This window comes from uncultured Ruegeria sp., from assembly GCF_947497005.1.
In the GTDB taxonomy this organism is placed as follows: Bacteria; Pseudomonadota; Alphaproteobacteria; order Rhodobacterales; family Rhodobacteraceae; genus Ruegeria.
On the sequence record NZ_CANMFF010000006.1, the window covers coordinates 1 to 114936 of the forward strand.

Genomic DNA, 114936 nt, shown 5'->3' on the forward strand with positions numbered 1-114936 from the left:
ACAGGCATCTCCCAACCAGCAAAATCAACCAGCTTACCACCCAACTCAACATGCAATGAGTAAAGGGGCGTGCGTTTAATATCGGTCATCATTTCAACCTTTCGATCAGCGCGACTGGTCGCGAACAACGGTCACGGTGCAATGCGCGTTACGCACGACACGAGCCAGGTTCGGGCCAATCTCATAGTTGGGGAAATCGCCCTTGGTGGATGCCATGACGATCAGATCGAAGCCTTCCTTGTAGGCAAGCTTCAGAATTTCGCGATAGACGCTGCCTTCTTCGATGTGGATTGCGACATCCGAGGCATTGCCGTTGTCCAGGATAGCTTGAATCGCGTTTCGCACGTGCTCTTTGGCGCCTGCGCCATAGTTGGCGGGCAGGTTCGGCAGCTGGATGATCTCGGGGATGACGGCAACTGCATGCAGTTCGGCACCGTAGAACTTGGCCTGTTCCAGCGCGAGCGGCAGGGCATTCTTCCACGAGCGGTCGTCGGTGTGATCAATGGGCAGCAGGATTTTCGTGGCCATCACGTCTCTCCTCGAGATATTGAATTCTGTTTCAAAGGCGGGGGGCCGGGATGGCCCCCCGTTTTTCGCAGGGCCGGATTATTCGGCGGGTGAGCCACCGGGCTCTTCCGATTTGCCGCCCGAGGCGAAGAACTCTTTCGTCAGTTTGAAGACGATCGGGCTCAGCAGGGCCAGGGCGATCAGGTTCGGGATAGCCATCATGGCGTTCAGCGTATCCGCCAGCAGCCAGATGAAGCCCAGATCTGCTGTTGCGCCGAAATAGATCATGACGATCCACAGGACGCGGTAGGGCAGCAGGGATTTGACGCCCAGCAGGAACTCGACGCATTTCTCGCCGTAGAACGACCAGCCGAGGATGGTGGTGAAGGCAAAGATCGACAGAGCGATGGCGATCAGATACCCACCGACACCCGGCAGCGACAGTTCGAACGCGTGGCTGGTCAGTGCAGCGCCGGATTCACCCGATGTCCAGGCTCCTGACGAGATGATTGCCAGACCGGTGATCGAGCAGACGATGATGGTGTCGATGAAGGTACCCAGCATCGCGATCAGGCCCTGGTTGACCGGACCTTTGGTCTCGGCTGCTGCGTGTGCGATCGGAGCGGAACCCAGACCGGCCTCGTTCGAGAACACACCACGTGCCACACCGAAGCGGATCGCTGCCCAGACAGCTGCTCCGGCGAAACCACCTTCGGCGGCTGACGGGGTGAACGCGTAGGTGAAGACCAGCGACAGAGCATTGCCGATGTTGCCCATGTTAATCAGCAAGACCAGCAGACCAGCGATGATGTAGGCAATCGCCATGAACGGAACCAGTTTACCGGCGACCGCACCGATGCGGGTGATGCCACCCAGAATTACGGCGGCGGTCAGAACCATCAGAACAACGCCAGTGACCGAGGTGTTCAGACCGAAGTTCGCTTCCAGAACCTGTGCCACACCATTGGCCTGTACGCCGTTGCCGATGCCGAAAGCTGCAACCGCACCGAACAGGGCAAATGCAACGCCCAGCCAGGCCCATTTCGCCCCAAGGCCGTTTTTGATGTAGTACATCGGGCCGCCTACAAAATTGCCCAGCTCGTCTTTTTCGCGGTATTTCACGGCCAGAACGGCTTCGGCATATTTGGTGGCCATGCCCACCAGGGCGGTCATCCACATCCAGAACAAAGCGCCCGGACCGCCCAGGAAGACAGCAGTGGCCACACCGGCGATGTTACCCGTACCGATGGTCGCCGACAGCGAGGTCATCAGCGCATTGAACGGGCTGATTTGTCCGTCGCCCTGACCTTCACGGCCTGCAAACAACAGCTTGAAGCCGGTGCCAATGCGCAGGATCGGCATGAATTTCAGCCCCACCTGCAGGAAGAAGCCAACGCCGAGAATGAGGACCAGCATCAGCGGCCCCCACACGACGCCATTAATGGCCCCTACGATTGAATTTAACGCTTCCATGGTTTCCCTCCCATTTGCGTTTAGATTATGCCCCGTTGGCGATGGCCCGCTGGCGAGCCTGCTTGAGGGCGGTAAAGTCTTCGTCCGCGTGGAACGAGGAACGGGTCAACGGCGTAGCCGACACGTGCAGAAAGCCCTTGGAGCGCGCGATTTGCTCCAGCTGGGCGAATTCGTCCAGTGACCAGAAACAATCAATCGGGTGGTGTTTCGCGGTCGGTTGCAGGTACTGACCGACCGTCAGAAAATCGACTTGTGCGGCGCGTAGGTCATCCATCACCTGACGCACGTCGTTCAGGGTTTCTCCCAACCCAACCATCAGACCGGACTTGGTAAAGATTTCGGGATTGGCGCGCTTGGCGTCATCCAGCAACCGCAGCGAAGCATAATAGCGCGCGCCGGGGCGGACTGTCGGATAGAGGTGCGGGACGGTTTCCAGATTGTGGTTGAACACGTCCGGTGCGGCTTCGAACACGATGTCTGCCGCATCGCCTTTGCCCAGAAAATCGGGGGTCAGAACCTCGACCGTGGTGCCGGGGTTCTGATGGCGTACCGCACGGATAGTCTGAGCGATATGCTCGGCCCCGCCATCTGCCAGATCATCGCGGTCGACCGAGGTGATCACCACATGGCGCAGGCCCAGCTTTTTCACCGCAACCGCCACGCGACCGGGTTCAAACGCGTCCAGTGCATCAGGACGGCCGGTGGCCACATTGCAGAAAGAACAACCGCGGGTGCAGACTTCGCCCATGATCATCATGGTCGCGTGACGCTTGGACCAGCATTCGCCGATATTGGGGCAGGCGGCCTCTTCGCACACCGTCGCCAGATTGTGATCACGCATCAGGCGCCGGGTTTCATAATACGCGGCGCTGTCGCCCTTTTTCTTGCGAATCCACTTGGGTTTGCGCGGGATGACGCTGTCAGCCTTCTTGGCCTTTTCCGGGTGACGTGGTCGAAGCTGGATTGTCATCTGGCTGTCCCTCGTTATGCGTGGATCGCCCGGCCCATGGCATCGAGGCAGGCTTCTTTTACCGCCTCTCCCATTGCCGGATGAGCATGACAGGTCGCCGCGACCTCGGCAACAGTGGCCCCCTTGGTCATCGCCAGAACCAGTTCGGCGATCAGATCACCGCCGTGGGCACCGCAGATATGCGCACCCAGGATATTGCCGTCCGCGTCAGCCAAAACTTTGACCGCACCGTCGGTTTCACCCGTCGAACGGGCGCGCGAGTTGGCCATGAAGGCGAATTTTCCGACCGAATACTCGGTACCGGACTCTTTTAGCGCTTCTTCGGTCAGCCCGACCGATGCGACTTCGGGGTCGGTGTAGACCACGCCAGGAACGGTGTTGTAATCCACATGGCCCGCTTGCCCTGCCAGAGTTTCCACGCAAGCAACGCCGTCTTCTTCGGCCTTGTGCGCCAACATCGGGCCGGGCACACAGTCGCCTATGGCATAGATGCCGGGAACCGAAGTCTGGAAAGTACCGTCCACCTCGATAAATCCGCGTGGATTTATGGTAACGCCGAGGTCTTCCAGTCCGAGCCCACGGGTGACAGGACGGCGGCCAACGGCGATCAGAACCTTATCGGCCTCGATCACTTCTTCTTTGTCCTTGCCGACGCGATCAACAGTCAGGGTCAGGCCCGCACCGGTCTTGTCGACCGATTTCAGCGCGCGGCCCAGCTGGAATTTCAACCCGCGCTTGGACAGGGCACGCTGCGCCAGCTTGGCGATCTCGCCATCAATACCGGGCAGAACGCGGTCCAGGTATTCGACCACAGTGACCTTGGCGCCCAGGCGTGCCCAGACCTGACCAAGCTCCAAACCGATCACACCTGCGCCGATCACCACCAGATGCTCGGGCACACTGTCCAGCTCAATCGCTCCGGTCGAGCTGAGGATTTCCTGTTCATCGATCTCGATCCCCGGCAGAGAGGTCGGTTCGGACCCGGTGGCGATCAGGATATTCTTGGTCTCATGGATGTTTTCACCCACTTTGACCTGCCCTGCAGCGGGAATGCTGGCCCAACCTTCGATCAGATCGACACCGTTTTTCTTGAATAGGAACGCGATGCCCTTCGTCAAGTCACCGACGATCTTGTCCTTGCGCCCCATCATCGCGCCAATGTCGATGCTGGCCCCCTCGACCGCAATGCCGTGGGAGGAGAGATGTGCAATTTCGGCATATTTGGCCGAAGAGGTCAGCAACGCTTTGGAGGGGATGCACCCTACGTTCAGACAGGTGCCGCCAAGAGCGCCGCGTCCTTCGACACAAGCAACTTTCAGGCCCAGCTGAGCCGCACGGATCGCAGCGACATAACCGCCCGGTCCGCCCCCAATGACAATCAGATCGTAGGTGTTCATTTCGCGTACTTTCAGTAGATGGGGTGGCTTGCGCAGAGCGCGCGAACCTGCTCGCGAGTTGCCTTTTCGACGGTTTCGTCACCTTCGGGCGTCTGTGCGAGAGCGTCCAGAACATCACCGATCAAATGACCGATCCGCTTGAATTCTTCCGGTCCAAAGCCGCGGCTACAACCGGCGGCAGTGCCCAGTCGGATACCGCTAGTGATGGTGGGTTTCTCTGGGTCGCCAGGAACGCTGTTTTTGTTGCAGGTGAACCCAGCACGTTCCAGTGCCGCTTCGGCATCCTTGCCGGTAACGCCGACAGGGCGCAGGTCTACCAGCATAAGGTGGTTCTCGGTTCCGCCAGAAACGATGTCACATCCGCGCGCCATCATGACGTTCGCCAAAGCCGCTGCGCTGTCGACAACGCGCTGCATGTACTCCTTGAACTCAGGCTTCAGTGCCTCGCCAAAAGCAACTGCCTTGCCCGCGATCACGTGCATCAGCGGGCCACCCTGCAATCCGGGGAACACGGCAGAATTGATCTTTTTCGCCAGCGCTTCGTCGTTGGTCAAAATAATGCCGCCACGGGGTCCGCGCAGAGTTTTATGCGTTGTCGAGGTTACGATATGGGCATGCCCAACGGGCGAGGGGTGAAGGCCTGTCGCCACCAACCCGGCAATATGGGCCATATCGGCCAGCAGCCATGCGCCGACCTCATCCGCGATTTCGCGGAACTTGGCAAAGTCGATCTTCTGGGAATAGGCCGACGCACCTGCAATGATCAGCTTGGGTTTTTCAACCCGCGCCAATTCTGCAACCTGATCAAAATCGATCAGACCCGCATCAGTCAGGCCGTACTGTACCGGCCGGAACCATTTACCGGACTGGGCTGGTTTTGCGCCATGGGTCAGGTGGCCACCTGCATCCAGCGACATGCCAAGAATGGTATCGCCCGGGCTCAGCAATGCCAGTTTGACAGCACCATTGGCCTGAGCCCCGGAATGGGGCTGAACGTTGGCATATTCACAGCCGAACAGCTGCTTGAGACGCTCGATGGCCTCAACTTCGACCTCATCGACATATTCGCATCCGCCATAATAGCGGCGCCCCGGATAGCCTTCGGCATATTTGTTGGTCAGCACCGAGCCCTGGGCTTCGATTACAGCCTTCGAGACAGTGTTTTCAGAAGCGATCAGTTCGATCTGTTCCGCCTGGCGCGCACCCTCACGAGAGATGGACGCAGCGATTACCGGATCTGCCTCAGTCAGCGACGTTTTGAACATAGTCTCCTCCTCTTGTCTCGAATCCTCAGCACGAAACTTTGTTTCCTATAGTGGAAAACGTGCGCATAAAGCAACAAAAATCTCTTATTCAATAAGTTGCGTGTTTAACGGGAAACCTGTAACCTTTGATAAAACAGGGGGAATTTCATGGGCGAGGAAAGCCGAAAAGATGTTTCCGGACAGGAAGAACCGGATGATGGCGAGGCATTAGGCCGTTCCATTCGTGACGCACGGCGCACAAAAGGGTGGACGCTGGAAGAGGCTGGCCGCGCTGCGGGAATCGGACGGTCCACGCTGTCCAAGATCGAAAACAATCAAACCCGGCCAAGCTTTGACATCGTACGGCGCCTGACCCAGGCACTTGATATGAGCACCCCGCAGCTGTTTCTGCAATCAGGTCAGTCAGGCATTTCTGGTCGCCGCGATTTTACCCCGAAAGGCGAGGGGGAAATCAAAACTACGCCCACCTACCTGCATGAGTTGCTGTGCCCCGAACTGACCAGCAAGCGGATGTTGCCCTATATCGCGACAATCAAGGCGCGCGACCTGTCAGAGTTCGAGACCTGGATTCGACATTCCGGAGAAGAGTTCATGTATGTGCTCAGCGGTGAACTCATCTTTGTTTCTGAACACTACCGTCCTTTGTCGATGAAGGCGGGCGACTCACTCTATTATGACAGTGGCATGGGTCATGGCTGTATCTCGACCAGTGAAGAGGACGCTCAGGTGCTGTGGGTTTCGCTGGAATGACATCTGCTTTCATCTCATGATACCTTATTGGCCATGAGTGAACAGGTGCGGCGCATTTGCATATTGTTTAAGCGCTTCAGCTATCAGACGAGCTCCCGTTTCGAAACGCGGTCGGTGTCTGACCAAACTCCGCCTTGAACGCCCGTGTCATTGCGCTGGCGTTTTCGTACCCACAGCGTCCAGCGATCTCGGCGATGGATTGCTCGGTGTCTTCTGCCAGATTGCGCGCCAGGTTCAGGCGTAGCCGACGATACAGCGCTTGTGGTGTGGTTTTGAGTTCCACCTGAACACGCGTTTCGATCCGCTTTTGCGAGCACCCGATATTTCGGGCCAAATCCCTGATCGACAGCGGCGTTTCTAGGTTGGCTTGCATGATAGTCAGTGCACGATTGACCAAAGTGTCTTCGGATTTCAAAGGCAGGGCATAATGATCTCGTCCATTTCGGCTCATCAGCAGATGCGCAACTTCCATGAACAAAAGTGGGCCGTGATCCCGCCGTATGAGGGCCGATGCCAGATCAAACGCGGCCATGGCGCCAGAACAGGTCAATCGATTGCGGTCGATGACAAAACGTTCCTGCACCACGTCGACCGCCGGAAAACTCTCTTCGAACCGGGACAGTTCGTCCCAGTGAATGGTCGCCCGATGATCATCCAGCAATCCGGCCCGGGCAAGCAGCCAGCTTCCGGTGTCCAAACCAGCCACTTGTCGGTGCCTTCTGGACGCGGCAAGCACAGCGCGTGTGGTCGAACGCGTGTCCAGCTTGAGATAGCCGTAAGAAGGCATGACAACCAATACATCTCCTTGGTGATCAGAGATTGCACCATACGGAATGACAACAAGGCCGCTGGAACTGTGAACAGGTTCTCCGTCGATGGAACAAAAGCGCCACGTGTACAGTGACTGCCTGGACAGGTTATTTGCCGCTCTGAGCGGCTCAACCATGTTTGCAAGGCAGTGGTTCGAAAACCCGTTGAAGAGCAGGATGTTGTATTGCTGTAATAAAATTTTCGAATTTGGCATGATCTGGTATCAACTTTGCATGTCGCGACCATGAGTGATGGCGTTTGGTTGGTCAACCACCGATCCAGGGAACACGCGCCATGCAGTTTGGTCTGACAGAAGAACAGGACATGATCGTCTCGACGGTCCGAAGCTTTGTTGAAAACGAAATCTACCCGAATGAAGACGCGGTAGAGCGCGCCGGAACGGTCCCGGTGGAGTTGGGCAACGAGATAAAGCAGAAATGCATCGATCTGGGATTTTATGCCTGTAATTTCCCCGAGGAGGTCGGCGGCGCAGGCCTGTCGCATCTGGATTTCACCTTGGTTGAGCGCGAACTTGGCCGCGGCTCGATGGCGCTGACGCATTTCTTTGGTCGTCCGCAAAACATCCTGATGGCCTGCAATGATGCACAACGCGAACGCTACCTTTTTCCAGCGGTGCGTGGCGAAAAGATGGACGCTCTGGCGATGACGGAACCGGATGCCGGGTCGGACGTGCGCGGCATGAAATGTCAGGCAGCACGGAACGGCGGCGATTGGATCGTCAACGGCTCGAAACACTTCATCTCGGGCGCCGAACACGCGGATTTCTTCATTGTCTTCATCGCAACCGGCGTGGACGAAACCCCAAAAGGACCTAAAAAGCGCATCACCACCTTCCTGGTGGATCGTGGCACCCCGGGGTTTGAAGTGCGCGAGGGCTATAACTCGGTCAGCCACAAGGGCTACAAGAACTATATCCTGTATTTCGACAATTGCCGATTGCCCGACGCTCAGGTTCTGGGTGAGGTCGATGGCGGTTTTGCGGTGATGAACGAATGGCTCTACGCAACCCGTCTGACGGTCGCGGCATTCTCGGTCGGGCGCGCGCGGCGCTGTTTTGACTATGCGTTGAACTACGCGGCCGAGCGCAAGCAGTTTGGCCAGCCCATCGGCAAATTTCAAGGCGTCGGCTTTCAAATCGCCGATATGATCACAGAAATCGACGCCGCCGACTGGCTGACCCTTGCCGCCGCATGGCGCCTGGATCAGAACCTGCCATCGAACCGCGAGATCGCCTCGGCCAAGCTCTATGCTTCGGAAACGCTGGCGCGGGTCACCGATACCACGCTGCAGATTTTTGGCGGCATGGGTCTGATGGATGATTTTCCGATCGAACGGTTCTGGCGCGATGCCCGGGTTGAACGCATCTGGGACGGCACAAGCGAGATTCAACGTCACATCATCAGCCGTGATCTTCTGCGTCCACTGGGCGCCTGACCATGAACAAAGACCTCACCCGGCTGCTTCGCCCGAAGACCATCGCTGTAATTGGCGGTGGTGCCTGGTGTCAGCAGGTTATTCGGCAATCTGAACGTATGGGCTATGCAGGTCAAATCTGGGCGGTGCACCCCAAAGCTTCGGAAATCGCGGGACACAGAGTCTTTGGCCAAATAGAAGACCTGCCCGAAGCCCCGGATGCGGTTTTCATCGGCATCAACCGTCACGCCACGATTGAGGCGGTTCATGTCTTATCCAGCATGGGCGCGGGCGGGGCGGTGTGTTTTGCGTCGGGCTTTTCCGAGGCCGTCGCAGAAGATGACAGCGGCAGGGATTTGCAGGATCAGCTGATTACTGCGGCCGGTGACATGCCTATCCTTGGCCCGAACTGTTATGGTTTCATCAACGCACTGGACGGAGCGCTGCTGTGGCCGGACCAGCACGGGACGACCGCTGTGGACAAGGGCGTGGCGATCCTGACGCAAAGCTCGAATATCTCGATCAACCTGACTATGCAGAAACGCGGTTTGCCGATTGCCTACATGGTGACCTGCGGAAATATGGCTCAGACAAGTCAAGCACAGATCGCTGCTGCCCTGCTTGATGATCCGCGCGTGACAGCCGTGGGCCTGCATATCGAAGGCTTCAAGGACGCCCGGGAATGGGAGGCACTGGCCGCCAAGGCGTACGCAAAGGGCATTCCGCTGGTCGCCCTCAAAGTCGGCGCATCGGTACAGGCGCAGGCCGCGACCATATCGCATACCGCGTCTCTGGCGGGCAGCGATGCGGGCGCACAAGCGTTGTTAGATCGGCTTGGCATCCCGCGCCTGTCTGCGCTTCCGGATTTCCTCGAAACGTTGAAACTGTTGCACTGCTATGGGCCACTCCCCGGCAGCAACATCGCCTCGATCAGTTGTTCCGGGGGTGAAGCGAGCTTGATCGCAGACATGGCTATCAACACCGGCCTGACCTTCCCTCGGCTGAGCGATGAAAAAAAATCGCGCCTGCGTGACGCGCTCGGCCCCATGGTCGCACTGAATAACCCGCTGGACTATCACACCTATATCTGGCGCGACGAAGAGGCGATGGCACAGGCATGGTCCGGAATGACGGGTGAGGATATCGACCTGACATACTCAATTGTCGATTATCCAACCACTGACGCCACCGACTGGAGCTGCGCGACCCAAGCAGCATTGAAGGTGCGAGAGGACACCGGTGCTCGATTCGCAATTGTTGCAACGCTGCCTGAACTACTACCTGAAGACGTTGCACAGGATTTGATGGCCGGTGGTGTTGTGCCATTCATGGGTCTGCGCGAAGCGCTGTCGGCCACCCGCGCGGCGGGTCAGGTCTCGGCCCCTTCTGCGCACCCTGTCTGTTTGCCGGGAACAGTCGAGGCGAACCAAACCTTGACCGAAGGCGTTTCGAAACAGGCGTTGGCCGAATGCGGCCTGCGCATCCCGCAAAACCGCACGGTTTCCGGGCCAACGGCAGCGCATGCGGCAGCGCAGAACATGGAAGCCCCCTTTGCCGTAAAAGGCGTTGGGTTGGCCCATAAATCCGAACACGCCGCCGTTCGGTTGGGCATCCAAGCTGAAGATGTCGCCAGTGTAGCAGCCGACATCGGCACTGAAGACATCCTGATCGAAGAGATGATCATCGGAACCGTCGCTGAACTTCTGGTCGGCGTTGTCCGCGATCCTGCGCATGGTTTTGTTCTGACGTTGGGGGCAGGGGGCGTGCTGACCGAAGTTCTGCGCGACACGGTTTCCCTGCTTGTACCCTGCGCGCCCGAAGACATCCGCACCGCCCTCGGAAAATTGAAGATTGCGCCCTTGCTGGCGGGCTATCGCGGTCAACCGGGGGCTGATATGGATGCGATCATTGCCGCAGTCGAGGCTGTTCAGGCCTACGTCATGCAAAATGCCGACACGCTTGGCGAGGTCGAGATTAACCCGCTCCTGTGCACGCCGGACAAGGCCGTTGCCGTGGATGCTCTGATTAGAAAGGCCTGAGAAATGGACCCGATCAAATCCCGCCGCGACGGAACGATCCTTGAGATAACGCTCGACCGGCCCAAGGCCAATGCCATCGATCTGGTCACAAGCCGCAGAATGGGCGAGGTCTTTGCCGAGTTTCGCGACGACCCGGACCTACGCGTCGCCATTCTAACCGGTGCTGGTGAGAAATTCTTTTGCCCCGGCTGGGACCTGAAAGCCGCCGCTGATGGTGACGCGGTAGACGGGGACTATGGCGTCGGCGGGTTCGGAGGCCTGCAGGAGCTGCGCGACCTGAACAAACCCGTGATTGCGGCCGTCAACGGAATCGCCTGTGGCGGCGGGCTGGAACTGGCCCTTTCGGCTGACATGATCCTTGCAGCCGACCATGCCACATTCGCGCTGCCGGAAATCCGGTCAGGAACAGTTGCGGATGCGGCCAGCGTCAAACTGCCCAAGCGCATCCCCTATCACATCGCGATGGAGCTGCTGCTGACGGGCCGCTGGTTCGATGCCGAAGAAGCCAATCGCTGGGGCCTGGTGAACGAGATTGTTGCTGCAGATCAACTCATGGCCCGCGCGTGGGAACTGGCCCGCCTTCTGGCTTCGGGCCCGCCATTGGTTTACGCCGCAATCAAGGAAATCGTGCGTGATGCCGAAGACGCCAGGTTTCAGGATGCCATGAACCGCATCACCAAGCGTCAGCTGCGCAGTGTGGACGTCCTTTATGCCAGCGAAGATCAGCTGGAAGGCGCGCGCGCATTCGCTGAGAAACGCGATCCGGTCTGGAAAGGGAAATAACGAAACGGCGTTTTCTTCAGTCATATTGGACAAGTTTGCCATTTACTGATCCGCGCTGCGCGTGCACAGTTAGGCATGCCTTATTTCGAGCGAAAACCATACGTTAATGTGCCGCGCGCAATCAGCCCGATAGTGCCGCAGCTGGACCAACAGCCGATTTCCGATATTGCGCGCCGCGTTCTGGACACGGAGCAGGGCGCTCAAAAACACCTTGATGGGCCGTTCAGGTGCCGCAAAACCTGCCATTCCGGCGGCACCGCCACCATTGTGCTGTCGCTCGCGGCGCCTCAAGACGCGACCCCTGTTCAGATGCAGTTCGAACCGGGTGATCTGACCAACCCGAACGGTGACATTCTGCCCGCGAACCGGATCAATGTTATTCCGCCTCAAATCCGGCTGGGCCCGGGTGAAGCCTCGGATGTTGCTGTCACTGTGACCGTGCCCGATCTCACAGAACCCGGTGAATATCATGGCCGGATCGCCTGCACCGGTACAGACCAGACCTCGCTTGTCGTGATTTTTGAGGTGGCGGGCGTTCAGACTTGACGGGTCACGAGATAGTCCATGAACTGCCCAAGAAACGCACGCGGAGCCTCTTTGGTCCCTGCAAATACCCGACCAAACTCCTGTCGGGCCGAGGCCAGCAGGTCATTTGCGGCGTCTTGCGCATAACGAATACATCCATAGTGATTCATGCGATCCAAAACCCAGCCGACATCCTGTGTCGACCGGCTGTCGCGAGCGTTTGAAAGCATATCCGCCAGCCGTGCTTGTTCCGGCTCATCTGCCTGCAAACTAAGCTGCCCCAGCATCAGCGTGCGTTTGCCTTCGTAAACATCGCCGCCGATCTCTTTCCCATACTTGTCCTGCGAGCCTACGAGGTTCAGAACGTCGTCCTGAATTTGAAAGGCAGCGCCCAGAAAGAAACCGAACTCATTGAAATCATCCAGATTTAGCGCGCCGGACGCGACATCCTGTGGACGGGCTATCAGCGCGCCGATGCGCATCGGGTGAATGAAGCTGTACCAACAGGTCTTTTTCAGACACATCCTCAGATAGTCTGACGCATCGACGTTCAGCCGGTTGTCGCGTATCCATCCAAGCTCCAGCGCCTGACCTTCGATGGATTGCTGTAACAGATGGTCGAACTCGTCAACCACGCGCATACCGGTTTCCAGTCCAAGCGGTCCCAGGTTCTGACGCAGCAGGCGCAGGGCTAGCGATTGCATCCCGTCGCCGGTATTGATCGCCAAGGGAACCCCAAGCCGCTTGTGCATACATTCGCGTCCGCGTCTGAAATCGCTTTGATCTTCGATGTCATCGTGGATCAGGAAGGCATTGTGCAGTAACTCAAGTACTGCGGCTGAAACGTGTGCATCCTCGCTGTTGCCGCCGAAGGCCTCGCATGTGGCCAGCAACAGGGCAGGCCGCAGCCCTTTGCCGGACGTTTCGATATAATCTCGCATCGGACCATACAAATAAGCCTGCGGTTCACCCGTTGGCAAAAGGTCCAAAAGCGTTTCGCGCGCCCGATCCCCATAGGAGGTCAGCGTTTTCAGAAAATCCTGCTGTGCCGCAGGATCCAGATGCGCAGTTCCGGATTTCACTGGGTCAGCCCTTCTGGGTGATAATCACGCGACTTCTGTTTTCTTGCCTGCCCGACGGATCAGGACCGGCGCCGAAAGAGGAAAGCGGCGCAGCCGTCATAGGTATCGCTCTGGACAAGACCTCTGATTGACCGCTGTCGCGACCAAGATCATACGCGACATCTTCTGCAAGCTCGTCCCCTGGGATCGGTAGATCTGCAGTGGGCTCGTAATTCGCAATCAGGTCGAACAGCTCTTTCGGAGGGCATATCATTCGTAGCGCTTCGGCAATGGCGGGGTCCTCGGTGATGCCGCCGGGCTTTGAATATTCGGTTGCCGGTTCTCCAATCAGGGCAAGGGGACCATCACCGCCACGATCGATACCAGCCGAGTCCTGACCCATTTTCAGCGCCGCTTCGACGGCAACCGCGAACCGGTTGTCCCACGGCAGGCCCGCCTGATACCGGGCGTAATCATAAGCCCGCAACGGTTTCAGGATATCCGGCTCGTGCAGATCCCAGATCTGGCAGGGCTGTGCATCAGAACCGCTGCGCTGAAGGATCGCGTTGACGGCCCGGCGCGCGGCTTCGTTCGCCCCTTCCATGGTGGCAAGGTCGGTGAACGTGCGCACGTAATCCGATGCCAGGAAGAAATTCGGGATCAACGTGGCCGCATCGGGGCGCAACCGCCAGCTGTTGATGCGGTTGACCAGCAATGGTTCCACATTGCTTTGCCGTTTGGGATCGGCGGGATCCTGAACGATATCGGGATCGAGAAACCAGTAATGCATGTCCTCGTCCCTCAGAACGGTTTTCCCATCCACGTTGACGCTGCGCTTGAGCTGTTCCCAAACCTCGCTTGCAATCTCCTCCCTGCTGCAATCGCGCGCTGTTTTCCCGTTCAAACCCGGCTTGTCCCATTCGGATATATCTATCGACAGCAGGCCCTTGGTTTTTCCTTCGGCCCAGTTGGCGAAATCAATCTGGTGCCAGAACTGTTTTTGCGACACAGCGGTCAAGGCCCACGGGCTGTCGATAAAGATGACGTGGCCGTGGATCAGTTCAACTTCCTTGGTCAGATAGAACTGAATGCCGTTCATCCATTGCACGTCTTCGGCCAGCAGAGACAACTTGGCAAGGGCCGGATCGACCGCTATCATTTCCGAGGTCACAAGCGGAGCAATGCGTTCAATCGGCATCGCGCTGATAAACCAATCTCCGGTGACCTGTTTTTCTTCGCCGTCCTGTTCGATCGTTGCGCCAACGATCCGCCCGTTCTGGCACTCGATTCCAGTGACTTTCGAGTCAAACTTGTAAACGACCCCCTTGTTTGTCAGGTAATCCAGCCACGGCTGTATCCAGACAAGGTTGGTTGGCCCGTTCAGCAATCTGTTGCAATGCGGCTCTGGTGTGGCAATGCCCAGCTGAAGCTGAACAGCAATGTCCCCCACGGTCTTTGTGCTGGCCGTCGTTGCCTTTGCAGCCACCAGCGAACGGGTCAGGCCGATGGCAAGGAATTTCTGATAAGCTTCCGAGCGTTCTTCCGCGCCGATGAAATCCCACCAGCCAATGCGTTCATATTCGTCAAAACGACGTTCCTTGCAGGAAGTCGCGATCCGCCACATACAGGCTACAAAATGCTCGACATCCTCATACGCAATCTGATCCCGGGGCGAAAGCGCGAAGGCAATTGTCTTGAACGTATCCGCAACATCCTTGAGCGTGCGGGGAAATCGTTCCGGGACAACAATGCCGGGTTTGTCGAGCTGGCTAACCAGAACCTGAGTGGTCGGGACAAGATTATCGAAACATGTACCTTTGTCATAGTACGGCGTGCGTGCCATCGTGTCCGTAATATGCCGGTAAAAGTTCGGAAAGAAACGGAATCCATGCTCGCCGGGCAACCATGGGCGTTTCACGCCGGGCGGATAATTCGCCCCATCCATCTCGGCCCATGTTTCAAGCGCCTTGATGTGTTTCGCTTTTGAGCCGTGATCCCCTTCGCCCTTCATCACCGGGATGCTGCGCGCCTTACCACCCGGGATCAGTTGGCGTTCGTGGACCTCCACCTCGAACCCGCGCTCAATCAGTTCATGCGCGGCACTCATGCCGGCCACGCCACCCCCTAGAATGACAACCTTTTCAGGCATCGGAAGTTCCTTTCGCGGAATAGACGTCAAAGTGAAGGGTGATGTCCAGCAGGCTGGCTTCGCCAATGCCGAAACCCTGCACCCTGTTCATCCAGGTAAAGTTTGGGTTCGACGTAAGGTAACGCGGGGCAAGCCGTACCGGAGCCGAGGTGGGCAGGTTGCCCTTTGACAGCGCGGCGTAGCCATCGGGTCCGAAGTCACACACGCCGGTATCTTCAAAAAAGATCGGCGCGCCCCCCGTGGCCGGATTGATCAGCGCTCTTGCATGAAGAAGACCAACACCATCGGGGCGCACGCGCATCCAATCCCCGCCAACCGGTTCGATCGTCCCTTTCAGATTTGGGCCTTCGACGACACCGCCCTCTTTAATGGTGAAATGCAGCCAGACCCCATCCGGCGTCTCACCCGAGGGGTGGAAGTTACTTTCGAATGGCACCGTAAATTTGGCGACATGTTCCAGGCCCAGTGATTGTGCCGATGGTTTTTTTGGTTCCGGCGGGGCTGCTTCAGGCGCATTTTCGAACCCGGGGTCAAACTCTCGACCAGCCGAAGTCAGGACCGGACGCCAGGACAGTGATTTTTCCTGTTTCACCGTCGGCAGGATTGCTGCGAATTGTTGAAACCCGGTTTGCGCATCACGCGACAAAGGCCATCCGCGAATGGCGCGTTCGGGGCCACCGTTTTCCGAACAGATCAGGCGCACTGTGTCATGCGATGACACAGCGGGACCCGCTTCGATCAGAACCCGATTGAGCCCGTTTGCGTTGATCGCCTCGGACCAACGCAGGGTAACGCCCCGGTCTGTAAACTCGCGCACGACCCGATCTCCGGTCAGCACGTTATGGTGCAAATGGCCTGGGCTTCCTTGATCCTGAGATGGAATTTCTGCTGTACGCGGAAGACGTGCTCGCCCTCGGCAGAGGTTTGCAGATACTTCACCGCGATATCCGAGGGCACGACGATTTCAACCGGCGCTCCTTGCAGGGACACCAACACCGCTTTGTTTGCGGGCAGGGTGCTGGAACGCAACAACGGCCCATCCAGGAACGGAAGAATGCTGTCACGCGGCAGCACCATCGAGTTTGGCAATGGCGTCGTGACGGCTTGGAACAGACCATTGCCCATCACACAGGCATAAGGGCCCAGATAGCCATGCGATTCCAGCTTGTTGATGCCCGCGACGACAGCCTCGAATACTTCGGTACCCGTGCAGGTTTTCTTCTTTGCCGCGGTAGAAGCGGACGGGTCTTCACCTGCTTCCACCAATCCCGGATATTTGCCGCCACCGCTGACGGTGTAGATCGGCGGCAATGAGGCAGGCGCGCCACTGGCGTGTTTCGGGGCCAATCCGGTGCCGGGTTGACCGTTGAAAATGATGTCGTCCTCGACCCGGGCCACAACAGCGGCGGCACGGCGAAACATGATCTGAGCCGCCGCCAGTTCCGGATCAGCCACCTGTGCGCCTTTCAGGTACACGTTCACCGAAACGGTTGTGAGGCGCAGGGTGTCATAGTCGATCACTTCAAGACGTTTTTCGGGTGAACCGGATGAATTGGCGACCAGATCGAGCTTGTTCAGAGGAACCGATTGGGTGTCCGCAGGCAACGGACCGTACAGCGGCAGGAAGCTTGCTGCCACCCGTGCGCGAAGCGCCTCATCATGGACGGCCTTGTTCACGGCACTCCACTGTTCTTCATTCCAATCCAATGCGTCTGTCATTTCAAATCCCTCTCGGTGCTGCTGCCCAATTCGACAGGGCAATCGATCTCGTTCAACTTGTTTCGTTCAATCTGGCTAGCAGTTCGCCGGCACGCTGTTCCTGAACAATTGCGCCACTACTATTGGCAAGCGCAAGTGCTTGTTCCGCTTCGGTAATCGCAGCGCCCAAATCCCCCCTTGCGGCAAGTACCTTTGCCCGCACACGGTGATATTCAGGCTTGTTGAGCATCTCGCCTCGTTCCCAGCCGGGAATGCAGACGGTTTCCAGCCGGGCCAAAGCCTGATCAATGTCGCCGTGATCAATCATCAATTCAGACAGAACAATCTGATTCTGCGGAAAAGTAAAGTTTCCACCAGATTTCGAAATCAGGTTCATGCACGCCTCGACGCGCTCCGGGACACCTGCGATATTGCCTTTCCCAGCCTGCGCAAGACCCATATAGATGTCTTGCATGGCATGAAGGTAAAGGAACCCTTCCTCATCTGCGATTTTCCGGGCTTCCTTCATCGTCACGTCAAGGCGGTCCCATTCGCCTGCGTAAGGCAGGAACATGCTGCACGCCCCCATGATATAGACAAGGTTGGGTGCATGGTTCAGCGCCCTGCTAACCTCAATGGCTTCCAGACGCGCGGCCTCGGCTTTTTCGAATTTCCCTTGCTGCCACAGCAGGCAACCCTGAATCGCCAGCAACGATGCGATTGTGGAAGATTGGGTCATGGGCATCATAGCCATGTCCAGTTCCGGCGTGATCAGAGCGAATGCACGTTCCAGCTGTTGCTCGCATTCCGAAAACTCGCCGCGGAAATAATGGTTAAAGCTCAGGGCGCGCGCCGCAAGAACATTGGCGACAGGGTCTTCGGACATGCCAGCCATCATGTCCAGTGCATGCCCCATTTCCATCGCCCGGTTCATCTGACCGCCAACAAAAAAGTTGGTCCAGCGGCAGAAAGTTGCTGCGAAAAGTGTCTCGCCGTCGCCCAAAGCCTGGGCCAGTTCCATCGCCCGGGCAGCAGTTTCTCCGACCTGATCGGCCGACCAGCCGTAGATCGCCATGTAAGCAGGCAGAATATTCATCTGCACCCGAAGCTCGAAACCGTCGCGCTCCACGTTGTCCTTCATTGTTCCGATATTGCGAAGGGCGGCTCGGAAGGCGGAAATCGCGGGCAGGTTCGCCAACCGGGATAAAGCCAGCTCACCGGCGGTGACCCAATTGGCCACGGCCTCATCTTTCAACCCGCCAAGATCGCAGTGATGCGCAACGGTATCAGGGGCCGGGCTTCCAAAAGCGTTGTGGCCCGACAGCAAGGCTCTGGCAATTTTCAGATGCACCTTCTGCCGGTCTTCCCGCAGCAAAGAATTGTAGGCCGTATCCTGAACCAGTGCGTGGTTGAACGTATAGGTTGCTGATCCTGAATCGCTGGTAATCAACACAACGCCCGCGGCCATAAGCTGCATAAGGGCGCTTTCTACATCCATTTCTTCATGCGCGACCGCGTGGATCATCTGAGAGGTAAAGCTGCGTCCGATAACCGATCCGAGCTGGGCAATTGGCTTGGCGTTTTCCATCCGGTCAAGACGCGACATCAACGAGTCCTGAAGGGTCGCCGGTACACTCAACGCATCCAGAACCTCGGCATTGATCGGGGCGTCTTGGGGCAGCTGGTCCAAAACCGCCTTGGTCATTTCTTCGATATAAAGCGGCACGCCATCCGCCTTCTCGATGATCTGCCTGATCAGGATGACAGGCAAGCTATACGGCTCGGCCACACGCCGGACCAGTTCAGATGCTTCAGAACTGCCAAGCGGAGACAGATCAATGCTCGCCGCTCGACTCTCATAATGTTCTGGTGGCTCATATTCAGGTCGATGCGACAGAACCACGAGTATCGGGAAATTGCTCAAAGATGACGCCAGAGCTTCCAAGACGTCCAATGTCGTCGCATCTGCCCAATGAACGTCTTCGACCACCAACAACAACGTGCCGCGCCTGTCACACAGGCTTCCGAGGCTGCGCAGCAACACATCCAGGGATTTGCGAGCTTTTTTCAGTGGATCCGGCTCTGCTGGCGCGCCAGAGTCCACGCCAGCCAGATCTAGAAGAACAGGCAAGTCTGCTTCACTCAGGCGAGACGCCGTTTGCACAAAGTCGGAAATTGCAGCCTTGATGCTGTTGTCTGATTTATCACCTGAAACGCGTCTCAACTCACCTACAACCGGGTGCAGAGGAAGACTGGTCAGGTGCGGGATACATTGCAACGTAAAGGGTTTGACCCCAATCGATTCAGACAGCGATTTTATCAGCCTAGACTTGCCGATACCTGCCGCACCCCCGACAAGCGCCAGCCTGCCTGACCCTTCTTGTGCTTCATCCCAAAGCTGGGTCAGGGTTGAAAGATCGTCATGACGGGCGACAAGGTCGACGGCAGATTGCCCCACACGGGCGTCGAACCGACTGGTGGACATAATTTCGGACACTACACGGTACACGGTACGCTGATTGTCAAAGCCCTTCAGCTCGTGGCTGCCACGGGGTTCGAATTCAAAGGTGCCCTGGGTCAGCTGCCAGGTCTCTGAAGAAACGACCACCTCGCCCGGTTCAGCCAGCCCCTGAAGACGAGACGCAAGGTTCGCCGTTTCCCCCACCAGGAAATCCTGGGACCCAAGGCTTTTCGAAGACACCACGCCCACAACGACCATGCCGGTCGCAATACCCGCCCTCAGGTCGAGCTTCTCTCCGAACTCGTTTTCAAGGTTCTGCACGGCCTCAATGGTTTCCAATACGGCCCGCACGGCGCGTTCGGCATCATCTTCCATGGCCTTCGGATACCCGAAATACATCATGATACCGTCGCCCTGCCGATAGGCCAGATGGCAGCCGTGTTGTTGCAGGGTGCCGATCGCCGTATCCAGATACAGATTCATGATCTGCATAAGATCTTCCGGATCATACCGCTGCGCCAGCCGTGTTGACCCCACAAGATCGCAGAAAACCAGGGTAAGTTGCCGACGTTCAGCCTTCGACTGGACTTCGTACTGCGACGAGGCTTCCCGTGATTTCAGCTTGGCCTGCGCCTTCCGAAACCGTTTTCTTTCGCCAACCGTCAAACCCAGATCACGCAGTTCCGGGTCCGTCAACTCGTCCAGAATGTTGTCGTCCACACCTTCTCTTTGAAACAAAGTGGCATGGTCTTTCAGATCTGCCAGATGAAGGACTTTTGAAATGCGTGGTGATGCCTCAAGGACTCGCGTCATTGTTCTGCGACTCCGCCCATATCTGTCCCCCTGTTTTTCCCCTCATTACATATTGTATAGGTTTATGCCAAAAGTAGAGAGGATTTTGTGCTGAATCCATACCAAGGTATGGGCAGCATTGTTAACTTGTTACATTGATTGGCAAATATATGTCAGAATTGTCACGCCGTCACGTATTTTTCCTGCCAAATCATTGGGTTCCAGTTTCAATTTGATTTTTCCCGCAAGGTTTCTGAGCAAGCGAAACGCCAAGCCGAGCGCTCTATGCCTGATGTGACGTAAGGGCAAGAGGATTTAGGACAACGCTGCGTCGGACATGGAAAACCCGCGGAATCCTTCGTAGCGGGCTTTTTTCGCCGATCTTCCCAACCTCCGCCCAAAGACATAGCCGAACTGATGCCTGTACGCCGGGAATCACGGGTGCCAGCAGATTCCCGTCGGTTTGTAGATTGCGATCCGGACCGGACTGGCATCATACTCTCTGAATCCGCGCCAACATCCTCGATGTCTGGTATGGCAACCGAATGAGCAGACCGAATTTTTGTTCAACGAGACCTGTCACGATCAGGTCGATCAGGAAGACGATCAAGAACATATCCCGTTTCCGGACCGGCATTTCCTCTTACTAAATCCGGGTCGCCTTGTTGGCGGTGGACGACATCCAGAACGGCGATCAACCGACCATCACGCTGTCCGTTCGATATGAACGCACTTTTGGAAGACTTTCGGCACGCCATGAACTCGCCACCGGCTTTGCGATTTTCGGTGGCAGTGCCCAATTTCTATTCCCGTGCTACAGCGCTCAAATGCACCGCAAAGGACGGGGCCAGCATCAGAGTCTTGCACCGCTCGAACCGGTTGGTGGCATAGGCCCAGAAGTCCTCGGCTGGGTTTTCATCCGCGTGTTGGATCAGCCCCCATAGCGTCCAGAGCAGATCGCACATGGCTTTATAGATCACCATACGCCCGATCTGCGCTTCACTCGGCGGGCCACCGAAATAGGCCGTCAGCATCTCAAGTTCCTGTTCTTCGGTCAGCCCGGCTTCGACTGAAAGGTCACCCAGATCCCAAAGCGCATCATTCATGCCTGAATATTCATAATCGACGATCCACATGCGCTGCCCGTCATCCAGAAAATTCTCACACAAAGGATCGCAATGGCTGGGGGCCAGTGTCCCGGGTTTGTCTCGCAGCAGTCCCCGGATCGGGGCCGCTTCAGCCACAACATCCGCGTAACCTTCAGGCAGGGTTGCGTTTTTTTCCGCAAGCACGTTCCTGTATTCACTGATCATCGAAAACAACTCGAACCGGAACTCGAACGGCTCCGGGGCCTCGTGAAGCTGCTTCAGGGCCCGGCCTGCCCGGGCAGCAGATCCCGGACGCGTCGCAAACATCTCGGGTGTCATGGTGACGATGTCAGGAACGCAATCGCTGATCATCACACCTGATGACGCATCTGCCCATAAAACTTCGGGTCCGACCCCGGTTTTCGCCGCCACCCGTGCGTTGTGAATTTCAACCGCGCGGTCGATATAGGTTTCGGTCCCTTCGCCCGGGATGCGCACAATCACCGTCCTTGGCCCGCCTTCGACGCGGTAGACCAAATTGGTCAACCCGCCCAGCCGCTGAGTGCGAATGTCGACCTCAGCGACGGTTTCGAACCCCGTCACATTGCGAAGGGCCTGAATAACCTCATTTTTTGGCTCGTTCTGCATCAATCCCTCCCTCAGGCTTTCAATCGGTCATTTGCGGGGTCATAGAGCGGTCCATCCACCCGACGGATGGCGTGGCGTTCCCCGAACAGCTCCACTTCAAACTCAGATTCTTCTGCCAGTTTCACGGGAAGATAACCGTAGAGGATGGTCTTGCCGACGGTAAACCCATAGCCACCACTACACGCCAGCGAGACCGTTTTGCCGGAACGCAGTATGGTCTCCCCTCCGGTGATCGGCAGCCGCTCATTCGTTATGAATGTACAGAGATGCCGATCGGGCCCGGTTGCTTTCTGCGCGTCTAACACCGGTCGTCCGATGAAGTCCTGTTTGGATTTCAGATGCACCCGCGACCCAAGGCCCGCTTCGATGGGCGAATAGTCGGGGGTAATGTCGGCACTCCAGTAAAGATATCCTTTTTCCAGTCGCAAGGACTCGATCGTACGGTACCCGATATCACGGATGCCATGGCTCTGACCGGCTTGCCACAGCAGGTCATAGACGTGCAGGGCAAACTCGGTTGGAATGTGCAACTCCCACCCTAGTTCTCCCACGTAACCTATGCGGATCGCACGGACCTTTGCTGCCCCCAGTGTGATCTCTCGGGCAGTTGCAAAGGGAAACGCCGAGTTTGAAGTATCCTCTTCTGCAACCGCCTGCAGCACATCCCGCGTTTTTGGGCCGCAGATATTGATCACGGCCCTTGCTGACGTCATGTCGATCAGTTGCGCCGACCAATCTCCGGGAAGGTGACGACGAATCCAATCCGCGTCATGCACACCAAATCCAGACCCGGTCACGATATAGAAGTGGTCACGTGCCAACCGGGTGACGGTGATATCAGCCTCAACACCACCGCGATCATTGCACAATTGCGTGTAAATCACCGAGCCATCCGGCCTATCCATGTTTGAAACGGCAAGGTTTTGAAGCGCCTCCAGCGCACCGGGGCCGATCAGTTCGAACTTGGAAAAACTGCTCTGATCGATCACAACAACACCCTCGCGTGCGGCGTTATGTTCCTGTTCGGCAAAAGTTTTCCAACCCGGGGCCAAAAAATCCAGCTGATCCACCGGATCCACGCCTGCCGGAGCAAACCAAAGCGGCCTTTCCCAGCCGTTCTTTGATCCGAAAACCGCACCGTGCTGCTTCAGCCGGTCATGCAGCGGCGACAGGCGCAGGTTTCTGGCCGTTTCCGCCTCCTGGCCCGGATAGCGCATCTTGTAGTGATGCGCATAATGCTCGACCGCACGGGGGTACATGAAAGCGCGCGTGGCGTGGTGCGGGCTGAACCGGCGCACATCCAGCGGCCAGAGATCAAGGCTCGGACGGCCATCGACAATCCACTCTGCGATCATCTCCCCCGCACCACCACCTGCGGCGATGCCATACAGGAACCCTGTCGCCAGCATCAGGTTTCGCAACTCTGGCGCCCAACCCATGACAAAATCGCCATCGGCGGAATAGGGGATAGGGCCGTTGATGACCTGCCGGATGCCAACCGTGTTGACGACCGGGGTTACCTGACCCGCCAGTTCCGCAAGCGGGGCAAATCGGTCCAGATTGTCGGGCAACAACTGTCGAACGAACTCGCCTGGAATACCCCTGTCGCCAAACGGCAACGTGTTGTCCTCATATCCCCCGATCACAAGCCGTCCGCCCGCGTCAGGTTTATAATACACCAGCCGCTCGGGGTCGCGCAGGGTTGGCAGGCCTTTAACAAGTTTGGGGTCGGGCAGGGGTTCGGTGACGATATACTGATGCTCGACGGCACAGGCCGGGACAACGACTCCCAGCTTCTCAGCCAACTCGCGGCTCCACATCCCTGCGGCCACGACCACGGTGTCTGCTTCGTAGTCCCCGCCCGAGGTCATCACTTTGGTGATGCGGTTGTTATGAATTTCGAAATCCGTGACCTGCACAGATTGGCGGATTTGCGCGCCATGCATCCGGGCACCCGAAGCGATTGCCTGACACAGGCCCGCAGGATCGACATGGCCGTCCGAAGGAATAAAGGCCGCGCCCTCCAACCCGTCCGCGTCGATAAAGGGAAACAATGCCTTGGCCTCGGTCGCGGAAACCACCTCCATCTCCAGATCAAAGCTGCGCGCCATTGTTGCCAGGCGCCTGGCCTCCAGAAGCCGCTCTTTGGTTGCCGCAAGGCGCAGGCTGCCGACCTTTTTCCAGTCGAACTCCAGCCCAGTTTCTTCGGCCAGCCGATCATACAGCGCCACCGAACGTTTCAGCATCCGTGTTGTATTTCGTGAAGACCGCAACTGCCCGACCAACCCAGCCGCATGCCAGGTGGCCCCTTCGGTCAGAGACGCCTTTTCCAGAAGAACCACATCCGTCTCGCCCGATCGTGCAAGGTGATAAGCGATGGAACATCCAATGATGCCGCCGCCAATAATAAGATGTCTGGCCGAATGCGTTGTCATGCGCCTATCCACTGCGAATGCTATGGATTCATCAAATCCCTCAAAACGCCAATAATCAACATATTTTTTTCATGTTTGTTGTTTTTTGTCGCTTGTATGGCGCCAAACTTACCCTTACCCTAAGGAAATCAACAAATATCGCGGCGTTTTATGTCGAAATACGAGCAAGACATACTCAACACGGTAAATCTGCACGGGCGGATTTCGGTCATGGAGCTAGCACGAATCCTGCGGGTTTCGGACCAGACCGTACGACGCATCGTGAAACCGATGGTTGCAAAAGGAAGCTTGTCCAAGGTGCACGGTGCACTGGTCAGCACGCAGAACGTTCTGGATCCGCCGTTTCTGGCCCGCATGGCGCAGAACCGTGCAGCAAAGGTAGCAATCGCCGATGCCGTTGCCGGGCGGATACCTGATGGGTCGGCTATTGCCATCGACACTGGTTCGACCTCAGGTTTCATTGCTCAGGCCCTTCGGGCGCGCAGAAACCTCACAGTGGTCACCAACTCGGCCTTCATCGCCGCCACGTTATCGATGGAAGACGGCAACAGGGTCTTCATGGCGGGAACGCAATTGCGCAACCACGATGGAGCCGCCTTTGACCGAGCCGCCTATGATGTCATTGCGGGGTTTTCGGCCCGGACGGCCATATTGTCGGCATCTCTGGCGCATCCCACCAAGGGCTTCATGGTTTATGATCAATGCGAGGCCGACATGGCCCGTGCGATGACTGATATCGCTGACCAAACCTTCATGGCCGTTGATTCAACAAAATTCAACGACGCCCAGACAAGCCCTGCTTTGCGGCTGCCCGCATTGACTGAGGATGACGTCCTCATCACTGACCGCAAGCTACCCGCATCGTTCCGTTCGTTGCCCGGAGACGCGGAACTGGTGATCGCGGACCCGAGAACACAAGCAGAGAATCAGTAGATTTTTGACAATTCTGTCCGGCCCGGCGGGACAATCCGGTTCCACCTAAACAGTGAAACCGGCTGTCTTTCAGGCTGTCGCGCCTTTGATGCGAATGGCGGTGCCCAAACTGCCTGCGCAAACGCCGACTACAACGGCGATGATCAGGTCCAGCGGCTCCACATGTGCAAACCGGAAGCCTGCGAAAACCAGCGGTTCAAAAACCCCCACTGCGCCGCCCAGTGCCGCACCCAGCCACAGCTTGCGAGTCATCATGCCAAGCGCTAAACCAAGTATGCCAGGCAGGCTCAGGATGTTGCCGCCAATGGTTCCAAGTATCTCTAACATCTCCGCCCCCACATCATTTCGAGCTGTTGTTCAGGAAATCGCGGATGTCGTCACCAGTGGCGGCTGCGTGTTCCTGCAGAACCTCACCTTCAATGGCCTCGCTTACCTTCTGGTACTCTTCCAGATAATTGGGCGGCAGACTGTGCGCGATGCCCTGATGGCAATCAATGCATGTCATACCACTATCGATGGCGCGCTGATGTTCCGACGCGGCGCGGGTCTCCTGAACGGTGAAATCCATATAGTCAAAGTTGTGACAGTTGCGGCACTCCCGACTGTCGGACGCTTTCATTTTCTTCCACACAGCAGAAGCCATCGCCAGACGGTGATCCTCGTATTTCTCAGGTGTGCTGATGGTTCCGGCAAGCTCGTGATAGACATCTTTCACGGCCATGATTTTGGCCTTGATCTTATGATTCCACTCGTCCGGAACGTGGCAATCGGAACAGATTGCGCGCGAGCCCGAACGGTTGTTGTAGTGGATCGTCTCACGATATTCGCCCAGGTTCGTTTCCATCGTGTGGCACGACACGCAAAACTCTTCAGTGTTGGTCAGTTCCAGGGTCCAGTGAAATCCACCCCAGAACAGGATACCGGCGAGAAAGCCGGCGAGGATCAGAAAGCCCGAACTGAACATCACTGCCGGTGTCCAGATCGCGTTCCAGAGACGACCAAGCAAGCCGCGTTTTTCAGGGGAGTCTGCCATATGGGTGCTCCTTTCAATCTTGCGTTGGATCAGTTGCCGGCGGAGGGTTGGAACACGTTGTCAACCAGCGGCGGCGCGTCAGCCTGCGGAACGTGGCACTGGTTGCAGAAATACCGGGTTCCGGCAATTTGATCCAACTCGTTGCCATCGCGATCCAGATAGTGGGTCATCGACAGGGTCGGCGCGTTGCGCTCACCCGCCTTTGTCCAGTCATGGCAGGACAGGCATTGGTTGGTGCGAATGTCGATCTGGTATTGTTCCACAGAATGCGGGATCAACGGCGGCTGTTGGCGATAATTTCGCTGCTGCCGTCCTTCGACGTTGCGGTGGATTTGATCCAGCGGCACAGGTTCATCAACTTCGGCCCCGCGCAGGGATTCAACCTGAGCGGATTGCGCAAGGGCCCATCCGCTCAGCAACAATACGGGTAGAAGGGCAATTCCGCCTGTAACGATTGTTCTTTTCATCTTGGCACTCCCCTAGATAGGTCTGGCGGCGCGCGGCTCAGGCGCGGCAACTGGATCGGAAGGTTGGACGACATGGTCGTCGAACCGGTGAGTAAAGTTAAAAACGTCGACCGCGCAGACATCGATGCAGCGTCCGCAATTGGTGCAGTCGGGTGACAGAATCAGTGGTGTGGTCCCCGGCTTGCCTTTCAGCGCGGGTGAGATCACTTGATTTTCCGGGCAGACCGCATAGCAATCCATGCAATCGTCACAGGCCGCGCGATTTGTGGCGCTGACTCGCAGCAGGCTTTTTGACCCGATCAGGCCATAAAACGCTCCAACGGGGCACAGATGTCCGCACCATCCGTGGCGCGAGACGACAACGTCAAAGACGAAGATGGACGCGATCATAGCCCAGACAAAGCCCATACCGAAAACAAGCCCGCGATGCAGCATGGTGATCGGGTTGATCAGTTCCCACGCGATCACGCCGCTCAGCCCCGAAACAAGCAGGATGGCTGCGAGGATCCACAGGCGGGTGCCGCGTTTGGGTTGCCAGCCTTTCGGCAGGTCCAGCTTGCGGTGCACCCAGTTGGCCGCATCCGTCACCGGATTGATGGGACAAACCCAGGAACAATAGACCCGACCGCCAATCAGCGCATAGGTCACCAGAACGATTAGTCCGCCGATCAGCGCCGTCATCTCGGGCCAATGACCCGCGACGAAGCTTTGTAACAGGATGAACGGATCGGTTAAAGGCAACACACCCAGCGTCAGTGACCCGGCCAGAGTGCCTTCAACAATCCAGATGCCGAACCACGGGCCCAGTAGAAACAGAGCCAGAAAGAACACCTGACTTGCGCGGCGCATCAGCAGATAACGATGCGCGCCAACCCAGCCTTTACTGTCAACGGCCTCCTGGCCTATGGGCATGTGTGTGCGGGCGCTCATTGTCCGGCCCCCGGCAGATCATATCCCGGGGCAAAGCCACCGGGAGTGACAAGATTGTCGGTACCCGGTCCGGGCAAACGATCGGGCAGATCGATGATCCCCTCGACCACCGGTGCACCCTTGGCAGCCTTTTCTTCCCAGCCTCTACGGTAATGCTCTGCCGAACTGCCACGCGCCAGCCGGGTAGGCAAAACCTTGATGGCGGCCTCGGGTAGAACACAGCTTTTTTCACACATGCCACAACCGGTACAGCGGTCGGCATGTACTGTCGGAATGAACAACGCATGATGACCCGACCGGGTGTTATGCGCGGTTTCTAATGTGATCGCCTCGTCAATGACGGGGCAAACGCGATAACAGACGTCGCAACGCAGGCCGAGGAAATTCAGACAGTTTTCCTGATCGACAAGCACAGCAACGCCCATCTCCGCATCGTCGATATTGTCCAGGCCAGGGTCCAATGCCCCGGTCGGACATGCGGCGACACACGGAATGTCGTCGCACATTTCGCAGGGAATGTCCCGGGCGGTGAAAAACGGTGTTCCCGTCGCCACCCCATCCGAACCAAGCTCGGCCAGTTTCAGGGTATCGTAAGGGCAGTCCCGCACGCACAAACCGCAACGAATGCAGGCCGACAGGAACTCCTTCTCTGGCAATGCGCCGGGAGGGCGCAAGGCCTCGGCGGGCAGGGCCCGGGCGTCGCGGGCCAGATAGGCCAGCACTGTCCCGGCGACCACGCAGCCGCCTGCCGCCCGCGCCGAGTCCTGCAGGAACCGGCGCCGCTGCGGTGAGAGGGGTTTATCGGCAAGAGACATGGGAAACGACCCGTACGATCTTTGCTGGTTACGCGCGCTCGACCTTGCAGGCGCACTTCTTGAAGTCGGTCTCTTTCGACAGCGGGCAGGTTGCGTCCAGCGTCAGCTTGTTGGTCAGCTGGTGCTCATCGAACCACGGCATGAAGACCAAACCGCGTGGCACCTTGTTCCGACCTCGGGTTTCAACCCGGCTGGTGACTTCGCCGCGACGGGTGGACATAACAATCTCTTGTCCTCGGCGCAAACCGCGATCCTTGGCGTCCTGCGGGTGCATATAAACCACGGCAGCGGGATAGGCGCGGTGCAGCTCTGGTACTCGGCGAGTCATCGAACCTGAATGCCAATGCTCGAGCACGCGACCGGTGCACAGCCACAGATCGAATTCCGCATCCGGCTCTTCTGGGGCAGGTTCATATGGCGCGAAGATAATCTTGGCTTTACCATCTTTGTGGCCATAGAACTCAACACCAGCACCCTCCGATACATAAGGGTCATAGCCTTCTCGGAATCGATAGAGCGTTTCCTTGCCGTCGACGACCGGCCAGCGCAGGCCACGGGCCTGATGATAGGTTTCAAACGGCGCCAGATCGTGCGCGTGGCCGCGTCCGAAGTCGGCATATTCCTCGAACAGGCCCTTCTGCACGTAGTATCCGAAATGCTCGGATTCGTCGTTGTCAAAGCCTTCGGCGGTTTCTGACAGCGGGAATTTATCAATGCTGCCGTTGGTGAACAGAACGTCATACATGGTCTTGCCACGGTGTTCCGGCATGGTGGCCAGCAACTCTTCGCCCCAGACTTCTTCAACTGTGAAGCGTTTCGAGAATTCCATCACCTGCCAGACGTCCGATTTCGCCTCGCCTGGGGCTTTCACCTGCTGGCGCCAGAACTGGGTGCGGCGCTCGGCGTTGCCATAGGCGCCTTCCTTTTCGACCCACATGGCGGTGGGAAGGATCAGGTCAGCGGAAACGGCGGTTACTGTTGGATAGGGGTCCGAAACAGTGATGAAATTTTCTGGGTTGCGATAACCGGGATACCCTTCTTCGTTGATGTTCGGCGCGGCCTGCATGTTGTTGGTGCACTGAACCCAATAGGCGTTCAGATCGCCATCCTTCAGCTTGCGGTGCTGCAGCACGGCGTGGAAGCCGGGCTTGGCCGGAATAGTGCCGGCAGGCACGTTCCAGGCTGTTTCACAAATCTCGCGGTGCTTGTCGTTCATCACCACCATGTCCGCAGGCAGACGGTGGGCAAAGGTGCCAACCTCGCGCGCGGTACCACAGGCCGATGGCTGACCGGTCAGCGAGAAGGGCGAATTGCCGGGTTCCGAAATTTTGCCTACCAGCAGGTGCACGTTGTACATCAGCGAGTTCACCCACGAGCCGCGGGTGTGCTGGTTGAAGCCCATGGTCCACAGGCTCATAACCTTACGGTTGGGATCGGCATATTGCTGAGCCAGACGTTCCAGCTTGTCAGCCGGAACACCGGACAGTTCGGAAGTGTATTCCAGCGTGTATTCCGAAACGGCCTCGGCATATTCTTCGAAGCTGATCGGTTCCATCTTGCCCGAGTTCGGGTTTTCAGCCTCTTGTTGCAGTGGGTTGTTGTCCCGCAGACCATAGCCGATGTCGGTTGCAGTTTTGGTGATGTTGACGTGCTTGTTGACGAACTCTTCGTTCACCGCGCCATTCTGGATGATGTAGTTGGCGATATAGTTCAGGATCGCCAGATCGGTCTGCGGCGCAAAGACCATGCCATTGTCGGCCAGCTCGAACGAGCGGTGCTCATAGGTTGACAGAACATGCACCTCAGAGCCTGGCTTGGTCAGGCGGGTGTCGGTCAGGCGCGACCACAGGATGGGGTGCATCTCGGCCATGTTCGACCCCCAAAGCACGAAGGTATCTGCGTGCTCGAAGTCGTCATAGCAGCCCATCGGCTCATCAATACCGAAAGAGCGCATAAAGCCAACAACCGCCGAGGCCATGCAGTGCCGCGCGTTGGGGTCGATGTTGTTGGAGCGGAAGCCTGCCTTCATCATCTTGGCAGCGGCATAGCCTTCCCAGACTGTCCACTGGCCCGAACCGAACATGCCCACACTGGTCGGGCCTTTCTTGGCCAGGGCTTCTTTCCACTTGGCGGCCATCACGTCAAAGGCTTCATCCCAGCTGACCGGCTCGAATTCGCCATTCTTGTCGTACTCGCCATTGGTCTTGCGCAGCAGAGGCGTGGTCAGGCGGTCCTTGCCGTACATGATCTTGGACAGGAAATAGCCTTTGATGCAGTTCAGTCCGCGGTTCACCGGCGCGTCAGGATCGCCCTGCGTGGCCACAACGCGGCCATCTTTTGTGCCGACCAGAACGGAACAGCCTGTACCGCAGAACCGGCAGGCGGCTTTGTCCCAGCGAATATCAGGCGCAGCGGCCTGAGCGTTGGCCTGACCTGTGGCCATGGGAATGCCTGCAGCCGAGGCAGTGGCCGCAGCTGCAGACGCTTTAAGGAACGTACGACGGGATTCAGAGATGGTCATTGCATGGGCCTCCTGCTGGACGGTTGGCTTGGAGCGTCAGGGCGCGGAGCTGTCTCCGCGAGATCTTCGAAATGGTGATAAGTCAGCGCCAGAGAGATCACGCCGGGGATCTGGTGCAGATCCATGATAGTGTCCGAGGCCAGCCGGTCGGCCGTATCCTCGACAACCACCACAAACCGGCCATCTTCGGCTTCGGCATGAAGCTCGACGCCTTGGGTGCCGGTCATCACCGCGCGTGCGGCGTCGGTGTGATCGGGGGCGATGTGGACTAGACAGCCACAGATATTCATTTGGTCACCTCCGGGTGTTGTGGGGCGGGGCGGTGCATCGCAATAGCCCCGGCGGGGCAGGCGGCGGAACAACTGCCGCATCCGATGCAGGTTTCAGTTTCAAGCGCCGGTTCAGCGCGTCCGCCCAGTTGCAGGCGAAAGCGGATGGCATCCTGCTCGCAATTATCCTGACACAGGCGGCAGCTCACCCCGTTCATCGACAGGCAACTTGCGGCGTCGATCTGTGCGCGCCATGGCCACTCGGCCACACGCTCAGGCAACAATGCGGGGGTTGGGCACACTTCAGCGCAGTCACCACACATTGTGCAGCCACCGGCGGACAGGTCCAGAACGGGAAAACCGCTGTCGTCGAATGTGATGATGTCTTCTGGGCAGGCTCCGGCGCAATCTTCGCAATGTGTGCACAGATCGCTGAAGCCAGATGCAACTGCCCCAGGCGGACGAATCGCATTGCGGTCCTCCCGCAGGATATGCGCGCTTAGAAAAGCGCGTCTGCTCGTCATCTGGCTCATAGCTGTCGACTCGAATGTGGATAGATAGGTTCGCGTCCTTACTTCCTAGCGATCTGAAACCGCGCACGAATTGACCTATATCATATTTGTTGCAAATTTATTTTGTTCGTTTCGAGGATTGCAATCCTGGGTCACACGTTCATTTCGACACGGGCTTCGGGAAAACGTCCTGCGATCTCTCCCGCCTTGTCGGCAGATGCCGCACAAAGTGCAGTGGACAATCCATCCGCAATTGCAGCTTCCGGGGCAGAAACCGAAACCGTTCTGTCACGGGTTGCCGGCCCATCCGGAGTAATGATGTGACCGAAGCCCTGGCTCAGTTGACTGCCCAGGGAAGACGATGTCGCGACCGCACGATCACGCAATTCAATTCGCTTCAGAACCGTCTGATCCGGTACTGCCAGCCCAACCTTCCAAGACGAGCCATCGCCCCGAGCGCCCAATGCGGCAACTTCTCCCATATCAACCAGAATGTCGCGCAAACCGAAGCCGCGCAGCAATGCGGCGATCCGATCCGTGATCGCGCCCTGCGCGATGCCGTTCAGCGTCAAGGCTGACTGACCGGGAACCGGCAGGCGTACGGTCGAAGCGTTGAAAAACACCTGCTCCCAACCGATTACCCGGTAAACCTCAATCAAATCCTCAGGACGGGTTCCCGTGGCCAATGCGTGCCACAGGGGCTGAATGCTCGGATCAAATGCACCGTCTGAGGCCTGATGCAATGCGGAGCACAGGCTCAACACGTTCAACAATTCAGGGGCCGGCGCTGTCAGAACACCGTCGCGATTCAAACGGGTGAGCTGCGACTTAGGGCGATACAAGCTGAAGATGTCCTCCAGCCTGGAAACCTCTGTCTCCACGGCTCCGATGATGGGGGCGGCTTCAGCGTCCGTAAGCCCAACCAGCCGCAGACTTGCAGCAGCGCCCAGCGCAGTCCCCTGCCAGCGCGCGTCAGAGGCTGCAGCCGGTGTGGCCGCAGCACAAGCGGCCGAGATGATCAGGAAACGGCGGCGCGACAGGGCGGTCATACGGGGGTCTCCAACATCAGATCAAGATCGATAGGGCCAAGCACTTCGGTATCGGGAATGTCGGGCAAGCGCATTGTGGTCCCGCCATAGGTATCAACAAATGCCTGAGCATCGGCTGGATCAGAAAATGGCACCACTTCGCGCGCACCCATGCCGCCAGCCACATCGGCGCCGACCACGAAGGTCGCGCCATCAGCAGCGATCCAGTTCGAGATACCGGGCTGTCGCCAGCTGGGCGCGACACCCATATCGCTGACATAGACGGCGGTGATATCCGCATCGCGCTCCGGGCTTTTGAGGTATGCCACCATGTCGCGCACCTGCGCAAAGAACAGCGGTGCGGGATACCCCTCCAGATGGATCTGGCCTTTGGGACCGCCGTGTTCGGCTATGTTCATCTGGCAGAAAAAGCTCAGCGCGTCCGGGGTCAGATCGATGGGGTCAGGGGCCTCCGCGAACTCTTCTTTACAGGCCGCCAATGCGATCAATGCGATCAGGGCAAGGCGTTTCATGGCTCGACCCTCCGGAAAGCGGCCCGGGCAAGGGCAAAGCCAATTACCGGCCAGATCAGCAGCGATGCAGGCGCGGCCCAGACCGGCAGCGCCTGCGCAGCCCCGGTCATGCCTGATGCCATCGCGACGCCCTCGGTGGCGGCGATGTTCCACAGACGGAATGCGTCGGCCGGGTTGGCCACCATCACCCATGGAAAGACGGATTGGGTGAAGGTGCCGCCCTTGTCCATGACGACAGCCCCCAACAGGCCCAGATCATAGAGGACGACAAAAACCAGCCAAAGCCCGGCCGACAGACCTGCCGCCGCCGTAGCGCCCCTCGCCAGAGCGGACAGCAGGTATCCCAGCGCCAGAAACACAGCGCCCAACAGAATCGAGGTGAGGATGAGGCGGACCAGAGCCATCAAGCTTTCCGGCCCAGCACCACCAAAGAAGGCGGCCACCGCGCCTGCAGTGCCGAAACCGATGGTCATGGCGAAGGCCAGCGCCGCCAGATGGGCGGTGAACTTGCCCAACAGGATTTCTCCGCGTCCCGCCGGGTAGGACAGCAGCAGCGACAGACTGCCCCGGTCTACGTCGCCTGCGATGGCGTCGAAAGCGATCATCAGCGCCAGCAGCGGCGCAAGATAGACCGACAGCGTGGTCATTGATGCAACCGAAACGGTCAACATATCGACACCGAGCGTACCAGTTGGAGCGCTGCCTGCAAAGGTCAGCGCCAAAGCAAACAGCACCATGATCAAGGTGGCGACCAGCAGCCAGCGGTTGCGGCGCAGGATCAGCATTTCGGTGCGGGTGATGGCGAGGAAGCGGGTCATTGCAAATCCTCCTGTGCGTAATGGCGATAGAGGTCTTCCAGCTTGGGCGGTGTCATTTCAACATCCGCCACGGCATCGCCTAATCCGGCAACCCGGCGCAGGGCCTCCATCTTGTCTTCAGGGGTGCAGAGCAGCTCCACGGATGTCCCGTTGATCCGGTTGCCACCCAGTTCGGCGGCCAGCTCATCGGGATTGGCGCTGGCGCGCACCTTCAGGCGGATCGGCAGCCCGGCCAGCGCTGACAGGTTGGTCAGCGTGTCATCGGCAACCATCCGGCCCTTGCGCATGATGGCGATGCGGTCGGTGCGGGCCTCGACCTCGGTCAGGGCGTGGCTGGCGATCAGGACGGCGGTGCCTTGCCCGGCCAGTTCGTCAATGATGGCATAGAGATCCTGCCGCGAGATCGGGTCCAGGCCCGAGGTTGGCTCGTCCAGTAGCGCCACTTTCGGCTGGCCCAGCAAAACCTGCGCCAGACCCAGACGTTGCCGCATCCCTTTGGAATAAGCGCCGATCCGGCGGTCCAAAGCATCGCTGAGGCCAACGCGTTCCAACAGGCCGGGCACATCGGCCTTTGCGCCGGACAACTTGGCGAAAAGGGTCAACTGTTCTCGCCCTGTTAACGCCGGATGAAACGACACCGCCTCGGGCAGATAGGCCGTTTCGCGCCGCGCCTGTGCGCTGCCGGGGGTTGCGTCGCCGATCCGAATGGCTCCGCCGTGGATCGACGTCAGGCCGAGGATGGTTTTGATCAGGGTCGACTTGCCCGCGCCGTTATGGCCCAGCAGCGCCACGCGCTGGCCAGGGGCAAGGGACAGGGTGATATCGTCAAGAACGCGGGTTTTCCCTCGGTCCTTGAGAACATGGTCAATTGACAGGGCCTTATCCGTCATGAGGCACCTTTTCCATAGCTGGGGGTTCAGGGGCTTGCATCAGTGGATTGCTGTCCATAACACCGCCCGGCAACAGCGCCGGGAAGGCCGATTGCGACCAGCGTACCAGCTGCACGGCAGGGGAGCCGAGCAGCAATTTGGCTGCGGGTTGGGTCCACAGCACATGGTCCATCGAGTCATTGGGGCGATAGGGGGCATCGGCGATGCCGTTGCCATCCACATCATAAGCGGCGAAGTCGGACCAGTAATTGCCGCGCCCGTCTTCAGACCACTCGACCCATTTGGTCGAGACATATTTCACCTGCGTCCGGTTGCCGATGAAGGCATTGCCGACAATGCGGTTGCGTTCGCTGCCAGCGGTAAAGTGGATGCCGATGCCGCATCCCTGGAACCAGTTATCGGTGAATTCGTTCTTGTTGGAATTATAGAGGAAGGTGCATTTCTCTTTCGCGCCTTTCACCACATTCCCGGTGATGGTGCTCTTGTTGGCGTAGTTCAGCATAACGCCATGTTCACGGTCGCCGATCGAGACATTGTTGGCCACCGTCACATTGGTCGTGAACATTACCGCATAGCCCAGATCGTTGTCGATCGAGACGTTGTCGCTGACGACCGAGTCGTCGGCATACATGTAATGCACGGCAAATCGCAAATCGCGGAACAGATTTCCAGTGAAGGTATTCTTCTTGGACGAGTTCACAAAGATCCCGTCGCGCCCGTAGCGGATGTCGTTACCTTCAACCACCGCACCTGGCGCGTTCCAGACATAGACACCATTGCCGCGCGCGTTCATGTGGCGGTCCTGCCGCCCTTCGATCCGGTTGCGCCGCACGATGCTGTCCTTGGCCCCGTGGATATCGATGCCATAGAGGTTGCCCAGCAGCACGTTATCCTCGATCACTGGCGCGGTGGCCGTTTTGGTCAGCTGGATACCGCTGTCGATCCCGTCATGGCTGGAACCTGATCCGATCACCGTCAACCCGCGCACCGTCACGCCCGGCCCGGTCACGGTGATGACGCTGCCCGCGCTTTGGCCGTCAATCGTGGCCTGTCCCAGCCCGTCGATGGTGACGGGCCGGTCCAGTACAAGCGTTTCGGTGTAGACGCCGGGGCTCAGGCGAAGGGTGTCTCCATCCGCCGCCTGCGCCAGTATTTCGGTGATGGCCCCCGCCCGGTTGGGCACATCCCAGTCCGCCGCCCAAAGGGGCGAGCCGAGCAGGAGCGGTATGAGCAGGGACCAACGCATGGGTTATGCTCCCTGCGGTTCGACCAGCATCCGGCCGCGCATTTCCATGTGCAGCGCGTGGCAGAACCACTGGCAATAGAACCAGTGTACGCCCGGACGGTCAGCGGTGAAGGTGACCGAGGCGGTTGCCAGCGGTGCAACTTCCATTGCGATACCGTAGTTACCCAGGCAGAAACCGTGGGTCACATCGTCCACGTCATCCAGGTTGGTGATGTAAACAGTCACCTCGTCACCCTGTTTGACGGTGAACTTCTCAAGGCTGAAGGTCGGTGCCTGCGAAGTCATGTAGACCCGCACCTTGTTGCCATCCCGGATCGGTTCCTCGGCGCCTTCTTCCAGATCGATGCCATCTGCCTCGGCCTGTTTCCGGGCGTCTTCCCACGTGACATCGTTCCGATCCCACACGTTGACCGGATTAACGATGTCAGCACGAACCATGATCGAGTCATGCGGCTCGGCAAAGGTTGGGCCGTCGTGCACCACTTTCATCTCGTTCGATGAGATATCGATCAACTGCTCGTTCTCAGGCTTGAGCGGACCCGTGTTCAGGAACCGGTCTTTCGAGAACTTGTTCATCGAAATCAGCCACTTGCCATCTGCCTCCTTGGTTTCACCCATGGTGGTCGAGTTGTGGCCCGGTTGATAATGCACATCGACCTTCGAGATGATCGGGTCCACATCAGCGCCGCCGTAAGCCTCGATTGCCTTGTCGAGATTCCACTTAACGATCTGACTGTCGAGGAACAGTGTGGTGAACGCATTGCCCTGACCGTCATAAGCAGTGTGAAGCGGGCCAAGACCCAGCTGCGGTTCACCCACGATGCACGACCGCGGGTCGGCATCGCTTTCGAACAACGCGTCCAGCTTGGTCACATCCATGATCGACACGGTCGGCGACAGCTTACCATTGATGCAGACGTGCTTGCCGTCGGGCGCAGTGTTAATGCCGTGAGGCGAGTTCGGGATCGGGATGTAGCGGGTGTACTTCTTGTTCTGACCCTTACGGCCGTCCAGAACCTTGACGCCTTTCAGTTCCTGATAGTCGCCGGCTTCGATACCCGCTTCGATTTCCGCGAGGTTGAAGACAACGACGTGGTCCAGTTCATTCTCGGTCATCTCGGCCAGGTTCATACCCATTTCCGAGTTGTACGAGGTCGAATAGGCGTATTTACCCTGATAATCACAGTCGGTGTTGTCGAGGTTCCCCGAAACGATCACCTGCCACGCGACTTCCATGGTGTCGCCGTCCAGCGCGGTGAAGATGTTCACGTATTGCGACGGATCATCCAGCACGCTGCCGTCATTGACCAGAGGCGTTTCATCTTCACCATTGGCAAAGACATAACCGGTACGCGGGAATTTTTGCGGACGCAGACCGTGGATCGCCTTGGCGTTCGGAATCTCGGTGATCTTGTCGCATTTCATCACGTCGCAACGCACACGAGCAACGCGGGTGTTGGCCTTGTCATTCATGAACAGGTAACGGCCATCATAGGTGCCGTCGGTGAACGACATATGCGGGTGGTGAAGGTCGCCGTTATCATAGGTTTTCATGCCGCGCTTGGCGAGAAACTCTTTGGTTTCAGGCAGAAGACCGTCGGTCATGATCTTCAGCGATTCGTTGGTCTGACCCCAACCAGTGGCCGAGCAGCGGTTAAACACCGGTACGCGCATCAGCTCGCGCATGGACGGGAAACCCAGGATGCGCAATTCGCCGGTCTGACCTGAAGACCAGAAGCCGTAATATTCGTCCAGTTCACCGGGCTGCAAATTGGCATTGGCGGCAGCGCTGGCCTCTTTCGCAGTCATCAGGGTCGAGCCCAGACCGGTCCCGGCCAATACGGCGCCGGTTGCTGTTGCACCCAGCATCCCTCGGCGTGTGACGGTTAGTTTCTTGTCATGTTCCGACATGATCGTTCCTCCTTTTAGGAAACGGATTGCGGTTTGGCGTTCGGATGGTTCGCCGGTGGCTGTCCGAGGGGGGTCTTGAGATCGACCGACCCTGTCTTGGCCCGCCGTTTCAACTGGCGGATAACGACGGGACATTTGTCCTCGGACTGGTAGAGCACCTGACAATGCAGGCAGGTGACGCACTCGTTCGGATTGATCTCACCTGTGGGGTGGATCGCCTGAACGGGGCATTCATTGGCGCAGGTCTGACAGGGGGTGCCGCAATCCTTGTAGCGGCGCAGCCAGTCGAACATGCGCATGCGGGCAGGGATCGCCAAAGCTCCACCCAGCGGGCAGAGATAGCGGCAATAGAACCGTTCGATGAACAGCCCGATCCCCAGCAGGAGCAGCGCAAAGACCACGAAAGGCCAGTCGCGCATGAATTTCAGAATGATCGCGGTCTTGAACGGCTCGATCTCTGCATATTTCTCGGCCAGCGGGATCGAGACAAAGCTGAGACCGAAAAGCCCAAGGAAGATCATGTATTTTGCGGGCCAGAGGCGTTCGTTCAGGCCCCAGGGTAGGGTCCATTGCGGCACTTTCAGCGCACGCGCGATCTTGTTGGTCAGTTCCTGCAAGGCACCAAACGGGCACAGCCAGCCGCAGTAGGCGCCGCGTCCCCAGAACAGCAGCGCGGCCGCGACGGCGAACCACTGGATAAAGACCAGCGGGTCCAGCAGGAATGCGTCCCAGCTAAATCCGCTGCGCAAGCTACCCGCCAACGCCATCAGGTTCACCACGCTCAGCTGCGCATTGGCGTACCAGCCGATGAAGAACAGGGTCATGGTCAGATAGCCAATGCGGAACCAGTAGAAGAACCGCGCATTCATCGTGGCGTGGAACTGGAAGAAGAACGTCGCACTCAGCACCAGAAGCATGACGCCAAGAACGCCGATCTCAACCGTGCGGTCCTTCCAGATGCGTTGCCACAAGGCGGCCTTGGCCGCAGCTTCGCCGGTTGCATCGTTCACCACAGCCGGGGCTGTAACGGGCAGCAGGTACTGCTCGGGCAGTTTATAGCCCAGATCGAAGGTCAGAAAGGTTTTCTCAACCGCTCCGACGGCCCGTTGAACCAGAAGTTGCAGACGGAAGGGCTCAGCCGGGTTGAACTCGGCATCGACGGGGATCTTGAAGATATCCAGTTCGGTGAAACTTGGCGCATCAGGGGCCGCGACTTTGCCAAGACGCTCTTGCTGCTTGTCGAAGAACCGCACCGAATTGTCGCCTTGAATCAGCTGAATACGGTCAAAAATTCCGCCGCGCACATAGCCAGATCCTTTAAAACTATAAGCTCCGCGTCCCAGCACCAGAATGGCTTGTTCGCCTTCTTCCAGCCACTCGGTCAGGTTTTGATACTCGGCCTCGCCCAGCAGGGATTTGCCGATTGATGGAACCGAGACCAGCGCCATATGCATGTCGATAAAGGTGTCATCAGGCTCACCCGGTTCGGGGCGGTTGATGGCGCGCTGATCGCCTGTCGCCTCGAACGCGGCATTGACCTGACCGATATCCAGCGTCAGCCGCCGCACCGATCCATCACCCGACAGGGTGGACCAGTCAAATACGCCATCCTGCGCCATATCGACTTCGCGTTTCGGCCCATCGGCCAGCAACGGCGACAGGCCTCCCAGACCCAGCGCGCGCGCCACCTTGATGCCGCCACGCACAAGACTGTCATCAATCACCATGATCGTGACCGTCGCGCCCGAGATGATGTCAAGATCATGCCCTTCGCCGCCGGTTTCGGCCTCACGCTTGAGGTCGAGCCCGGCATAGCCTTCGGTCAATTCAACCATACGGGAATTGGGTATGCCGATCAGAACGATGGGTTCCGAGTGTTTGACCAGTTGCACGCCGGTTAAAATAGCCTCGTCATCAATGGCGGCGACCACGTGAATAGGCTTGCCCGAATACCCGGTTGTACCGACAAAATCAGATGTCAGGAACGCCCAGGCAATGGTCTCGCCACTCTTCAGGACGGGCGCGACTTTCACGTCATCCCGCACCGGCCCAAAGGCATCGGCACCGGGGGCCAGGTCGGCGGGTTCAATGTCGGGCAGGAAACTGGCCAGGCTGTCGGCATGGGCGCTGATCGCCATCAGGCAGGACAGAGTGAAAGCCAGCAGGAAATGGATTGCGCGTCTTACGACCACGGCGCACCTCCGATTACTTGGGTGAACGCCACGGACGCGCGCAGGGCGCGTTCAGATTCATCTTGGGTCGCGAACGGGGGCCCTCGGGTTTCGGGCCACAGTCGTTTCGAGTTGTACAAAACGCACAGACCTCTGTTTGCAGAGGGTGCGATCTGCACATTTCCGGCTTGTGCCAACTGATGCAGGTCAGGCAGCGGTGCTGCCGTGGTAACCGCGCATAGCGCACAATCGGCGCATTTCGGACAGGGCGCGGTCGGGTCATTGGTGTCTTCCTCAAGATCAACTTCGACCCAGACCGCCCCTGCCTCCGAGCAGATCTCAATCCACATGCTGTCCCCGGGACTCGCCAGCACCGGGCCAAGCATTTGCATAAGCAGCAGGAATATGCCCACCAAGCCGCACACCGCGCGGGACACGCGATCAAACAGGTTATGCGGAGGGCGGAAGGCAGGCATTGAGAATCCAACTCGGCGTTCTTTCCCGGACCCTATGGGATTCTCTCAGGCGGAGACTTGACTTAGGTCAGGTACTTGAAAAATCGCCCCTATCCGTCGGCCTCGTCCATCAGTCCACGCACCCACCGGCCAGCCAGCCAAGTAGCTGGAATTCCCAGCGGAATCGACCACAGGATCGCCGGAACCGGTCGGATCACGCCAAACCCGGCGCTGTGCAGTATCAGACCCAGCAAAAACAAGTTGATGGCCACGGTTAGCGCCGTGGCCGGGTACAGCAAGATGGCCAGTTTCCAAACCGGCCACTTGCCATCAGTGGCTGGTTCCTTCCGAGAAGGTGATTTTGTTCCAGACATTATATTTCCCCGAAGGTTTGCGCATCGGCAGGCGGCGCACTTCTTCCAGTGTTTGCGCGTCATAGACGATCACCGCACCATCATCTTCCCAGATCGAAACCAGCGCATGGCTGCCATCCATGGTGAACTCCACGTGAGCCACGGTTTTACCGGGGGCGGGGCGCAGAGTTTTCACGATTTCAAGGCTTTGCTTGTCGATGACGTGCATGGCGTCCTTGTTGGGGCCGAAGAAGACATCGGCCCAGACATAAGACGAATTCTCATGGCTGCGCATGAAGAATCCAGGTCCTTCGGTCTTGATCCTCTTGACAGTCTCCCAGCTTTCCATGTCGATCACCGACACAGTGCCATCGGTCAGGTGTGGCGTCGCCATCACGGTCGTATCACCATGTTCCCATGTGATACCCGAGCCCAGGTGCGGCATCCCCGGAAGGTCCAGATCAGCAATTTTTTGACCGATCACCAGATCGATCACTTGGCCGCCTTTGCCGTCGCGCGACGCACCCATGACGTATTCATAGCTCTGGTCGAAGAAGAAATCGTCCAGATAGTCTGGTGTGGTGATTTTGCGCACTGGGAAGGGGTCGGGATTCTTGAACTGACCTTCGATACGGAAATCGTGCCCGATACCAAATTGCGGCGGGTTGGCCCCGTAGAATACTTCCCAGATCTCTGGCACATCTTTCAACGCCAGCACAAAGCTTTCCCGTGGCGGTGCCTGATACACGGCAGACACACGGCTGGGCACTCCTTTCTTGCTTTTGACTTCAATGACGGTGGCTACCGATAGGTCCTCGGTCGACAGCAGGGTCAGGCTGTTGGGCAGGTAATTCGCAACGGCGACCCATTTTCCGTCACCTGACATGGCAATGTTGCGGCTGTTGAGGCCCGCGCGCACACGTCCAACCTGTTTCAACGCCCAGATGTCGTATTTCTGGACCCAGCCATCGCGGGACATGATAAAGACGTACCGGCCATCGGGGCTGAATTTCGGCCCGCCATGAACGGCAAAGGGGGTCTCGAACCGGTCGAGCACTTCAAACGTGTCGCCGTCCAGAACGCTGACATGATGGTCGCCAGTCTCAACCACCAGTGTGATGTTCATCGGGTCACTGTCCCACACGGGTGCTCCGACCGGGGCGTAATCCTCGTCCAGAGTGCGGCTGGCCATGATGTCAGATTCGCCCCATTCTGGGTTGCTCTCGAGCGGAGATTTCAGCCACCCCGCCAGTTCCTCGATCTGCAACGCGTCGAGTTCATGTGAAAACGCAGGCATCTGCGTCGCAGTGCGGCCCTCGGCGATCACCGCCGCAACCCGCGGCCCCCGCATCCGCTTCAAAGTCTCGGGGATCAAAGCCGGCCCAACGCCGCCCAAGCGGTTCTCTCCGTGGCACGAAGCGCAGTGTTCAGCGTAATCCGAGGGCGCATCAGCCCAGGCCGCGCCAATGCTCAGAACTGAACACATCAGCCCGATCTTCAACTTTTTCCAAATACTCCCGCCGGAGGCTCCTGCACGCGCCACAGGGGTCACGATTTGACGGAACTGGGACGGGCTATCAAAAGAACTGATGCGCCGGATCATGGCTTTTCCCCCGGAACGGTGTGACTTTCAGGCGTTCTCCTGCGTCATCCACACCGATTTCTTCGTTTGACAAGTAGCAGGCCGGGTCCTCGGCCCATGGGTCACCGGTCAATTGCAAGGCGCGTATGCGGGTATTGCCTCCGCAAACGTCCTTCAAGTCGCAGGCACCACAGCGACCCTTCAGCGGGCGTGGCCGAGTGCGGAGCATAACGAGCATCGGATCATCGCTGGTCCAAAGATCGGAAAACGGTTTAGTCTTTACATTACCGACCGTGTAATCGGACCAATACGTGTCAGGGTGGACCCGGCCAAGATTGTCGATATTGGCAACGCCCAAACCGCTGGAATTTCCGCCCCATGCGGCCAGATGCTCGCGTACGTGCGCTGCTTTTTCAGCGTCGAAATGCGCGCGGATCCAGTTCAGGAAATATCCCGCGTCAGCGTCGTTGTTTCCAGTCACTATGTCCAATGGACGACCACCTGATGCGGCTTCCCACGCACGCTCCAGCAGCAGGTCAAGACCTTTGCGGGTGCGCAGATGCTCGGCGTCTTCACCCCGGTTCTTGTCACCACGCCCGGCATAGACAAGATGAGACAGGTAGAACTTGTCGACGCCTTCAACATCACAAAGCTTCAACAGATCCGGCAAGTGATGCTGCGTGCCCTCGGTCAGGCAGAACCGCAGGCCGACCTTGATGCCACGTTTCTTGCATTCACGCACGCCACGCAGGGCGTCGGCAAAGGCACCCTCGACACCGCGGAACCAATCATTCGTGGCCCCAATCCCGTCGAGAGAAATGCCAACATAGTTGAAACCCACATCGGCAATCATGTCGGCGGTTTCGTCGTAAATACGTGTGCCGTTGGTCGACAAGGCCAGCATCGGCACCAGTTCGCGCGCGCGTTTTGCAATGTCAAAAAAATCGAACCGGTCCAGAGGTTCCCCACCCGAGAGGATCAAGGCCGGGACGCGAAATTGGCCAAGATCCTCAAGGGTTACCATGGCTTGCTCATGGCTGAGCTCACCCGGGAACGCGACATCCGCCGAGACGGTATAGCAATGGCGGCATTTCAGATTACAGCGCCGCGTCAGGTTCCAGATCACCACAGGCTTCACCGGTCCCGGGCGGCGTTTGCGCACCGGTGTAGGTTTGACCAACTGGTGCATGTATTCGGTCAGGCGGAACATGTCTCAGCCTTTCTGTTTCAGGCGCAGCCCGGTCTTTTTCAGAATGCGCGTGGAATAAAGGATATCTTTGGCTCGGCAGGCATCGCCCAGAATGGCGGCAATCTCGGCCCGTTTTTCTTCGACTTCGGTTCTGTCGGTGCCATGTACCATAGCAAACAGATTATACGGCCAATCCGGCAATGCGCGGGGCCGTTGGTAGCAATGGGTCACGAAGGGCAGGGCGCCGATCTTTGCACCCAGCTTGGTGATGCTGGCATCTTCTACATCCCAGACAGTCATGCCGTTCGAGGTCATGCCAAGTTTGTAGTGGTTGGGTGCCGCAGCAATGCGGCGGATCACACCGCGTGTTTTGAGGGCTGCGAGCCTTTCAAGCAGGTCAGATTCCAGAAGTCCCAGATCATAGGCGACCTGAGCATACGGGGTTGGGGTCAGGGGCAGTCCCCCCTGCAGCGCCCGAATTATCTGTCTGTCTGTTGCGTCGATCATGCCGCCACCCGGAAACCGATAAAGAATTCCTGAAGTTTGGGGAAACAGAGAACCTTGATCCCCGTTTCCTGTTCGATGGCATCGGCAGTGCCTTTGATCCCCTCGGGCGTTTCGGTGGCCAGCACGAACCACATGTTCAGCCGATGCGTGCGTTCATAATTATGGGCCACCTCGGGATGCGCATTGACTTTGGTCAGGACGGTTTCAAAACTCTCGGCCGGAACAGCCATGGCACACAGGCAGAAGGCCCCGCCCATGGCAGCAGCGTCGAAAAACGGACCAAAGCGCGTGATGACACGGTCTTCTTTCATGCGTGTCAGGCGCGTCAGCAATTCGGCCTCAGACAGGCCAAGCTCTTCAGCCACCGCCGCGTAAGGATGCGAAGTCAGTGGCAGATCGTCTTGTACACGATTCAGGATCGCACGGTCAGTTTGGTCCAGCATCATGCAGCGGCCTCCTTGGCTTGAATCAGCGCACCGGTTTGTTTGAAACAGCGGGTTGAGAAAAGGACCTTATTCCGCGCCCCGGCCAGTTCGGGCAGAGCAATCGCTCCGGCCAGAACGTCCTGAGCCTCGTTGCGGGTCCGGGCGTGGATCATGGAATAAAGGCGATATGGCCAGACATCTGGAACCGGGTTGCGCTCGTAGCACAATGTCACTCCGGGATAGGCGGCCAAAGCGGGTCCGGCGGTGTCGATCTGCTCCGTCGGCAGATCCCAGACCACCATCGCATTTGCCGACCAGCCAAGCGCCCGGTGACGCACGATGACGCCAAGCCGCGAGATGATCCCTGCGGCGTGCAAAGCAACGACCCGCGCCATCACGTCGTCGGCATTTCTGTTCAACGAACGGGCCAGCGCCGCGTAAGGTTTCGTGACCAGCGTCAACCCGGAGCTTAGAGTCTGCAGCAGGCAACGATCACCTTCGCGCATGACCGATGTATCGACCTTTCGCGCTGTGGGCACGTTTTTGGCGCCTCCAGTCATGCGAAAACCAAGGTCCACGTTGAAAGGGCGCACCAACCGCAAATCCAGCACTTGCAACCCAGTGGACCGGCTGATCCGCGCAAGGGTATCGTTGACATGCGCTCGATCCGGTCCCGTCGCAACAAACCAGAGGTTCCAAGCATCTTCGCGTTGATAATTGTGATTCACGCCGGGTTCAGCGTCGATCAGGGCAGCGATCTCCTCCAACCGATCTTCCGGAGCCGACACGGCTGCCAGAGTGCTGGCGGTGACCGCGCCGGGCGTGATGGTGGCACCGACCCGCGTGATGCGGCCGGTATGACGCATTCGGGACAGGCGATGGATGACTTCGGCTTCGTCCAACCCAAGTGCGTTTCCGAGAACTTGAAATGGACGCTCGATGACTGGAAAGTCGCGTTGGAATTCATCCAGCAGGCGGCGGTCGATCGGGTCGGTGATATGTTGCATCCGCTACAGCCCTGTTCTGTGGGCGCGAGCCGTGAAGAAAATGCCTGATGGGCTGTCTGCATCGATCTCGCGCAGTTTTTCAAAGCTATGCGTGTCGTAGACCATGACCTTGTTGGCGTCGCGTACGCTGATCCAGACCTCATGCCCGCGCGGCGTGAACTCCATGTGCAAGACTGCGGGGCCGGGCTTGAATTCGTGGATGATCTCTTTGCTGACACTGTCGATCACCTGAATCGTATCGTTCAGCGGGTGTGCAAAATTCACCCAAACCTGCCGCCCGTCGGGACGTGCCATAGCAAAGACCGGCTGACCATGAGTTTTGGTGCGCCCGGTTTCGGACAGGGTGTCCGCGTCGATCCACAGAACCTCGTGATGGCCAACGGCGGGCAGAACAAACTCGCGCCCGGTCAGCGCCCAGCCTTCCAGATGGGGCATCTTGTAGACGGGCATTTCTTCCTGCCCACGCCCGTAATCGGGAAGAACACGGATGGGTTCTGGATCGTCCGACCACAGATCAAGCGCGGTCAGGCCGTCCTCGCCAAACAGGCCGGTGATATAGGTGCGACCGTTGGCGGTGATCAGTGCGTCATAAGGGTTCTTGCCCATGTCAGGAATTTTGGTGATCTCGGGATCGCCTTTGGCGAAATCGGCAATCCAGGTTTCACCTGTGTCCCACATGGTGAAAACGAACCGCCGACCCGGCGCATCGACCAGACCAATGGTTTTACTGTCGGTGGGGATGTCGGCGATCATTTCCAGTGTGTCCGCGCCAAACACGCGTACACCACCGGGTTCATAGTTCGACACAGCCACAAGCGTACCATCGTCCGAGATCGCTCCGCCAATAGCGTTACCTGCCTGCACAACACGGTTCACGATTTGACGGGTGACGATGTCAACCTTGGTCAGCCCACCGTCGCGTCCAAAGACATAAGCAAAGCGTTCATCGGGTGAATAGACCAGAGAAGCATGAGACAGATCGCCCAACCCTTCGATACGGGCCAGAGCTGCACGGTCGGATTGATCCACCAGCAGAACCGAGCCTTTGGCGCGTTCGATGACAAGGCCAAGGTCGCCTGTCGCGGTGGGTTCAGCCTGAGCTGTGGTCATCAACAGTGTGGCTGCAAGACCAAGGATGAAATGTTTCATTGTGCCTCCTGTTCCAGCAGGTAACGGGCAATCCACTCGGCCTCTTCTTCGCTGATCAGGGGCCGCCACGGGGGCATGGCCGTGTCCGGAATGCCGTCGAGGATGACGTTGGTCAAAACGTCTGCATCGTAGTGTTCAAGTGTCTTGCTACGCAGGTCGGGACCGAGACCACCTTTCAGGGATAAGCCATGACAGGAACCGCAATCCTGATGCACAAGTCTTTTCAGGGTATCGGGGTCGATAACATCAGCCGCGAAAGCGGAGGTTGCGGCCAGAACTGCAGTTGTCAGTAAAGTTCGCGCGACCCATCCCGAGTGTCCGGGCGTCCTGTCGGCACGCGTCGGACCAATTCCTCGATCTCTTCTTCCGAGCTTAGCCATGGGCCTGTTCCAGAAGCTCCGCCACTGGTCGATCCGCGCAAAGCGAAACCACCTTGCCGATGATAAACAGTGTTGGCGCTTTAAGCTCGGCTGCGCGTACATCTGTGGCCAGTTGATCCAGCCGTGACACAAGACGACGTTCATCAAGTGTTGTGGCTTTGCCCACCGCCAGAACCGGCGTCGATCCTGGCAGGTTTTCAGTCATCAGGCCCATGGCGATCTGACCTATGTTGGCGACACCCATATAAACCACCAACGTCGAATCCGGATCGGCCAGACGTTTCCAATCCAGATCCAGCACCTTGTCAGCCTGCCGATGCCCGGTGACATATTGCACCGAGGTTGCCAGTCCGCGATGGGTCAGTGGTACACCTGTCGAACAAGATGCCCCCTGGGCTGCGGTTATGCCCGGCGCGTATTCGACGGCAACACCGTGGGCCATCAGATAGGCGGCCTCTTCCGAGCCTCGCCCAAAAATCATCGGATCGCCGCCCTTCAACCGAGCAACTGTGTGACCTGCACTGGCTTCTTCGAGCAGAATTTCGTTGATGCGGTCCTGTGGGACGGTGTGACATTTGGGGGCTTTGCCGACAGGGATCAGCCGCGCGCCGTCCGCGTGCAAATTCAGAATGTCGGCAGACACCAGCCGGTCATAAACGACTACATCCGCTTCTTGCAGCATCCGCAGTGCGCGAAGGGTCATCAACTCAGGATCGCCGGGACCAGCTCCTATCAGAAAAACCTTACCGCTCATGTGCAAACTCGCTTGGTCTGAAAGTCTTCGAGACCCGACAATTTCGCGCAGATCCGCTGTGTTTGCAGGACGTTGCTGGGTGAGCCGGGCGTGTCATGAGGGCAGATTGACCCAATCGAAAACCAACCTCCTTGACATAAGTTAAGGAGCGCGGGATTTGCTCCCACGCCCCTTTTTTCCTGCCCGTATTTTACCTTGTTTCAGGGTTCGACGGTGACCATTCCGATCATGTTCTGTGTCTCCCAATGCGGGCCGCACAGATAGTCCTGTGGGCCGGGTGTGAGGAAGGTCAGGTCAACCGCTTCCTCTGGGAACAGACGATCACTTTCGGGTTCGCTTCCGTCCTTCAATAGAACCGAATGGCTGGTGCGTTTGTCGACATTTACCCAGCGGACGGTTGTGCCCGCTTTCACGGTCAGTTCGAACGGGCAGAAATTATATTTATACATCAACACCACTTCGGCATCTTCGACAGTGGACGAAGGTTGACCGAACAGCTCGACATAGCGCTCTTCCGCCTCGGTGCAAATTTCAGAAACTTCATCCGACCAGGCGGGCGCGGCCAAAAACAACAGCGCGGGAAGAAGGCGTTGGGGCTTCATGGTCCATGTCTCCTTTCCAAAAGTGACAGGGGCCGGGTGATCCGGCCCCGATCCATTATTGTTTGACCACGTTGATCGCGGCGCCGTCATCATCCAGTGCGAGGCTGGTGTTCAGCGTCACGTGGTGGAACCGGGCGGCGGAAAAATCGTCGTGGATCGCAAAGCCGACAGTGTAGGACTGACCCGCCTCAAGCGGTACATCGCCCGGCGCACCCGAGTTCAGTGGGCGGGCGAACACAACTGTCCACATGCCGCCCGATAGGTTGGCCGAAGCTGCAATCTCTCCATCGTTGACCACGCGCTGTTCCAACAGATAGCCGTTGGTGGCGCTGCCATCGGCATAGACACGCATCAGATCAAGATAGGTGCCATCGGCCAGATACTGCTCGATCTGCTCAGCGGCCTGCAGCTTGTCCCAGCCACCCAGCGCCTTGCCACGGCGGCCTTTGACTTCGACATCCGTTCGGCTTTCGCTGATGTATTTGGTCACTGTGTCTTGCGCTGTCATACGCCCCGCGACGTCGCCATTGGCAGCAACCGCGTCCGCCTCGGGGGCGAATGGCATATAGGTATTGTCTGCGTGGCACGAGGCCCAGCAGCCAACTTGATCGCCCAGCTCGATGCCGGTGCCAGTGATCATCATCGCGACCTTGATCTGGTTGTCGGGGTCCATCTTGCCGCCATCAACAAACGGGGCCGGGTTGTGACCCGCATCCGGCCATTGCAGACGGATGTACAGGTTTTCGTCGTCATGCGCAGCCTGAACGGTTGCATCGATGATGCCACGTTTTCCGGGGATCGGAGTCGGCTCCAGTTCGCCACCAGCAACGATTTTGTTGCCGATCGTGTCCAGTTCCTTGGCGTGGCAGGTTGTGCACTGATCACCACCTTTGGTCAATGGACGCGCCCCGCCGTGGAATTTACCATTCTGTACCCATTCAAACGAGGCCTGGCCGGGGTAGAACAGTTTCAGATCCGCACTGGCGACGGCATTCCAGTCGATATCTGAACCGACATCACTGCCACCACCTGCCGGCGCTGCGGCAGCATCGCCAGAGGTATTGGCGCGTTCTTCGGCCACTGCCGCGTCAACTGCTGCTGCAATTTGCGCCTGCACCGCCTCTTGCTGAGCTTTTTTGGCGGCTTTTTCGGCCTCGGCCTCAGCAGCTTCCTTAGCTTCGATCCGCTCAAGACTGGCCATGTATTCGGGTGGAATCGGGCGGATAAAGGCCGGATTAGGGGCCTCAAGCTTTTCCAGGTATTCTTCTTCTGCCCGGTCGCGGGCATCCGAGTGTGCGATCCCCTTGTGACAGTCGATACAGGTCTGGCCGATCTCCATAGCGTTCAGGTGCTGCTGACGCGCGCGGGGCTTCTGGAACTCGGGCATCATGGATTCGAAATCATGACAGTTGCGACATTCGCGCGAGTCGGTGGACTTCATCCGCTCCCATTCGTTCATGGCCAGATGCACACGCTTGGCTTCGAACTTTTCGCGGGTGTTGATGGTTCCGACCATCTTGCCATACAGCTCTTTGGACGCCTTGATCTTGCGGATCATCTTGTGGGTCCAGTCTTTGGGCACGTGGCAGTCGGAACAGACAGCGCCCACGCCCGAACGGTTCACGTCGTGAATTGTACCGGTGTATTCCTCGTAAACGAAATCGCGCATCTCGTGGCACGAAATACAGAAATCCTTGGTGTTTGTGGCTTCCATGGCGGTGTTGAACCCGCCCCAGAAGATGATGCCGGCGGCAAAGGCCCCGGCGATACCGGCCACAGGCATTCCCCACAGGAAATACCGGCGCCAGATCGGTTTTTTCTTATCCGGTTCGGAGGTCATATCCGGGCTCCGTTTTGGCTGTCTTGTCTGGCCTTGGGTGGCAGGCCGGTGAGTTTGGCTGATGTCTTAAACAAAGAAAGGGCGGGCGAGGGGCCCGCCCTTTCCGATGTTGGATGCGAACCCGTCAGGTGACGTGGTTCGACCGGTTGTAGACGTTGAACTTGCCGGTCGGAGCGTACAGTCCTTCGATACGACCGATCTCTTCCAGCGTCTTGGCGTCGAAGATCACGATCTGACCGTTCGGTTCTTTCGAGTCCGACAGGTTCCATTTGGAAACCCAGACCTCGGTCCCGTCAGCGTTGAATTCGAAGTGAACTGCAGCGCTGCCTTCGTCTTCGGTGATCTGGATCGTTTTCACGATCTCGCCGGTTTCTTTGGAGATGACCTGTACCGATTGCTGCACTTCCGGCTCGGGATGCTTGGTCTGGTCAGCCCAGATATAGTCCGAATTCGGGTGGGTGCGGACAAACAGGCCGGGGCCGTCGGTTTCCACTTCGTAGCAAACCTTCCAAGCGTCATCCGGGCGGTTTTCAGGATCGTTGCCCCAGACGGTCACGGTACCGACACCAAGGTGGGTCGTGCCGGCCACTGGTCCACAATTCGGGTCGACCCAGTTGGCGCCCGGTCCGGGGTGCGGCAGGGCCGCAGTGTCGATCATCGCTTCAAGCTTGTGGGTTTCGGTATCGACAACAACCATCTTGTTCGACGCGTTGGCGGCGATCTGGAAGTAGCGGCCTGTCGGGTCGAAGAACCCGTCATGCAGGAACTTGGCCGAGTTGATCTTGTCGATCCGCAGGTTGTCGAGGTCGGTATAGTCAACCTGCCACAGCTGCCCCAGCTCTTTCACGGCAACGATCCAGGTGGGTTCGTTTGGCGTGGTGTAGATTGCGGCCACACGGGCTTCTTCCACATACTCGCCATCCACATTGGTGCCACGGGTCGAAACGACTTTGACCGGTTCCATTGTCTGTGCGTCGACGATTGCAAAATGTGGCGGCCAGTAACCCCCACCTATGACGTATTTCCCGTCGCCGGAAACGGCAACGTCGCGTGCGTCATAGGCAATCTTGACTTCGGAAACCAACATGTTCTCGGGCGTCTGCCAGAGGTCGATCTTGGTCATCTTGCCGTCGCGGCCCATGGTGTACCAGAAGCGGCCGGGATTTTCCGGTTCGGTGATCGAATGGTGCTCGGACGCTTTCAGAACGTGCACCGCATAGCCGGTCGGAATATGTGTCAGCACTTCTTTGGTGTCGCCGTCGATCACGGCCACCTTGCCCACGTCACGTTCGATGACGACAAAGAAATTTTCCCAGTTGCGGCCATGCAGCGGCTCGGTCGGGTAATCCTCTTCCTCGACATAGACCTTGCGGGTCGCCATCATCTGTTCCAGCGACATTTCCGGTGGCTTGGGTGCCTCCATCTGGATATAAGTCGCCATATCCTTGATTTCCTGCTCGGTCATAATGTCCGAGAAGTTGTTCATACCGCCTTCGGTACCCCAGGCGATGATCTTTTCAAGACGTTCCTGCCCCAGTTGCAAGGTGCCGCCTTCGGTTATGGTGCCATCGGCTGCAGTCTTTTTCCAATGAGGTTCAAGGCTTTTGCCCGTAGCGCCTTTGCGCAGCACACCGTGGCAGCCCGCGCATTGTTCAAAATAAAGCTGCTTGGATGCTTCAAAAGCTTCCTCGCTTAGTGTTGGCTCTTCGGCGAAAGTCGGAGCAGCGACGCTGCCCAACAACATTGCCAATCCGACCCCAAAAGCGCGGCCGGTTTTGTTGTAGCTGATTCCAAGTGACATGATCACTCTCCATTTGCGTGGTGAGGCACCGCCGAGAGTGGAACATCACAAGGATGTCATCCTTGACCAAAGTCAACGGCAAGGACGCAGACTGAACGCTTTGAACGGAAAACCAGGGCTAAAATCAGCAATAATTCCTGTGTTTCTGCTGCATGTTTTTCCCAGTCTTGATTTCGGTTAAGGGCACAGACTTCTGTCGGAACTAGGCATTGCTTAAAGGCAGGAGAAGCTATGGAGAGCAGGCATGTCAGCTGCAATCGCACGCGTTTTCAGTGAGGGGTTCCGGATCTTTTTCCTTTCTGCGGGTCTGTATGGTGTGTTCGTTGGTATAGTCTGGGGGGTGTGGTTGGCGTCGCTGGACGAGCTTCTACCTTACGCTGAACCAAGCTATGCGATGCCTCCGGCAATGTGGCATGCGCATGAGATGATCTTCGGATATGCGACCGCCGCGTTGGGAGGCTTTTTTCTGACAGCCGTTCCTAACTGGACTGGTGCACCGGAAGCGCGGGCGCGTTTTGTCACCGTTGTCGCGGTGATCTGGGTGGCCGGGCGCGTGGCGGTATGGTTTTCGGGGGCCTTAAACCCTGTGGTCGTCGCAATTATTGACCTGAGCTTTGTTCCGATCCTGGCCTTCAAGGTGACAAGCCAATTGATCCTCCGCCCAAAACCGCAAAATATGGTGTTCCTTTACCTTCTGACCCTGATCTGGATCGCCAATCTGATGGCTCACCTGGAATGGACAGACATGACAACAGACACGCTGAATACCGGTGTGCGTACGGGTTTGTTGGGGTTGTGCTCAATGATTGCAATTCTGGGTGGTCGGATCACGCCCGCTTTTACGCGCAACGCAATGAAGCGGGCAGGCTTGCCCGAATCCAGCTGGCCTGTTTCGGTGGCTGTTCTGGACAAAGCAACGATGATTTTGGCCCTGTTGCTGCCTTTGCTTGTTCTGACACTGGGATCCGGTTCCATAACAGGTATCTGCGCCCTGATGCTGGGCAGTGTTCAAATGATGCGCATGGCGCGTTGGAGGGCAGGATGGGCCATGCGCCAACCTATCCTCATTGCCCTTCATCTGGGCCTGGGTATGTTGGCTTTGGGGCTGATTTTGTGGGGGATGGCTGTCATCGGTCTGGGAAGTGAAATTGGCGCATTGCACATCCTGGGAATCGGATGTGTCGGAGGCATGACCCTTGCAGTCATGAGCCGCGCTGCCCTTGGCCATAGTGGTCGCTCTCTTGTTGCACCTCCGCCAATGGTCACGGCTTATGGGTTGATGGCGGCAGCGGCCGTTTTTCGTTGGATTGGTTCGGGGTTTGATGAAGGGTATCTGGTATTTATGCTTGCTTCGGACGGCCTATGGGTCAGTGCCATCGCGCTTTACCTGATTGCAATGTGGCCCGCTTTGACAGGGCCGCGCATTGCGTCCTGAGGAAACCGGGTCAATAGTTTCAGGTCACGAGGGTCGGATCAATGCCTTGTCGTTTTTAATATGCCGACGCATCAAAGAGAGGATTTGTTTTCCACGCTTCGGAATTGGTCGTGCTGAGACCGGGTTGTGATCGGGCGAAGTCAGTTCCGGGAAGAGGGCTGCAATTTCAGCCAGCGCTTCGGGATGAAAACCCTTAAGAGCTTGCGCACCTGTATAAAGGCTTTCCGAAGGTGCACCTTCGGCGAATACTATCTCATGTTGTTCAAACAGTATGTGGTAGTAGGTGACATCTTGCACTGTTTCCTCAACCGAAATGCCTGGGATGCTAACAAGCTTGCGGGCAGGTACCAGAACTTCTTCGCTGTCGAACATGCGCACTGCGATAGAGGAGCGTAACATCATTCGGTGCTGTGGCGAAACCAACAAATCCCGGTTCGGAAGATTACATCCAAGGCTTCCCGCCGCAATCCGGATTGGGCACAGCATTGGTTTTTTGGCCAAGTCAGACGCATCCAGCGATCGCGCGCCGATCCAGCGTATACGTTGGATGCCGTGATCCAGCGTCAGAACCTCGTCTCCGGCGGAAAGTGTTTCGATAGCCACATCGCCATCCGGTGTCCGGATAAGAGTACCGGCGACAAAGCAAGGCACATCAATAATCGCATTCGGATCAGTTGTATCGGGGGCGTTGGTCGGCGTGACGTTCACAATGTTCATTGAATACGTCGTGCCGGGAACAAGAGGTTCAGACGTTATGTACCCGCCCAGACTCCCGTCAACTTCCACGCGATAAACTGTGATCGTTCCTCCGCCCGGTTTGGACAGAATGTAGGATTCTTCCAGATAAATTGAGCCACTTAAGAAAGTGGTTGAACCATCGAGCGTGGTGACGGTACCGGTCTGCGTCAGGTCATCGCCGTCTTCGTTATCAAAGCGGTCACCGTTGAACACATCGCCCGTATCGGCGATAGGCGGCCCACCACCGTTTTGAATGAACCCCCCCGCTGCGTCCTGCACGCTGAACAAGCGGCGATCGGTATCCGGGTCATAGTTGACATCCAACGTAACCGTGTCCGGTCCGATAGTATTCACTGTGATTACACCAGGCGTGTAACCGATATAGGAATAATTCGCCATTTTTGCCCATCACTCTTTGACACAGTACTTGCACCTGAATTTTCAGATGCTTGAACAAGCCCATCATACCAAAAAATTTGACGCTGAAGATGCTCGCTTTTGTTTTGGATTTCAAGGCGAACCCAAGGCTTTTTCGTGGTTCTCGTTGTTTGTCAGACATCTGATCTCAAGTGTTAGCAAACTTTTGAAGTCTTGACTTTCGTTAAGGCAGTCCTGTGACCCTCACGTCATGTTGCCCACACTAGCTAATCTGCGCAAAGGAGAGCGCGATGCGAGACGTCCTGACAAAGAGCATGGCCCGCAATATTTTTTATGGCGGGTCATTGTTCTTCATTCTCATCTTTCTGGCCCTTTCGGCCCACTCCCACTGGTATATCGTCAATTCCGAGAATTCGGCGAAGCTTGATGACAGCGTGGTGCGGGGCAAACATGTCTGGGAAAAACACGCCTGTATCAACTGCCACACAATTCTGGGCGAAGGGGCCTACTTTGCCCCAGAAGTCGCAAATGTGATGACCCGCTGGGGCGTCCTGGACGACCCGGAATCGGCCTTTGAATCCCTCAAAGGCTGGATGGAGGCGCAGCCTACCGGCATTCCCGGTCGTCGGCAGATGCCGCAATTCAACCTCAGCGACGAAGAAATCCGTGATCTGACCAACTTCCTGATCTGGACGGATAATATCGACGCGCAGGGCTGGCCGCCCAACGAGGCAGGCTGAGAAGGGGAACGGAGCAATGAAATACGAAACCCAAAAAATCGCCTATGCCTACTTTGCGGTAGCCATGGCCCTGTTCGCGATACAGGTGATTGGCGGCCTTCTGGCCGGTTTCATCTATGTATTCCCGAACTTCCTGAGCGAGCTTCTGCCGTTCAACATCGTGCGGATGCTGCACACCAACTCTCTGATTGTCTGGCTGTTGCTGGGCTTCTTCGGTGCCGCCTATTTTCTGATCCCGGAAGAGGCGGAACGTGAGATTCATTCACCCAAGCTGGCCTACCTGCAACTGATCATTCTTGTGGTCGGCACGCTGGGCGTGGTTCTGACGTATGTCTTCAACCTGTTCGAAGGCAACTGGCTGCTTGGCAAAGAAGGCCGCGAGTTCCTTGAGCAACCCAAATGGGTCAAGGCGGGTATCGTCGTGGCCGCGCTGATGTTCCTTTACAACGTCACGATGACGGTGCTGAAGGGCAAGAAAACTGCCATTTCGAACATCCTTGTTCTGGGCCTGTGGGGTCTGGCGCTGCTGTTCCTGTTTGCCTTCTACAACCCGGGCAACCTGTCGCTCGACAAGCAATACTGGTGGTATGTCGTCCACCTGTGGGTCGAAGGCGTGTGGGAACTGATCATGGCCTCGATCCTCGCCTATCTGATGCTGAAGCTGACCGGCGTGGACCGTGAGGTGGTCGAAAAATGGCTCTACGTCATCGTCGCCGCCGCGCTGTTCTCGGGTATCCTGGGCACCGGCCACCACTATTATTGGATCGGTACGCCTGCGTACTGGCAGTGGATCGGGTCGATCTTCTCAAGCCTCGAAGTGATCCCGTTCTTTGCGATGATGGCCTTTGCCTTCGTCATGGTCTGGAAGGGTCGCCGTGACCACCCCAACAAAGCCGCGCTGCTGTGGTCACTGGGCTGTGCCACGCTCGCTTTCTTCGGGGCCGGTGTCTGGGGCTTCCTGCATACGCTGCATGGTGTGAACTATTACACCCACGGCACGCAGATCACTGCGGCGCACGGTCACCTGGCCTTCTATGGCGCCTATGTCTGCCTCAACCTGGCGATCTTCAGCTACGCGATGCCGATCCTGAAGAACCGCGATCCGTATAATCAGGTTCTGAACATGGCGAGCTTCTGGTTGATGACCAGCGGCATGGTCTTCATGACTTTCGTGCTGACCTTCGCGGGTACCGTTCAGACTCACATGCAGCGGGTGGTCGGAGACTACTTCATGGATGTGCAGGATCAGGTTGCGATCTTCTACTGGATGCGCCTTGGCTCTGGTCTGATTGTGGTCCTTGGCGCCCTGCTGTTCATTTACTCGATCTGGGTTCCCCGGAAAGAGATCATTGAACCAGGTGCAGCCGAAACCCCTGCGGAGTGATGGATATGGACGGCTCTTTGGAACTGCAAAAGGGGGCGGCTGACGCCCCCTTCTACCTGGCGCAAGGCGACGAATGCGATGTGTTCGCCGCCGCCTACACCAACAACCTGCCTGTTTTGCTGAAAGGCCCGACAGGCTGCGGCAAGACCCGCTTTGTGGCCCATATGGCCGCCAGCCTTGGTCGCCCGCTCTATACCGTGGCCTGCCACGACGATCTGGCCGCCGCCGACCTGATCGGTCGCTATCTGCTGAAAGGTGGCGAAACCGTCTGGGTCGATGGCCCGCTGACCCGCGCGGTGCGCGAAGGCGCCATCTGCTACCTTGACGAGGTGGTCGAGGCCCGCAAGGACGTCACCGTTGTGTTGCACCCGCTGACCGACGACCGGCGCATCCTGCCGATCGACCGCACCGGCGAAGAGCTTGAGGCCGCGCCCGGCTTCATGCTGGTGGCCTCGTACAACCCCGGTTACCAAAACATCCTGAAAACCCTGAAACCCTCGACCCGGCAGCGCTTTATCTCGCTGGAATTCGACTTCCCGTCGCCCAATATGGAGGCCAAAGTTGTCGCGCAGGAAAGTGGTCTGCCGTTGGAACGTTGCAAACCGCTGGTGCGCCTTGCCGGCAAGTTGCGCGGGCTCAAAGGGCAGGATCTGGAAGAAGGTGTTTCCACCCGCCTAGTCGTCTATGCCGCGACGCTGATCGCGCAAGGCATGTCCACTGACCGCGCCATTCTTGCGGCGATGGTCGAACCGCTGACTGACGACGAGGATATCAAACGCGGGCTCCTCGATCTTGTCACGGCTGTCTTTGGGTGAGGCCGGCCGATGGTCAAGATCGATTTTGAGCCATGGGAACCCGAAGAAACGATCGGGAAACTGTGGCACACCCTTGCCAGCCGCCTCGATGCACCTGAGGTGCATGTTGGAGCCGCGGTAGACCTCTCTGAGGTCGCGGGGCGGCTGGCAGTCCTTTTCAGAGGGCTTGGGGGTAGTCCGGGCGTAGAATTGCGCCCGGTCTCGCCCGAGGTTTCGCGCCACCGCCTTGGCTGGCGCCGCCGTCTGGCGACGGAGGTCGAACTGATGCCACGCGCGTCATTCGACGGAGAAGTGTTGCGTCTGCCAGACCGGCTGGCGGTTTTTCCTGCGCGTGAAGCAAATGGCGCGCTTTATGTCTGGCTGGCTGCTGCCGCTGCCCATGCCGGAACCCGAATTGATCAAGGTGATCCTTTGCGTGCCGATCTGCACGCGCTGGTGGCCGCCCGTCAGATGGTCGAGTCTACGCTGGCAGATGCTCCCGGATTGCGCCCGCTTTATTCGGAACTTTGCAAAGGCATTCTGTACCAGCGCAATATCCCCAATTTGCCCTCTGCCGAAGAAGCTGTTGAAGAGCTTGTCCGCCATATGCTTGGCGATGAAGCTCCGCTTTCGACTAGGGCCCAACAGTTCCTGTCATTCGACGGCGATCTTGCTGCCCCACGGGGGTATCAGCACTTCCGTCCCGTTCCGCTGTGGCCCGAGCTGCGTCCTGTCGGGTTCTCCGAACATACCGAGGTTGAAAACCCGGAGACCGAAGGTGAGTCAGAAGAATCCGGGGAAAAAACCCACCGGGCCCGCCGCCGCAAATCCGATCAGGCCGAACGCAACGACAGTCTCATTCTGCACAAGTTCGAGGCGATCCTGAGCTGGGCGGAATTCTTGAACCTGAACCGCCGCGTTGACGACGATGATCCCGACAACGCCAAAAAGGCCGCCGATGATCAGGAAGAAATCGGGTTGGGGCAAATTTCAAAAGCTCCCCCAACACGGTTAAAACTTCATCTGGACCTCGCGCCCGAGGATGTGAACCGCGAGCGGTTGTCGGGCCGGATCCTCTATCCAGAATGGGATGTGCGCACGGGGCAATATCTGCCCGACCACGTCAACGTTCTGCTATCAGATGCCGATATCCGCGAGGAGGCCGCCGAATTTGGTAAGGATCCTGCCACCGCCCGTCGCATCCGCGCTGTGAAACGACAGTTTGAAGCGCTGCGCCCAGGTCGTGTAATGACGCGGGGCCATCTGGACGGCGACCAACTGGATATCGAGGCCGCAGTGCGGGCACAGGTCGACCGCTGCGCAAACGGCGAAGGCACGGAACGTATCTGGCTGCAATCCCGTCCCGAGGCGCGGGATCTGGCCGTGTCGATCCTGCTGGATGTCAGCCGCTCGACCGAAAGTGCCGTCACCGGCCGCGCCGTGATCGACATCGAGCGCGAGGCGCTAGCCGCGCTCGCCTGGGGCCTGAACGCCTGTGGCGACGAATTCGCCATTCATGCGTTCAGCTCACTGAAGCGTCAGCGCGTCTATGTGCAGCGATGCAAACGGTTTGATGAACCCATGGGTACCAAAGTTGAACAGCGCATCGCGTCGCTGCGCCCCGGACACTATACTAGGTTGGGCGCCGCTATTCGGCACTGTTCAGCGGATCTGGCGAGACAGACCCGCAAGCGCCGGCTGCTTCTGGTGATCACCGATGGCAAACCCAACGATCTTGACCATTATGAGGGGCGCCACGGTATCGAAGACACCTATATGGCTGTGCGCGAAGCGCGCCGTGCCGGGCAATCGGTTTTTGGTGTCACAATCGACAAAACAGGCAAAAGCTGGTTTCCGCGTATGTTCGGGCAGGGTGGTTTCGCGGTCATTCCGGATCCGCATCGCCTGACCATGGCGTTACCGCAGATTTACCGGCAGCTGGTCGGCGCATGAGCGACGCCACACTGATCGACGAGCTTCCGGGCGAATTTCTGATGTGGGTTCTGATTATTTCCGAACTGTTGGTTTTCGGAGCGGGGATGATCGCTTTCATGGGCGTGCGGCTGACCGATCCTGCAGGTTTTGCAGAGGCGCAATCACATCTTCATCGCACGGGCGCGGCGTTGAACACTGTGGTCTTGGTGACATCGGGCTATCTAGCCGCTCAGGCGCTAAACTGGCAACGAAACATGCAGCGTGTTTTAGCCCGCCTGACGTTGGTCTGTGCCGCACTGCTGGGTGTGGTTTTCCTGATCATCAAGGTCGCAGAGTATGCAGACAAGGCGTCGCAAGGGATTAGTTACGAAACGCATCCGTTCTTCTTGTTCTACTATTTGCTGACGGGCTTTCATGCCGCGCATGTATTGGCCGGGGTTGGTATTCTATTACTGGTCGCATGGCGCGATGACCCGGGCAACATAGAAGCAGGAGCGCAGTTCTGGCATATGGTCGATCTGGTCTGGATCATGTTGTTTCCAGTGATCTACCTGCTGGGATAAAAGCAATGCCCACAGCTTCACCTTTTCACAAATACTCCCGCCAGAGGCGCCCAAACCCTCTTACCCGCGCTTGGCTTGGACTCTTGGCTCTCAGCGCCGGATCAGCGCTGCTGACCCTGATACAAGCGCCAAGTACCGCCATTGCAGGCGGTATCGTGTTTCTGGCGTTGATTAAGACCCGCATAATCTTGAAGTACTATCTGGATTTGGCCGACAGCCCAAGCTGGATGCGCGGGTTCACCATGGTTCTAACGGGATTTTCCGCGGTGATCTTCGCGCTATATCTAGTCTGAAACGTAAAAAAGCCACCCCGAAGGGCGGCAGTTTTCCAAGCAAAGGGGTGCTTTGGTTATTGAGCGGCCTGTGGAATCCGCGCGATCTGACAGCGTTGCCATAGAGCCGACAAGGCACCAATCAGATGATCGATATCCTCATCGGTGTGGACCGGCGACGGTGTGATCCGCAATCGTTCGGTCCCTTTGGGAACTGTGGGATAGTTGATCGGCTGGATATAGATGCCGAATTCCTCGAGCAGCGTGTCGGATATGAATTTGCACTTCACCGGGTCCCCCACCATCACCGGGATGATATGGCTGGGGTTGGGCAAATGTGGAATGCCTTCCTCATCCAGGAGCGCGCGCACCTGTGCCACACGAGCCTTTTGCAAATTGCGCTCTGCGCTTGATTGTTTCAGATGCTGGATTGATGCGGCGGCACCGGCTGCGATCGACGGGGGCAGGGCAGTGGTAAAGATGAAGCCACTGGCAAAGCTGCGTACGAAATCGCACAAGGCCGCCGAGGCCGCGATGTATCCGCCGACCACACCAAACGCTTTTCCCAATGTGCCTTCGATCACGGTCAGGCGTTCCATCAGGCCTTCGCGTTCGGCGATGCCACCACCGCGCGGACCATACAGCCCGACAGCATGCACTTCGTCCAGATAGGTCATCGCGCCGTATTTGTCGGCCAGATCGCAAATCTCTTTGATCGGTGCGATATCACCATCCATGGAATAGACCGACTCAAATGCGATCATCTTGGGCGCGTCGGGGTTGGCGGCGGCCAGTTTGGCCTCCAGATCTTCAAGGTCGTTATGTTTCCAGATCACCTTCTGCGCCCGTGAGTGGCGGATGCCTTCGATCATAGAAGCATGGTTCAGCGCATCAGAGAAAACAATCAGATCCGGGATCTTCGCGGCCAGCGTCCCCAACGCAGCCCAATTGGATACATAGCCCGAGGTGAACAGCAACGCAGCTTCTTTTCCGTGCAGGTCAGCCAGCTCAGCCTCAAGCAAAACGTGGTCATGCGTGGTACCTGAGATATTGCGCGTACCACCCGCTCCAGCGCCGCAACGCTCCAATGCGTCATGCATGGCTCCGATTACGGAAGGGTGTTGTCCCATGCCCAGATAGTCATTGGAACACCAGATGCGAACGTCCCGCTGCACGGGCCCGTCGGTCTGGCGCGCATTCGGAAACGCCCCGCAACGCCGTTGCAAGTCGATGAATACCCGGTAGTTCCCTTCATCCTTCAAAGCAGCGAGGCTCTGGCTGAAAAATCGCTCGAAATCCATCTGAAATGCTCCCCGGATAACTGGCTTTGGAAGTGAATTTAAGTCAGCGCTGCGGGCTAGGACATGACAATTGTCAAGTTTGAGTGCAAGAAAAAAGCTGGTACCCCTGCGTGGGCTTTGGCATAGCATGAAACAGGGGTGGATTCCCGGGCCAATGCCCGGACCGGACAAATAAGGGGATGCCTTCATGCCACACGAGGCACAAAAGGCGATTGCGCGCCAGTCGCTGCTTCTGCGCAGCCTGCCGGACCAGCATGTCGATACGCTGCTGCGGCAAGCGATCTGGCGACAATATGATCGAGGCGAGACAATCTTTCTGCAGGAGGAAGAAGCCAAGGCCGTTCATGTCGTGCTGGCGGGTTGGGTCAAGCTGTTCCGCATTTCTCCGACCGGAGCGGAAGCCGTAGTGAGCGTTTTCACCCGCGGCGAAAGCTTTGGTGAGGCCGTGGCGCTGCGCAATGTGCCCTATCCCGTGTCTGCCGAAGCCGTTTCGCCGTGTGAAGTGATGCACATCCCCAGCCCGGTCCTGTTGTCACTCATGAAGGAAGACCCGGAAATCGGCGTATCGATACTGGCGGCCACCTTTACGCACCTGCATTCTCTGGTGGCGCAGTTAGAGCAGCTGAAGGCACAGACGGGGGCGCAACGCGTTGCGGAGTTCCTGCTGAACTTGTGCGATTGCGATTCCGGTCAATGCGAGGTGGAATTGCCCTACGACAAGATGCTGATCGCCGGACGTCTGGGGATGAAACCCGAAAGCCTGAGCCGCGCGTTTTCCCGGTTGAAACCGATAGGTGTCAGGATCGACAGAAATCACGCAGGTATCGCTGATATGGACGTTTTGCGTAACTACGCGGAAAGTGATCCAAGCGAGAAATAAGCCCGCCTGGATCCTGTACCTTGTTCAGCCGCGCCCGCGATACGGCGGGACGCCCTGATCGGGTATCCAGACACCTTCGGGCAGGGGACCCGTTTGCCAGAACACATCGATCGGAATACCGCCGCGCGGGTACCAGTAGCCACCGATGCGCAGCCAGCGGGGGTCCAGAAACTCCTGCAGACGGCGGGCGATGGAAATGGTGCAATCTTCGTGGAATGCTCCGTGATTGCGGAACGATCCCAGGAACAACTTCAGGGATTTGCTTTCCACCAGCCAGCCGCCCGGCACATAGTCAATGACCAGATGGGCAAAATCCGGCTGCCCGGTCATCGGGCAAAGCGAGGTGAATTCGGGCGCTGTGAAACGCACATTGTAATCCACGTCAGATTGCGGGTTTTGAACACGTTCCAGAACCGCTTCATCAGGGGTGGTGGGCAGGGCTGTGTCGCTACCCAATTGCGTTAGATTGCTATAGATGGCGCTCATGTCTGTCTCCTTCTGGTCAGACGCCGCGTTTGTTACCCCAGACCAGAACATGAAGCTGGGGCAGGATTCGAGGGGTGAACCACCCGATGCCGAGGGTCTTGTCGATCAGCCATTCCAGCCGTCTGGTGGCCTGCTGCAGATCAACAGGCAGGTCGGGATCGGTTTCCGGATTGCCTGGTTGCAGGTATAGCGGCAGGTCGGGATACCGCGAGGACACATGTTGCGCCCATTGAAAATCGGCGTCATCAAAGACAACGATTTTCAGTGCGGTCTGCGCGGGGCGAACCGCCAGACAGGCGTCGAACACGTTCCAATCCATCACCTCGCCGCTGCTGGGCGGTTTGGGGCTGAGCACAAGCGTCGCCAGATCGGCAAACCATGGCTTGGCCACCGACCCCTGGGTTTCGCAGGCAAAGCTATAGCCTTCCTGCACACCCAGTCGGATCAGTGGGGCAAAGTCCTGAATGGCCGGGTTGCCACCAGACAGGGACACGGTCAGCGGTCGTCCACCAGACAAACGCTGAACCTCGGCCCAGACCGCATCAGCGTTCATTGCTTGCCAGTTGTGGCGGAACGCGCTGTCAACCGCATGCAGGCTGTCACACCACGAACAGCGAAAATCGCAACCTCCCGTGCGCACGAATACAGTGGGATGGCCGATCAGCGAACCTTCGCCCTGAACAGTGGGGCCGAATATCTCGGCAATGCGCAGTGTCATGGCCGGTACTCGGCCCATGTCTTGGGCGTTTCTGACACTTTCACGGCAGCCGTTTCGGGCCAGCGCGCGGCGCACCAATCATAAAAATGGCGCGCCATGTTCTCTGCGGTGGTCACGCAGTTCATTACATCATTCAGGTGCCGATGGTCGAATGCGTCGTCAATATAGGCCTTGAGCGGTTTCAGCTCATGATAATCCCGCACAAACCCATCATGGTTTAAATCAGCTGATGCCAGTTCGACCACGACGATGTAGTTATGACCATGTAGCCGTGCACATTGGTGATTGTCCGGTAGGTGGGTCAGCTGGTGCGATGCCGAGAAGTGGAATTCTTTGCTAATCCGGAACATCAACCCTGCTTCCTTTCCACCGCGTGACGCCAGAATTCAGGGTCCTCGTAAGTGGTCGGATCCTTGACACCGGCCAAATCAAACGCCTCGCGCCGTTCGACGCAGGTACCGCAGCGCCCGCAATGCAGGTCGCCGCCTTTGTAACAAGACCACGTATTGGCAAAGGGTGTGTTCACCCGCGCCCCTTGGGCAACGATATCGGCTTTGGAGTGATGCACGAAGGGAACATGCAGCGAGATATCCGCATATCCATCCAGTGCTGCGCGCTGCATGGCGTCAAAGGCGTCAGTGAAAGCCGGGCGGCAATCGGGATAAATGAAGTGGTCGCCGCCGTGCACGGCCGTCGCCACCGCATCGTCGCAATTTGCAGCCGCGATGCCATAGGCGACGGTCAGCATGATCGCATTACGATTGGGCACGGAGGTGGCCTTCATGGTCTCTTCTTCGTAATGCCCGTCAGGTATTTCCAGATCGTCGGTCAGAGCAGATCCGGTCAGCGATGCCCCGACCGAACGCAGATCAATCACGCGGTGCGGTACACCCAGCCGGTCGGCGCATTTGGCCGCAAACTCCAGCTCTTTGGTGTGACGCTGGCCGTAGTCAAATGAGACCAGGCGCGACAGATTTCCTTCGGCCGCTAAAACATGCGCCAAAGACACGGAATCAAGCCCGCCAGAGCAGACCAAAGCAGTTTTCATTTTATCAGTCCTTGTTTTGTTAGCCGGGTAGGCTGCGACCGGCGGGGCGCACCGATAGGCGTGTTAGTTTCCAAGCGCAACGTCTTTCCCAACTGCATGCAGTAAATTGCGCGCGATCAGTCCTGGTGGGCTTGATCAGCTGTCTTCCACGACGGCTGTATCATCTTTATCCTCGCTTACAGTGCCGGTGTTCGGCCGAGTCGCGTGCATGAATGTGAGGGCACAAGGATGATGATTGACGAGGTGCTTTCAAACTTTCCCCGTGCGAGGCTGATGACATCCGTCACACCGGTAGAACGGCTTGAACGTCTGTCTAACCGTCTCGGGCTGGATCTGTGGATCAAGCGTGACGACCTGACCGGTCTCAGCTTCGGCGGAAACAAGACCCGTCAGCTCGAATTCTACATGGGTGAGGCACTGCAGCAGGGCGCTGACACCATCCTGATCACCGGCGCCGTTCAGTCAAATTTTGTACGCACGGCAGCCGCAGCGGCGACAAAACTGGGAATGTCATCCGTCCTTCAACTGGAAGAACGAGTTGCGGATATGGGGGAATACTACCATCAATCCGGCAATGTTCTTCTGGCGCAGCTTCTTGGCGCTGAACACATGAGCTACCCAAAGGGCGAGGACGAGGCGGGCGCCGATAACGCCCTTCACGAACGCGCCGATCAACTTCTTGCTGAGGGTCGAAAACCATATGTGATCCATCTGGGTATCGGTCATCCTCCGTTGGGGGCATTGGGTTATGTGGCGGGGGCAGCGGAATTGAATGCGCAGATCAGCGATTTTGACGCAGTGGTGATGCCATCCGGCAGCGGTTCAACGCATGGAGGGTTCCTGACCGGGTTGCGTCTAGCGGGACAACCCGCACCTGTCTACGGCATATGCGTTCGCCGCGATCGGAACCAGCAGCGAGCGCGTTTGCAAAAGGTTTTGGGACGACTGGCAAACATGATGGGTTTTGACCCCGCTTTGGTCATGGATGATGTCCACACATGGGATGGCGCCTTGGCCCCGGGATATGGTCGGATTGGTCAATCAACCCGCGAAGCACTGACCCTGATGGCGCGTACCGAAGGAATCTTTTTAGACCCGGTCTATTCCGCCAAGACCTTTGCCGGGCTTCTGGGGTTGCTTGAAGAAGGCGTCGTCCGAAAAGGCCAAAAAGTTGTTCTGTTGCATACAGGCGGGCAACCGGCGTTGTTTGGATATCAGGATGAACTGCAACCGAGTTGAAACGGTGAAACACAACGCGTCCATGTTTTCGGAAAGTACGAATGGACAGAGGGCATCAGGTCACCGAAATTGGCAAACAAAGTATCCTAGGACGCCTTTGCCTTATTGAGCAGGGACAAAGCCGTCGCGATATCACGGGTTTGCTTGCCGCCAATGATCGTTTCCAGAACACCACCGAGATCCGGCAGCGACGGAGTACACCCGAAGCGATTGCAAGTTTGGACGTAATCCACGGCCGTTCGCAGTTCGAACATTCTGGCTTGCTGCCCGCGTGCGGTTCGCAGGGCGAGGACGAACAGATCATCGGATGGAGCCTCGGTTGACCGCACCAATGCCTGAATTCTATCCGTTTCCGCCTGAGCCCAACCTTCATTGGTCAGAACCTGCTGTTCGCGTGCTTCGTCCAACAGGCGCTGTGCGGCCTCTGGTTCATTCGCTTCCAATGACGCTTCTGCAAGAATCGTCAAGAACAGTGGCTTATAGTTTCCAGCCCCGCTGGCCCACCAAGCTTCTGCAGCCTCTCTCATTGCGCGGATTGATTCAGGACAAGGTGTGATCTGAACGTCTGCCCAGCATCGCCATACGTTCGCCGTCAACTTCATGAACGGGAACGCGTGTTTGGTCGCCAATTCTTCAAGGCGAACGACAACGTCGTAAACTTTTTCAGGCTCACGCCGTAACAGATGAAGCATACACAGATACGTCAGGGTCTGAGCCAGACTATGTGCATGTTGCAGATCCTGTGCCGCCGAGATTGCCTGATGCTGAATCTCGAGCGCGCGATCCGGTTCACCGCGCAACCAGACCGTCATGCTTAGAAAGCACGAGGTGATGGCCGCATGATCCGTTCCATAAACAAAAGCAAGACGGCTGTGTTGCTGGGGATCATATAATTGCAACGCCCGCCGCAGGTGATCATAGGAGGAGTCCTGATGTCCGATATGCAATAAGACGGCGCCCATGGCCCGGTGGGCAATCATGGTGTGGTGCGTTTTCTCGGTCAGCTTGGCCAGTTCCAGCAACTGCGCCGCGACGTTCTTGGCAAGGTCGTATTCACCGCGGACCAGATGATATGCGTAGAGTCCATTCAACACAGGGAACAACTGCTCGGTTTCGCCCAACTGGTTGCACAAATCCCGAATCCGGGCGTAAACCGCCCCCGTTTCATCGGCCGCAATGCCAGCTGTCGAGCGAAGAACGCCAGCTCGCAAGGTTTGGATTTTGGTTTCCTTGCGGTCACGGTCAACGGAGTCGTCCTGCTGCTCCAACAACGCGATGGCGCGGCCCAGCTGTGTTGCCGCTTCGATTCCGGCTGAACGTTCAACAGCGCGCTGACCGGCCAGATACCAATGCTCAATCGCCTCGTCCGGCATGTCTGCCATCGTATAATGATGAGCCAGAATTTCAGGGCCTGCAGAATGGTCATGTGGCGACGAATGGTTCAATGCTTCGACAACCCGAGCATGAAGCGTTCGCCGTTCGCGTTTTAGCAGGCTGTTATAAGCGGTGTCCCGAATAAGCGCGTGACGGTATCTGAAGGTTTCCTCGGGCTCGGTGTCCGAGATATTCACGATCCCAGCATCAACCAACAAATCCAGGCCGGAACGTAATGCCCGTTCATCAAAACGGGAAACGCTTGCGATCATCGGATACGAGAATTGCGGGCCGATAACAGCTCCGATCTGCGCCACTTCCTTGGCCGAGCTCAATCGGTCAAGGCGGGCCATTAGCGCATCGTGCAAGGTTTTCGGCACAGAAGGCGAGGGCGACGTCCGATCCATCGTATAGGCGTCGGCGCGTTCCGTCAGAAGATCGGATTCCAACAGATCCTTCGTTACTTCTTCGACATAAAGCGGGACGCCGTTGGATCTGGCAGCGATCAGATGGTAGACTTCATCCGGGACGGTTTTGCCTTTGGCTACGTCGTTCACAATCTCTTTGACTTGTGCGAAGTCCAGTTGTTGAAGCGCGACGTGCATTAGGCTGGGTGTGTGTGCCCAGCCCGGATCAAAGCCCGTGCGATAGCTCATCACCATCAGCAGGGGCGCGTCCTCAATTCGGTCCACGAGCCGGTCAAGCAGCGTCTTTGTCGTTGGGTCGATCCAATGCGCATCTTCGAAAAGCAACAGGATCGGGGTTTTCCGTGCTGCTTCAATCATATGATCGACCAGCATCTCCAGCGTCTGCTTCATGATCTGTTCAGATGTCAGATCCAGCGGGCCGAGCCTATCCTCAAAAGGGACCGACAGAAGCGTCGCCGCCAGTTTCAATGTAACTTCAGACGGATCACCGAGGATGTGGGAAATCTTGCCCAGTTTGTCCTTTGCACTGTCATTGGCCCGCAGCTCGGCTGCGGTTTCAAGCTGGCGAATAACCGGGTACAGCGCGCTTGCGTCATGGAAAGGTGAACACTGAAAACGAAGTTGCCGGTGCTTTGCGTCCGGGATCGTACGGCGAAGCTCTTCGATCAGCCTGGACTTTCCGATACCCGCCTCACCCGACACCAGCGCCACCTGACCCTGGCCCTGACACGCCAGCGTCCACTTGCTTTGAAGGGTTTCGTGTTCCAGTGTCCGCCCGACCAATGAACTCATCGTAACATCATCTGTCGCAAGGAAGCGACTGAACGTCTGGCGCGTGCCGGTAACCTGCCAGGCTTCGACTTCCTTGGCGAAACCTTTCAATTGAAACGTCCCCCGGCGCACATACTCGAAGGTTTCGCCCGCCAGTTCCTGTGTCGTCGGTGCGACAATCATAGTGCTCGGATCGGCCATGGATTGTAGCCGTGCGGCAAGATTCGGGGTCTCGCCCATGGCTGTGCCATCTTCGAACATCTTCTCTCCGCGAAGGTCGCCGACGACAACCAGGCCAGTTGCAATCCCAATGCGGACTTCAAGATGTGCGTGCGTGCGGATTTCAGGAATTTCACGAACAATTCGAAGACCCGCATGAATGGCGCGCTCCGGATCATCCTCATGCGCGTGCGGAAAGCCGAAAAACACCATGATACCGTCGCCGTAATAGCTGGCGATATGACCATCGAAAGCGGCGACCGCAGCGGCGCAGGTTTCTTTGAACAGTCTCAATACCTCGGCCAGATCTTCGGGATCCAGCTTCTGCGATATGGCCGTCGAGCCGACAAGATCAATGAACATGACCGTCAGCTGTCTGCGCTCAGCAACAATATTGGGTTCCTGAATCGCGCGCTGTGATCCTGCGTGCCCTCCGGCTTCTTCCCGTATGGCTTTCAGAAATCGGCGCCTTGGCCCAAGGGGCAGGCCAATTGTGACAAGGTCGGCGTCACTTAGTTCCGGCAGATCGCCCAGCTCGATCTCGTGTCGGGAAAAGGCATCGACATACTTGATCAAGCCGTGTCTGACCAACCAGTCCTTTACATCAGTCATGTGACTGCCATGCAGGTCGGCGACGTCGCGATGCCATGCATTCCCATTCCCTTTTGGTCAATACATTTTACCCGGGAGTAGTCCGAGAAACCTCAATCCTATCAAGGACGACCGGGCAATTCCGGTCAAGCCTTCAAATTCCGGGACCAATTACTTCTTTGCCTGAAACGGTATCCGAGCCTCTCGAATTTATTCGTCAGACGGAAAGTCGATGTGGATGTGATTGCCATCCGGATCCCAAACGTTCACCTGAATGACATTGACTGCCGGTACATCCACGCGACGATAGGAAATGCCGCTTGTTTCGAGATGCGCTTCGAAGCGATCCAATCCGTTCGCTGAAAAGGCGAAATGCTCGAGCTTCAGTTCGGTCTCCGATCCTGTGGCCTCGGCCTCGACGCCAACAAGATGCACGCAGGCGCGTTCACCGGCATACAGCCAGGCTCCGGGGAAAGGGAAGGGCGGGCGTGGACCGACCGCCATCCCCAGCACATCGCCATACCATTCAATCATCTCGTCAAGACGTGTGGTGCGCAGGTTGACATGATCAAGCGAAGCAATCCCCATGGTCTACCCTCGTGTCCATTTGATCGAACATCCCATAGATGGAATCTGATCTTGGGGACCGCGCCCGGTTTCGGCAATTTGCAGCATCGCATTGACCAGTTCCGGTTGACGCTCACCTGCTAGGCCGGGGCCCAGATTCTCCAGACGGCCCCGGTATTGCAGCATCCCTTCAGAGTTCAGCCCGAAGAAATCAGGCGTGCACACCGCGCCATATGCCTGGCCCACGGTTTGGTCCTCGTCCACGAGGTAGGGGAAAGTGAACCCGTTACTGCGCGCGAATTCCAGCATTCTGGGCGGGGCATCTTCTGCGTAGTCGCGATAATCGTTAGACATGACTGCCAGTACACCAATTCCTTTCGACATCAGCAGGTCCATGTCCTGCGCCAACCGGTCCGCGATGGTTCTGACATAAGGGCAGTGGTTGCAAATGAAGGCGATGAGCAAGCCGTTCGACAGATGGTCGGACATGGTAAAAGATTGACCATTCGGGTCTTTCAGCGTGAAGTCCGGGGCTTTCCAGCCATAATCGCAAATTGGAGTGTCGAGCAGCATGTTCAATCTCGTACTTAGAGTAAGGTTGCCAGCGCCTGTCCTGGGGGGGATAGAAGGGCAATGTCAGTTCGACCAGTTTAGCCGATAACCGTCATTTCGTTGAGCGTGAACTCTGCTACCGCGCCTTCTGTCGCATTCAGATAGTCTGCCAGATGCTGATTCCCCATATGTGCCTGCCACAGGTCGCGGCTTTCCCAGTTTTCATGGAATAGAAAATGTGCGGGGTTGTCGTTGTCCTGATGCAGATCATAGTTGATGCAGCCTTCTTCGGCACGGGTGATCTCGATCAGCTTGATCAGCTCTGCCTTGACCAGATCGATCTGGTCCGGGTTGGCTTTGATGTTCGCAACAATGGTCAGTTTGGACATGTCAGATATTCCTGTTAATTTTGTTGCCTTGTATCTATTCCAAAGACTAAGCCGGATAAACATTGGACAATCGGATTTATAATCCGGTAGAACCGGATAATGCTGCTGGATAACATTTCCCTGTTTTTGCAAATCGTCGAAAAAGGCTCTTTGACCGCTGCCGCCCGGTCCACCGGACTGTCGGCGACAACAGTGTCCGAGCGTCTTGCGGCGCTTGAAGCACATTATGGTGTGGTTCTGCTGAACCGGACCACGCGTTCAATCAGCCTGACCGAGGAAGGTCGCACATTGATTGAGGGCGCGCACAGCGTTTTGACCGAGGTCCAGGATCTGGACACCCGAATACGATTGGGGGCCCAGACGCTGACGGGGCCGATACGAATCTCCGCACCAAGCGACTTGGGTCGTTCTGTCGTGTCGCCTGCAATCGCCGAGTTCGTGAAGGCCCACTTGGCCATTTCCGTCGAATTATTTCTGTCTGATGGGTTTATCGATGTTGTCGGGGAAGGCTTTGACATAGCGTTGCGCTTCGGCCAGGTCGAAGACAGCACGTTGCGGACGCGTCGACTAACGTCAGTTCGTCGGGTGATTTGTGCGACGCCTGACTATTTTGACCGGGCTGGACGCCCTGCGACGCCGCTGGATTTGAAAAATCACAACTGCCTCGTCATGCGCTTTGGCACCCAACTTGATAATGTCTGGAGATTTGGTTCCGGTACCAAAGCACAAGCCGTCACCGTTCACGGGGATCGCGTCGCCAATGATGGTGCGTTGGTCCGACAATGGGCGCTGGACGGGCATGGCATTATCCTGAAATCCCAGTTGGATGTGGGTGAGGACATTCGCTTTGGTCGTCTGGAAGAGGTCCTGTCAGAGTATTCACCGCCGCCGACGCCATTGCAGATGTTGTTCCCTCCGGCGCGTGCTCAGCCCCGACGGGTCAACGCTTTTGCCGATTTTCTTACAACTGCCGTTCAGCTGCGTGTGAAAGCAGCGCGGTACACAGCATGAGCACAGAGTTGCGCCCCACCTTCAGATGAGCAGCGTTGACAGACTTGGATAATAGCTGAGCAAAAACAACACCAAAGTTACCGCGATCAGAAATGGCCAGAGCGATTTCAGGATCGATCCGGGTGTTGTGCCGCTCATGGATGAGGCGATGTACAATCCGATCCCGACCGGGGGTGTCAGCAGCCCAAGCACAAGGTTCAGGCAGGCAACGATGCCGAACTGATAGGGGCTGATGTCGTATGAGCCGGTTGCGATGGGCAACAGGATCGGTGTGATCAGGATAATCGCGGCGATGCCATCAATCACCATTCCAACCAGCAACAACGCAAGGTTCACGATCAAAAGAAACACAAACGGGTCCGAGGTGACAGACGTGATCAACCCGGCCAGTTGCTGTGGTATCTCCTCATAGATGATGACCCAGCCAAACACACCGGCTGCGGCGATCATGAACAGGATCATCGAGGCATTGGCCGCAGTGCGTTTGAACATCTCTGGCAGATTCCGCGGTTTCAAGTCGCCATAGACAAGCCAGCCCACCAGAAATGCGATCAGGGATGCAATGGCGGCGGATTCAGTTGGCGTGGCGATCCCGAACAGAATGCCGCCTATGATCGACATTGGGATCAACAGGGCAGGGACCGCGCTGACCAGCGCGTGTACGGCTTCGCCGCGCGTCATCCATCTCCCCTTTGGGAATTGTTGCCGCCACCCAATCAAGGTGATGACCAGAGCAAAAGCACAGGCGAGGATCAAACCGGGCAGGATTCCGGCAATGAACATGTCACCAATCGGAATCTGTGCCAAAACCCCGAAGATCACAAACATCATCGACGGTGGGATCACCGGGGCCAGAAGCCCGCCTGCGGCAGTTGTTGCAGCAGCGAAGCCTTTGTCGTAGCCTTCCTCTTCCATCGCGGGAACCATGGCGCGCGACATCACCGCGATCTGCGCCGTCGCAGACCCGATGATTGCCGCCATGAACATGTTTGCCAGCAAGTTGATATAGGCCAGCCCGCCGCGAAACCCGCCGACGAACACCCGGGCCAGCGCGACAAGGCGTCGGGTCATACCGCCTTCGTTCATCAATTCGCCTGTCAGCATGAAAAGCGGAATCGCCAGAAGGCCGTAATTCTCAAGCCCACTGAACATCTTCTGCGCAAAGCTGTCATAAAGAACCGTGTTGCCGCTTTCCCAAATGTACCAGATGGCCGTGATGGTCAGCACGATTGCCACCGGTACAGACAGAAGCAAGGTGGCGAGAAAGACAACGGGGCTCATGGCTGCGTCCCCTGCGCCGGGGTGCTCAGCAGATGCATGGTTGAATGCAACGTCGCGCCAAGAGCAAAAATCCACATGACCACCCAGAACAGGTATTTCGGCAGGCCAAGGGTAAGCGTCGGCTCGGCATAGATGAAATTGAATGTCTGACCCTGAAAGGCCTCGATGTCAAAGCCGCTGCGGGTAATGTCCAAAGGGAGGAACCAGCGCCAGCAGAACCACAGCATCGCCAGGGAAAAGGCGAATACGACCACATCCACAATCTTGCGGATCAGTCGTTTCACGCGATCCGGCACGATGTCGGAAATAATGGAGATCGACACCGAACTGCGATGGTGCAATGCGGCGGACGCCCCCAGAAAAGTCATCCAGACCATGGCGTAAATCGCCAGCTCATCAACCCAAAACAGGGCGTTGCCCGCCGTGCGCGTCACGACGTTCAGCAAGATCAAAGCCGTTATGCAGACCGCCAGAAAGGCGGCGCACCACAATTCGACCCGCGCCAAGCCAGCCGACAGCCGATACAACATCGCTGTTCTCCCGTGAAAAAGGGCGCAGGATCGACCTGCGCCCTTTTCGTCATGCCGTTTTCGTTATTTTGTTTCTGCCGCAGTCTGCCGCAAAGCGTCAAGCGAAGAGGTCTTTTCAGACCAGATCCCGTTCCACTCTTCAATCGCATCGCCAAAGAACGAGGCGTCGACCTTTTTATAGGCCTTGCCCGTGCCTTCGATCTGTTCCAGCCATTTGGCATCGTTTTCGACATACGCATCGATCGTGCTGTCGACATGTTTGGCCATCAGTTCAGCAATCATGGCCCGGTCTTCTTCAGACAAACCGGCCCAGACCTTGGCTGATACAAGCCCGACCATGGGGAACATCATGTGATCCGATTGCACGATTGTGTCGGCGTGCTCATAGTATTTCAGAACCCAGATCAGCTCGGCATCCATGTCGATAGCATCGACCTGGCCGTTGGCCAAAGCATCATAGACCGCAGGCAATGGCATTGGGGTGGGCGCTGCCCCCACTGCATTGTAGAAATCAAGGATGGGCGTGAAGGGCGTGATCCGCAGTTTCAGGCCTGACAGGTCCTCGGCGGAAGAAACCTCACCGCGACTGACGATCTGGCGAAGACCAGCCATGCCATATCCCAAGCCCACAACACCGACCTGACCTGGCAGTGGTTCCAGCATGGAAATGGCCGTGTCGGACCGCAGAATGCGCCCCGCATGGCCAATATCATCTGCCAGATAAGGGGCGTAAAACGCGCCCAACTCGGGCGCGCGGTTTGAAACTTCGGCCACGGTCATGAAGGCCATATCCAACGCGCCAGTCTGCAATTGCTGAAGCATTTCGGCTTCGTTCCCCAACTGGCGCGCCGGGAAAACCGACACCGAATGCGCGCCATCACTGGCTTCGTTCAGCTCGGTCCCAAACGCCTCGGCGGCTTTGGTCCAGATATGAGGTGGTGGCGTGATCAGACCCAGCCGGAATTCCTCGGCCTGAACGACCACGGATGACATTGCCAGAACAGCCGCAGAGGCGGCGATTTTTGTAAAATGTTTCATAACTTCCCCTGTTCGATCTTTTTTTTACAACGTGACCCAACCCTCGGGCGGTTCCTTGCCCGGATGCACCGCCCGGCAGTTGGGACATGTGCGATCCTCTTCAGACGCATAGAACTTCTGGTAAACCGGAGGCAGGTCATCAACGATGGACTTTAGCTGCATTTCCGCTCGATGCACCAGTGTTCCGCATTCAAAGCAATACCATTCAATGGCATCCAGCTCTCCGGTCTGGCGCTTGGGTTCGATTACAAGCCCGATCGAACCTTCCTGTGGGCGTTGCGGGGAATGGCGCACATGCGGCGGCAGCAGGAAAACCTCGCCTTCACGGATGGGAACATCATAGAATTCCTCTCCGTCATAGATTTTCAGCACCATGTCGCCTTCAAGTTGATAGAAGAACTCTTCCACCGGATCGTCGTGGTAATCGGTTCGCTTGTTCGGCCCGCCAACAACCGTAACCATCAGATCGGCATCTTCCCAGACCTGGCGATTGCCTACAGGTGGCTTGAGCAGATGGCGGTGTTCGTCGATCCAGGCCTTAAAGTTGAACGCTTTCAGTTTTGACATGTCCCACTCCCTATCGCCGAAAGTTTGGCGCGTTTTTCCATAACAGCAAAGAATTTATCAGCATCTAGCTATCAGATTTCTTTATAGTGCCATGCGCGGGGCCGGCTCAGACACGCAGACCGCATTCGTCGAACGCTTTGCGAATGATCGTTTTTTCGGCGTCGCTTAATTCCAGCATCGGCGGGCGTACGCGGCCACCAACCTGACCCAGCAACTCTTGCCAATATTTTCCAAAGGACGTTGGTTTTCCTGCCGGACGCGCGCGTTTCATCGCATCGCGAACGGGGTTGAGGCTGTCAAAGACACGTCGCGCTTCATCCGCCTTTCCGGCAAACGCCAGGCGCGTGTATTCGTTCATCCGCTGATCGACCTTGCTTTGCAGCTGATAAGGCGGAGACGAGCAAAGATAAAGCTTCCAGTCAAGTTCCAGGATGTTATCCAGCCACTCGTGTTCGGCCGAAGTCGAGACATGGATCTTGTCACCAACCATATGGGTCAGCTTAACATACATCTCACGCGGGACCGAATATTTGATTGCCACGATATTTGGCAATTCCGCGATACGTGCGCATTCTTCGGGTTGCATCAAATAGCCGCTGTCAGGATGGCTCCACATGGCGATACCGATATCCAGCTCATCGCAGAACCGTTTGTAATACTGATATAAAACTTCGCCGCGATCCTGCACGAAACTCAGAACCGGGGCGTGAAGCACAATGTAATCGGCACCGCAATTCTGGGCATGATGGGCCAATTCCAACGCCGTATTCATGTTCTGATCCGAGACCGAGACTATAACCCCGGCCTTGCCTGCGCATTCGTCGACGGCAATTTCGAAATTCCGTTTGCGCTCTTCGATACTCATTGAAAAGAACTCGCCCTGTTTGCCAGCGACGAACAGGCCTTGAATTTCCAGATCGTCGATCCAATGGCGGATGTTTGCACGCAGCCCGATCTCATCCAGCGACAGATCTTCGTTGAACGGATTCAACGCTGCGGCCCAGATCCCCGTCATGTTTTCGCGGGCATAATTTTTTGCGTCGTCTTTTGTGTATTTCATTTTTTGCGCGGTCCCTGTGGCTTTGACCCAATGAAAAGCACATTGACACGGTCGATCCAGCGGGATTTCAGGGAAATGGCTATCTGAAAAAATTATATCATCAACTTATCAATTCAGGTTTTTTCAATGCTGGTCTAGAGTTCAGGCATGAAAACCGCAGTCATCGGAACCGGCGCAATTGCGCAATATGTGCAGCGCGCACTGCCAGAGCATGGGCATGAATTGGCGGCCATTCTGGTCAGGCCGCACCGCGTTGCTTCAAAAATGCCCCTGTCAGTCGGTTCAATTGACGACCTGCCGGCCGGGATCGACATGGTTCTGGATTGCGCAGGGCACGAGGCTTTGGCGGGTCTGGGGCCGGACATCCTGGCAAATGGCATGGATATCATTAGCGTTTCTGTAGGTGCGTTGGCGGACCAGAAAATAGCGGATCGGTTGGAAAGCGCGGCGCGACAGGGTGGGGGGCGTTTGCATCTGGCAAGCGGCGCCATCGGCGGGTTGGATTGCTTGAGCGCTGCGGCAGTCGGTCCTCTCAAGTCCGTTACCTATGTGGGGCGCAAACCACCTGCGGGGTGGAAAGGGTCACTGGCTGAACATCGTCTTGATCTAAGTCGCATCAGTGCCGCTGAAACGCACTTTCAGGGCTCTGCGCGAGAGGCCGCGTTGGCATACCCCAAGAATGCCAACGTAGCGGCGGCGGTGGCATTGGCAGGTGTGGGGTTTGACGACACTCAGGTTCGTCTGATCGCCGACCCGACGATTCACAAGAACATTCACGAGGTCGAGGCCGAAGGCGATTTTGGTACCTTTCAGTTTCGGATCAGCGGCACCGCATTGCCCGACAATCCGCGCAGCTCGGCATTGGCCGCCATGAGCGTGCTGTCCAAGCTTGACCAGCTTTGCAAACCGATTGTGCTGTAGCAATGGTTGGGCGTCACTCTCGCATCGTTGATCGTGCTTTGACCCGGTTGAAGCTGCGCCAACTGCGTCTGCTGGTTGCTGTAGGCGCGCATGGAAATATCCAGAATGCCGCGCGCGAGTTGGGTATCTCTCAACCCGCGGCAACCAAGATGATTCAGGATCTTGAGCTGGACTTCGAAGTCAAATTATTCACCCGCACCAATCGTGGTGTTGTACCGACGGTCTTTGGCGAAACCCTGATCCGCCATGGCAAATTGATCTTTGCGCAGGTGTCGAACGCGGCACAGGAACTGGACGACCTGAACGAGGGTAACTCGGGTCGCGTCGTGGTGGGCACATTGCTTGCTGCGTCGACCAGCCTTTTGCCTGCGGCCATTGAACTGCTGTTGGAAGGCCGCCCAAGTGTGGCGGTCAAGATCAGCGAAGGCACCAATGAAGTGCTGATGCCTCGGCTGCTGTCGGGAGAGATCGACATGGTTGTGGGTCGTCTGCCCTCGCATCGGCATCGCGACAAGATCCGTCAGGAAAAACTGTTCGAGGATCGAATCTTAGCCGTTGTTGGCCCTCAACACCCGCTGGCCAGTCGCAAAGACGTGACGTTTGCCCAAACCAAACCCTTTGGATGGATTCTTCCTCCGCAAGAGACCACATTGCGGCGTCAGGTCGATCATTTCTTTGTTGGCCAGCAGCAATATGTGCCGCCGGTCATGATCGAATCTGTGTCTTATCTGACGAACCGCACGTTGCTGCAATCGCGTGATCTGATCGGCCTTATGCCTGCCGAGGTCGTCGCGCAGGATATCAAAAACGAGCACCTTGTCCGGCTTGCCTGGGCAGTCCCCTTTGGGCAGGGGCCAATTGGGGTATCCTTCCGCGCGGACGATGATCTGTCGCCAGCAGGACGGGCTTTCAAAACGGCTTTGCATCGGGCGGCGCAGGGCAAACAAACCAGCTATTCGTCAAATTGATACCCGTATTTGTTCAATTCGCTTGAAGTAATACGAAGCATTGCGCGATCTGAAAACAAGGCAAGTGGAGGCACCGGTTTTATGTATCCAGAGCTTAAGCTGTTCATCGACGGCACGTGGCGGAAAACCAACCGGGGCATCCCGGTTCTCAACCCAGCAACCGAAGAAGAGCTCGGGCGGCTGCCCTGCGCATCAGTGATAGACCTCGATGACGCGTTGGAGGCTGCCGTCAAAGGTCTCCGATTGTGGAGCCGAATCTCTCCGCGCGAACGTGCTGATACGATCCTGCGGGCGGCAGCCCTGATGCGTGAACGTCAGGACGAAATTGCGCGCTCTATCACTTTGGAACATGGCAAACCTTTGAAACAAGCCCGGCTTGAGGTCATCCGGGGGGCCGAGTTCTTTGAATGGGATGCGGGCGAGGCGATGCGGACTTATGGGCGGATCATTCCGGCAGCTCAGGGTCACAAATTCGCAGTGCATCACCAACCCATCGGTGTTGTCGCTGCGTTTTCACCGTGGAACTTCCCGATGAGCCAACCTGCCCGAAAAATCGCCGGTGCGTTGGCCTCGGGCTGCTCGGTGATCCTGAAGGCGGCCGAAGAAACACCTGCCGGAGCGATGCATATTGTAAAAGCGTTCGAAGATGCTGGTCTGCCCGCGGGTGTTCTGAATTTGGTGTTCGGCGAACCTTCCGAGATTTCCGGTCACCTGATCCCGCAGGACCCCGTACGTTTGGTAGCCTTCACAGGTTCGACCACCGTTGGTCGGCATTTGACTACCCTGGCGGCCCAACATGACACCCGGGTGCTGATGGAACTGGGCGGCCATGCACCGGTTATCGTTTGCGAAGATACGGATGTACAAACAGCAGCCGTTTCCAGCGCGGTACGAAAGATGCGCAACGCCGGTCAGGTCTGCACGTCGCCAACGCGGTTTTTTGCGCATGAGGGCATCTTTGACGCCTATGCAGCTGACTTTGTCGCGCGCGCCAGGGTCACAATCGTCGGAAATGGCTTAGATGCAGCAGTCGAAATGGGCCCTACGGCCAACGACCGACGTGTGCCCGCGCTAACCGAACTGGTAAAAGACGCTGTGGCACAGGGCGCAACTTTGGCCACAGGTGGCTCGCGCATTGGTGACAGGGGGTATTTCTTCGAACCCACCGTTCTTTTGAACGTGCCGAAAACGGCGCGGATCATGCAAGAGGAACCATTTGGCCCGGTTGCGGTCATCAATCCTGTGGCATCGCTGGATGATGCGATCGCGCAGGCGAATTCCGTTCCCTACGGGCTGGCCGGGTACGCCTTCACCAACAGAGCCGATTATATCGATCGTCTTATCGACGAGGTCGAGGTCGGCAACCTGTCGATCAACACACTTGAGGCCTCGATGCCGGAAACACCGTTCGGAGGGGTGAAATCCAGCGGCTATGGCCGGGAAGGCGGAACCGAGGGCCTTGAGAATTACATGACCGTTAAGAATGTCTGGCATTCAGTTAGAATCGTCTGAAGAAGACAGCCTGCGCCGGTGTTCGCGCAATTTTGCTCGGTCAAACAAGCATCACGGACCGGGACACAGAAACCATTGGATGTTCAAACTCTTGCCTGAACAATCAGGTCCAAAATGACTTTTACTCCAGAACATTTTTAATATTTCTTCCAATAATTTAACCTCGATCAAATCATCAGAAAGCAGCTGCCTTTATAATTCACGATATCGGTCCCTGGCCATCCGGGGAGACCGGATTTGCGAAAAGAGGCACTTAGATGATGACCAAAGCCAGAACATGGTTCTCGGCGCTGTCTACAGTTTCATTGCTGTCGATGGGCGTTGCTTACCCGGTTCACCAGGCCCAGGCGCAAGAGCCGAGCCCGGTAGAACCCATAGAGTTTGATCCTGCCAAAGCGGCCCTTGGCAAACGTTTGTTTTTTGATCCGCGACTGTCCGGCGACACCGAGTTGTCCTGCGCCAGTTGCCACCAGCCGGAAAACGGCTTTACTGACGGACAGGCCTTGTCGGACGCCTATGCCGGCAGCTTGCATTTCCGCAACGTGCCCACGCTGATCAACAGCGCCAAGCGCGCGGCGTGGTTTCATGACGGGCGAATTGGCACCAACCTTAACGACGTGACCCGCGAAAGCATCACCGAGACGTATTCCATGAACATGGACATGCGCCTGATGCAGGAACGCATCAAGCAGGATCCGGTCTATGTCGAGATGTTCGAAGCAGCCGGATTTGGCGAGCCCTCTAACGGTGGTGTCCGCAATGCGATCCCGGAATACCTGAAAACGCTGATCTCGCGCGGGGCTCTGTTTGACACCGGTGAGATGTCAGAAGAAGCTAAGGCCGGGTATGAGCTGTTCAATGCCAGCGGCTGCAACTCGTGCCATTCGGGCGAGCGGTTCACCGACGACCTGCCGCACAATATCGGTGTGGGTGACAACCCCGAAATCTGGGCGACCCCGGAACGTCACATCACCTTTGTGACCATGATGAAGTTCCTGGGTGTCGAAAACTACATGAACCTACGCGCTGATCCGGGCGCCTATATCCGCACCCACACCGCCGATACCTTCGGCACCTTCATGACCCCTACGCTGCGCGAGCTGACCTTTACTGCGCCGTATATGCACAACGGTACGCTGGAAACGCTTGAAGATGTGGTGGCCTTCTACAACGCAGGTGGCGGTGACGATGAAAACAAGGATCCGCGCATCAAGCCGCTGAACCTGAACGAGACCGAGCAAGCGCAATTGGTGGCTTTCCTCAAGGCGCTGTCCGGCGATCCACTGACCGGCCCCGAATTCGTCGCCGAGGAGGTCGATACCTTCTACGAGCCGATCGAAAACTGGCAAGACGCGACAAACTGAGGAGTGGACCCATGAAAGACCTTTCGTCTTATCTCAAAGGCACAATCGCCACCGCTGCCCTGTTTGCCGTTCTTGGCTCGCAGGCCGCTGCGGAAACCAGTATGGAGATTGAGGCCGGTATCGGCGGGTCAGATCCCGATCCTGATGCGCCACTGGTGGCTCTGGGCGAGCCTCCAATTCCGCTGGACAACCCGCAAACCGAAGCCAAGATTGAGCTTGGCAAGATGCTGTTCTTCGATCCGCGTCTGGGTGGCAACCCATCGACGCCTTGTTCCGCCTGCCACCTGCCGGATGTCGGCTGGGACGTCGAGGCCCCGATCTCGTTCGGCTATCCCGGTACAACCCACTGGCGCAACAGCCAGACCATCGTGAATTCAGCCTATTACGGCAAACTGTTCTGGGCGGGCTCATCCAAGAGCCTTGAAAGCCAGGCCAAATCCGCTGCGGGCGGTGCAGTTGCCGGTAACGGTGAGGCTGACATGATGGAGGCCCGTCTGGCCTTCGTTCCCGAATATGTCCAGCGGTTCAACGACGTCTTTGGGGATCATCGGCCGCGCATCGGCAACGCATGGCGGGCCATTGCAGCGTTTGAACGGACCATCGTTCAGACCGACACGCCCTTCGACAACTATCTGCGCGGGGACGATGCGGCACTGACCGAGGAACAGAAACGCGGGCTGGAGTTGTTCGCCGGCAAGGCGCAGTGTTCCGAATGCCACAACGGTGCGCTACTGTCGGATGAGAAGTACTACAACACCGGCGTGCCCGCCTATGACGGTTGGCAGGATGATGGTCTGGCGCAAGTTACCTTCCGGTACGAACTTTATGCCAAAGGCTCGACCGAAGAGATGTATCGCCACACCAAGGATGACCCCGGCTTCTATTTCCGCACCAAGGAAAAGGTCGACAAGGGAAAGTTCCGCACGCCAAGCCTGCGTTACACCCTTTATACCGAACCCTACATGCACAACGGCATGCTGGAGACGCTCGAGGATGTGGTCGAATTCTACAACCAGGGCGGCGGCGAGAACGAATTCTCAGCGAATAAATCCCAGCTGATCCAACCCCTTGGTCTGAATGATCAAGAAAAGACGGATTTGGTGGCCTTCCTGAAATCCCTGTCCGGCGAGGAACTTCTGATCGAAGAACCCGACCTGCCGGATTATCAGCCGCTTCCTGCGGTTGCAGCAGAGGAGTAAGCGTCATGACTGATCATAACGCAACCGGATGCAGTTGTTCGGGTGAAGCCAAGAAAGCCTGCACCGTGAATCGCCGCCAATTCCTGTTCGCCTCGGGTGCCACGACCTTTGCCGTGATGGTGGCCATGCCCACCCGCCACGGTCAGGCCGAACAGGTTCCTGCCCTTGTGTCCACCTATCCGCGCAAGCTGATCGGCAAACTCTCTGAGTTGGAACAGGATGTTCCGGTCGAATTCTACTACCCGGATGAGGGCGATTATTCGGACTCGATTCTGGTCAAGACCGGCGTGGAAAGTGGGGGTGGCATCGGCCCGCAAAAGGACGTGGTGGCGTTCAACCTGACGTGTACGCATCAGGGCGGATCGCTTTACGACACGTACAAGGGTGAACATAAGGTGCTGGGCCCATGCCCGCTGCACCTGTCGACCTACGACGTGACTCGGCACGGCATTCTGGTCTCCGGTCAGGCGTATCAGTCGCTGCCGCAAGTCCTTCTGGAACTCGATGGTGACGATATCTACGCCGTCGGCATGTTTGGCCTGATCTACGGCCGCTACGACAACCTCATTGCATAAAGGGAAACGGAATCATGGCAACCCCGTATTACGTACCCGAAACCAACGTCCCGCTGCCGCCCAAGGGCGCCGAGGTCATCTCGACCGCCTGCGACTATTGCATCGTGGCCTGTGGTTACAAAGTCTACCGCTGGCCCGTGACGGCCAAATCCGGTGGGCCCGGCGCGGATGAAAACGCCTTTGGCGAGGATTTCCCTGTCGCACCGCTGGGCGCATGGGTGGCTCCGAACCAGCACAATATCGTGCTGCACAAAGGCCAGCCGCACCACGTCGTGATTATCCCCGACAAAGACAACAAAACCGTCAACACCGACGGCGACAGCTCCTTGCGGGGCGGGTGTATCGCGCAGAAATGCTATAACCCGCAAACGCCCACACGCGACCGTCTAAAGACGCCACTGTTGCGGATCTATGGCACCTTGATGCCGGTTCCGTGGGATCTGGCACTGGATGTGGCGGCTGAGGTGGGCAACTACGTGATCGCCAAGCACGGCACCAATGCCTATGGCGTAAAGACCTTCAGCTACCAGTATATCGAGAACACCTATGCGATCTCGAAATACGCGCTACGCCATATCAACACCGCGAACTTCACCTTCCACGACACGCCGTCCGATGTGACCTCGACCCCTGGTTTCCGGGATGCGGGTTTCGACAATTTCGGCCCGTCGTATGAAGACTGGCGCGATGCAGAGACGTTGCTGGTCTGCGGCACCGACCCGTATGAGACCAAGACCATCCTCTATACCCAATGGATGATGAAGGGGATGCAGAACGGTCAGAAAGAGATTTATCTGATCCCGCGCCGTTCGGCCGGTGTGGCCCATGCCGAGAAGATGGGTGGTCTGCATATCGACGTACTGCCCGGTACTGACCTTCTGGTCGTCAACGCCATCGCCCGCGTCATTGTGGAAAATGGCTGGGAAGACAGCGACTGGATCCAGAAATGGGTCAACAACAAGTGGGAAAGCTCGTCGGGCTTTGGTCAGGGTACTCGCAACACGCCATGGCAGTGGCGCACGACCTGGGGCAAGTTCCAGACCAAGGGTTTCAAGGACTGGAAAGAGTGGCTGCTGGCGCAGGACGAATTCGCGCCTGAGACTGCTGCGGCCACAGCCGAGATCGACGTGCAGAAGATCTATACGGCTGCCGAATGGCTGGCGAAACCCAAGGATGATGGCTCGCGCCCGAAAACTTCGATCATGATCGAGAAAGGGTTCTATTGGTCGAACAACACCGGCAACACACAGGCGATCTCGGCTTTGGGTATCATCTGCGGCTGTGGTGGACGTCCGGGTCAGGTCATTGGCCGGGCCGGTGGCCACCAACGGGGCGGCGTCAAGGGCGGGAAATACCCGCGCAACAAATCGCCCGAGAAACTGCCGGGTCGCCGTCGCCGCGCCATGGATACCGACCGGTATCTGATCGCAGGTCATACCCGAATGGCCCATGTAATCGGCACCACCTGGATTCAATCCATGTGCGGCAGCCAGCAACTGGCCGACAAATTTGAGGAACTGACCGTCCGCAACCCGCATCAGATTGCCTCTTTCGACAAGCAAGAAATGATCGACACGCTGAAGGCCCGCGCCGACAGCGGCGGCATGGTGGTGATTAATCAGGACATCTACCTGCAGGACCCGATCGGCAACCGCTACGCCGACATCGTGTTCCCGGCAGCCACCTGGGGCGAAGAAGACTTCTTGCGGGCCAACGGCGAACGGCGCCTGCGTCTGTACCAGAAGTTCTATGATGCCCCCGGTGCGGCGAAGCCCGACTGGTGGATCATTGCGCAGCTTGCCACACGGATGGGCTTTGACGGATTCGACTGGCAGAATTCGAACGAGGTCGCCGAAGAGGCCGTGCGCTTTACCCGTGGGTCGCGCAAGGACTTCCACGCCGTCTATCGTCTGGCCAAGAAAGAAGGCAAAGATCTGCACCAGAAGGTCCGTGAATTCGGCACCGATGGGGTGCAGTGCCCGGTCATGCTAGATGCCGACGGTGTCACGCTGATCGAAACCAAGCGCCTGCACGACACGACCCGCACGCTGCCTGATACCGGTGCGGCCGGCAAAGATGTGTTCAACAAGAAATTGACGCACTTCAACAGCCAAACCGGCAAGTGCAACATCCAGAAATCGCCTTGGGGCCTGTTCTCGGACTATTGGGAATGGCTGAGCCCGAACAAGGACGAAGGCGAGCTGTGGGCGACGTCGGGCCGGATCAACGAACGTTGGCAGTCCGGTTTCGATGACCGCCGCCGCCCGTATATCGTGCAGCGCTGGCCAGAAAACTGGGTCGAAATTCACCCCGACGACGCGGTCGAGCGTGGCATCGAAAGCGGTGACTATGTGATGGTCTATTCGGAACGCGTTCCGGGCAACAAACACACGCTGCTGGGTGTGGAAGGTGATGACTTCCAGTTCTCGAAACTGATGGAGAACGGGCATATCGAGTTGACCAAGGCGGCGATCACCGCCGTGGCTATGGTCACGCCCGCCATCAAGAAAAGCGTGGTTTACATGGACTTCCTGCACATGCAGCAGCCTGCAAATGCGCTTGAGGGCCGGATCGTCGACTGGATCAGCGGCAACTACAATTACAAGATGGGCGTTGCCAAGGTTCGCAAACTGGGGCCGAGCCCCTACAAGACCTCGTTCCGCACCATGTCCTTTGCACCGCGCGACATCGCCTGATGTAGAAGTTTCCGGGGGACGCACGCCATGTCGGCCCCCGGATCGGTCCCACTGCAGAAGGGACCTTGGGCCGGGCGTCCCCAGCTCACTGGAAGGCAGGTATCGGTTGGGAAACCTGCCTTCCACTTTCACCCAACCCGCCCAACCGCAACACGGCAGCTTGATATGAACATTCACTCCGTCACGGCCCTGCGCGATGAGGCCACCTTCCTGTTTTCCGAATTCGCCAAATCCGAATTTGACGTGATCCGTCTGCGTGCCATTCAGGCTCTAGCCGCGATTGGGGCTAAGAACAGCCCCGCCCTGGTCGAGGCTTTGCTGGACGATGATGAAGATGTCCGGCAAGACGCAGCCCAGGCACTGGGAGATTTGAGCGTTCGGGAAGCGGTGCCGCAACTATTGGAGAACCTGATTAACGATCCCTGCGGTGAGGTGAAACTGGCCTGCGTGACAGCGCTGGCTGAACTGAAGGCCAAGGATGCTGCGCCTTATTTGAGAGCACTTGTAACTGGACGCGGCGACGAGATTACGTGGGATGAAGACGAGCTGCATCAGGATGAATGGGACGATTGGCTGGATACTCAGATCGTTGCAATCAAGGCACTTGGCAGGATGGGCGACGAAACAGCGATTGAGCCCATCGTTCTGGCCCTGATGGACGAAGACGGGCAGGAACTGGGCGATGTCGCCTGCGAGGCACTGGGCCGGATCGGTCAGCCTGCGGTGCCGGCGCTGGGTGTGTTCACCCAATCTTCGAACCGCCGACTGCGCCAACGTGCATTGCGGACACTCGCCGAGATTGGCGAGGCCGAGGCCGACGCCATTTTACGCAAAGCGTTGAAGGACAAGGATGACGCGGTTCGACTAATTGCTTATGAGGCGCTGATGCCAAACGACCCGGCATTGGTCGAACAAGCTCTGACCGACGGCGCCGAAGAGATCCGCATCGCGGCGCTGATCCTGGCGGGTTTTTCGGAACCTGAACTGCTGGACCGAATGATGCGCGATCCCGGGGCTAAGGTTCAACTGGCCTTGATCGAGCGGCTGGAGCGTGGCACCCCAATCGTTGACACCGACGATCTGCGCTGGCAGGTGCTGGATTATCTGGCCACCGGCCAGCAACCCGAAGTGTCCGCGCAGGCTTTTGGCCTGCTGGCAGCACTTGCGCCCGCAGTGGTCACAGATCGCCTGAACGCACTGTTTTCGGTCGAAGTGGATGATTTGAAGGCCGAGCGCTTGCAATGGGCCTTCGTCGATGCACTGGCAACCTCTCCCCTGCACGAGGCGGCAGAGTGGCTGCAAATGGCCTGCCGGTCTCCGTTCCGGTCGGTGCGGCTCAAGGCCGTAGCGTCGCTGGCGATGATCGTGACGGATGAAAGCCGCCCGCATGCGAACCAGCAGCAGGGCCGCGAATTGCTGCTGTCCTTCGCACTTGCCTCAATACCGGTCTTGACCGGGGAAGAACCCGAAGAACCGGCCCCGCGAACTGACATTGCCGCGTTGGAAGAAGCCGGGCTGGATGTCTCGGACGGCGGCAACAACGGCCCGACGTCAAGTCTGGGTGCGATCCTTGGTCATGACGCGATTGCAGCAGAGATGACACAAGAGGCCGAGGTTGAAGAGATGCAGCCACTGACACCGCGGGAACAGGCACTGTTGGCCAAGGCTACCCGTCATCCCAAACGCCGCCGTGTGGCGCTTGATGACAATGCCGAAGCGTTGGAGCGCGAGACCCGCGTGTCCGCTATTCGACTGTTGGGCGAAGTGTCTGGAATGCAGATCATGCTGGCCCGGATCGCGCAGGACACTGAGGTCGATATCGCAGCGCAGGCCCTCGCGGCGTTGAGCATCTCGATCGCGAAGCATGGGGCGGAGCTGAGTGACAGCCAACTGATCGAACTGATCTCGGCAGGCTTGTCACACACAGATTCGACCTTGTCCCTGCAGGCTCTCAAACTGCTGCAACAGTCAGACCTGCCACCTCAGGACGCTATGCGTGGAAAGCTTCGGGCAATGCTGAAAACCGGTGACACACCGTTTCGCATCGACGCCATGCGCATTCTGACAAAGTGGAACGACACACCCGACGTTGCCCGCAGTCAGCTTGATGACATTTCCGCCCCGGTGCGTCAGGCGGCAATGTGTCTCTTGTCGGAAACCGCGCCGGAACAGGCGGCGGCGGCCATCGTGCCCTTTCTAGTGGCCAATCCCGAACAGAGGATCGTGACCTATGTCAATGACAGTACGCCTGTGGTGCTGTCCATTGGGCGCGAACTTTTGGCTGAGCTGCGCGACGAGAGTCGCCGCGCGCAATGGCCGGTGATGATCAGCGCGCTGGCCGATCTTCTGGGAGACACCTCTCGGGCGGCCTGAACCCGGAGGGACAGATGACGACTTCGCTGAAACTAAGTGCTGTAATCCTGGCGGGGACAATGGCATTTGTCCCTGTCGCACAGGCCGAAGACATCCCCGAGGTCGCCGTCGTGCATCAGATCATCGACCTGAATGCAGACACGCCAGCACACGCGTTTCGATTTGAACCCAAGTACCTGCAGGTCCCCGCAGGAGCCACCGTACGCTTCAAGGGCTCAACCGGGCGGCACACCGTGACGTCCATCCTACGCATGATTCCCGTCGGCGCGCGCGCATTTGAGATTCGCGGCAAACCCGAGCTGAATCTGACCTTTGAGAAAGAGGGCGTTTATGGCATCCGCTGCCGCGTGCATGGTCGGCATGGCATGGTCATGCTGCTGGTCGTTGGCGATCCCAGTTCGAATCTGAAGGAGGCCAAGGCCTATTTGCCCAAACTCGGCGATGCTGAGCGCGCCGGTTTCGAGGAGCTCTTTGCGTACTTGGAGGCTCAAAATGGCTGATGGATGCGCCTGCGATGGGCACGCCCAAATGTATCTGAGTGTGGATGACGCCCTTAAGCGTGGTCTGTCAGTTGCAGATCCCCTTGTGGACACCGAGACTTTGCCACTGACACAAGCGATAGGTCGGGTGCTGGCCGAGGATTGCAAGAGCAAGGTGGATATGCCCGCTTTCGATAACTCTGCCATGGATGGATATGCTGTCTGTACCCGTGATCTGGGCGAGGGGCCTGTGTTCCAACTGCCCGTGGCAGGGCGCATGGCCGCTGGCGACTGTGGTGATCATGACGCACCTGAAGGCAGCGCTTTACGCATCTTTACGGGCGCCCCTGTGCCGCCCGATTTCGATGCCGTACTGATGCAGGAAGATTGCGATTTTCTGATCAACTGCATCCAATTCAGTCGGCGCCCCAAACCCGGACAGCATATCCGGCGCGCGGGCGAAGACCTGTGCGTTGGAGGCCCGATCTTGCGCCGTGGCTGCGAGATTGGGCCTCGCGAGATGGCAGCGCTGGCCTCGGCCGGATACGGCCGGGTCGTAGTGTACCGAAAGCTGAAGGTTACGATCTTTTCCACGGGCAGCGAACTGCGCCAACCCGGTGATCCTCTTGGACCGGGGCAAATCTATAACTCAAACCGCTACACGCTGCTTGCTCTTTTGCAGAAACCCTGGATCGACCTGACCGATCGGGGGTCGGTCGAAGATGATCCGGCGCGGCTGGAAAAGGTGTTGCGCGAAGCGTGTGAGACGTCGGACTTGATCGTAACAACCGGAGGCGTGTCCGTTGGAGATGAAGACCACATGCCGCGGCTGTTCACCGAAATTGGCGGTGAAACCGATGTGATGAAGGTGGCGATGAAACCAGGCAAGCCCATCATGTTCGGACGGCGTGCAAGCGCACTATACATTGGGCTGCCCGGCAATCCGGTTTCGGCCTACGTAACATGGCAGATCATCGGATCTCAGATGATGGCGCGCCGCGCGGGCCTGGATCACAGTCCTCAAATACCTGTGCAGGCCGTTCTGGCCGAACCCCTGCGTCGCCGCGCGGGTCGACAGGAATATCGCCCGGTTCAGGTTGACGGCAACTCGTCATCCGGCCTTCCCAGATTGCGTCTGATGGCACCGTCCTACAGCGGTCGTGTGGCTTTGCTGGCGCAAGCAGACGGGTTGGCAATCATACCGGCAGAGGTCGAGGAACTTCCTGAAGGGCATATGCTTGAATTGTTGAGGTTCTGATCACGTCACGCCGCGCCATGCGTGTGGCGTGGCAAGTCAAAATCCTGAAATCGTGCTGAGCTAACGGACGATTGATGTGTTTGTTCTGGGACGGCAAGAGAAATTCGAACCAGACCTGACCGCTCCACGTTTATCGAAACCGTAAATGCATCGTCAGTTCTTTTGCAGCAATCGAAGAACAACCCGGCGGCTGAGGAACCGGAGTTGCCCCCTGAGCAAACGGCCTATACCAAGCCGATTTGCCTGCCGGAACGCCTCTTTATTGCTGACTTTGCAGAAACAGCGCAGACGCGCTAGGATTTCCCATTGCAGGCAGGAGGCGCATTATGTCCGATCCTTATTCTGATCTGGCCGCACAGGATACGGCGCTTCAGGAACGCATTGCCGATGCAATCGACGCAAGGTGTCAGGATTCTGCGCAGATGGAAATACGATCCGGTTACCTGTCAGACTTCAATTTGGCGCAAGATGCATTCGCAGTCGAGTTGGGATCAGGCACAGGCTACATCACACAGGAATTGGTGACATTGGCCGGGGCAAGCTCGGCTTTGGGGATTGAGCCCTCTCCGATCATGGTGGAACGCGCGAATGAGACTTTCGCGGCGGATCATCGGCTTCGTTTCGACGTAGGTGACGCCAAGGAAACCGGGCTTGCAGACGACTCTGTCGATCTTGTGGTCGCGCATACTCTGCTGTGTCACGTTCCCGGTCCGGAGGATGTAATCTCCGAGGTTTATCGCATTTTGAAGCCCGGCGGAGTTTTTGCGATTTGCGATGGTGACTATGACACCGCGACGGCTCAGATCGCCGATTTTGACCCTCTGGATCAACTCGTTCGGTTCATGATCAACCAGAATGTCACCAACCTATGGATCATGCGACAAATCGGTGGCCTTCTGACTCGTTCCGGGTTCGAACTGGGCCGTCGAAGGGGCCATGGCTATGTGGCAGAGGGTGACGCCACCTATTTTCTGACGGTCATTGATCGGGGCGCGGACCGGATGGCCGAGACAGGCGTCCTTCAGGCTACAACCGCAGAAGCTCTTAAGGCCGAAGCGCACGCGCGCGTGTCGCAAAACCGGTTCTTTGGCTACATGTCGTATGTCAGTCAAATTGCGCGTAAACCTGCGGGCTGATCTGCTTACCAGGCAATAGCGGACTCACCCAGAACGGAACGGTTTGCGGTGATACCCAGACCCGGACGCATTCGGTACGACGGCACCCCCATCTTGTGCTGGCGCATCGCACTTAACGGCTTTGAGTGTGACCATGTCACGGCGATCCAGAATGCAGCGGAAAGAACGCTCGGGCCTTGTAGCCCTCAGACGAGCGATCCCGCCAAAAGCAATCGTCGAACCGACGGTGTCCTGCCCGCAGATCGTCAACCCTGCTGATCCCGTCCGCAATATCCTGCGCTACGATCTGGCTCGAACAGTATGCAATGGATGTCGTCATAATTTACATACCGGTTGAGCCTTTGCGCCTCTTTGAAGCTGATTTTCTGGAAGTTCATACCGGAAGGCTACACATTGACGGCTTGCGGCTTCGGCTGGTGCTTATGTTCCGAATTCCGGGCCAGATACAGAAATCCGGGTTGGAATACACTGCGGCTTGGGCCGGCCCAGGCGTCCAGCGAATTATTCAGGGTCATCGTATAACGCCGGATGCGGCTGATACTGGTGCTGTCGTGCAGCTCGTGAAGGTGCGCCACAGCGTGCCAGGAAGCACCCGAAGCCCATTCGATTTGTCCAGAAAACAACATTCGACCATCCCTGTTCAGTCAAATGGTTACGGATCGAGCACTCGGTCACGCCTCTGTCGTTGATGGTGGCCTTAGCGTCAGCACGCGTTTTGCCAGCTTGTGCATTTTTTAGTCGCGCAAAATTTTTCATGAACGCGGCCCAATCGACATGTCGTCATAATTCGAGATCGTATGAAGCCCGCATACCCCCCAAAAAATTGTCGTAACTGATAAACTCCGTGACGGATTACGTCGTGACTATGACCTTCCAGGTGGCTCAAGGTGCATCGACGCACAAAGGGTTAAGGACTCATCCATATGCGGTATTCGGCACTCGCGATTATGCGGCAGGTTCTGAACGGGCACCGGGGCTGGACGCCGGCGTGGCGCGATCCCGAGCCGCAATCGAACTATGATTTCATTGTAATCGGCGGCGGCGGTCACGGCCTGGCGACGGCATACTATCTGGCCAGTGAGCACAAAGCCGCCAGAGTTGCCGTTCTGGAAAAGGGCTGGATCGGCGGCGGCAATGTCGGTCGTAACACGACGATTATCCGCGCCAATTACATGCTGGATGGCAATCAGCCTTTCTATGAGCTGTCGCTGAAGCTGTGGGAGAACCTGGAGCAGGACCTGAACTACAATGCGATGGTCAGTCAGCGCGGCATTCTGAATCTGTGTCACACGGATGCGCAGCGTGACGCCTATCGCCGCCGCGGCAATGCGATGATGTTCACTGGGTCCGGTGCTGAATTGCTGGATACCGAAGGCGTTCGGGCGATGTATCCGTACCTCAACTTTGACGACGCCCGCTTTCCGATCAAAGGTGGTCTGTTACATCGCCGGGGTGGAACGGCACGACATGACGGGGTCGCCTGGGGCTATGCCCGCGCTGCGGATCAAAGAGGCGTCGACATCATCCAGAATTGCGAAGTCAAAGGCTTCCGTATCGAAAACGGCAAGGTTCTGGGCGTTGAAACCACGCGTGGCTACATCGGCGCCAAAAAGGTTGGCGTTGCGGTTGCTGGTTCTTCGGGTCGCGTGATGGCCCAGGCCGGGATGCGCCTGCCGATTGAAAGCCACGTGCTGCAAGCTTTTGTGTCAGAAGGGTTGAAACCGGTCCTGGACGGTGTGATCACATATGGCGCCGGACATTTCTATGTCAGCCAGTCGGACAAGGGCGGTCTGGTCTTTGGCGGCGATATCGACGGCTACAACACCTATGCACAACGCGGCAACTTGCCGGTGGTCGAGGACGTGGCCGAAGGCGGCATGTCCCTGATGCCGATGATCGGTCGCGCGCGCCTGCTGCGGATGTGGGGCGGGGTGATGGACATGTCGATGGACGGCTCGCCGTTCATTGATCGCACCGGCATTGACGGGCTCTTTTTCAACGGTGGCTGGTGCTATGGCGGCTTCAAGGCAACGCCTGCTTCGGGTTTTTGTTTTGCACATCTGATGGCCACGGAGCGCCCACATGAGGTTGCAACCGCTTTTCGACTGGACCGGTTCAAAACCGGGCGGATGATCGACGAAAAAGGCATGGGCGCACAGCCCAACCTGCACTGAGGAGGCCCGGACATGATTATCAATCACCCATTGCTTGGCCCGCGTGACACATCCGAATTCACCTATCTGGGCGACGCGAGCCTGATCAATCGACCCGACTGGCAATCCGACACGGCCGCACCAGAGTTTCACGACTATCTCTACCTGCGCGACAACCCCGCAGGCACCCATCGTGAGTTGTGGTTCCACGAGCAGGGTGACCGCTCGTGGCTGGTGGTGACGCGCAACACGCTGACCCACGAAATTCTGGCAACGGAATTGGCGCGGGATGTAGCCCGCAAGACAGGACGGGGAAAATGACCCAGAACAATCGTTTGCAAGGCGGTCTGATCGACCGCTCCAAAAAGCTGCGCTTTACCTTCGATGGCAAATCCTACGAAGGCTATCAGGGCGACACGCTGGCTTCGGCGCTAATGGCCAACGACGTACGGTTGGTTGGGCGATCGTTCAAATACCACCGTCCGCGTGGTGTACTGGCCTCGGGCTCGGAAGAGCCCAACGCACTGGTCGAGCTGCGTTCGGGCAACCGGCAGGAGCCCAATACGCGCGCGACGACGATTGAGCTGTTCGACGGGCTCGAGGCAACATCGCAAAACCGCTGGCCCTCGCTGGCATTCGATGCGCTGTCGATCAATGACCGGTTTTCACCGTTTCTGACGGCGGGTTTCTACTACAAAACCTTTATGTGGCCCAAGGCATTCTGGGAAAAGCTCTATGAGCCGATGATCCGAAAGGCCGCCGGTTTGGGAAGACTGAGCCAAGAAGCTGATCCGGACATCTATGACAAAGGCTATCTGCATTGCGACGTGCTGGTCATCGGCGCGGGGCCTTCAGGGCTGATCGCAGCACTGACCGCTGCACGGTCTGGCGCGCGGGTCATTCTGGCAGATGAAGACAGCCAGATGGGTGGTCGTCTGCTGGCCGATTGCAACAGGTTCGAGGGTGTCTCTAACGCCGATTGGGTCGCGCAGACGCTGGGCGAGCTGGCGTCCATGGACAACGTGCGCCTGTTGACGCGCACCACGGTGTTCGGTGCCTACGATCATGGTATTCACGGCGCGCTCGAACGAGTTTCAGATCACCTGGCGGTGCCGGAAGCAGGTAAACCACGCCAGATCCTGTGGCGCATTTACTCGAAACAATCGGTGCTGTGTGCGGGGGCTACAGAGCGCCCGATTGCCTTCGAAAACAACGACCGCCCGGGTATTATGCTTGCAGGTGCAATGCGGGCGTATGCCAACCGCTGGGCGGTGACGCCGGGCAAACGCGTGGCAATCTTCACCAACAACGATGAAGGCCACCGCGCTGCACAAGATCTGATCCAGGCCGGTGTCAAAGTTGTCGCTGTGATCGATCCGCGCGGCGACGCACCGCGCATTGCCGAGTGCGAATTGTTGGCAGGTGCGCAAGTCACCGACGCGCAGGGCCGTCTGGGGCTGAAATCAATCACCGTGCAGATGGCCGACGGCCAGACCCGACCGATTGAGGTCGGCGGTCTGGGCGTTTCGGGGGGATGGAACCCGAATGTGCAACTGACCTGTCATCAACGCGGTCGCCCGCAATGGTTCGAGCCGCTTGCAGCCTTTATTCCGCCTGCAGAGATGCCAACAGGAATGGTCGCTGCCGGTGCCGCCGCTGGTAACCTGACCAGTTTTGGGGCAATCGCCTCGGGCACCAACGCAGCCCTTGCGGCGCTTGACGGGCTGGGAATCAAGGCCTGCCCGGTTGACCTGCCGAAAGGTGAGGATAATGCGATCAGTATCATGCCGTTCTGGCACGTGCCCGGCAAGGGCCGCGCCTGGCTGGATTTTCAGAATGACGTGACCGTCAAAGACGTCAAACTGGCCGAACAGGAAGGCTTCCGCAGCGTCGAGCACCTGAAACGCTATACCACGCTGGGCATGGCGACAGATCAGGGCAAGACCGCAAATGTCGGCGCGTTGGCCGTGATGGCCGAGGTTACCGGCAAGAGCATTCCCGAAACCGGCACAACCATCTTCCGACCACCTTATACGCCGGTGGCGATGGGAGCCTGGGCCGGGCGTTCGGTTGGCAAAGAGTTCAAACCCACCCGACTGACCCCCAGCCACCAATGGGCCGAAGAACAGGGCGCAGTGTTCGTCGAGGTAGGTCCTTGGCTACGCGCACAATGGTTCCCCAAGGCAGGTGAGACCCATTGGCGCGAGTCTGTTGACCGTGAGGTTCTGGCAGTGCGCAGTGGTGTCGGCGTCTGCGACGTGACCACGCTTGGCAAAATCGACGTGCAGGGCGCGGATGCGGCAGTGTTCCTCAACAAGATCTATTGCAACGGCTTTGCCAAACTACCAGTGGGCAAGACCCGCTATGGCCTGATGCTGCGCGAAGACGGTATTGCCATGGATGACGGTACTGCCGCCCGCCTGGCCGAAGATAACTTTGTGGTCACCACAACAACCGCCAACGCGGTTGGTGTCTATCGCCACATGGAATTTGTGCATCAGTGCCTGTTCCCGGACATGGATGTGCAGATGATCTCGACCACAGACGCGTGGGCACAATATGCAATTGCGGGTCCGAAATCGCGTGAGTTGTTACAGAAGATCGTCGATGACAATATTGACATAAGCAATGAGGGTTTCCCCTTCATGGCATGCGGAGAGGTCACTATTGCGAATGGCATCCCCGCACGGCTGTTCCGTATCTCGTTCTCGGGCGAGTTGGCCTATGAATTGGCCGTTCCCACCCGGTACGGCGACGCGCTGATCCGACATTTGATGGAGGTTGGGAAGCCTATGGGTATTACCCCATATGGAACCGAAGCGCTTGGCGTGCTCAGAATAGAAAAGGGTCATGCGACCGGCAATGAACTGAACGGCACCACCAGCGCCCATAACCTGGGAATGGGGCGTATGGTCTCGACCAAGAAAGACAGCATCGGTTCAACGCTCAGTGCGCGTGAGGCTCTATCGGACCCCGATGGTCTGTCACTGGTCGGCATCCAGCCGGTTAACAATACCGAAATCGTGTTGGCAGGTGGTCACGTTTTTGACGAGAATGCCCAGCACCTGCCGGAAAACGATCTGGGTTATGTAACCTCAGCAGCCTATTCGCCCAATTTGTCCAGCAGCATCGGACTGGCCTTAGTCAAACGCGGGGCGCAGCGATTGGGAGAAACCGTACACATCGTCAGTCCGGTGGATGACTCCAACATCAAAGCGACGCTTGTCAGCGCGCATTTCGTTGACCCAGAAGGAGAACGGCTCCGTGCGTGATTTTGTTGCCAAGACCGCCATTGGTGGCACCGAACCCAAACAGGACGTGGTTGGAACTCTGACCTTTCAGGAACGCGAGGATGTGGCGTTGGCGTCTGTCTCGGCCCGCCCGGGGCAAGAAGAAGCTCTGAAGACCAAGCTTCACTCCGTTTGTGGAATCGCAGCGCCTGACGCCGGACAGTGGAAAAAGGGTGAAACCAGCAGTCTGCACTGGCTGGGTCCAGATCAGTACCTGTGCGAAGAGGCCTATACAGGCCCATTGGAGCTGGCCCGGAGAATGGCAACCGAGCTGGATGGCATCGCATCCGTCACCGATCAGTCGGACGTGTTCACACGCATCGACATGACCGGGCCGGGTGCCATCGACCTGTTGCAACGCCTGACAGTTCTGGATGTCGAGCAGATGCAGGCCGGAGCCTTTAACCGCAGTGCTATCCATCACGTGGGATGCCTTTTGCGGTGTAATGAAGCGGGCGCGGATTTCTCGGTCTACGCGCCGCGCAGCTATGCGATTTCAGTTCACCACGCGCTGATCGAGGTGGCCAAGGCCCTGTGACGAGGGTTGGCCAAGGGACAAAGCCGCGTGTCTTGCACCGCGGCTTCTTTCCTTGCGCTCTTGCGTGGGCGGCAAGCCAAACTCGCGACGATAGTTGCTTGAGAACGAACTGGCGCTGTCATAGCCAACCGACAGCGCGATTTCCTGCAAGGACTGGTCGGTATAAAGCAGCTTCTGCCGGGCCGCATCCAGCCGCAATCTGCGATAGTACCCTCCGGGACTGATCCCGGTTTCTTTTTTGAAGTGCCGTTCCAGTTGCCGCATGGACATACCAACAAGTTTCGAGATCTGCTCGATTGAGACCTTGTTCTCGATGTTGTTTGCAAACAACTCAATGGCGCGTCGAACCGGGCGGGGCAGGCCATTGCGGGTCTGATCTTTGCTATAGCCCGGTAGAACCTGCAAAGTATCTGCATCGCGCAAAGTCGCGTATTGGAACCAGCAGGCCGTTTCAATGGCAACCGCATCGGACACCTGGTCCGCAATCACACCTAACATGAATTCGAACACCGCCGAGGTCCCGGCAAAAGACATCCGGTTTCGATCAATGGTATAGAGCGTATCGCACAAGGTGACCTTGTCGAATTGCTCTTTCAAAGCAGCAGTATAGCAGAAATGAGCACTACAACTGTAACCATCAAAGAACTTTTCTTCCGCTAACGCAAAGAGCGATCCGCTCACGGATCCGATCCGCGCACCATGGGACAGAAGGCGCCGCAGGGCACCGCCCGACGCTTTGCGATCCCGGAAACGCGTCGAGGCCCCAGCAAAGACCAACAGCACGTCCGTCTCGTTCACCTCGGACAATGCCTTGTCGGGATTGATGCTGAGGCGCGAGCTGGACATGACCGGTTGACCGTCTTCCGATACGACGGTCCAGCCAAGATCATCCTTACGACTGATTTCGTTGGACACGCGCAGCGGGTCGATGGCCATGGACAGGGCAGCAACCGGGAAATCGTCGAGACATAAAAAGGTGAAATGGGTCATGCTTTGTCTCTTTGCCAGCGCAATAACCCAGTTACACTGATTTCGTCAGAACGCCAAACGTTGAGCGCGACCGCGTTCGTAGAGTTTACGGTTCAATTCATCCGCTTCGGGCGCACCGTATTCCAGTGCGAATACGAACGCATGTGTCAGGTAAAAACAGGCCGCGTCGTGGTCCTTGCGTTGCTCGGCCTGGCTTGCTGCCTCGTGGTACAGTCGGATCAATGTCGGTACATCGTGATCCGCATGGGCCTGCAGCAGTCGCTTATCGAGTTCTTGCAGGTCCACGGTCAGCCTTTCAGCGAAATCGCGGTGTTTTTGATACGCACGTAGTTATACAACGCTTCCAGTCCTTTTTTGCGCCTGAAACCGGATTTTCCGGCACCACCGAACGGGGGTGGGACTTCACCAGCAAACATTCGCTGTTAAAGACCTGACCCGCCCTCGGCATGTGCGCCACCAAATGGGACCGGGCCAGACCGTGCTGCAGAAAGTTGCTCATGCCTTTTCGCGGGCCTGTTCGATCTGAGTGGCCACCCAATGGTGGAAACAATGCGTTGGACCATCCATCATCGGCGAGAAACGACCACCATCGAATTTGACGCCGTGACGGCCTTTCTGCATGCCCTCAACCACGAACAAATCTTCTTCGAAAACGGTTTTCCAAAGCTGCGCGTTCTTGGCGCGCAACGCTTCGTGCTCGGGCGCGTCTTCGGGCTTTTTGACATAATACAGCTCAATCCGCTCGTTCGACCTTTCATGGGTGATCGGATCGATGATGAAGGCAAAGCCGTGGTCACGCTGAACGCCCAGCAGAGTGTTCGGATACACAACGATGTATTCCGCACCTTCGATCCACTGTTCGCTCAGGTTTTGGAAATCATCCAGCTTTTCGCCGTCCTGTCCTTCGAACTGGCGATAGACATGTGTGCCCTGACCCGAATATTTGCCCAGCTCGTTGATATTGTAGTGGTCCTCCAGACGCGAATAGCTGTTCAGACCCGGGTGAACCCAAGGCAGGTGATAGCTTTCACAGAAGTTCTCGACCGCCAGTTTCCAGTTCGAATCCAACTCCAAACGGACAGACGCACCTGTGCCGCCGTGATGCATCGGCTGGTCGAAGTCTTTCCAGCGCTCCATCAGCTCGCCATGAACTTCCTCGAATTCCGGGGCGTTGCCATCGACGTTGACGAAGACAACATCCCGCCAGACATATGCCCGGATACGGACCAGACTCAATTCGGCGAAATCCAGATCCTCATGCGTGTTCCGGCCGGGTCCGCCGACATGGGGGGCCGTGCGCAACTCGCCATTCAGGCCATAGCACCAGCTGTGATAAGGGCAACGGATCGCGCCGCGGATTTTCTGCGGTTTGTCGACCAGAATCATTCCACGATGACGGCAGGTGTTCTGGAATACACCGATCTGGCCGTCACGATCGCGCACCATCAACAGCGGCGTACCAAGGAAATCGATCGGGTAAGCATCCCCCGCTTCGGGAATGTCTTTGCCGAAACCGATGCCGGACCAGTTTGCAAACAAAACCGCATCCCGTTCCTCGGCAAAGACCACGGGGTCGACATAATGTTCGTTCGGCAACCCCTTTGCGGTGTTGACTGGGGTCAGAACGGACGAAAGCGATGCGTGCTTGTTCATCGGTAACTCCTGAATAATCCGGAATGCGATTGTGTTGCTTCCCATAGGCCGGTTGAGCCCGCTTCATTCAATATGAAAAAACCTAATGGCCAATTGAGGCAAGCTAAACCGAACCATCAGATAACTCATCCAGCAACCAATTCTTCAACGCAATGGCACCTTCTGTCAGCTGGTCGTCCGGGCGCCCGACGAGATAAAAATTGTTCGGGGCAGGGATGCTGAACTCTTCCAGCGCAACAAGTTTTCCAGTGGCCAGCATGGGCTGAATCAGGCGTTTCCATCCCAATGCAAGCCCAGCCCCTTTCCGGGCCACCTGCAATGCCAGCGCATAGCTGTTCACGCGCGATTGCACTGGTACAACACCTGAATATCCCAGATCATGAAACCAGGAAGGCCATGTCGTCCACGTGTTATCCTGCGTTTCAAGATGGATCAGACGACGCGCGACAAGGTCCTCTAGGTTCGCGCCTTTCAATTCGGCTGCCATGTCGGGACTGCAAACCGGAGTCAGGATATCGCGATACAGTTTGGTATGGGTAAGCTGCGAATTCACGTCGCGCCCGTAGCGGATGAAAAAGTCGATATCCGGCCGATCTGTAAGCGCCTTGTCCTGTGCCATCTGGTTCACTTTTACGTGCGGATAGTCCTGCCAGAACCGGATAACGGACGGAGATAGCCACAACGCCGCAACGGCGGTGGTCGATCCAACGGTGACATGATTCTCGGAATCGCCACTGCGAATCTTTTCCAACACCTTCGAAATCTGCCGAAAGGACGAGCCGAGCGCTTCAAACAAGTCCTGGCCATCCTCGGTCAGCTCGACGCCCCGATGCTTTCGGATAAAAAGCGCTTCACCCAATTCACCTTCCAGCGCCTTTATTTGATGGCTGACGGCACCCGGCGTCACGGAAAGTTCGCCCGCAGCGTCCTTGAAACTGAGATGCCGTGCGGCGGCTTCAAAGGCCGATAATGTCGTGAGCGGAGGAAGATTATAGTGACGTCGTGACATGATTGCCGCGTTGTTTACAGGCTAAAGGTGAGCTCTATTCATCCGAATGTGAGAAATTTTGCAATTGAAATCCATCTTTTTTCCTGCTGTTTGCTGCCAACTGCCCGATCAGCACCGATTGAGACCGAACTGGACATGTGATGGAAACACAAGTTGCCCGCCTCGTGCGTAAGACACGGTTGAGCCCGGACACATCCGATTTTTGCTTTGAAATCGAAAACGGCCGCTTCACAGGTCTCGAACCCGGTGCGCATGTCGATATCCATCTGACCGATGATCTGGTGCGGCAGTATTCGTTGTGGAGCTGGAGCCAGGACGGTCGCCTGATCAATGTAGCCGTCAAACGTGAGGACGACGGGCGCGGCGGCTCTTTGGCCATGCATTCTTTGCAGGATGAAGCAGTGGTCGAAATCGGTGGGCCTCGAAACCATTTCAAACTCGAAAGCCATGATCGGCACATCACGCTGATAGCCGGCGGCATCGGGGCCACACCGCTGGTTGCAATGGCCCGGGAATTGCTGAACCGGGGGCAGGGTTTTCGGGTTTATTACCTTGTGCGTTCGAAAGAATACGCCGCAATGGATACGCAGTTCCGGGCGCTGGGACTGGATGAATGGTATCATTTGCACTGCGACGACACAGACGGGCAATTTGGTCTGGCATCGGTCATGCAATCGATGCCTATGGGTGCGGATGTTTATACCTGCGGACCAGAACCGATGCTGAATGCCGTTCTCGAAGCTGGTGCTGCGCTGCGCGGCGGTGCGATTCATTTCGAACGTTTTGCGACCGCATCAGATATCGAGCATGCCCCAAACGCCGAATTTGAAATCGAAATCCAGTCAACCGGCGCGATCTATCCTGTCCGCAAGGATGAGACCATTCTCGGAGTTCTGCAGACCAATGGTGTACAGGTTGATTTCGGTTGCTCGGAAGGGCTGTGCGGATCCTGCATCGTGGATGTCGTGTCTGGTGAGGTTGATCACCGCGACGGGATTCTTACCCCACAAGAGCAGGAAACCCACGAATTCCTGTGCACCTGCGTGTCGCGTGCCAAATCCGAAAAACTGGTTCTGAAACTTTGAACTGAGGCGTGATCATCACCAATCGCATGCCAATCCTGTTCTCGCTAACATCTACAAGGAGTGTATGCGTTGGTCGTTTCGCATAAAATAAGTGTCGGATTCTCGAGTGAGCACTCTTCACCATCGATATAGGTTTTTCCAAATTGAAAGACGCAGTCACTTCACGCAATACTACGATCAGGTTCTACAGTAGGTTAGTCTGCCGCTTAGAGCTAAACGCCACTTGGAAGCGGTGAAAACCGGGAGGAAATCGGCGACCTACTGTGCTACGGAACAGAGCACAGTTTTCGCAACTTACCGCTGAGCTGTTCGCAACTCACTCACAACCAGGTGCATCGCGCACGTTAATTGACGCCGTAGCGCGCGATGGCTTCCAGATTCTATCTGGAAGAATAAGAACGGCACACTCATGGAGGAAACGCAACATGTCGATACCCGAACCGTTTACGGACCTAGAGATAGAAACGGCCGATGCCGGTTTCTATGAAAATTACAGCGTCCCGATCGCATTGATCAGTAAGGGCATTATGGTTGCCCTTGTATTGTGGGCGCTCGTCTTCCCAGCCAATGCCAACAGCACACTTGGCAGCTGGAATGGCATGATATTGGAAGTATTCAACAGCTTCTACGTTGTCATTGTTGGCCTGTTTGTCGTCTTCCTTGTAATTGTGGCAGCCCTCCCGTCGACTGGAAAGCGGGTTATGGGAACGCCGGGCGAAAAGCCTGAATTCTCAAATTTCTCCTGGTTCTCGATGATGTTCGGTGCGGGGCTGGGTGTTGGCCTCATGGTCTTTGCAACCGCAGAACCGCTGGGTCTGTGGGGATCGAACCCCGAAGTTGTGGCAGGCGCAGTTGCGGGTAACGATCCAGATTCCATTCAGTCCGCGTATCGCTATACCTTCCTCCACTATGGTTTCCATGCTTGGGCGATTTACGTGGTGACCGGCTTGTCGCTGGCCTATTACGCCTATACCCGTGACATGCCCCTAACTATACGCGCTGCCCTCACGCCGCTGTTTGGTCGTCTGATGAACGGGTTCCTTGGCCATGTGGTTGACGTACTGGGCGTTGTTGCAACGATCCTCGGTGTGTCCGTCACTATCGGATTTGGTGTCAGCCAGTTCATCGATGGTCTCTATGCAATTACCGGCATGGAATGGATCATGGATTTCGGTGGTGAAGTTCCCACCCCAAGCAAAGTTGGTCTGATCGCAGGTCTGGTTGTCATCATGGGTCTGTCGATCATTTCGGCGGTCTCGGGTGTTGGCCGCGGCGTTAAATACCTGTCAAACCTGAACCTTGTTCTGTCGATCATCCTGCTGGGCACGTTCGTGATCTTCGGATCATTCGTCTTTGCCATGACCACCTATGGTACAGCGCTGGTTGATTACCTTCTGCACTTCCTCTCGCTGAGCTTTGGTGCATATGGTCCGTTGTCGACCGAAGCTTTTGCCACGGCACTTCCGGCTGAAGCACAGGCGCATGCCGACGCCCTGATTGGTGGCGCAACCAACGCCTGGGGCAGCTTTGACGGCTTCAAGAGCGGTCTGGAAGGCGCAGCTGCCGAATTGGACGAAGCGACTCTGGCCGCGGCTTATGCAGCGGGTGAGCAAGGTCGTCAGTTCGGATGGCAGTCTGGCTGGACCACCTTCTATTGGGCCTGGTGGATTGCGTTCTCGCCTTTCGTGGGTCTGTTCCTGGCGCGCATCTCCAAAGGTCGTTCTGTACGTGAGTTCATCCTGGGCTGTGTGTTTGCACCGGCACTGGTCTGCTTTGCGTGGATGACAGTACTGGGCGGCACCGCGATCGATCTGGAACTGGCAGGTGCAGCAGAAGGCGCGATCATCGGCGCATCGAACACCAACAAACTGTTCGTGACCCTGTCCTACATGATTGACGGCGGACTGCTGTCCATGCTGAACGTCATGTGCGTGATCCTGATCATGACCTTCCTGGTCACGTCTGCGGACTCGGGTATTCTGGTAATGAACACCATCATGTCCGGTGGTAGCCAGGAAACCGGCGTCAAGCACCGCATCATCTGGGGTGTAATCCTGACAGCCGTGATCGGGGCGCTGATCCTTGCGGCGGGTGAAAACAATCCGATGAACGCGCTGCGTAACGCGATGATCATCGGGGCACTGCCATTTACCATGGTGATGGGTCTGATGATGGTCTCACTGACCAAGGCTCTTTACCGTGATGGTCAGCGCGACAAGCACGCTGAATCAAGCACGCAAGCTGCTGAATAAAGCATGAACCAATAAATTGGTCAGGCCGTCCAAAATGGACGGCCTGATTTTTTTGACCATCGGCATCGAAGCGAACGCCCCAAACGGCGCCTAACGGTCAAACGGTGCTAGAACGAGCGGTGCAGAAGCGTCTGATCCTCTTCGAAACGTCGTTCCAGCAGAACTTTTACCACCTCTTTGTGTTTCGGTGACTTCTTGCAGATCGGGTCGGTAACACCGGCATCGCCTGCAAGGGCCAGCGCCTGACAGCGGCACCCACCGAAATCGGTTTCCTTTCGCTCGCAACTTTTACAAGGCTCTGGCAACCACTCGGTTCCACGGTAAGCATTGAACGCTGAACTGGCCCGCCAGATATCCAGCAACGGCTTTTCACGCACATTTTCGAACGCAAGATGGGGAATCGTCTGTGCTGCATGACAGGGCAGGACAGTTCCGTTTGGCGTCACGTTCAGCCCAGAAGACCCCCAACCACCCATACACGCTTTGGGGTAGTCAGCATAATAGTCGGGCGGTACGAAATCGAAGGCCAATACGCCCTGCAATCTCTGCGCGGCCCCTGCAACCGTTTGTTTGACGGCCATTGTTTGTTGACGTGTCGGCAGCAGAGCCGCGCGGTTGGACATGGCCCAGCCATGGAATTGGACACATGCGACCTCGAGCCTACGCGCTCCCAATTCGACAGCCATTTCAATTGTTCGATCCAGGTCATCCAGGTTTTGCCGATGCATCACCGCGTTCAACGTCAGTGGAATACCTCTTGCGCTGATCTCTTTCGCGATGGCCATCTTTCGATCGAAGCCACCCCGATAACCTCCGATCCTGTCCGCCAACTTGGCAGTGGTGCCTTGCAGAGATAGCTGAACGTGGTCCAGCCCCACCGCTTCTAGTCGGTCCAAACGCCTGGGCGTCAACCCGATTCCCGACGTGATCAGATTGGTGTAGAGCCCGATCCCTGCTGCAGCTTCTGTCAGGTCTTCCAGATCCCGGCGCGAAGCAGGCTCACCACCAGATAGGTGAAGCTGCAAAACGCCCATTGCATGTGCCTGCTGGAATACGTCTGTCCAAGCTTCTGTGCCTAACTCTGTTTCTTTTCGTTCCAGCTGGACCGGGTTGCTGCAATAGGGACAACTGAGAGGGCAACGATGAGTCAGTTCAGCCAACATGGCGATTGGGGGCGGGACGCTCATGCCTGCACCATCAGGTAGAGCCGACCGCGCAGGGTTTGCAGAAACTGCTGAACATCCTGCGCGATCATTTCAGCCGGGGCGTTATAGGTGCTTGCGAGATCCGCAACAATCTGATCGAACCGGGCCATGCCATCGACACGCAACAGGATCGCGGCACCGATGTCGTCCAGTTCGATCACCTTTTCGGGTGCCACCAGAACCATTCGGCCGCGCACCTCATCACGCTGCATACGGACGCCACGCGGCAGATATGGGCGGTCTTCATTGCGCAATTCCAGCGTCATTTCATACCATCCCCCGGCGTCCAAGCGTCCGGTGGGATACGCCCGGGTTCTACATATGCGACCCACAGTGCATCCAGCTGTGCCCACAAGACGTTGGTTTTGAAAATCAATGCCGCGCAGGCCATATCCTCTTTTTCAGGTGTATCGGCGTGATCCAGAACCCAGTTCAGACCAAAGGCCACATCCTTTGGGGCTTCGGTCAGGCGCTTGCGGAAATAGGACAAACTGTCAGAATTGGCGAAGTCATAATGAGCCAACAATCCTTCAATCCGTTGCTCGTGGATTTTTGGGGCAAACAGTTCTGTCAGGGATGAGGCGACGGCCTGTAGCAAAGGCTTTTCGCGCACGTAATGCACATACGCATCCACGGCGAATTGCGTGGCGGGCAGTACACCTTGACCCGAAGCAACATAGTCCGGATCCAACCCGACAGCGTCAGCCAATTTAAGCCAGCGTCGGATACCTCCCCCGTTATCAGCACCACCATCATGATCTTCGATACGCGAGCGCCATTCCCTCCGGATATCAGGATCGGTGCATCGTGACATAAAGGCTGCATCCTTCATCGGGATGGCCGCCTGATAAGCCCAGCGATTGATCACCCAGGCCCGCACCTGATCTGCAGTGCACTGCCCACTATGCAGCTTATGATGAAACGGGTGTCTGTCGTGATAACGTTCCTTACCGATCTGGCGCAGACGGGTTTCGAGAGTTTCCCGGCTCATATCGTGATCTCCTGGCCGTCACAGGCGATGGTCCAACCGGCATTTTCCACAAAGGCGCGTTCCGGCCCGTCCGGTTGCAGCATTGGATTGGTGTTGTTGATATGGATAAAGGTTTTTGCTGCGCGAATGCCTTGCAATTGCGCAATCGAACCCTCGGGCCCGCTGACCGAGATATGACCCATCCGTTGTCCGGTTTTGATACCGGTACCAGTGCGGATCATCTCATTGTCATCCCAAAGGGTGCCATCGAAAAACAGCTGGTCAGCATCTGCGATCTGATCCAGCAGTGCTTCCGTCACCTGTGCGCAACCGGGAATGTAATATGCTACTTTGTCTCCGGTCGTCAGGCGCACTCCTACGGTCTGTCCTCCGATCAGATCTGTCTGAACCGTGTCGCCTTCCATGAATAAAGGCACTTTTCCCGGTACAGCGAACAACCGGGCCTGCAAGCCTTTTTGCAAGGTAAAGTCCTGACCGAGGGCGATATCCTGACGATCCACCTTCTCACGATTCACCGCGTCGAAGATCCGATTTTCCGACAAAACTTCCTGAATGTCTTTTGTCGCAAACAAAGTGAAAGGGGTCTGCTCCCGCAGGCTCAGAAGACCAGCGATATGATCGATATCACCATTGGTCAAAAGAACCGACGCAACGGGCGTGTCACGAAGCGCTCGGGGATGTAATTGGAGATTGTCCAGCATCTGCTGCCGGATATCAGGTGAGGCGTTCAGGATACTCCAGCGCTCACCATCAGGTGACACAGCCAACGAAGACTGACCGGACGGGGGAATGACCCCATTGCTGGCATCGACGCAGTTCCGACACCCACAGTTCCATTGTGGCAGTCCACCACCTGCAGAAGCCCCAAGAACCAGAAAATGCACTTTGGGCCTCCGCGGAGTTCAGGTGATCAAAACAGGTCGCGCTCGTGCTCGCGGCCTTCATCTTCGGACGGAGAATACATGTTGATCTCCATCCCGCAGTTCACTTCTTTCAGTTTTGGTGCGCTCCAGGTCATGGTGTCCTCCCAAGTATGACTGATGTCGATTAGAACCCTACAACTGGTGCCCGCATCGAAAAATGCTGCTTTGGTCGTAGGATCATCACCAACAGTCGGCTTGGCGCGTCTATGCGTCAATTGTCTTTGGGTCGTAGATCGGGCGCTTAGGACTTTCGTCGAATGTCCCACTTAGTGGCGGAAAGCTAGTCTTTCGACCATGCGCGCGCTTCTGGGTATTCTTATGTTGCTGTTCAACAGTCTGACGGTTTTGGCCGAGCCTTTGCCGCGTGAAGACATCGAACCTTACATCCGTGCGCCATTTTCATTGGGCGAAGTGTTGAACGAAAACGGAGTCTACAGCCTGCTGAACTCTGGCGGGGCCGAATCGGGATATGTCTTTGAGTCCGAATCTTTAGCAGCGCTGCCCGGTTTCTCGGGCGCACCGATCAATATGCTGATCGTGCTGGATCTTGAGGGGCGCTTCCTTGACGTACAGCTGATTGAGCATAACGAGCCGATATTTGTTTCAGGGCTGGGAGAGGCCCCGTTTCACAGGTTTTTCGAGCAGTACGGGGGCCTGTCGATTTCAGATTCCATCGTTGTTGGTACACCATACGGAGATGCAGCAAGCGGGTCGTCTTTAGTTTACCTGGACGGGGTCACAAAGGCGACAGCAAGTGTGCGGATCGCGCATGAAACGGTCATGGGCGCCGCTTTGGCCGTTGCACGCGAGAAAATGCAGGGATTGGCAACCACACCGCCCGCATTTCCGAATCCCGACTATGAAGAGAAACTCGTCTGGCAGGATCTGATCGATCAGGGCATCGCCACGCGCAGGGTTTACACCAACGCAGAGGTCGACGCGCTTTTCGACGGCACTCTTTGGGAAGATGACGATCCTGATGCAAAGGATTTCCCTGATGAACTCTACCTGGATCTCTGGGTTGTGGATCTAGGCCCCAAATCCATTGCCCGTGCGGCCTTATCCGAGGACAGCTATGACGAGCTGCAGAGCTTTTTGGAGATCTCTGGCAATGATGAGCCGATCCTTCTGATCGAAACGGCCCGTCATGGTCTTGTCAGCGAAAACTTCGTACGCAATACCGCGCCCGACTGGATTTCGGCAGAACAAGGCGGATTGCCAGTGGCTTTGCGTGATGCCGATCTGTTGGTCGAGTTGGCCGATGACATGCCTGATGGTGTCGCCATGATACTACGCACAGACCGGCGGTTGGGCTTCGATCCGTCTCGGGAGTGGGTACTAAAGGTCCTCGCGGTTCGCGAACATGGCATGTTCCAGCCGGAAACAGGCTCTGTCACGCTGGACGTTCCGCACGCTACTCCGGAAAGGTTCTTTGACCGCCCCGAGCAAATTGCGCCTGTACCGCCTTGGCTTGAAGCCATACGAAACCGCCAATCTGACCTGATCGTTCTGGGTTTGTTTCTGACCGTTCTGTCGATCGTCTTGGCCCTGCGAATGAATGCACTTGCCGCGCAATCACTATTCACCCCTGTGCGTCTTGGCATTCTGGCTTTTGTCACAGTTTTTGTGGGTTGGTGGGGTCAAGGGCAACTGTCGATCGTGACGGCCTTGGGAATCCTGCGCACCGCAATGGATGGCGGTAGTTTTGCCTTCCTGCTTTATGATCCGTTCTCCTTGCTGATTTGGGCTGTGACCCTTGTGGGTTTGATCGCGTGGGGCAGGGGATTGTTTTGCGGATGGCTCTGCCCGTTCGGCGCGCTTCAGGAATTCGCGCACCATTTCGGCAATGCCCTTCGCATTCCTCAGATCGAACCGTCGCCAAAGTGGGACAATCGTTTGAAATGGCTGAAATACGTCATTCTGACGGCGTTGCTTGCGGTGGTCTTTGCTGCGCCTGATCAGGTCGACAAAGCAGCAGAGGTTGAACCCTTTAAAACTGCAATAACAACCTTCTTTGTCCGCGAATGGTACTATGTAGCCTACGCCGTTTTCTGGCTGGTGCTGGGCATGGTTCTTTTCAAGGGTTTTTGCCGATATGTTTGCCCGTTGGGCGCTCTTTTGGCTGTCGGCGGAATGGTACGTGGCCGCGACTGGATTGAGCGCCGCGCCGAGTGTGGCTCACCCTGTCAGTTGTGCAAGGTCAAATGCAAATACGGCGCTATCAAGCAAACCGGACAAATCCAGTATGATGAGTGTTTCCAGTGTCTCGACTGTGTCGCCATACATGACGATCGCAAACGGTGCGTTCCCCTGATCGTCGCTGCCCGCCGTAACACCAGAGAGGTTGCCGCCGAATGATGAATCGTCGCCGCTTTCTGGCTATTTCTGCCGCCGCACTGGCATCCCCCTCTCATGCGCAGCCTGCTATTTGGAGGGGCTATGCTATGGGTGCCGAGGTCAGTCTGACACTGGATGCCGACCCAGCGTCGGCCGATCCCGCGATTGCCAAGCTTCGCACTATTCTGGAAGAATGCGAAGCGCTCTTCAGTCTTTATCGCACGAACTCCGCCCTATCGGAACTCAATCGCGCCGGATATCTAAAGATCCCCGACCCTGCCTTCTTGAGCCTTTTGCAGGCGTGCAGCAAAGCTCACGACCTGACGAATGGCCGCTTCGATCCAACTGTCCAGCCGCTCTGGGCAGCCACTTCCGAGCACGAGACAGTACACGCCCGAGGCTTGATTGGATGGCACCGCGTGCGCCTTTCAGCCGAACGAATTCAACTGGACCAAGACCAGGCCCTGACTCTGAATGGAATTGCTCAGGGCTTTGCAACTGATCTGGTTGCTCTTGCTCTGCGCCAAGCAGGATGGGAAAAGGTTCTGGTCAATATCGGAGAGTATTTTGCAGGCGGTCGTCAATGGACGCTGGGTGTATCTGATCCGGCGCACGGCCTTGTTGGCACAGCGCAGTTGAGAAATCGCGCCATCGCTACGTCCAGTCCCGGGGCAATGCACCTGCAGTCTGGCGGCTCACATATTCTCGACCCGACGAGTGAAAACGAACCGCTTTGGTCAACAATCAGCGTACAGGCACCGGACGCGACAACCGCAGACGCGCTTTCCACGGCTTTCTGTTATGCAACTGAGACTGAAATCGCAGCAACCCTCTCGCGAGCTACTGGTGCGTACAGCGCCATCTGTGTTCGACCAAACGGAAAAGTAACCACCCTACACGGATAAAAAGCCCCGGTTCGCACCGAGGCTTTTCAACTTTTTCAGAGAAATACCTAGATGCAGGCCTCGATCGCTCGTTTGGTCATGACCGAAACGAGATGCGCGCGGTATTCCTTGCTGCCATGCAGGTCGGCGATCATGTTCGCCGGGTTCACCCGAAGGCCCGTCAATGCGTCAGAACGGAACTCTTTGTTCAGTGCTTGTTCCGCCTCAGACCACCGAAAAACGCCGTCCTCGCTCGCGCCAGTTACCGCTACGCGGACACCGCCTGCAAAGCGGGCCAGATAAACCCCAACCAGCGCAAAACGCGACGCCGGCTGCAGGAATTTCTGATAGCTCGCCGCCTGCGGAACCGGGAAACGGATCGAAGTGATGATCTCGCCTTCATCCAATGAGGTGGCGAACATTCCCTGGAAAAAATCGTCCGCAGCGATCTGGCGCGTGTTGGTTACGACGGTTGCTCCAGATCCCAATACACCTGCCGGGTAACAGGCTGCGGGATCGTTGTTGGCAACCGAACCGCCAATGGTCCCGCGGTTGCGAACCGCCGGATCACCGATCTGCCCGGCCAGCGCCGCCAGCGCAGAGTACGATCCAGCTGCTTCGCGCGCCACAGTAGCGTGCGATGTCGCCCCGCCAATCGACACAGAGCCATCATCCTCGACACACACACCGTGCATCTCGGGAATTCCGCTCATCGATACCAGTTTGGATGGCGCGGCCAACCGCTGCTTCAATGTTGGTATCAGGGTCTGCCCGCCTCCCAACGCCTGCGCTTCCTCGGTCGCCAATGCGGCAACCGCATCTGCAATGGTCGAGGGTTTCTCAAACTCGAAACTGTACATTTCGCTTTCCCTTTCCGAAAGGCGCGGATCCGCCCTTCATCTGGCTATTAATATCTCGGGGGTCCGGGGGTTGGCCCCCGGTCCGCCCTCTCCACTCAACCGTTCATCGCCGCCCAGACGCGCGATGGGCTCACCGGCATATCGATGTGATCCACCGCCTTGCCGCCTGAATTCAGCGCATCCAGAACCGCATTAACCACCGCAGGCGGTGAGCCAATCGCGCCGGCCTCACCACAACCCTTCACGCCCAACGGATTGTGCGTGCACGGCGTCTGACTGGAGTGATCGACCCCATAGAACGGTACATCATCGGCACGCGGCATGGCGTAATCCATGAAGGACGCACTCAGAAGCTGTCCATTCTCGTCATAGGCGCAGTTCTCAAGAAGCGCCTGACCGATACCCTGGCCAATACCGCCATGGACCTGACCATCCACGATCATCGGGTTAACGATGTTGCCGAAGTCATCGGCGGCGGTGAAGGCCTCGATGCTGACTTTACCAGTCTCGGGATCAACCTCGACCTCACAAGCATAAGCTCCGGATGGGAAGGTGAAGTTGGCCGGGTCATAGAACGCGGTTTCCTCCAGCCCCGGCTCAACTTCCAGCGGATAGTTATGAGGCACATATGCCGTCAGGGTCACATCGCCCCAAGCCACAGATTTGTCAGTGCCCGCGACGCTGAACTGACCGTCCTTCAGCTCGATATCCGCCTCGGACGCTTCCAGCAGGTGAGCCGCGATTTTCTTCGCCTTGTCAATCACCTTTTCGGTCGCTTTGACCATCGCTGAGCCACAAACCGCCAGAGAGCGTGAGCCATAAGTACCCATGCCAAACGGGATCTTCGAGGTGTCGCCATGCACAATCTCGATCATCGACTCGTCAATGCCAATCATGTCGGCCACAACCTGCGGGAAGGCCGTCTCATGCCCTTGACCGTGGCTGTGTGCACCGACCATGACGCTGATCGAACCAGTGGCATTCACCCGAACTGTCGCCGCATCATACAGACCAGCCCGGGCCCCCAGCATGCCAACGATGTTCGACGGCGCGATACCGCAAGCTTCGATATAGCAGTTGATACCAAGACCGCGCAGCTTGCCCTTGGTCTCGCTTTGTGCGCGCCGCGCTGCAAAGCCTGCCAGATCGGCAGCAGCCTCAAGCTTGTCCATAGTCCCGTTGTAATTTCCCGTGTCATAAGTCAGCGCCACCGGCGTGTCATAGGGGAACTGGGTGATGAAGTTCTGGCGGCGCAGGGCGATCGGATCGACGCCCAGTTCACGTGCGGCCTTGTCCACCACACGCTCTAGCTGATAGGTCGCCTCGGGGCGACCAGCGCCGCGATAGGCGTCCACAGGCACTGTATTGGTGAACATCGCCTTCACATTCACCTGAATGACTGGCGTCTTATAGTTTCCTGCCATCAGCGTACCGTGAAGCCAGGTCGGAACCGAGCTGGAGAAGGTCGACAGGTAAGCACCCAGATTGGCGAAGGTGTTGGTGCGCAGACCGATGAAGTTATTGTCCGCATCCAGCGCCAACTCGATCTTGCTGACATGATCGCGACCATGGGCGTCCGACATGAATGCCTCAGACCGGCTGGAGGTCCACTTGACTGGGCGGTTGCAAGCCTTGGCGGCAAAGGTGCAGAACGCTTCTTCTGCGTAATGAAAGATCTTGGTGCCAAAACCACCACCCACATCCGGGGCCACCACGCGCACCTTATGCTCGGGCAAGCCCAGAACAAAGGCGCACATCAGCAGGCGGATCACATGCGGGTTCTGCGACGTGGTGAACAGAGTGTACTCATCCGTGCCGCGCTTGTATTCGCCTACGGCGACGCGCGGCTCCATCGGGTTGGCAACCAGACGGTTGTTCACCAGATCCAGAGTAGTGACGTGGGCCGCGTTGGCAAATACTTCATTCACCTTTGCATCGTCGGTCTCGCCCAACTGCCAGTCATAGCAGACATTGTTCTTCAGATCGTCATGAACCAGCGTCGCGCCATCCTGCGCGGCTGCCTTCATGTCGATCACAGCAGGCAACTCCTCGATATCTACATCGATTGCCTCAGCCGCGTCGCGCGCTTGTTCCAAACTGTCGGCCACCACGGCCGCGATGGGATCGCCCACATGACGAACTTTGCCTTGCGCCAGAATGGGGTGCGGCGGTTCCTGCATCGGTGCGCCGTGCTTGTCGGTCACTTCCCAGCCACAGGGCATTCCGCCCACGCCTTCGAAGTCTTTGCCGGTAAAGACCTTTACGACCCCGGGCATGGCCTCAGCCGTCGAAGTGTCCAAACTTTTGATCCGGCCATGCGCGATATCAGACCGCAGAAAATGCACATAGGTTTGTCCATGTACGTTGATGTCGTCGGTGTAATTACCCGCTCCGGTCAGAAAGCGTACGTCTTCACGCCGCTTGGAACTGGCTCCGATGCCACTGTCTTTGGGCATTGCTTGTTCTCCTCCCTAAATCTCGAATAACGGAACCGTCAGTCATTTCCGACAATTCCGGCCTTGCCTTTCCGAGCCAAGAACCCGGCCAAGGCAGCAAAAGCCAATACGATCAACTTTCCCAAAAGCATCCACATCTGTAGATTGTGTGGTTGCGGGCTTATCCACTCCACAATCACATTCCATCCCTGTAAAAACACCACACAAACGAGCGCGATAGTGATGAAAGGAAAGATGTTCTTTACTCGCTTCATGCTATTCAGCAGCTATGCTACCCACGTCCTGACCAGATGCGGCCATGATCGCCTTGACGATGTTGTGGTACCCGGTGCAGCGGCACAGGTTGCCCTCCAGATATTTCCGGATCTCCGCCTCTGACGGCCGCGGGTTCTCTTTCAGCAGCGCTGCCGCGCTCATCACCATTCCCGGCGTGCAGAACCCGCATTGAAGACCGTGGTGATCCTGAAAGGCCTGTTGGATCACGTTCAGTGACCCATCCGCTGTTGCCTGACCTTCGATAGTACCTACATCGGCTCCGTCAGCTTCGGCAGCAAGCATGTTGCACGATTTCACCGCTTCGCCATTCACATGTACCACGCAAGCACCACACTGCGCTGTGTCGCAACCGACATGTGTGCCCGTCAAAGATAGATGATCGCGCAGAAAACCGGACAGCAATGTCCGGCCCTCGACGTCTCCGCTCACAGCTTTGCCGTTCACGGTCATGGAAATCTTCATGACTTTCTCCTCCCTGAATTCCAAAGGTTCAACCGCCTAACACGCGCTTGAACCAACCTTTCTTTTCATCCCCGGCCTCGCCTTCGTCCGAGGTTTCGGGCTGGGATGCATCCTGAGGCTCGACCGCATTCTGGAAGTTCTCAAAGAACTGATCGGCCATTTTTCTGGCCACCCCATCGATGACTCGCCCCCCCAACTGAGCCAGTTTGCCGCCGACTCGTGCATCGACCTCGTAGGTCAGCAGCGTGCCTTCCGGCGCATCCGACAAAGTGACGTCGGCCGCGCCTTTTGCAAAACCGGCGGCTCCTCCCTTACCTTCACCCGATAACTTCACGCTTTCAAGCGCCACGAGATCGGAAAGGGACACAACACCTTTGAAAGTCGCTTTGACCGGGC

The 114936-nt window shown here is 57.3% G+C and carries 107 protein-coding genes and 1 pseudogene (1 of these 108 only partly in view); 35 read left to right on the top strand and 73 right to left on the bottom strand.

Annotated features, from left to right (window positions below):
* Nucleotides 1-105: 105 nt before the first annotated feature.
* The 5 genes from Q0816_RS09765 to glyA all read right to left on the bottom strand — a co-directional run bounded on the left by Q0816_RS09765 (nt 106) and on the right by glyA (nt 5612).
* On the bottom strand, nt 106-528 hold the full coding sequence (locus Q0816_RS09765; RefSeq protein ID WP_298849936.1) for a universal stress protein: 423 nt from the start codon (nt 526-528) through the stop codon (nt 106-108).
* Between the two features lie 78 nt (nt 529-606).
* Entirely contained in the window at nt 607-1980 is a 1374-nt protein-coding gene (locus Q0816_RS09770; protein WP_298849937.1) for a sodium:alanine symporter family protein, read from the bottom strand.
* A 25-nt stretch (nt 1981-2005) separates the two neighbouring features.
* The gene (lipA, locus tag Q0816_RS09775) at nt 2006-2950 is read right to left on the bottom strand and encodes a lipoyl synthase (protein WP_298849939.1); all 945 of its coding nucleotides are present in this window, start codon (nt 2948-2950) and stop codon (nt 2006-2008) included.
* Nucleotides 2951-2964: 14 nt separating this feature from the next.
* Complete coding sequence (gene lpdA / locus Q0816_RS09780; protein ID WP_298849941.1) at nt 2965-4347, bottom strand: dihydrolipoyl dehydrogenase; 1383 nt, start codon at nt 4345-4347, stop codon at nt 2965-2967.
* Between the two features lie 11 nt (nt 4348-4358).
* Nucleotides 4359-5612, bottom strand: a complete 1254-nt coding sequence (glyA, locus tag Q0816_RS09785) for a serine hydroxymethyltransferase (protein WP_298849943.1) — start codon at nt 5610-5612, stop codon at nt 4359-4361.
* Between the two features lie 147 nt (nt 5613-5759).
* Between glyA and Q0816_RS09790 the strand changes: the two genes are divergently transcribed.
* Nucleotides 5760-6362, top strand: a complete 603-nt coding sequence (locus tag Q0816_RS09790) for an XRE family transcriptional regulator (protein WP_298849945.1) — start codon at nt 5760-5762, stop codon at nt 6360-6362.
* A gap of 76 nt (nt 6363-6438) precedes the next feature.
* Here Q0816_RS09790 and Q0816_RS09795 read toward each other — a convergent pair whose 3' ends face one another.
* Nucleotides 6439-7386 carry a GlxA family transcriptional regulator gene (locus tag Q0816_RS09795; protein WP_298849947.1) on the bottom strand — a complete coding sequence of 316 codons (948 nt, stop codon included), beginning with the start codon at nt 7384-7386 and terminating at the stop codon, nt 6439-6441.
* An 80-nt stretch (nt 7387-7466) separates the two neighbouring features.
* Between Q0816_RS09795 and Q0816_RS09800 the strand changes: the two genes are divergently transcribed.
* The 4 genes from Q0816_RS09800 (at nt 7467) to Q0816_RS09815 (ending at nt 11974) form a co-directional block, all read left to right on the top strand.
* Entirely contained in the window at nt 7467-8627 is a 1161-nt protein-coding gene (locus Q0816_RS09800) for an acyl-CoA dehydrogenase family protein (protein ID WP_298849949.1), read from the top strand.
* 2 nt (nt 8628-8629) lie between these two features.
* The gene (locus Q0816_RS09805; protein WP_298849950.1) at nt 8630-10645 is read left to right on the top strand and encodes an acetate--CoA ligase family protein; all 2016 of its coding nucleotides are present in this window, start codon (nt 8630-8632) and stop codon (nt 10643-10645) included.
* A 3-nt stretch (nt 10646-10648) separates the two neighbouring features.
* Nucleotides 10649-11428, top strand: a complete 780-nt coding sequence (locus tag Q0816_RS09810; RefSeq protein WP_298849951.1) for a carnitinyl-CoA dehydratase — start codon at nt 10649-10651, stop codon at nt 11426-11428.
* Between the two features lie 132 nt (nt 11429-11560).
* Complete coding sequence (locus Q0816_RS09815; protein ID WP_298849953.1) at nt 11561-11974, top strand: hypothetical protein; 414 nt, start codon at nt 11561-11563, stop codon at nt 11972-11974.
* On the opposite strand, the gene Q0816_RS09820 is transcribed toward Q0816_RS09815, so the two are convergent.
* The 8 genes from Q0816_RS09820 to Q0816_RS09855 all read right to left on the bottom strand — a co-directional run bounded on the left by Q0816_RS09820 (nt 11965) and on the right by Q0816_RS09855 (nt 24285).
* Nucleotides 11965-13035 (bottom strand): polyprenyl synthetase family protein, encoded by a 1071-nt coding sequence (locus Q0816_RS09820; protein WP_298849955.1) that lies wholly within the window; start codon nt 13033-13035, stop codon nt 11965-11967. The two genes, Q0816_RS09815 and Q0816_RS09820, sit on opposite strands and share 10 nt — an antisense overlap.
* A gap of 4 nt (nt 13036-13039) precedes the next feature.
* Nucleotides 13040-15163: an FAD-dependent oxidoreductase gene (locus Q0816_RS09825; RefSeq protein WP_298849957.1), complete on the bottom strand. Its 2124-nt coding sequence runs from the start codon at nt 15161-15163 to the stop codon at nt 13040-13042.
* Nucleotides 15156-15980 (bottom strand): DUF3237 domain-containing protein, encoded by an 825-nt coding sequence (locus tag Q0816_RS09830; protein WP_298849959.1) that lies wholly within the window; start codon nt 15978-15980, stop codon nt 15156-15158. The genes Q0816_RS09825 and Q0816_RS09830 overlap by 8 nt, the downstream gene beginning before the upstream one ends.
* A 14-nt stretch (nt 15981-15994) precedes the next feature.
* On the bottom strand, nt 15995-16882 hold the full coding sequence (locus Q0816_RS09835; RefSeq protein WP_298849961.1) for an encapsulin: 888 nt from the start codon (nt 16880-16882) through the stop codon (nt 15995-15997).
* A 52-nt stretch (nt 16883-16934) separates the two neighbouring features.
* Entirely contained in the window at nt 16935-20135 is a 3201-nt protein-coding gene (locus Q0816_RS09840; RefSeq protein WP_298849963.1) for an adenylate/guanylate cyclase domain-containing protein, read from the bottom strand.
* A 545-nt stretch (nt 20136-20680) separates the two neighbouring features.
* Entirely contained in the window at nt 20681-20914 is a 234-nt protein-coding gene (locus Q0816_RS09845; RefSeq protein ID WP_298849965.1) for a hypothetical protein, read from the bottom strand.
* A gap of 3 nt (nt 20915-20917) precedes the next feature.
* A complete protein-coding gene (locus Q0816_RS09850) occupies nt 20918-21850 on the bottom strand; it encodes a choline/ethanolamine kinase family protein (protein WP_298849966.1) in 933 nt (310 codons plus the stop codon).
* 11 nt (nt 21851-21861) lie between these two features.
* On the bottom strand, nt 21862-24285 hold the full coding sequence (locus Q0816_RS09855; RefSeq protein ID WP_298849968.1) for an FAD-dependent oxidoreductase: 2424 nt from the start codon (nt 24283-24285) through the stop codon (nt 21862-21864).
* A 150-nt stretch (nt 24286-24435) separates the two neighbouring features.
* Here Q0816_RS09855 and Q0816_RS09860 point away from each other — a divergent pair, with 150 nt between their 5' ends.
* Nucleotides 24436-25218, top strand: coding sequence for a DeoR/GlpR family DNA-binding transcription regulator (locus tag Q0816_RS09860; RefSeq protein ID WP_298849970.1), 783 nt, complete (start codon nt 24436-24438; stop codon nt 25216-25218).
* A gap of 69 nt (nt 25219-25287) precedes the next feature.
* Here the strand turns inward: Q0816_RS09860 and Q0816_RS09865 are convergent, their stop codons facing one another.
* The 28 genes from Q0816_RS09865 to Q0816_RS10000 all read right to left on the bottom strand — a co-directional run bounded on the left by Q0816_RS09865 (nt 25288) and on the right by Q0816_RS10000 (nt 52406).
* Nucleotides 25288-25545 (bottom strand): hypothetical protein, encoded by a 258-nt coding sequence (locus tag Q0816_RS09865; protein WP_298849972.1) that lies wholly within the window; start codon nt 25543-25545, stop codon nt 25288-25290.
* A 13-nt stretch (nt 25546-25558) separates the two neighbouring features.
* A complete protein-coding gene (locus Q0816_RS09870; protein ID WP_298849973.1) occupies nt 25559-26251 on the bottom strand; it encodes a NapC/NirT family cytochrome c in 693 nt (230 codons plus the stop codon).
* 29 nt (nt 26252-26280) lie between these two features.
* Nucleotides 26281-26718, bottom strand: a complete 438-nt coding sequence (locus tag Q0816_RS09875) for a nitrate reductase cytochrome c-type subunit (RefSeq protein ID WP_298849974.1) — start codon at nt 26716-26718, stop codon at nt 26281-26283.
* Nucleotides 26719-26730: 12 nt separating this feature from the next.
* Nucleotides 26731-27648, bottom strand: coding sequence for a quinol dehydrogenase ferredoxin subunit NapH (gene napH, locus Q0816_RS09880; protein WP_298849975.1), 918 nt, complete (start codon nt 27646-27648; stop codon nt 26731-26733).
* Entirely contained in the window at nt 27645-28463 is an 819-nt protein-coding gene (gene napG / locus Q0816_RS09885; protein WP_298849976.1) for a ferredoxin-type protein NapG, read from the bottom strand. Before napG ends, napH begins: the two co-directional genes overlap by 4 nt.
* 28 nt (nt 28464-28491) lie before the next feature.
* Nucleotides 28492-30984 (bottom strand): nitrate reductase catalytic subunit NapA, encoded by a 2493-nt coding sequence (gene napA / locus Q0816_RS09890; RefSeq protein WP_298849977.1) that lies wholly within the window; start codon nt 30982-30984, stop codon nt 28492-28494.
* Nucleotides 30981-31274: a chaperone NapD gene (locus tag Q0816_RS09895; protein ID WP_298849978.1), complete on the bottom strand. Its 294-nt coding sequence runs from the start codon at nt 31272-31274 to the stop codon at nt 30981-30983. Before Q0816_RS09895 ends, napA begins: the two co-directional genes overlap by 4 nt.
* Nucleotides 31271-31786 carry a ferredoxin-type protein NapF gene (napF, locus tag Q0816_RS09900; protein WP_298849979.1) on the bottom strand — a complete coding sequence of 172 codons (516 nt, stop codon included), beginning with the start codon at nt 31784-31786 and terminating at the stop codon, nt 31271-31273. The genes Q0816_RS09895 and napF overlap by 4 nt, the downstream gene beginning before the upstream one ends.
* 131 nt (nt 31787-31917) lie before the next feature.
* Nucleotides 31918-32814 (bottom strand): FAD:protein FMN transferase, encoded by an 897-nt coding sequence (locus Q0816_RS09905; RefSeq protein ID WP_298849980.1) that lies wholly within the window; start codon nt 32812-32814, stop codon nt 31918-31920.
* Nucleotides 32811-33326, bottom strand: a complete 516-nt coding sequence (locus tag Q0816_RS09910) for a nitrous oxide reductase accessory protein NosL (RefSeq protein ID WP_298849982.1) — start codon at nt 33324-33326, stop codon at nt 32811-32813. Before Q0816_RS09910 ends, Q0816_RS09905 begins: the two co-directional genes overlap by 4 nt.
* Nucleotides 33323-34144, bottom strand: a complete 822-nt coding sequence (locus Q0816_RS09915) for an ABC transporter permease subunit (protein ID WP_298849984.1) — start codon at nt 34142-34144, stop codon at nt 33323-33325. The genes Q0816_RS09910 and Q0816_RS09915 overlap by 4 nt, the downstream gene beginning before the upstream one ends.
* Complete coding sequence (locus Q0816_RS09920) at nt 34141-35034, bottom strand: ABC transporter ATP-binding protein (protein ID WP_298849986.1); 894 nt, start codon at nt 35032-35034, stop codon at nt 34141-34143. Before Q0816_RS09920 ends, Q0816_RS09915 begins: the two co-directional genes overlap by 4 nt.
* On the bottom strand, nt 35024-36280 hold the full coding sequence (locus tag Q0816_RS09925) for a nitrous oxide reductase family maturation protein NosD (RefSeq protein ID WP_298849988.1): 1257 nt from the start codon (nt 36278-36280) through the stop codon (nt 35024-35026). The genes Q0816_RS09920 and Q0816_RS09925 overlap by 11 nt, the downstream gene beginning before the upstream one ends.
* Before the next feature lie 3 nt (nt 36281-36283).
* Complete coding sequence (nosZ, locus tag Q0816_RS09930; protein ID WP_050603724.1) at nt 36284-38191, bottom strand: TAT-dependent nitrous-oxide reductase; 1908 nt, start codon at nt 38189-38191, stop codon at nt 36284-36286.
* A gap of 14 nt (nt 38192-38205) precedes the next feature.
* Entirely contained in the window at nt 38206-40329 is a 2124-nt protein-coding gene (locus tag Q0816_RS09935) for a NosR/NirI family protein (RefSeq protein WP_298850327.1), read from the bottom strand.
* Between the two features lie 44 nt (nt 40330-40373).
* The gene (locus tag Q0816_RS09940) at nt 40374-40838 is read right to left on the bottom strand and encodes a DUF2946 family protein (protein WP_298849992.1); all 465 of its coding nucleotides are present in this window, start codon (nt 40836-40838) and stop codon (nt 40374-40376) included.
* 89 nt (nt 40839-40927) lie between these two features.
* A complete protein-coding gene (locus Q0816_RS09945; protein WP_298849993.1) occupies nt 40928-41191 on the bottom strand; it encodes a hypothetical protein in 264 nt (87 codons plus the stop codon).
* Entirely contained in the window at nt 41148-42656 is a 1509-nt protein-coding gene (locus Q0816_RS09950) for a nitrite reductase (protein WP_298850329.1), read from the bottom strand. Before Q0816_RS09950 ends, Q0816_RS09945 begins: the two co-directional genes overlap by 44 nt.
* Before the next feature lie 91 nt (nt 42657-42747).
* Complete coding sequence (gene nirJ / locus Q0816_RS09955; protein WP_298849994.1) at nt 42748-43962, bottom strand: heme d1 biosynthesis radical SAM protein NirJ; 1215 nt, start codon at nt 43960-43962, stop codon at nt 42748-42750.
* Between the two features lie 3 nt (nt 43963-43965).
* Nucleotides 43966-44448 (bottom strand): Lrp/AsnC family transcriptional regulator, encoded by a 483-nt coding sequence (locus Q0816_RS09960; RefSeq protein ID WP_298849995.1) that lies wholly within the window; start codon nt 44446-44448, stop codon nt 43966-43968.
* Complete coding sequence (locus Q0816_RS09965) at nt 44445-44894, bottom strand: Lrp/AsnC family transcriptional regulator (RefSeq protein WP_298849997.1); 450 nt, start codon at nt 44892-44894, stop codon at nt 44445-44447. Before Q0816_RS09965 ends, Q0816_RS09960 begins: the two co-directional genes overlap by 4 nt.
* Entirely contained in the window at nt 44891-45880 is a 990-nt protein-coding gene (locus tag Q0816_RS09970) for an AsnC family transcriptional regulator (protein WP_298849998.1), read from the bottom strand. Before Q0816_RS09970 ends, Q0816_RS09965 begins: the two co-directional genes overlap by 4 nt.
* A gap of 3 nt (nt 45881-45883) precedes the next feature.
* The gene (locus Q0816_RS09975) at nt 45884-47029 is read right to left on the bottom strand and encodes a cytochrome D1 domain-containing protein (RefSeq protein ID WP_298849999.1); all 1146 of its coding nucleotides are present in this window, start codon (nt 47027-47029) and stop codon (nt 45884-45886) included.
* On the bottom strand, nt 47026-47409 hold the full coding sequence (locus Q0816_RS26030) for a cytochrome c (RefSeq protein WP_367180480.1): 384 nt from the start codon (nt 47407-47409) through the stop codon (nt 47026-47028). Before Q0816_RS26030 ends, Q0816_RS09975 begins: the two co-directional genes overlap by 4 nt.
* Nucleotides 47402-48163, bottom strand: coding sequence for a uroporphyrinogen-III C-methyltransferase (gene cobA, locus Q0816_RS09985; RefSeq protein ID WP_298850000.1), 762 nt, complete (start codon nt 48161-48163; stop codon nt 47402-47404). Before cobA ends, Q0816_RS26030 begins: the two co-directional genes overlap by 8 nt.
* Before the next feature lie 200 nt (nt 48164-48363).
* Nucleotides 48364-48765 (bottom strand): plastocyanin/azurin family copper-binding protein, encoded by a 402-nt coding sequence (locus Q0816_RS09990; RefSeq protein ID WP_298850002.1) that lies wholly within the window; start codon nt 48763-48765, stop codon nt 48364-48366.
* Nucleotides 48766-48820: 55 nt separating this feature from the next.
* The gene (locus tag Q0816_RS09995; RefSeq protein ID WP_298850004.1) at nt 48821-50605 is read right to left on the bottom strand and encodes a NapC/NirT family cytochrome c; all 1785 of its coding nucleotides are present in this window, start codon (nt 50603-50605) and stop codon (nt 48821-48823) included.
* Nucleotides 50606-50729: 124 nt separating this feature from the next.
* Nucleotides 50730-52406 carry a cytochrome D1 domain-containing protein gene (locus Q0816_RS10000; RefSeq protein WP_298850006.1) on the bottom strand — a complete coding sequence of 559 codons (1677 nt, stop codon included), beginning with the start codon at nt 52404-52406 and terminating at the stop codon, nt 50730-50732.
* A gap of 244 nt (nt 52407-52650) precedes the next feature.
* On the opposite strand from Q0816_RS10000, the gene Q0816_RS10005 reads away from it, so the two are divergent.
* On the top strand, nt 52651-53841 hold the full coding sequence (locus Q0816_RS10005) for an NnrS family protein (RefSeq protein ID WP_298850008.1): 1191 nt from the start codon (nt 52651-52653) through the stop codon (nt 53839-53841).
* A gap of 24 nt (nt 53842-53865) precedes the next feature.
* Here Q0816_RS10005 and Q0816_RS10010 read toward each other — a convergent pair whose 3' ends face one another.
* On the bottom strand, nt 53866-54978 hold the full coding sequence (locus Q0816_RS10010) for a Hint domain-containing protein (protein ID WP_298850010.1): 1113 nt from the start codon (nt 54976-54978) through the stop codon (nt 53866-53868).
* Nucleotides 54979-55247: 269 nt separating this feature from the next.
* Here Q0816_RS10010 and Q0816_RS10015 point away from each other — a divergent pair, with 269 nt between their 5' ends.
* From Q0816_RS10015 to Q0816_RS10040, 6 genes are read left to right on the top strand one after another with little or no spacing between them, the layout of a single operon-like run.
* Nucleotides 55248-55697 (top strand): cytochrome c, encoded by a 450-nt coding sequence (locus Q0816_RS10015; RefSeq protein ID WP_298850012.1) that lies wholly within the window; start codon nt 55248-55250, stop codon nt 55695-55697.
* Nucleotides 55698-55713: 16 nt separating this feature from the next.
* Nucleotides 55714-57081 carry a cbb3-type cytochrome c oxidase subunit I gene (locus Q0816_RS10020; RefSeq protein WP_298850014.1) on the top strand — a complete coding sequence of 456 codons (1368 nt, stop codon included), beginning with the start codon at nt 55714-55716 and terminating at the stop codon, nt 57079-57081.
* Complete coding sequence (locus tag Q0816_RS10025) at nt 57081-57896, top strand: CbbQ/NirQ/NorQ/GpvN family protein (protein ID WP_298850015.1); 816 nt, start codon at nt 57081-57083, stop codon at nt 57894-57896. Before Q0816_RS10020 ends, Q0816_RS10025 begins: the two co-directional genes overlap by 1 nt.
* A gap of 9 nt (nt 57897-57905) precedes the next feature.
* Nucleotides 57906-59828, top strand: a complete 1923-nt coding sequence (locus Q0816_RS10030) for a nitric oxide reductase activation protein NorD (RefSeq protein WP_298850016.1) — start codon at nt 57906-57908, stop codon at nt 59826-59828.
* Nucleotides 59825-60373: a cytochrome c oxidase subunit 3 gene (locus Q0816_RS10035; RefSeq protein WP_298850017.1), complete on the top strand. Its 549-nt coding sequence runs from the start codon at nt 59825-59827 to the stop codon at nt 60371-60373. The genes Q0816_RS10030 and Q0816_RS10035 overlap by 4 nt, the downstream gene beginning before the upstream one ends.
* 5 nt (nt 60374-60378) lie before the next feature.
* The gene (locus tag Q0816_RS10040; protein WP_298850018.1) at nt 60379-60666 is read left to right on the top strand and encodes a cytochrome C oxidase subunit IV family protein; all 288 of its coding nucleotides are present in this window, start codon (nt 60379-60381) and stop codon (nt 60664-60666) included.
* Between the two features lie 56 nt (nt 60667-60722).
* Here the strand turns inward: Q0816_RS10040 and hemA are convergent, their stop codons facing one another.
* Nucleotides 60723-61946 carry a 5-aminolevulinate synthase gene (gene hemA / locus Q0816_RS10045; protein ID WP_298850019.1) on the bottom strand — a complete coding sequence of 408 codons (1224 nt, stop codon included), beginning with the start codon at nt 61944-61946 and terminating at the stop codon, nt 60723-60725.
* A 187-nt stretch (nt 61947-62133) separates the two neighbouring features.
* Between hemA and Q0816_RS10050 the strand changes: the two genes are divergently transcribed.
* The gene (locus tag Q0816_RS10050; RefSeq protein WP_298850020.1) at nt 62134-62826 is read left to right on the top strand and encodes a Crp/Fnr family transcriptional regulator; all 693 of its coding nucleotides are present in this window, start codon (nt 62134-62136) and stop codon (nt 62824-62826) included.
* A 24-nt stretch (nt 62827-62850) separates the two neighbouring features.
* Here Q0816_RS10050 and queF read toward each other — a convergent pair whose 3' ends face one another.
* From queF to queC, 4 genes are read right to left on the bottom strand one after another with little or no spacing between them, the layout of a single operon-like run.
* Nucleotides 62851-63312 carry a preQ(1) synthase gene (gene queF / locus Q0816_RS10055; protein WP_298850021.1) on the bottom strand — a complete coding sequence of 154 codons (462 nt, stop codon included), beginning with the start codon at nt 63310-63312 and terminating at the stop codon, nt 62851-62853.
* Nucleotides 63313-63328: 16 nt separating this feature from the next.
* A complete protein-coding gene (gene queE / locus Q0816_RS10060) occupies nt 63329-64030 on the bottom strand; it encodes a 7-carboxy-7-deazaguanine synthase QueE (RefSeq protein ID WP_298850022.1) in 702 nt (233 codons plus the stop codon).
* The gene (queD, locus tag Q0816_RS10065; protein ID WP_298850023.1) at nt 64027-64380 is read right to left on the bottom strand and encodes a 6-carboxytetrahydropterin synthase QueD; all 354 of its coding nucleotides are present in this window, start codon (nt 64378-64380) and stop codon (nt 64027-64029) included. The genes queE and queD overlap by 4 nt, the downstream gene beginning before the upstream one ends.
* Entirely contained in the window at nt 64380-65078 is a 699-nt protein-coding gene (gene queC, locus Q0816_RS10070) for a 7-cyano-7-deazaguanine synthase QueC (protein ID WP_298850024.1), read from the bottom strand. Before queC ends, queD begins: the two co-directional genes overlap by 1 nt.
* Before the next feature lie 228 nt (nt 65079-65306).
* Here queC and Q0816_RS10075 point away from each other — a divergent pair, with 228 nt between their 5' ends.
* A complete protein-coding gene (locus Q0816_RS10075) occupies nt 65307-66317 on the top strand; it encodes a D-cysteine desulfhydrase family protein (protein WP_298850025.1) in 1011 nt (336 codons plus the stop codon).
* Nucleotides 66318-66403: 86 nt separating this feature from the next.
* On the opposite strand, the gene Q0816_RS10080 is transcribed toward Q0816_RS10075, so the two are convergent.
* The 4 genes from Q0816_RS10080 to Q0816_RS10095 form a co-directional block, all read right to left on the bottom strand.
* Nucleotides 66404-69721, bottom strand: a complete 3318-nt coding sequence (locus Q0816_RS10080; RefSeq protein ID WP_298850026.1) for an adenylate/guanylate cyclase domain-containing protein — start codon at nt 69719-69721, stop codon at nt 66404-66406.
* A 189-nt stretch (nt 69722-69910) separates the two neighbouring features.
* Nucleotides 69911-70288, bottom strand: coding sequence for a VOC family protein (locus tag Q0816_RS10085; protein ID WP_298850027.1), 378 nt, complete (start codon nt 70286-70288; stop codon nt 69911-69913).
* A gap of 3 nt (nt 70289-70291) precedes the next feature.
* A complete protein-coding gene (locus Q0816_RS10090; RefSeq protein ID WP_298850029.1) occupies nt 70292-70840 on the bottom strand; it encodes a thioredoxin family protein in 549 nt (182 codons plus the stop codon).
* 77 nt (nt 70841-70917) lie between these two features.
* Nucleotides 70918-71208 carry a putative quinol monooxygenase gene (locus Q0816_RS10095; protein WP_298850030.1) on the bottom strand — a complete coding sequence of 97 codons (291 nt, stop codon included), beginning with the start codon at nt 71206-71208 and terminating at the stop codon, nt 70918-70920.
* A 99-nt stretch (nt 71209-71307) separates the two neighbouring features.
* On the opposite strand from Q0816_RS10095, the gene Q0816_RS10100 reads away from it, so the two are divergent.
* The gene (locus Q0816_RS10100; protein ID WP_298850031.1) at nt 71308-72219 is read left to right on the top strand and encodes a LysR family transcriptional regulator; all 912 of its coding nucleotides are present in this window, start codon (nt 71308-71310) and stop codon (nt 72217-72219) included.
* Nucleotides 72220-72240: 21 nt separating this feature from the next.
* Here the strand turns inward: Q0816_RS10100 and Q0816_RS10105 are convergent, their stop codons facing one another.
* From Q0816_RS10105 to Q0816_RS10125, 5 genes are all read right to left on the bottom strand, one after another.
* On the bottom strand, nt 72241-73500 hold the full coding sequence (locus Q0816_RS10105; protein ID WP_298850032.1) for a TRAP transporter large permease: 1260 nt from the start codon (nt 73498-73500) through the stop codon (nt 72241-72243).
* On the bottom strand, nt 73497-74030 hold the full coding sequence (locus tag Q0816_RS10110; RefSeq protein ID WP_298850033.1) for a TRAP transporter small permease: 534 nt from the start codon (nt 74028-74030) through the stop codon (nt 73497-73499). Before Q0816_RS10110 ends, Q0816_RS10105 begins: the two co-directional genes overlap by 4 nt.
* A gap of 63 nt (nt 74031-74093) precedes the next feature.
* Nucleotides 74094-75068 carry a TRAP transporter substrate-binding protein gene (locus Q0816_RS10115; RefSeq protein ID WP_298850034.1) on the bottom strand — a complete coding sequence of 325 codons (975 nt, stop codon included), beginning with the start codon at nt 75066-75068 and terminating at the stop codon, nt 74094-74096.
* Between the two features lie 24 nt (nt 75069-75092).
* Entirely contained in the window at nt 75093-75635 is a 543-nt protein-coding gene (locus Q0816_RS10120; RefSeq protein ID WP_298850036.1) for a 3-hydroxyanthranilate 3,4-dioxygenase, read from the bottom strand.
* A gap of 106 nt (nt 75636-75741) precedes the next feature.
* Nucleotides 75742-76695 (bottom strand): dihydrodipicolinate synthase family protein, encoded by a 954-nt coding sequence (locus Q0816_RS10125; protein WP_298850037.1) that lies wholly within the window; start codon nt 76693-76695, stop codon nt 75742-75744.
* Between the two features lie 147 nt (nt 76696-76842).
* Between Q0816_RS10125 and Q0816_RS10130 the strand changes: the two genes are divergently transcribed.
* The 11 genes from Q0816_RS10130 (at nt 76843) to Q0816_RS10180 (ending at nt 91176) form a co-directional block, all read left to right on the top strand.
* Complete coding sequence (locus Q0816_RS10130) at nt 76843-77616, top strand: aspartate dehydrogenase (protein ID WP_298850038.1); 774 nt, start codon at nt 76843-76845, stop codon at nt 77614-77616.
* A 2-nt stretch (nt 77617-77618) separates the two neighbouring features.
* The gene (locus Q0816_RS10135; protein ID WP_298850039.1) at nt 77619-78584 is read left to right on the top strand and encodes a LysR substrate-binding domain-containing protein; all 966 of its coding nucleotides are present in this window, start codon (nt 77619-77621) and stop codon (nt 78582-78584) included.
* A gap of 81 nt (nt 78585-78665) precedes the next feature.
* On the top strand, nt 78666-80096 hold the full coding sequence (locus Q0816_RS10140) for an NAD-dependent succinate-semialdehyde dehydrogenase (RefSeq protein ID WP_298850041.1): 1431 nt from the start codon (nt 78666-78668) through the stop codon (nt 80094-80096).
* Between the two features lie 257 nt (nt 80097-80353).
* Nucleotides 80354-81460, top strand: a complete 1107-nt coding sequence (locus Q0816_RS10145; protein ID WP_298850042.1) for a cytochrome c peroxidase — start codon at nt 80354-80356, stop codon at nt 81458-81460.
* 11 nt (nt 81461-81471) lie between these two features.
* On the top strand, nt 81472-82659 hold the full coding sequence (locus Q0816_RS10150; RefSeq protein WP_298850043.1) for a cytochrome c peroxidase: 1188 nt from the start codon (nt 81472-81474) through the stop codon (nt 82657-82659).
* Nucleotides 82660-82664: 5 nt separating this feature from the next.
* Nucleotides 82665-83234, top strand: a complete 570-nt coding sequence (locus Q0816_RS10155; RefSeq protein ID WP_298850044.1) for an arsenate reductase (azurin) small subunit — start codon at nt 82665-82667, stop codon at nt 83232-83234.
* A gap of 14 nt (nt 83235-83248) precedes the next feature.
* On the top strand, nt 83249-85930 hold the full coding sequence (locus Q0816_RS10160; RefSeq protein ID WP_298850045.1) for an arsenate reductase (azurin) large subunit: 2682 nt from the start codon (nt 83249-83251) through the stop codon (nt 85928-85930).
* Nucleotides 85931-86095: 165 nt separating this feature from the next.
* Entirely contained in the window at nt 86096-88303 is a 2208-nt protein-coding gene (locus Q0816_RS10165; RefSeq protein WP_298850047.1) for a HEAT repeat domain-containing protein, read from the top strand.
* Nucleotides 88304-88317: 14 nt separating this feature from the next.
* Nucleotides 88318-88803: a plastocyanin/azurin family copper-binding protein gene (locus tag Q0816_RS10170; protein ID WP_298850048.1), complete on the top strand. Its 486-nt coding sequence runs from the start codon at nt 88318-88320 to the stop codon at nt 88801-88803.
* A complete protein-coding gene (glp, locus tag Q0816_RS10175) occupies nt 88796-90040 on the top strand; it encodes a gephyrin-like molybdotransferase Glp (RefSeq protein ID WP_298850049.1) in 1245 nt (414 codons plus the stop codon). Before Q0816_RS10170 ends, glp begins: the two co-directional genes overlap by 8 nt.
* 326 nt (nt 90041-90366) lie before the next feature.
* Nucleotides 90367-91176 carry a methyltransferase domain-containing protein gene (locus Q0816_RS10180; protein WP_298850050.1) on the top strand — a complete coding sequence of 270 codons (810 nt, stop codon included), beginning with the start codon at nt 90367-90369 and terminating at the stop codon, nt 91174-91176.
* A gap of 136 nt (nt 91177-91312) precedes the next feature.
* On the opposite strand, the gene Q0816_RS10185 is transcribed toward Q0816_RS10180, so the two are convergent.
* On the bottom strand, nt 91313-91495 hold the full coding sequence (locus Q0816_RS10185) for a hypothetical protein (protein ID WP_298850051.1): 183 nt from the start codon (nt 91493-91495) through the stop codon (nt 91313-91315).
* Nucleotides 91496-91562: 67 nt separating this feature from the next.
* Nucleotides 91563-91802, bottom strand: a complete 240-nt coding sequence (locus Q0816_RS10190; protein WP_298850052.1) for a hypothetical protein — start codon at nt 91800-91802, stop codon at nt 91563-91565.
* Between the two features lie 297 nt (nt 91803-92099).
* On the opposite strand from Q0816_RS10190, the gene Q0816_RS10195 reads away from it, so the two are divergent.
* Genes Q0816_RS10195 through Q0816_RS10210 form a run of 4 tightly spaced genes read left to right on the top strand, consistent with a single transcriptional unit; the run spans nt 92100 to nt 97157 of the window.
* Entirely contained in the window at nt 92100-93350 is a 1251-nt protein-coding gene (locus Q0816_RS10195) for a sarcosine oxidase subunit beta family protein (protein WP_298850053.1), read from the top strand.
* Between the two features lie 12 nt (nt 93351-93362).
* The gene (locus Q0816_RS10200; protein WP_298850054.1) at nt 93363-93650 is read left to right on the top strand and encodes a sarcosine oxidase subunit delta; all 288 of its coding nucleotides are present in this window, start codon (nt 93363-93365) and stop codon (nt 93648-93650) included.
* Nucleotides 93647-96601 carry a sarcosine oxidase subunit alpha family protein gene (locus Q0816_RS10205; RefSeq protein ID WP_298850055.1) on the top strand — a complete coding sequence of 985 codons (2955 nt, stop codon included), beginning with the start codon at nt 93647-93649 and terminating at the stop codon, nt 96599-96601. Before Q0816_RS10200 ends, Q0816_RS10205 begins: the two co-directional genes overlap by 4 nt.
* Nucleotides 96594-97157 (top strand): hypothetical protein, encoded by a 564-nt coding sequence (locus Q0816_RS10210; protein ID WP_298850056.1) that lies wholly within the window; start codon nt 96594-96596, stop codon nt 97155-97157. Before Q0816_RS10205 ends, Q0816_RS10210 begins: the two co-directional genes overlap by 8 nt.
* Here Q0816_RS10210 and Q0816_RS10215 read toward each other — a convergent pair.
* The 5 genes and pseudogenes from Q0816_RS10215 to Q0816_RS10235 form a co-directional block, all read right to left on the bottom strand.
* Nucleotides 97116-98147: a GlxA family transcriptional regulator gene (locus Q0816_RS10215; protein ID WP_298850058.1), complete on the bottom strand. Its 1032-nt coding sequence runs from the start codon at nt 98145-98147 to the stop codon at nt 97116-97118. The two genes, Q0816_RS10210 and Q0816_RS10215, sit on opposite strands and share 42 nt — an antisense overlap.
* Nucleotides 98148-98192: 45 nt before the next feature.
* Complete coding sequence (locus Q0816_RS10220) at nt 98193-98432, bottom strand: hypothetical protein (protein WP_298850060.1); 240 nt, start codon at nt 98430-98432, stop codon at nt 98193-98195.
* A 2-nt stretch (nt 98433-98434) separates the two neighbouring features.
* Nucleotides 98435-98622 (bottom strand): annotated as a pseudogene (locus tag Q0816_RS10225) (aldehyde dehydrogenase family protein); the annotation flags it as partial.
* A 20-nt stretch (nt 98623-98642) separates the two neighbouring features.
* Complete coding sequence (locus Q0816_RS10230; protein WP_298850061.1) at nt 98643-99800, bottom strand: aromatic ring-hydroxylating dioxygenase subunit alpha; 1158 nt, start codon at nt 99798-99800, stop codon at nt 98643-98645.
* Nucleotides 99801-99903: 103 nt separating this feature from the next.
* The gene (locus tag Q0816_RS10235) at nt 99904-100809 is read right to left on the bottom strand and encodes a LysR substrate-binding domain-containing protein (protein WP_298850063.1); all 906 of its coding nucleotides are present in this window, start codon (nt 100807-100809) and stop codon (nt 99904-99906) included.
* Between the two features lie 140 nt (nt 100810-100949).
* Between Q0816_RS10235 and Q0816_RS10240 the strand changes: the two genes are divergently transcribed.
* A complete protein-coding gene (locus tag Q0816_RS10240; RefSeq protein ID WP_298850065.1) occupies nt 100950-101894 on the top strand; it encodes a PDR/VanB family oxidoreductase in 945 nt (314 codons plus the stop codon).
* Between the two features lie 425 nt (nt 101895-102319).
* Nucleotides 102320-104146 (top strand): BCCT family transporter, encoded by a 1827-nt coding sequence (locus Q0816_RS10245; RefSeq protein WP_298850067.1) that lies wholly within the window; start codon nt 102320-102322, stop codon nt 104144-104146.
* Between the two features lie 107 nt (nt 104147-104253).
* On the opposite strand, the gene pqqE is transcribed toward Q0816_RS10245, so the two are convergent.
* Genes pqqE through pqqA form a run of 5 tightly spaced genes read right to left on the bottom strand, consistent with a single transcriptional unit; the run spans nt 104254 to nt 107360 of the window.
* On the bottom strand, nt 104254-105333 hold the full coding sequence (pqqE, locus tag Q0816_RS10250) for a pyrroloquinoline quinone biosynthesis protein PqqE (RefSeq protein WP_298850069.1): 1080 nt from the start codon (nt 105331-105333) through the stop codon (nt 104254-104256).
* Entirely contained in the window at nt 105330-105617 is a 288-nt protein-coding gene (gene pqqD / locus Q0816_RS10255) for a pyrroloquinoline quinone biosynthesis peptide chaperone PqqD (protein WP_298850071.1), read from the bottom strand. The genes pqqE and pqqD overlap by 4 nt, the downstream gene beginning before the upstream one ends.
* Nucleotides 105614-106342, bottom strand: coding sequence for a pyrroloquinoline-quinone synthase PqqC (gene pqqC / locus Q0816_RS10260; RefSeq protein ID WP_298850073.1), 729 nt, complete (start codon nt 106340-106342; stop codon nt 105614-105616). Before pqqC ends, pqqD begins: the two co-directional genes overlap by 4 nt.
* Nucleotides 106339-107226 (bottom strand): pyrroloquinoline quinone biosynthesis protein PqqB, encoded by an 888-nt coding sequence (pqqB, locus tag Q0816_RS10265; protein WP_298850075.1) that lies wholly within the window; start codon nt 107224-107226, stop codon nt 106339-106341. The genes pqqC and pqqB overlap by 4 nt, the downstream gene beginning before the upstream one ends.
* Before the next feature lie 26 nt (nt 107227-107252).
* Nucleotides 107253-107360: a pyrroloquinoline quinone precursor peptide PqqA gene (pqqA, locus tag Q0816_RS10270; protein ID WP_170356425.1), complete on the bottom strand. Its 108-nt coding sequence runs from the start codon at nt 107358-107360 to the stop codon at nt 107253-107255.
* 199 nt (nt 107361-107559) lie between these two features.
* Here pqqA and Q0816_RS10275 point away from each other — a divergent pair, with 199 nt between their 5' ends.
* Nucleotides 107560-109623, top strand: a complete 2064-nt coding sequence (locus Q0816_RS10275; protein ID WP_298850078.1) for a 4Fe-4S binding protein — start codon at nt 107560-107562, stop codon at nt 109621-109623.
* Nucleotides 109620-110507 (top strand): FAD:protein FMN transferase, encoded by an 888-nt coding sequence (locus Q0816_RS10280; protein ID WP_298850079.1) that lies wholly within the window; start codon nt 109620-109622, stop codon nt 110505-110507. The genes Q0816_RS10275 and Q0816_RS10280 overlap by 4 nt, the downstream gene beginning before the upstream one ends.
* 47 nt (nt 110508-110554) lie before the next feature.
* Here Q0816_RS10280 and Q0816_RS10285 read toward each other — a convergent pair whose 3' ends face one another.
* The 4 genes from Q0816_RS10285 to Q0816_RS10300 all read right to left on the bottom strand — a co-directional run.
* Entirely contained in the window at nt 110555-111346 is a 792-nt protein-coding gene (locus Q0816_RS10285) for a xanthine dehydrogenase family protein subunit M (protein WP_298850080.1), read from the bottom strand.
* A gap of 95 nt (nt 111347-111441) precedes the next feature.
* A complete protein-coding gene (locus Q0816_RS10290) occupies nt 111442-113802 on the bottom strand; it encodes a xanthine dehydrogenase family protein molybdopterin-binding subunit (protein ID WP_298850081.1) in 2361 nt (786 codons plus the stop codon).
* Between the two features lie 255 nt (nt 113803-114057).
* Nucleotides 114058-114540: a (2Fe-2S)-binding protein gene (locus tag Q0816_RS10295; protein WP_298850083.1), complete on the bottom strand. Its 483-nt coding sequence runs from the start codon at nt 114538-114540 to the stop codon at nt 114058-114060.
* A gap of 28 nt (nt 114541-114568) precedes the next feature.
* Nucleotides 114569-114936, bottom strand: the 3' portion of a protein-coding gene (locus tag Q0816_RS10300; protein WP_298850085.1) for a CoxG family protein. Its footprint extends 157 nt past the window's final position; only the last 368 of its 525 coding nucleotides appear in the window; its start codon lies off the right edge, out of view — the gene reads right to left on this strand; it ends in the stop codon at nt 114569-114571.

Excerpts from the sequence above, each read along its gene's own strand:
- Q0816_RS09765 (WP_298849936.1), bottom strand. The coding sequence starts at position 528 with ATGGCCACGAAAATCCTGCTGCCCATTGATCACACCGACGACCGCTCG.
- Q0816_RS09770 (WP_298849937.1), bottom strand. The coding sequence starts at position 1,980 with ATGGAAGCGTTAAATTCAATCGTAGGGGCCATTAATGGCGTCGTGTGG.
- lipA (WP_298849939.1), bottom strand. The coding sequence starts at position 2,950 with ATGACAATCCAGCTTCGACCACGTCACCCGGAAAAGGCCAAGAAGGCT.
- lpdA (WP_298849941.1), bottom strand. The coding sequence starts at position 4,347 with ATGAACACCTACGATCTGATTGTCATTGGGGGCGGACCGGGCGGTTAT.
- glyA (WP_298849943.1), bottom strand. The coding sequence starts at position 5,612 with ATGTTCAAAACGTCGCTGACTGAGGCAGATCCGGTAATCGCTGCGTCC.
- Q0816_RS09790 (WP_298849945.1), top strand. The coding sequence starts at position 5,760 with ATGGGCGAGGAAAGCCGAAAAGATGTTTCCGGACAGGAAGAACCGGAT.
- Q0816_RS09795 (WP_298849947.1), bottom strand. The coding sequence starts at position 7,386 with ATGCCAAATTCGAAAATTTTATTACAGCAATACAACATCCTGCTCTTC.
- Q0816_RS09800 (WP_298849949.1), top strand. The coding sequence starts at position 7,467 with ATGCAGTTTGGTCTGACAGAAGAACAGGACATGATCGTCTCGACGGTC.
- Q0816_RS09805 (WP_298849950.1), top strand. The coding sequence starts at position 8,630 with ATGAACAAAGACCTCACCCGGCTGCTTCGCCCGAAGACCATCGCTGTA.
- Q0816_RS09810 (WP_298849951.1), top strand. The coding sequence starts at position 10,649 with ATGGACCCGATCAAATCCCGCCGCGACGGAACGATCCTTGAGATAACG.
- Q0816_RS09825 (WP_298849957.1), bottom strand. The coding sequence starts at position 15,163 with ATGCCTGAAAAGGTTGTCATTCTAGGGGGTGGCGTGGCCGGCATGAGT.
- Q0816_RS09835 (WP_298849961.1), bottom strand. The coding sequence starts at position 16,882 with ATGACAGACGCATTGGATTGGAATGAAGAACAGTGGAGTGCCGTGAAC.
- Q0816_RS09840 (WP_298849963.1), bottom strand. The coding sequence starts at position 20,135 with ATGACGCGAGTCCTTGAGGCATCACCACGCATTTCAAAAGTCCTTCAT.
- Q0816_RS09850 (WP_298849966.1), bottom strand. The coding sequence starts at position 21,850 with ATGCAGAACGAGCCAAAAAATGAGGTTATTCAGGCCCTTCGCAATGTG.
- Q0816_RS09855 (WP_298849968.1), bottom strand. The coding sequence starts at position 24,285 with ATGACAACGCATTCGGCCAGACATCTTATTATTGGCGGCGGCATCATT.
- Q0816_RS09860 (WP_298849970.1), top strand. The coding sequence starts at position 24,436 with ATGTCGAAATACGAGCAAGACATACTCAACACGGTAAATCTGCACGGG.
- Q0816_RS09865 (WP_298849972.1), bottom strand. The coding sequence starts at position 25,545 with ATGTTAGAGATACTTGGAACCATTGGCGGCAACATCCTGAGCCTGCCT.
- Q0816_RS09870 (WP_298849973.1), bottom strand. The coding sequence starts at position 26,251 with ATGGCAGACTCCCCTGAAAAACGCGGCTTGCTTGGTCGTCTCTGGAAC.
- Q0816_RS09875 (WP_298849974.1), bottom strand. The coding sequence starts at position 26,718 with ATGAAAAGAACAATCGTTACAGGCGGAATTGCCCTTCTACCCGTATTG.
- napH (WP_298849975.1), bottom strand. The coding sequence starts at position 27,648 with ATGAGCGCCCGCACACACATGCCCATAGGCCAGGAGGCCGTTGACAGT.
- napG (WP_298849976.1), bottom strand. The coding sequence starts at position 28,463 with ATGTCTCTTGCCGATAAACCCCTCTCACCGCAGCGGCGCCGGTTCCTG.
- napA (WP_298849977.1), bottom strand. The coding sequence starts at position 30,984 with ATGACCATCTCTGAATCCCGTCGTACGTTCCTTAAAGCGTCTGCAGCT.
- Q0816_RS09895 (WP_298849978.1), bottom strand. The coding sequence starts at position 31,274 with ATGAATATCTGTGGCTGTCTAGTCCACATCGCCCCCGATCACACCGAC.
- napF (WP_298849979.1), bottom strand. The coding sequence starts at position 31,786 with ATGAGCCAGATGACGAGCAGACGCGCTTTTCTAAGCGCGCATATCCTG.
- Q0816_RS09905 (WP_298849980.1), bottom strand. The coding sequence starts at position 32,814 with ATGACCGCCCTGTCGCGCCGCCGTTTCCTGATCATCTCGGCCGCTTGT.
- Q0816_RS09910 (WP_298849982.1), bottom strand. The coding sequence starts at position 33,326 with ATGAAACGCCTTGCCCTGATCGCATTGATCGCATTGGCGGCCTGTAAA.
- Q0816_RS09915 (WP_298849984.1), bottom strand. The coding sequence starts at position 34,144 with ATGACCCGCTTCCTCGCCATCACCCGCACCGAAATGCTGATCCTGCGC.
- Q0816_RS09920 (WP_298849986.1), bottom strand. The coding sequence starts at position 35,034 with ATGACGGATAAGGCCCTGTCAATTGACCATGTTCTCAAGGACCGAGGG.
- Q0816_RS09925 (WP_298849988.1), bottom strand. The coding sequence starts at position 36,280 with ATGCGTTGGTCCCTGCTCATACCGCTCCTGCTCGGCTCGCCCCTTTGG.
- nosZ (WP_050603724.1), bottom strand. The coding sequence starts at position 38,191 with ATGTCGGAACATGACAAGAAACTAACCGTCACACGCCGAGGGATGCTG.
- Q0816_RS09935 (WP_298850327.1), bottom strand. The coding sequence starts at position 40,329 with ATGGCGATCAGCGCCCATGCCGACAGCCTGGCCAGTTTCCTGCCCGAC.
- Q0816_RS09940 (WP_298849992.1), bottom strand. The coding sequence starts at position 40,838 with ATGCCTGCCTTCCGCCCTCCGCATAACCTGTTTGATCGCGTGTCCCGC.
- Q0816_RS09945 (WP_298849993.1), bottom strand. The coding sequence starts at position 41,191 with ATGTCTGGAACAAAATCACCTTCTCGGAAGGAACCAGCCACTGATGGC.
- Q0816_RS09950 (WP_298850329.1), bottom strand. The coding sequence starts at position 42,656 with ATGTGTTCAGTTCTGAGCATTGGCGCGGCCTGGGCTGATGCGCCCTCG.
- nirJ (WP_298849994.1), bottom strand. The coding sequence starts at position 43,962 with ATGTTCCGCCTGACCGAATACATGCACCAGTTGGTCAAACCTACACCG.
- Q0816_RS09960 (WP_298849995.1), bottom strand. The coding sequence starts at position 44,448 with ATGATCGACGCAACAGACAGACAGATAATTCGGGCGCTGCAGGGGGGA.
- Q0816_RS09965 (WP_298849997.1), bottom strand. The coding sequence starts at position 44,894 with ATGATGCTGGACCAAACTGACCGTGCGATCCTGAATCGTGTACAAGAC.
- Q0816_RS09970 (WP_298849998.1), bottom strand. The coding sequence starts at position 45,880 with ATGCAACATATCACCGACCCGATCGACCGCCGCCTGCTGGATGAATTC.
- Q0816_RS09975 (WP_298849999.1), bottom strand. The coding sequence starts at position 47,029 with ATGAAACATTTCATCCTTGGTCTTGCAGCCACACTGTTGATGACCACA.
- Q0816_RS26030 (WP_367180480.1), bottom strand. The coding sequence starts at position 47,409 with ATGGCTAAGCTCGGAAGAAGAGATCGAGGAATTGGTCCGACGCGTGCC.
- cobA (WP_298850000.1), bottom strand. The coding sequence starts at position 48,163 with ATGAGCGGTAAGGTTTTTCTGATAGGAGCTGGTCCCGGCGATCCTGAG.
- Q0816_RS09990 (WP_298850002.1), bottom strand. The coding sequence starts at position 48,765 with ATGAAGCCCCAACGCCTTCTTCCCGCGCTGTTGTTTTTGGCCGCGCCC.
- Q0816_RS09995 (WP_298850004.1), bottom strand. The coding sequence starts at position 50,605 with ATGACCTCCGAACCGGATAAGAAAAAACCGATCTGGCGCCGGTATTTC.
- Q0816_RS10000 (WP_298850006.1), bottom strand. The coding sequence starts at position 52,406 with ATGTCACTTGGAATCAGCTACAACAAAACCGGCCGCGCTTTTGGGGTC.
- Q0816_RS10005 (WP_298850008.1), top strand. The coding sequence starts at position 52,651 with ATGTCAGCTGCAATCGCACGCGTTTTCAGTGAGGGGTTCCGGATCTTT.
- Q0816_RS10010 (WP_298850010.1), bottom strand. The coding sequence starts at position 54,978 with ATGGCGAATTATTCCTATATCGGTTACACGCCTGGTGTAATCACAGTG.
- Q0816_RS10015 (WP_298850012.1), top strand. The coding sequence starts at position 55,248 with ATGCGAGACGTCCTGACAAAGAGCATGGCCCGCAATATTTTTTATGGC.
- Q0816_RS10020 (WP_298850014.1), top strand. The coding sequence starts at position 55,714 with ATGAAATACGAAACCCAAAAAATCGCCTATGCCTACTTTGCGGTAGCC.
- Q0816_RS10025 (WP_298850015.1), top strand. The coding sequence starts at position 57,081 with ATGGATATGGACGGCTCTTTGGAACTGCAAAAGGGGGCGGCTGACGCC.
- Q0816_RS10030 (WP_298850016.1), top strand. The coding sequence starts at position 57,906 with ATGGTCAAGATCGATTTTGAGCCATGGGAACCCGAAGAAACGATCGGG.
- Q0816_RS10035 (WP_298850017.1), top strand. The coding sequence starts at position 59,825 with ATGAGCGACGCCACACTGATCGACGAGCTTCCGGGCGAATTTCTGATG.
- Q0816_RS10040 (WP_298850018.1), top strand. The coding sequence starts at position 60,379 with ATGCCCACAGCTTCACCTTTTCACAAATACTCCCGCCAGAGGCGCCCA.
- hemA (WP_298850019.1), bottom strand. The coding sequence starts at position 61,946 with ATGGATTTCGAGCGATTTTTCAGCCAGAGCCTCGCTGCTTTGAAGGAT.
- Q0816_RS10050 (WP_298850020.1), top strand. The coding sequence starts at position 62,134 with ATGCCACACGAGGCACAAAAGGCGATTGCGCGCCAGTCGCTGCTTCTG.
- queF (WP_298850021.1), bottom strand. The coding sequence starts at position 63,312 with ATGAGCGCCATCTATAGCAATCTAACGCAATTGGGTAGCGACACAGCC.
- queE (WP_298850022.1), bottom strand. The coding sequence starts at position 64,030 with ATGACACTGCGCATTGCCGAGATATTCGGCCCCACTGTTCAGGGCGAA.
- queD (WP_298850023.1), bottom strand. The coding sequence starts at position 64,380 with ATGTTCCGGATTAGCAAAGAATTCCACTTCTCGGCATCGCACCAGCTG.
- queC (WP_298850024.1), bottom strand. The coding sequence starts at position 65,078 with ATGAAAACTGCTTTGGTCTGCTCTGGCGGGCTTGATTCCGTGTCTTTG.
- Q0816_RS10075 (WP_298850025.1), top strand. The coding sequence starts at position 65,307 with ATGATGATTGACGAGGTGCTTTCAAACTTTCCCCGTGCGAGGCTGATG.
- Q0816_RS10080 (WP_298850026.1), bottom strand. The coding sequence starts at position 69,721 with ATGACTGATGTAAAGGACTGGTTGGTCAGACACGGCTTGATCAAGTAT.
- Q0816_RS10085 (WP_298850027.1), bottom strand. The coding sequence starts at position 70,288 with ATGGGGATTGCTTCGCTTGATCATGTCAACCTGCGCACCACACGTCTT.
- Q0816_RS10090 (WP_298850029.1), bottom strand. The coding sequence starts at position 70,840 with ATGCTGCTCGACACTCCAATTTGCGATTATGGCTGGAAAGCCCCGGAC.
- Q0816_RS10095 (WP_298850030.1), bottom strand. The coding sequence starts at position 71,208 with ATGTCCAAACTGACCATTGTTGCGAACATCAAAGCCAACCCGGACCAG.
- Q0816_RS10100 (WP_298850031.1), top strand. The coding sequence starts at position 71,308 with ATGCTGCTGGATAACATTTCCCTGTTTTTGCAAATCGTCGAAAAAGGC.
- Q0816_RS10105 (WP_298850032.1), bottom strand. The coding sequence starts at position 73,500 with ATGAGCCCCGTTGTCTTTCTCGCCACCTTGCTTCTGTCTGTACCGGTG.
- Q0816_RS10110 (WP_298850033.1), bottom strand. The coding sequence starts at position 74,030 with ATGTTGTATCGGCTGTCGGCTGGCTTGGCGCGGGTCGAATTGTGGTGC.
- Q0816_RS10115 (WP_298850034.1), bottom strand. The coding sequence starts at position 75,068 with ATGAAACATTTTACAAAAATCGCCGCCTCTGCGGCTGTTCTGGCAATG.
- Q0816_RS10120 (WP_298850036.1), bottom strand. The coding sequence starts at position 75,635 with ATGTCAAAACTGAAAGCGTTCAACTTTAAGGCCTGGATCGACGAACAC.
- Q0816_RS10125 (WP_298850037.1), bottom strand. The coding sequence starts at position 76,695 with ATGAAATACACAAAAGACGACGCAAAAAATTATGCCCGCGAAAACATG.
- Q0816_RS10130 (WP_298850038.1), top strand. The coding sequence starts at position 76,843 with ATGAAAACCGCAGTCATCGGAACCGGCGCAATTGCGCAATATGTGCAG.
- Q0816_RS10135 (WP_298850039.1), top strand. The coding sequence starts at position 77,619 with ATGGTTGGGCGTCACTCTCGCATCGTTGATCGTGCTTTGACCCGGTTG.
- Q0816_RS10140 (WP_298850041.1), top strand. The coding sequence starts at position 78,666 with ATGTATCCAGAGCTTAAGCTGTTCATCGACGGCACGTGGCGGAAAACC.
- Q0816_RS10145 (WP_298850042.1), top strand. The coding sequence starts at position 80,354 with ATGATGACCAAAGCCAGAACATGGTTCTCGGCGCTGTCTACAGTTTCA.
- Q0816_RS10150 (WP_298850043.1), top strand. The coding sequence starts at position 81,472 with ATGAAAGACCTTTCGTCTTATCTCAAAGGCACAATCGCCACCGCTGCC.
- Q0816_RS10155 (WP_298850044.1), top strand. The coding sequence starts at position 82,665 with ATGACTGATCATAACGCAACCGGATGCAGTTGTTCGGGTGAAGCCAAG.
- Q0816_RS10160 (WP_298850045.1), top strand. The coding sequence starts at position 83,249 with ATGGCAACCCCGTATTACGTACCCGAAACCAACGTCCCGCTGCCGCCC.
- Q0816_RS10165 (WP_298850047.1), top strand. The coding sequence starts at position 86,096 with ATGAACATTCACTCCGTCACGGCCCTGCGCGATGAGGCCACCTTCCTG.
- Q0816_RS10170 (WP_298850048.1), top strand. The coding sequence starts at position 88,318 with ATGACGACTTCGCTGAAACTAAGTGCTGTAATCCTGGCGGGGACAATG.
- glp (WP_298850049.1), top strand. The coding sequence starts at position 88,796 with ATGGCTGATGGATGCGCCTGCGATGGGCACGCCCAAATGTATCTGAGT.
- Q0816_RS10180 (WP_298850050.1), top strand. The coding sequence starts at position 90,367 with ATGTCCGATCCTTATTCTGATCTGGCCGCACAGGATACGGCGCTTCAG.
- Q0816_RS10185 (WP_298850051.1), bottom strand. The coding sequence starts at position 91,495 with ATGACGACATCCATTGCATACTGTTCGAGCCAGATCGTAGCGCAGGAT.
- Q0816_RS10190 (WP_298850052.1), bottom strand. The coding sequence starts at position 91,802 with ATGTTGTTTTCTGGACAAATCGAATGGGCTTCGGGTGCTTCCTGGCAC.
- Q0816_RS10195 (WP_298850053.1), top strand. The coding sequence starts at position 92,100 with ATGCGGTATTCGGCACTCGCGATTATGCGGCAGGTTCTGAACGGGCAC.
- Q0816_RS10200 (WP_298850054.1), top strand. The coding sequence starts at position 93,363 with ATGATTATCAATCACCCATTGCTTGGCCCGCGTGACACATCCGAATTC.
- Q0816_RS10205 (WP_298850055.1), top strand. The coding sequence starts at position 93,647 with ATGACCCAGAACAATCGTTTGCAAGGCGGTCTGATCGACCGCTCCAAA.
- Q0816_RS10215 (WP_298850058.1), bottom strand. The coding sequence starts at position 98,147 with ATGACCCATTTCACCTTTTTATGTCTCGACGATTTCCCGGTTGCTGCC.
- Q0816_RS10230 (WP_298850061.1), bottom strand. The coding sequence starts at position 99,800 with ATGAACAAGCACGCATCGCTTTCGTCCGTTCTGACCCCAGTCAACACC.
- Q0816_RS10235 (WP_298850063.1), bottom strand. The coding sequence starts at position 100,809 with ATGTCACGACGTCACTATAATCTTCCTCCGCTCACGACATTATCGGCC.
- Q0816_RS10240 (WP_298850065.1), top strand. The coding sequence starts at position 100,950 with ATGGAAACACAAGTTGCCCGCCTCGTGCGTAAGACACGGTTGAGCCCG.
- Q0816_RS10245 (WP_298850067.1), top strand. The coding sequence starts at position 102,320 with ATGTCGATACCCGAACCGTTTACGGACCTAGAGATAGAAACGGCCGAT.
- pqqE (WP_298850069.1), bottom strand. The coding sequence starts at position 105,333 with ATGAGCGTCCCGCCCCCAATCGCCATGTTGGCTGAACTGACTCATCGT.
- pqqD (WP_298850071.1), bottom strand. The coding sequence starts at position 105,617 with ATGACGCTGGAATTGCGCAATGAAGACCGCCCATATCTGCCGCGTGGC.
- pqqC (WP_298850073.1), bottom strand. The coding sequence starts at position 106,342 with ATGAGCCGGGAAACTCTCGAAACCCGTCTGCGCCAGATCGGTAAGGAA.
- pqqA (WP_170356425.1), bottom strand. The coding sequence starts at position 107,360 with ATGACCTGGAGCGCACCAAAACTGAAAGAAGTGAACTGCGGGATGGAG.
- Q0816_RS10275 (WP_298850078.1), top strand. The coding sequence starts at position 107,560 with ATGCGCGCGCTTCTGGGTATTCTTATGTTGCTGTTCAACAGTCTGACG.
- Q0816_RS10280 (WP_298850079.1), top strand. The coding sequence starts at position 109,620 with ATGATGAATCGTCGCCGCTTTCTGGCTATTTCTGCCGCCGCACTGGCA.
- Q0816_RS10285 (WP_298850080.1), bottom strand. The coding sequence starts at position 111,346 with ATGTACAGTTTCGAGTTTGAGAAACCCTCGACCATTGCAGATGCGGTT.
- Q0816_RS10290 (WP_298850081.1), bottom strand. The coding sequence starts at position 113,802 with ATGCCCAAAGACAGTGGCATCGGAGCCAGTTCCAAGCGGCGTGAAGAC.
- Q0816_RS10295 (WP_298850083.1), bottom strand. The coding sequence starts at position 114,540 with ATGAAGATTTCCATGACCGTGAACGGCAAAGCTGTGAGCGGAGACGTC.